This is a genomic window from Rhodococcus sp. NPDC056516 (assembly GCF_042794655.1).
Taxonomy (GTDB): Bacteria; Actinomycetota; Actinomycetes; order Mycobacteriales; family Mycobacteriaceae; genus Rhodococcus_F.
The window spans coordinates 1-115,343 of sequence record NZ_JBHTTG010000009.1; the positions used below are offsets into that span (position 1 = coordinate 1).

Here is a 115,343-nt window from a genome sequence, read left to right on the forward strand (position 1 = left end):
ACGTTCACACCATCCGGGCAGGGGCGTGACCGACGACGCGCCGGGATCGAGCGAACGGCACTTCCGTCGCCTTCAACGAGATGAACGGTACGTTCGCTGGGGCAGGGCTGGCGGGGTGGGCCGGGAGAACCGGCAAAACTCGTGGGCACTTAGCGCAGCGCCGCCTGTAGCACCTCGCACAGCACATCCAGCGTCCTCGGATACTGGGATTGCGTCGGCGTGCTGTATCCGACGACGATGCCGTCACCCCCGACTGAAGACACGTCGGGGTGCCGGAAGGTCGAGAGCCCTTCGAGGCCGAGATCGCGTGTCTGAGCAGCAGCAAGCACGGCTTGTTCGCTTCCTGAAGGCAGTCGCACCACAGCGTGAAGTCCCGCGGAGATCCCCTCGATCCGGACCTGAGGTACCTGCTGAGCGAGCGTCGCAACCAGTTGATCGCGTCGTCGTCGGTAAGTGGCGCGCATCTTCCGAATATGGCTGTCGAATCTTCCGGACTCGATGAAGTCTGCCAAGGTCAATTGATCCGTTGAACTGACCCAGCGTTCGTAGGGTCCCTTTGTTGCGAGAACGGGTTCGATCAGCCTGTCCGGCAACACCATCCACCCAATTCGAATCGCCGGCGACAGTGTCTTGCTGACAGTGCCCAGGTAGGCAACCTGCTGCGGTGCGATGCCTTGGAGTGCTCCGACAGGCTTTCTGTCATAACGGAATTCGCCGTCGTAGTCGTCTTCGATGATGACGCCGCCCGTGCTCGAGGCCCATTCGACAGCGGTTGCTCGCCTTGCCGGCGTCAGTGGTCCCCCGAGAGGGAACTGATGCGTCGGAGTCAGAAGCGCGCTGCGAGTGGATGTTGACGCCAATTCTTCTGTGCAAGTTCCGGATTCGTCTACGGAGATGGGAACTGTTCGTAATCCTTCGTCGACAAGTAGCTGCCGGTGAAGGTGAAGGCAGAACGAATCGACGGCAATCGCTCCGCCAAGTGCACGGGCGAGGAGGGAGATCCCGTGACCCGAGCTGGCACTGATCACTATGCGGTTCGGGTCGACGCGAACTCCTCTGGCTCGGCTCAAATAGGTGGTGAGGGCGTTTCGGAGCTCGACTCGGCCTCTGGGGTCAGTGGCGGCGAATGCGTCGTTCGGTGCGGCAGTCAACGCCCGCCTGGCGGAGGAAATCCATGCAGCGCGGGGAAACGCCGACGCGTCCGGCGATCCGGGGAGAAGGCTGTAGGTGAAGCGCGGTCTTGTCGGCGACGGATCGGTCCCGCGAATGTGTGCGTCGGCGAGCGAAGCGACTACGGTCCCCGAACCCTGCCGTGTGACGAGCCATCCAGCTGCAGCAAGCTCGGCATAGCAGTCTGCAACGGTGTTTCGTGCGACGCCGAGGTCGAGTGCCAGGGTGCGGGAGGGTGGAAGCCTGGTGCCAGGTTTCAACAGCCCACTGTCGATCGCGTCGCGAAGCGTCTGTAGCAACGCGGCTCGAACCCCAATTCCGTGCGGTAGTTCGACATGCAGATCGAACCCAAGATTGGCCCATGAATTCATCACCGGATTGAACCACGTTTCGGGGTCTTTTCGGGCTTACGGTTTAGGTATGACTACAACAACAGGCCAACGAATCGACATTGCGAAGCTGGCGCCCGAGGTCTACAAGGCGATGATTGCGTTGGATGCCGCTGCGCGTCAGGGGCTGGAGCCGACGCTTGTCGAATTGGTCCTCACCCGCGCGTCGCAGCTGAATCACTGCGCATGGTGCTTGGACATGCACACACGTGATGCTCGAAAGGTCGGTGTGACGGAGCAGAAGCTGTATCTGCTGAGCGCGTGGGAAGAAGCGCGAGGGATGTACTCCGATCGCGAACGCGCCGCTCTCGCCTTGACCGAGGCCGTCACAGTCCTCACCGACGGTTTCGTTCCGGACGGGGTGTACAGTGAGGCGGCCGGCGAATTCTCGGACGTGGAACTGGCCCAGCTCATCAGCGTCATCTTGACGATCAATGCGTGGAATCGCATCGCGGTGACCACGAGGAAGGCGCCTCCGGTTCGAAGCTGACCCCGAGTCGCATCCTCTGCGTTCGATCCGGGGTCCTTTGTCTCAGCCGAATATTTAGGTAATCGCCCCAAAGGCGACCAAAAGATTGATTACGAGTGTGAACAAAACCGACTGAATCTTTGAATGTGATGCAAATCACATTATGAACCATCGGACGAGCGTGCCGAGCGCGGACAGGTTGTCCGAATTCCGACAAAGCAGTCTCGGTTGAAATCTCCCATGAAGGGGCCCGCCACGCGGGCCCCTTCATTTTGCGCGCGGACCGAAAGCGTCCCTTCCTGTGGGTTTCCTTGGAATCCATGAGTTACCTACTGGCTAGCGGCCGAGAAATGACGGGATCGTCTGGGTTGGGTGAGCCATTTTTGGGTTGATCGTGACGGTTGTGCGGTTGGACAAGGTTTCAGTCACCGGCTTGGCTAACTCGTTGCCCGTGGGGCGTCGCTGCGCTCAAAGGCTGGATGAGCATGTGTACTTTCTTGAAACATGCACTACATTGCCTTCTAGTAACTGGCTGGTTGCCATAAGTAACTGGCCTATCCTCTCGGAAGTGAGTGCTGGACAGCGTGGTCTTGGGAATCCAGGCAACCTCCCCGCTACCGAAATGTCTTGAAAGGGAAGCTTTGATGACTGTGTCTGGTTCACGGCGGAGGCCGCTTGCTCTCCGGCTCTCGCTAACCGCAGCTATTGCCGTGACGGTAGCCGGCAGTAGCGTTGCTTTTGCTTCACCGGCTGTCTCCGCGCCACTGCCGGTGCGAGCCGCGGCGGCTCCGGCATTCACTGCCGGGCTGTGCGAGGGCACCGAGTACACGCCCTCGGAGCAGATGCTCGACATCGCAGGTGTTCGACTCGAACATTACAACGACGGCAACATCGTGCCGCTGTACGGCACTACTGATCGGGGTACCTCGACCGCGGTCGACGCGCCGGTCTGCGGTGTTCGCGACGTCGACGGAATCGCGAAGTCGGAATGGATGTACTGCACGGACTTCGATCTCGATCCCTGTGCCGGCGTCGACGAGAACGGCTTGCCCGTCGACAAGCACAACGACGAGATGGGGCCGACCGTGCCGTCTTCGGGCAATCCCGATCTGTCGGCCGACGATCTCGCTGTCATCAGTTGGTTGCTGCAGAATCCTGCCAAGCTCGACGGCAGCGTCTCGGGCAATGGCAGTGAAGATGCGCGCTCGGCGCGCCAGACGCTGGTGTGGTGTGTCTCGGACTACGACAATCCGCTGATGGCAGACTTCAAAGGCTTGTGCGACAGGAATCTCGGCGCAGACGAGCGTGCTCGCATCGTCGAGATCATGAACGTCACGCAAACGCTCGACCTTGCTCGCAAGACGCCGGCGACCGGCACCCTGAAAGCCGGAGAAACCGCCGTTTTCACCCTGAACACGAATATGTACCGGAAGCCGATCAGTGTTCAGTCTTCGGCGGGAACCGAACTCACTGTCTGTGGCGACAACGGCAAGGCGACGCTGAGTGGAAACCAATTGACGGTCGACGGTCGCGGAGATGCACCGACCGCCGTTGATCTTTGCCTCACCGCTGCGAACAGCGGGGACTACTCCGTGACCGCAAGCGTTATTCCGGATTCGGTCGAGAACCTGCACTGGAACACTGCCGGGGCGGAATGCCAGATCTTCGCGTCGTTCGACACCGTTCGGCCCGCTTCGATGAATGCATCCGCCAGCGTCGGATATGCCGCAGTGCCCACGACAACACCGGCAACAACGACGCCCGCAACGACGACACCGGCAACGACAACACCGGCAACAACGACGCCCGCAACGACGACACCCGCAACTCCCGTCGTTCCGATCGTGCCCATAGTGCCGATTGTTCCGATCGTGCCCATCATTCCGATTGTGCCGGTCGTGCCCGTAGTTCCCGGTGTTCCTGTTCCGTCGCAGCCGGTTGCCACGCCTGCGACTCCGGCACCGGCGACTCCGAAGCCGGCCACAGGACCTCGGCCGGTTGCCATCGACGGTGGTGCTGCTGAACAGAATTCAGGCCGTAACGTCGCCGTCGCAGTGACAGGTCTCGCCCTGGTCGGAATGGCTGCTGCCGGAGCAGTTGCTCTCCGCCGCAAGCGTTCCTGACGCCAGGCACAAGCAGTAGACGTCGGCACCGATCACAGGCTGTGTGATCGGTGCCGACACTGATCAGACGCAGGGGGCGTCAATTCGCAAGAGGTGCCGGGGGCGCCTCATCCCGCAGGAGACAGTTCGATGACAATGTACGAGTCGGATCCCAACCCATACGACGATCCCAACCACGACCAGCCCGCGAGTCCCGCTAAGGGGCGTCGCGTCGCGCTCATCCTGGCCGTCATCGCGGTGCTTGTCGCTGGCGCTTCCATGGCCTTCGTCGGCCTACGATCCTCCGATGACAATGCTGCGATTCCGCCGAGTCCGGGAGTTGTCGTGTCGCACTCCGCGAATCCAGCACCGGCGGATGCGTTGATGGCTCCCAACACCCTTTCGCTCGATCCGGTGGGTGTTCAGGCGCCGATCGTGGACGCCACAGTCCCTGACGGCGTCCTCACTCCGCCGGAGAACGTCAAGAACGTCGGAATCTGGCTCGACGGTGCCGCCCTCGACTCGGTCACCGGCACGACTTTGATTGCCGGACACGTCAATTTGACCGGCCAGGGTAACGGCGCACTGTTCGACCTGGGCACGATCGAACCAGGTGAAGTGATCCGTACATCCGACGCGACCGGCAAGAGCACGTCGTGGAAGGTGACCGCGGTGAAGACGCGTCCGAAGGCCGACGGCGTGGAGGAAAGCGTGTTGGCCGGCCCGGAGGGCGCCCGCAAGTTGGCTGTTGTCACCTGCGGCGGTGAACTCCAATTCGAGGACGGTGTGGGGAACTACGCCGACAACGTCTACCTGTACGCGGACCTGATGGTCTGACTCACTGGAAATTGCGCCCACGGTCCCCGATCTCTCGTCGTAGAGATCGGGGACTACCTGTTGGATAGTGTCGCAGGCATGGATCTTCACCTTTCTGGGAAACGTGCCATTGTCGCCGGCGGGAGCAAGGGGATCGGCCTGGCCATTGCCAGAGGTCTCGCAGCTGAAGGGGTTGATGTCGCGATACTTGCGCGGACGGAATCGACTGTCGTGGACGTTGCCCGAGATTTGGCTTCGGAGTTCGGAGTTCGAGCTGTCGGCATCGCGACCGACACGCGTGACGACGATTCGGTCCAGGCGTCGGTGCGGCGGGTGGTCGAGGAGTTCGGCGGCGTCGACATTCTGGTCAACTCGGCTGCGACGCCGTTCAGTGCGGGGCGATCGTTCGACTTGGAGGCGACCTCCGATGATGTCGTGCGTGGTGAGCTCGACGTCAAAGTGCTGGGGTACCTGCGCACTGCACGCGCAGTAGCGCCATATCTGATCGATCAAGGCTGGGGCCGGATCATCAACATCAGCGGCTTGGGGGCCAGACAGGCCACTTCGATCGCCCACACGATCCGCAACGTCAGTGTGTCGGCGCTGACCAAGAATCTTGCAGACGAGCTGGGCCCCAAGGGAATCAACGTCACCGTCGTCCATCCGGGGGTTACGCGAACCGAAAGGTTGACCGCACGGATCGCGCGCGAGTCGGAAGAATCCGGCCGTTCGCCTGCGCAGGTGGAAGAGGGCATCGCGACGAACTCGATTCACCGGATCATCGACGCCGAAGAAGTAGCGGACGTCGTGACTTTCCTGGCATCGCCGCGGAGCATCGCAATCACGGGGGACGCAGTGGCTGTCGGTGGGGGAGTGCCGGGGCCGGTCTACTACTGATACCTCGCGTACGGCTACCTGGTCGCGGTGGTGACGATCGTGTGAACGCGTCCGCCGCCGAGTCTCTTGCTTTCGTACATCGCCGAATCAGCGACTTTCTGCATGTCCGTGAACGCTGCTGCGCGCTCTTCTCCGGCGACGAATTTGTGGGTACGCACGGCGATTCCGATGCTCGACGTCGACGGGATCTCGTCGGCGTTCGAGTGCATTGCCGGCCCGATCGAGTCGAGCATCGGGCCGATTGCCGGGACCGGAAGTCGTTGTACGAGGACGAATTCGTCGCCACCGACTCGCGCGACGACAGCATCGGCATGCGCCCAGGACGACAAGCGCTGTGCCACTCGAAGAATGATGCGATCGCCGACGTCGTGACCGTGGACGTCGTTGATCGTCTTGAACCGGTCGATGTCGATCGCGATCACGAGTAGTGCCGCAGATTCCTGACGCTGGAACCCCTCGAGTACCTTCTCGACGTGGCGGTCGAGACCACGACGGTTCAGGAGACCGGTGAGTGGATCCAGGTCGGAGCTGGATGCGTCCATGCTGAGCATCGTCAGCACGATCTGCGAGATGAACGCGCAGATCATGAGTGCAGTGACGACAACCAACATTTTCGAAACGCCCAGCGCAGGATCGCGATCCGGTCCGAAGAGGATCGGCTCCGCAGCCACCGCGATCATCACAACCGAGAAGGTCAGGTGTGCGACCTGCAACTTCGGATTGTGAAAATAGGCGATGTAGATGCCGATCAGTGCGTAGATGACGCAAGTGAGCAGACGTGCGAGCGGTGCCGAGTCGCCGAGTATGGCGATCGAGACCGCAACATCGCAGAAGACCACGAAGCCGAACGATCTACGCTTGGTCGGGCCGAATGTCCACCAGGCGATTCCGACCGCGAAGCATGCGAGCGTGACGACGGTGTTGAAGAACAGAGCAACAGGGCTTGTCGGACCGGACGGGCTGAACCGATTGAGCAGTGAGCACACGCCGAGCCCGATGACGATGATGCCAAGAAGTAGCCGGGTGACGGCAGTCAGGCCGTTATCGCGAAGGTAGCGAGTGAAGCGGTCGTATTGATCGGGAAGAACCAACCACTCGCGGGTCAGCGTCCTCATGGACTTCATCTGCGACGTCATGGGCGCTTCAGTGTGCGATGGCGGGGGTGTGTACCGCGCATCGTGAACCGACTCCTCTTCTGTCCTGCACCTTGCAATGCTAACTGGGCCGATGCCGCATTGGACTGAGATGTTCGGATCGATGACCCGAGAGACGGGGTTGGGCCAGCATGGAGTATAAATACATCTTGTGTCTATGTTGTATTCCGCTTCCGAAACCGTCTTCCGCGAAGTCAAGGAACTGATCCTTTCCGGCGAGCTTGCCGGAGGGGAGTTGATCAGTGAGGGTGACATCGCCGCACGGACCAATGTGAGCCGCACGCCGGTGCGTGAGGCGTTTCTGCGTCTCGAATCGGAAGGTTGGATGCGCCTCTACCCGAAGAAGGGGGCGCTGATCGTCCCGGTCGCGGACGGGGAAGCGGAACACGTAGTCAGTGCCAGACAACTCGTCGAGACTCAGAGTGTTCGAGTGGTGTCGGTCCGACCGCACGCACGCGAAGTGCTTGTCGCAGCGTTGCGCGCGAATCTGATCGAGCAACGTGAGATTGCTGACCGCGGGGACGTGGCCGCATTCAGCGCAATCGACGCCGACTTTCACAAGATGATCGTTGCCGCCGGTGGGAACCCTTTGCTCGACTCGTTCTACGCAAGTCTGCGCGACAGACAACGGCGGATGACAGCACGGTCGATCTCGCGCGACCCTGGCCAACTCCCTCGGATACTGGCGGACCACACGGCGCTGACCGACCTCGTCGAATCCGGCGATGCTGACGGTTACAACACTGCCGCCCTCACACACATGCGCCAGGTGCACGGCCTCGGCTTCGAAGGAACTCTGTGATGAGCACCCAAACTATGGGCGCTGCGGCCGCGGTCGATCGTCGTCCCGGCAGTGAACGCGGCAGCGGTGGGAACTGGCTGTGGCTGACCGTCGCTGCCAGTATGTTCGCCGCGGCCTGGGGCGGTAACGAATTCACGCCGCTGCTGGTGATGTACCGACTCGACCACGGCTATTCGCCCGTGATGGTCGACTTCTTCCTCTTCGCCTACGTGGTCGGGATCGTGCCGGCCCTTCTGCTCGGCGGACCGCTGTCAGATCGATTGGGCCGACGCCCGATCATGCTTCCGGCACCGATCATCGCGATCGCCGGTTCGGCGCTTCTCGCTTTCGGTGCCGACTCCGCCGCTGTCCTGATCTTGGGAAGAATCCTCTGCGGCATCGCTCTGGGGATCGGCATGGCCGTCGGCGGTTCGTGGGTAAAGGAGTTGTCCACGCAGCCTTGGGATTCGGAGGCGTCGGAAGGTGCGGGAGCCCGGCGAGCAGCGATGAGTCTGACCGCCGGCTTCGCGTTGGGGGCAGGTGCTGCGGGAATCTTGGCGCAGTGGGCGCCCATGCCGAGCGCGTTGGCGTACGTGCTGCACATCGTGATCACCGTAATTGCGGGCGTGGCGCTGTGGCGTGCGCCTGAAACCCGACCGGCACAGGAGAAATCCGATCGACGCAGGTTGATCGACGACCTCAAGATCCCTTCGGCGGGCCATCGCAGATTCCTCTACGTCGTTGTTCCCTTGGCTCCGTGGGTGTTCGGTGCTGCCAGTGTCGCGTATGCAGTCATTCCGTCGCTGATGACCGGGCACAGTGGCGATGCGCCCGTGGCCTTTTCGGCTTTGCTGTGCATGGTTGCGCTGACATGTGGGTTCGCGATTCAGTCGTTGGGGCGCAAGATCGATACCGACCGTAGTGCGCGTGGCGCTGTGGTGGCGCTGGTGTTTCTGGTGGTCGGCATGGCGGCCGCTGCTCTGGTTGCGTCGACGCTGACCGTGGCGGTCGCGATCGTCGCCGCAGCGATCCTCGGCTGCGGGTACGGCATGGCATTGGTGTCCGGATTGCTGGAGATCCAGCGAATCGCGGGCCCAGATGATCTGGCAGGGCTGACGGCAGTGTTCTACTCGATCACCTACATCGGGTTTGCCGTGCCGGCTCTGCTGGCAATGCTCTCGGAAAGCATTCCGGCGCTGAGTTATACGGTGACTCTTCTGTTCGGATCAGTTGCCGCAGCTGCTTGCCTGGTGCTGATCCTTTTCAAGTCGCGTTCGCATCTTCCGACTGCATGACGCCGCCGGGTCCGCCGACTCCCGCGAGAGTCGGCGGACCGGGTGAATCATGCATCTACAGTTGCGGACCCGTTCTCGGAGCTGTGAACCGAACTGTGTACTGAAGGCGCCGGTGCCGCCTTGTTCAGGCCGTTGAGCAAGCCGGTGATGTCGACGCCTGAGCTCTCGAGAGTTTCGATGACGCCGGCAATCACCTGGGGACTGATACCCAGGATCGAACCGATCGAACTCTGCGCCCCGTCGCTGCCTCCGACGATCGAGATGCGATCGATGTCTCCGACCGGCTTCGCCGCCGCTGCGGTGGCGTCGACCAATGCCGCCAGAACGTCGGGCAGAGTGAGCAACTGTGCCGCCTGCGGGGTGTAGGAATTGAGCGCCTCGGCGATCTGACGCTTACCGGCCGCCTCCGCTTCGAGCTTGGCGCGCAAACCATCCGCCTCGGCTTGCTGCTCGGCGCGAACGGCGTCGGCCGCTACCTTGCGTCCGTCAGCTTCGGCTTCCAGACGTGCTCGCAGGCCGTCGGCGTCAGCCTGCTGCTCAGCGCGAACGGCGTCGGCGACGAGCTTTCGTGCATCGGCCTGAGCGCCACCGGCCTGCCTTGCTGACTCGGCCTGTGCCTGGGCGCGGAGGATCGCAGCCTGCCGCTCACCCTCGGCGCGTGCGATGGAGGCTTGGCGTTCGGCCTCGGCCGGCGCAATGACATCTGCCTGCAACGCCGCTTCCGATTGCTGGGCGCGACGACGCTCGACCTCGGTGCGCGCCTCGACGCGGGCCGCCTCGGCCTGCTCACGTGCGATGCCGACGGCCTTCTCGGCTGTTGCCTGCGCGAGTGGTCCAGCCTGGTCGGCTTCGGCGTTCTCGGCTTCGGTCTGAGCTCGCAGGCGAGCGAGTTCGACGTCGCGCTTCTGATTCGCACTGGCGATCGCGGTGTCGGCTTCTGCCTGGGCGACGGATCCTGCCTGGCGCGCTTTTGCCGACTGGATCTGCGAATCACGCTCTGCTTCAGCAGTTCCGATTGCAGCATCGCGCTTGACCTCGGCGATACGGCGCTGACCCAGCGACTCGAGATAGCCGTTGAAGTCGGAGATTCCCGCGATCTTGATGACATCGACTTCCATGCCGATGCGGGCAAGGTCGCCGCCTGCCTCCTCGACCACGCTGCGGGCGAGGGAGTCGCGGTTGGAGTTCAAGTCCTCGACGGTCATGGTTGCGGTGATTCCGCGCAGACTGCCCGCGAGGATTTCGTTGATCTGCTGCTGCAGCTCGTCGAGATCGGAGGTCAGGAATCGTTGCACCGCTGTCTGAACCGCTTCGTCGGCGGAACCGATCCGTACCAGTCCGACTGCCTCGACATTGACCGGAACGCCGTCGTTGGAGAGTGCGTTCTTGAGGTTGATGCTGACGTTGAACGGTTCGAGAGACATGATGTCGACACGTTCGATGCCGGGAATCTTGAATCGGGCACCGCCGCGTACCACTTTCGGCTTGCCGCGACCGGTGAAGACCGCCACTTCGTTCGGCGGGACCTTGACGTAGTTCTTCACGTAGATCGCGGGTAGAACGATGAAGATGATTACCGCGACTACAACTGCAATGATGATGATTGCCAGCATGTATCGAGTCCTTAGATCGCGTCGTCAACCGTGACGACGTGAAGGTATTGATCGTCCACATCGGCGATGTAGACGGTGGTGCCGGTGGTGAGCGCCACCGGCTGTGAACTGATTGCCTTCGCCTGCACGCGATTGCCGTCGGCATCGACGAACGAGACTTCTCCCCAGCCTTCGGCGGCGATCGTGAGGGTGACTGTGCCCAGTAGTCCGGAGTATGAATCTCGCCCGATGTGCGAATTATCTTGTTGCTTCAGGAGATAAGGGAGGAGAAGGCCGCGCGTGACGACAACGAGAACGGCGGCGAGTGCGACTGCCGCAATCACCGCAACCAACGTCGGAGCGTCCGCGAGAGTGGCAGCTACGCCGCCGGCGCCGAAGCCGAAAAGTGCTGTGGCCAAAGTTGTCAGGCTCAGAAACGGCAGCCCGTCTGCGTGGCCGCCGCCGAGATCCGCAACCTCGCCGACGGCAAAGGCTCCGATCAGAGCGACAACTCCGATCACGAAACATATTGTGAATACAACGAACATCGATCCCCCGATCTACCTGTCGAGGAAGCGTGCCCTGAAATTTGTGTTGTCGGGGTCGTCCCTCGGCCCACCTCTATAGTAAAGGTAAGACAAAGCTAATCGGCGCATTCGGAATGTTTCGGCGTGGTGGTGCGGCTGTGTGGTGGTACGGCGTGTAAGCGTCAGAGTCGAGGTAGGAAGCGTTGATTCAGCCAAGCATCCCAGAGGGGCCGCAGCGGAGTGTCGGTGAAACGTGAAGCAAGATCGGTGAATTGCTCGGTGCTGACCGTGCTGTGCCGATGCTTCGTGGTCCACTGACGGATCAGTTCGAAGAACTTCTCGTCTCCGAGGACGCCGCGCAGGGCGTGCAGAGTCAACGCGCCCCGCTTGTAGATTCGATCGTCGAACATGTGGGCGGGGCCAGGATTGCCGATGATCAAGAACTGAGGTTTGCGCCGGAGCCCCTGATAGGCGTTGGCGGCCAATTGGTCGGAGGACGGGCCGCCGGAATTCTCGGACCAAATCCACTCCGCGTAGCAGGCAAAGCCTTCGTGCAGCCAGATGTCACACCATTGTCCGAGAGTGAGACTGTTGCCGAACCACTGGTGGGCAAGCTCGTGCGCGACAAGACGTTCGGAACCGCGCCTGCCCGTGCAGTGGTTGGCTCCGAAGATCGAGAGACCCTGCGCTTCGATGGGGATTTCGAGTTCGTCGTCGGTGACCACAGCCGTGTAGTCGGCAAAAGGGTACGGCCCGAACAGTTTTCCGAAGACTTCCAACATCTGCGGCTGACGACCGAAATCGATGTCGAACGCTGCGCGCAGTCGCGGGGGGTGAACGGCGAAGACCGGCACCGGACCGGCGCTCACCTGACGGTGCTCGTACTGGCCGATCTGAATGGTGGCCAGATAGGTTGCCATCGGTTCGGTCTGCTCGTAGACCCACGTGGTCTGACTTGCGCGGGTCTGCTTGCGGATCAGCTTGCCGTTGGCGAGGGCGTAGAACGGCGAATCGGTGGTGATCGAAATGCGGTACGACGCTTTGGAAATCGGATGGTCGTCGCAGGGGAACCAGGATGCGGCGCCGTTGGGCTGACTTGCGACCAGTATTCCTTCGTCGAGTTCCTCCCATCCGACCTCGCCCCACAGGCTTTTGATCGGCTCGGGATTGCCGTTGTACGCGATGGTGACCGACAGTGCACCGCCAGCGGGAATCTTGGTGGAGGGTGTGACGACCAGCTTGCTGTTCTGGTGCGTGTACTTGGTGCCGCGGGCACCGTTGACGGACACCTTGGACACCTGCAAGTTCTGCGCGAGGTCGAAGCTGAACTTGGATCGGCTCTCGGTGGTGACTGCGGTGATGACGGCTTTGCCCGCGAGACGGTTACTGAAGACCTTGTACGTCAGTTCCAGTTCGTACCGAGACACGCGGTAACCGCGGTTGCCGTTGTGCGGCAGGTACGGATCGAGCGGCTCCTCGAGCATGCGGTTCGGCTTCACGAGGCCGCCCACGGTGCAATCGGGTTGCCCTGCCAGCGCGTGGAAGGCGGAACGGTGTCACCTCGCATCACCAGAGATGCAGGCCCGACTGTCGCTCCCGCGCCGATGCCGGCTGCGGGTAGCGCGACACAATGCGGTCCCAGTGTTGCTCCTGCTCCCAGAGTGACGGTATCCATGGACATGATCCGATCATGGAAGAGATGAGTTTGCACGACGCACCCCCGTTCGACCGTCGCCCCGTCGCCCAAAGTCACAAGATCTGCCTCGGGTAGCCAGTAGGACTCACACCAAACGCCCTTGCCGATTTTCGCCCCGAGCCCGCGCAGGAAGATGTTCAGTACGGCAGTACCAGTCGCCGCACGGGCGAACCACGGTGCCGCGACCGTCTCGACGAACGCGTCGGCCACTTCATTGCGCCAGACGAACGAACTCCACAACGGATGCTCGACCTTGGTGATGCGTCCCACGACGATCCACTTTGCCGCGATGGTGATCGCGCCTGCAACCGCGCCGGCGACGAGCAGGACTACACCGCTCAGCAGCGCCGCGAGCCAGTATCCGACTGCGACGACCATCGCTTCGAGTGCAAACAGAACGCCGAGTCCGATGCCGAACGTCACCATGACCGGGATCAGACGGCAGGTTTCGACCACTCCACGGGCGATCTTGAGGCGCATCGGCGGATTGAACGTCCGGGCAGCGTCGGTGTCCCCGGCAGCCCGCCGCAGACGTACCGGTGGACTGCCGAGCCACGATGATCCGGACTTCGCCTTGGACGGTGTGGCGGACAGGACGGCCACCAGACCGTTCTTGGGGACGCGTCGACCGGGTGCGGTCATGCCGGAGTTTCCGAGGAACGCACGCTTGCCGATCTTTGCCTGTTCGATGTGCATCCAGCCGCCGCCGAGGCCGTAGCTCGCGACCATGGTGTCGTCGGCGAGGAATGCACCGTCGGCGACCGTCGTGAACTTGGGAAGCAGGAGCACCGTGGATGCTTCGACGTTCTTGCCGATCTTGGCACCCAGGAACCGGAGCCAACCCGGCGTCAGCAGGCTGGCGTAGAGGGGGAAGAGGAAGGTCCTGGCGGAGTCGAGCAGTCGTTCGGTCGCCCACACCTGCCAGCCGACGCGGCTGCGGACCGGGTGGTAGCCGGGGGTCATCCCGATCGAGAGAAGACGAACGGCAACCAGCGTCACGAGAGCGAAGACGAGCAGGGACAAGACAGTCGCCAAAGGGAGAATGATCATCGACTGAAGTACTGCGTTCCCGAGAGTCTCGGTGTCCCGAACCCACCAACCGATCAAAGCGATCCCGGTCATCAGCGCAAAGATAGGCATGCCGGCCAGGAAGATCGAGGTGACGCCGTACACCGGAACCCAGCCAGGCGCGCGCTTGGGATGCTCGGACGGCCACGGGTGATTTGCTTTGCCGATCTTGACCGCCGGGGATCCGGCCCACTGCTGGTTCGCTTTGACGCGGCCGAACACCGCCGATCCGGGTTCGACGACGGCGTCGCGACCGATACGTGCGCCGGGCAGAAGCGTCGAGCGTGAACCGACGGAGGCGCCGTCACCGATCTTGATCTCGCCGATGTGAATGACGTCGCCGTCGATCCAATGACCGGAGAGGTCGACTTCGGGTTCGACGGAGCAGCCGTCACCGAGTTCGAGCATGCCGGTGATGGGGGGAAGTGTGTGGAGATCGACGCCGCTGCCGATGTCGGCACCGAGGGCGCGTGCGTAGTACAGCATCCACGGTGCACCCGAAAGGTTGGCTGCCCCACTGGCTTCGGTGAGGCGCAGAGCTATCCACAGACGCAGATGCTCACTACCTCCTCGCGGATATGTGCCCGGTTCCAGCTTGCGTAGGAGCAGGCGTGCTCCGACGACAGTGATGGTCATGCGCCCGATCGGCGTGATGAACACGATGAACGCCAGCAGGATCCACCACCACGAGATGCTGGGAGCCCATTTCGCATCGACGAACCAGCCGAGGACGTTGTTCGCGATCGCCAGCCACGTCACCCATTGCAGTCCGGTGAGCGTCGTGAGCGGAACGGTGACGGCGATCTGCGCCACCTGAGTCTTCAAGGGTGTTGGAGCGACGATGCGCGGCTCCACAGTTTCGGTGGGCGCCAATTCGTCGAGATATTCGGCGAGCGATCCCAACCGTGGATGGTCGTAGAGCTGTGCGACGGTCACTTCGGGGAACCGCTCGCGCAGGGCGGTCACCAGCTGAGCAGCGGAGAGGGATCCACCGCCCACTTCGAAGAAGTCGTCGTCGAGTCCGGTGATCTGTGCGCCCAGGATCGATCCCCACAGGCCGGCCACCCATGCAGCGGTGCCGTCGAGTCCCAGCGCGGCCCCGGCGTCCTCGCCGGCTCCGGGCAACGGCCACGGCAGGGCATTGCGGTCGACCTTGCCTGACGTGCGCGTCGGAAGTTCGTCCATCAACGCCAGACGCGGCACGAGGGCTGCCGGTAATTGTTCGCTGAGCAAAGCGTGAGCGGCCTTGAGATCGAAGTCGGGGTCCGTGCTCGCGATGTATCCGACGAGGAGTTGATTGCCGGCCGCCGTTTTCTTCACGGCTGCGGCAGCGCCGCTGACACCCGGCAGGTTCTGCAGGGCATTGTCGACCTCACCGAGTTCGATCCGCCTGCCGCCGAGCTTGACCTGATCGTCTGCCCGGCCCTGGAACATCAGACCGGTGGTCTCGAGTCGGACCAGGTCGCCGCTGCGGTACGCGCGTTCCCACCCGAGCGAGGGCATCGACGCGTATTTCTCGGCGTCCTTCGCGGGATCGAGGTAGCGGGCCAGGCCGACGCCGCCGATCACAAGCTCGCCCACCTCACCGACCGCGACGGGATTGCTCTGGGCGTCGACGACGGCAAGGTCCCAGCCGTCGAGGGGGAGGCCGATACTGACGGGGCTCTTGCCGTCCATCAGCGCGCCGCAGGCCACGACGGTCGCCTCGGTGGGGCCGTAGGTGTTCCAGACCTCACGGCCCTCGACGGCGAGGCGCTCGGCCAGTTCGGGTGGGCAGGCTTCGCCGCCGAAGATCAGGAGTCGAACGGCTTCGAGAGCTTCGGCCGGCCACAGAGACGCAAGCGTCGGCACGGTGGAGACGATGCTGACGTCTCGCGAGACCAGCCACGGGCCGAGGTCCATACCGCTGCGGACCAGCGAACGAGGTGCTGGGACGAGGCAGGCGCCGTGACGCCACGCAAGCCACATCTCCTCGCAGGACGCGTCGAATGCCACGGACAGTCCCGCGAGGACGCGGTCGCCCGGCCCGATGGGCTCGTCCTGGAGGAACATGCGCGCCTCGGCGTCGACGAACGCTGCGGCGTTGAGATGGGTGACCGCGACGCCCTTGGGGGTGCCGGTGGATCCGGAGGTGAAGATGATCCAGGCGTCGTCGTCGGGTTCGGGCTCGCGAACCGGTGGATGTTCGAGTCGCTTCGGCGCCGTCCCTGGCTGGATACCGTCGCCGGTGATGATCGCCGCTACCTGCGCCTCGCCGAAGACCAACTCGGCGCGCTCTTCCGGATCGTCGGCGTCGACGGGCACATAGGCTGCGCCCGCCGCGAGGATTGACAGGATCGCCACGTACAGCGACCGCGAACCAGACGGCATCCTGATTCCGACGCGGTCACCTGCGCCGACGCCGGCATCACCGAGCCAGCGCGCACCGAGCTCGATCTCGTCGAGCAACTCCGAGTACGACAGTGTGGTGTCGCCGTCGTCGATGGCAGGTGCTTCCGGGTTGGCCTCGGCTGAGGCCCTCACGATGTCGATGAGCGTGCGCGGCGCAGGTGCATGCGCCGACCGTAGGAATACGGACGGTATCTCGAAAGATTGTTCCGTCTCCGACTGCGACTGGAGTGGCAAACCCGTTGGTCCTGTTCTACTCACGAAACTTAGAGTCCTGCGAACTGTCGAGTTGAAAGTCTCATGACAAGTTTGCGAGTTGGTGAACAGATATGCCTAATGCAACATGCCGAACGTGCCGGTCAGTCCGTACTGGCAGCTTGGGCGTGGCCTTCCGCCGAGTCGGCGAACTCGGGTGTGTCGAACACCTCTCCGCCCAGCGGATCGACGACCTTCGAATCCTCGGAGAAGTCGACAGCGCCGGTATCCGGGTCGATGTTGACCGCATGGGCGGGAACTTCGTGCACCGCGACGAGCATGTGGGCGTCGGAGGGCTCCGTAGTGATCCCGCTTTGCGACGGGGTGAGCCCGGCGAAGGTGGACGAGATTCTCAGATCGCGGAGCCGTTTCTCGGTGGGTTGCGGAACGTCGGTCGACGCCGAGGTATTTGTCGAAACCCGCAGGTAGCGCGGTGCCGAAGCGACCTCGTACCGGAAGGCCTTCAGCATCGACAGACATGCAAGCACCATGATGACCGAGAACGGCACGGCGGTGGCGATGGCAACGGTCTGCAGCGCCGTGAGCGATCCGCTGCCACCCACGATGAGGAGAACCGCGGCGGCGGCGCCGGAGAGGAACGTCCAGTAGACGCGGGTGATCTTGGAAGTTTCCAGGCTGCCACCCGTCGCGAGGATGTCGATGACTATCGAGCCGGAATCGGCGGATGTGACGAAGAAGAACACGATCACGACGATCGCGAGGACACTCGAAATCGTTCCGAGCGGAAGTCCGTCGAGAAGCGTGAACAGTGACGTGTTGGTGTCGACTGCGCCGGATGCGTCGAGCATCGTGCCCTCGTTGCGCTGACGAAGAATGCCGGAATTACCGAAGATCGTGAACCACAGCGACCCGACCAGCGTCGGGGCCAGCAGCACACCGAAGACGAATTCGCGGATGGTGCGGCCACGTGAGATGCGCGCGATGAACATGCCGACGAACGGTGCCCAGCTCATCCACCAACCCCAGTAGAAGATGGTCCAGGCGCCCTGCCAGCCGTCTTCGGCGAACGGGGACGTGCGCAGCATCAGTTCGGGCAAGGCCTGGACGTATCCGCCGAGGTTCTGCACCCACGACTGCATCAGGAACAGTGTCGGTCCCAGAATCAGGACGAACAGGGCCAGCGCTGCGGCGAGCATCATGTTGATGTTGGAGAGCCACTTGAGGCCCTTGGTGACGCCGGAGACGACCGAGAAGGTGGCCATACCCGTCACGATGACGATGATGGTGATGACCAACCAGTTGTCGGTCTCCACCCAGCCGAGGTAGTCGAGGCCGGCTGAGATCTGCTGGACACCGAAGCCCAGTGACGTCGCGACGCCGAACAACGTGCCGACGATGGCGACGACGTCGATGGCATGGCCGATCTTTCCCTCGATACGAGCGCGTCCGAGCAGTGGCTCGAGCAGCCAACGGATCGACAGCGGGCGACCCTTGCGATAAGTCATGTATGCCAGACCCAGACCGACGACGACGTAGATCGCCCATGCATGCAGGCCCCAGTGGAACAGAGTCAGTTCCATCGCTTGATTGGCTGCGGCGTCCGTGGATCCCGCGATCTGCCCGGCGACGGGTGGGGTCACATAGTGCGAAAGGGGTTCTGCCACTCCGTAGAACACGAGGCCGATGCCCATCCCGGCACTGAAGAGCATCGCGAACCACGAGAGCATGCCGAACTCGGGTTGCTCGTCGTCGCGCCCCAATCGGATGTTGCCGATGCGGCTGATTCCGCAGTACAGCGCAAAGATCACGAAACCGGTGGCCGAGAGGATGTACCACCAGCCGACGCCGTCGCTGATCACGTTGTTGAGCGTTTCGAAAGCGTCCGCGGCGGTTCCCGCGTAGATCACGGCAAAGGCGATCAGGGCAAAGATCACTATCGACGCGGGGATGAACACGGGTTTCCGTAGTTCACGCCACGCAGTTTTGACCGCAGTCATTCCACTCCTCGAACGTTCAGGCATTCACAGCGCCCATTCGGGCGGCCACGTGTCACGCGTAGGTGGGCGTTTCGCTCACACCATCGCAGGTCAAGACCGGGCTATTGCTTTGAAATTCAACGTAACGTCAAGTTTCGGTCAACTCAACTGGACGAAAGGTGCTGCACTGTCGCGAGAATTCCCACTGACTGCCGTTGATCCTGTTGTAAACCGTTGGGCGATAGTGTCATTGGGTAAGCAGTGGAATGCTGAACGACGAATACGATTGGTACGGTGAGTTGAACCGGTCGAGTCGACGCTCACCGATTGATCGTATTTGTCAAACTCGGCGAAACAGCCTGTCTGTCAGGTGGTTAACTCCTTGCGTGCGCGCTCGATCGTGGCGGTGAGGTCTCGATACCTAACTGTGATTGTGATGGTCGCAACTATCAGTGATGCGGGCCCTGTTCGCCCCGCTGGGCGTCGATCAGATCCATCGCATCCTTCAGACCCAAGCCCGGATGTAGTTCGCGTAGTGCCTTGATTGCCGGGATGCGGTCGTCTGTCGACGCGAGTGCGTTACGGACGTCGTCGGCGGGTATTTCGGTGGGGGCAGTTGGCCCTTCCCACCACTCCGACTGAGGTTTGTTCCTGTTTCGCCAGGCTTGGACGGTGCCGTAGGCAAATCCGGCCGTCGCGAAAAGCCAGATTGCCAGGCGAACCCAGTTGCCCGTTGTCGGTTCGGTAGCCACTGTATGGATGGTGCTCGGACCGACTACGCCTATGAGCAGGACGAGGCCAATCGTCTGACCCCATCGCTCGACGCGCCTGCTCGGAACCCACCATTCGGCCATCGATCGATACTCGCACAGTGCTGCTGTTTCGATGCGACCCTGCTGTTTCGATGCGACGATGGGGACCATGGAGATTCGTGATGCGGTGGAGCGAGCACGAGCGGAATCAGGGACCTCGACGATCTTCGGTGAACCTCACCAGACCAGCGACGGAACAACGATCATCACGGTTTCGCGTCTGCATCGGCGGTGGCGCGGCGACCCGATTCCGGTGCCAGTTGGAGTGTTCTCGATCCACGAGGGCGAGCCGTCGTGGTCACCGGCTGTCGATCACACCAGGGCGGCTTTGATGGGGGAGTTCATCGGGCTGGCTGCCGCGGTGATCGCAACTCTGGCCGTTCTACGTCGACCGCCCTGGCCCGATGTGACGATTCAGAAGGGGTGACCCAGAATTACGCCGATCAGTTGGAACGGCATCGCGAGGAACATCGATCCGACGTAGAGCGGATAGCGAATCGGATCGCCGGCGAGGTAACCCTCGGCGAGCCAGGCCATGACATCTGCTGATCCCATATTCGTTACTTCCCTTCGCGGTTGTGGTTCACCGACATTTTCGGTCGTGGGAGTTGTTTTGTTACAAGCGAACTCGAAGGAGGAGTACATGTGAAGGCAGTTTCGACGCAGCAAACGTCGTCAAGCGAGATCCCCGGGGGCGGTGTCCTCTACCAGCTAAGTCTCGATACTTAGCACTGTGTCGTAGTGAAATCTGTGCATTCTGCACATGTCGGGACAATTCGGTGAGCCTTACAGTCGCTGCATGACAACGACACCTTCTTCTCTCTCAGGCAAGACCGTCGTACTGATCGGCGGCGGAACTGGCATCGGGCTGCGAGTGGCGCAGCTTGCCGTCGACGCCGGCGCGCAGGTAGTTCTAGGTGGCCGAACCGCATCCAAGCTCGAAGCAGCGGCCGCGCAGCTGGGTGAGGCTGTGCACTGGTTCACCGTCGACACCTCCGACGACGACTCGGTGAAAGCGTTCTTCACCAACATCCCCAGCGTCGACGCTCTCTTCACCACGGCTGCCGATTACCAGGTCGGCTCGTTCCGTGAACAGAGCGTCGAGGAAGCGTCGTCGCCGTTCACATCCAAGTTCTGGGGACAGTACCGCGTAGTGCACGCTGCGCTCGACAAACTGACGCCCACCGCATCGGTGGTCCTCATGTCCGGCGCCGCCAGTGTGCGACCACCTGCGGCTGCCGCGGCATACGTTGCGGCCAATGCGGCAATCGAGGGGCTCGGACGCGGGCTGGCCGTTGAACTGTCTCCCATTCGTGTCAACACCGTCGCTCCCGGAACCATCGACGGGCATCTCTGGGCTCAGCGCCCGGCAGAGGTTCGCGAGGCGGCGTTCACCTGGAGCGCCGAGAACAACGTGCTCGGGCGCGTCGGGAACGAAGACGAGATCGCGCAAGCGGTGTTCTATCTCTTCACCAACACGTACACAACGGGTTCCACGCTGTACCCCGACGGCGGGTACGCGTTGCGCTAGACGCTTGCCATGTGGCGACTGTGTGAAATGACGACTGTGCGAAATGCATTGTCGTAACACGAAGAAACGCCGATTCGCCCATAGGCGTGACCCCGGCCACATTCGTACCGTCTTCTCCGAGAACACTTCCCAACTATTCGAGGAGTCCGTCATGAACAAAGCATCAACAACCGCCGCAGGCGGAGAGGTGTCCGACGGTGACGACTACGCGCTCACCCGCGTTCCCGACGAAGCACGGTATTCGTGGTTCTCGGTGGCAGTACAGCGATTCGGTCAGGTATCGGCACTCGCACAGTTCTTGCTCGGTGCGACGCTCGGCTACGGTATGACGTTCTGGAATGCCTTCTGGGCATTGACAGTCGGGGCGGTGATTCTCGAGGTCGTCTGTATTTTCATCGGCATCATCGGGGTTCGTGAAGGGCTCAACACATCGGTGGTCGCACGCTGGTGTGGATTCGGGCACGCAGGTTCCGCGGTGATCGGTCTGGTGATCGGGGTCAGCCTGATCGGCTGGTTCGGCATTCAATCTGCTGTCTCTGCATCAGGTTTGCACGGAATCATGCCGTTTCTGCCGCAGTGGGCGTGGGCTTTGGCCTTCGGTCTCCTGATCACCGCGATAGTCCTTCGCGGGTTCGGATCCATGCAACTGATCGCCAACATCACCGTTCCGCTGTTCCTGATCCTGGTCGGTTGGGCCGTCATCTCCGAACTGCGCAATCACTCGCTGTCCGATTTGATGACATCTGCTCCAGCCGGGCCGGAACTCAGCTTCCTCGCCGGAACCACCATCGTCGCAGGCGGTTTCATTGCCGGAGCTGTGATCACACCCGACATGACGCGTTTCAACCGCACGGCGGGCGATGTCGTGAAGCAGACGCTCGTCGGAATCACGTTGGGTGAATACGTGATCGGGCTGACCGGTGTTCTTCTTGCCCATGCCGTTCGCAGTTCCGACATCGCCACGATCATTCTCTCATCGGTCGGTTGGGTCGGCGTTCTCATCATCGTTCTCGGCACCTTCAAGATCAACGACTGGAACCTCTACAGTTCCGGCCTCGGCATCGTGAATTTCATCGACGTCGTGTTCGGTCGACGGATCAACCGCGCTATTGTCACAGCGGTTGTGGGCGTTACCGGTTCGATCCTTGCCGCTGCCGGAATCCTGAACTCGTTTACCGACTTCCTGATCCTGTTGGGCGTCGGTTTCCCGCCGATCGCCGGGATCATGGTGGCGGAATACTTCATCGTCAAGACCTGGCGCAAGGATCTGGAGGAGAGCCGCGCCGCCGGTACCCTTCCGAGTTCGGCGCCCACCTGGGTACCGGCCACGTTGGTGATCTGGATCGTCTCGGCGCTGATCGGCCACTACAGCACCTTCGGACTGCCGTCGATCAACGCGGTGGCCTCGGCGTTCGTTCTCTACGTCGTCGCGGGTCGACTCGGCCTGATTCGCGGAGTCGGACGCACCGCAACCGAAGCGCCGCAGGAACCTTCGGGCTCGTCCACTCTCACTCACTAGAGACCATAAACTGTAGACAGGAGTTCACGATGCGAATCGGAATCGACGTCGGTGGTACAAACACCGACGCGGTCCTGATGGACGGGACCACCGTCATCGGGCATGTCAAACACTCGACCAGCAAAGACATCACCGGCGGCATCGGCGGAGCTCTGACGGCGCTGCAGCAGCAGTACTCGTTCTCTCCCAATGCTGTTCAAGCTGTGATGATCGGGACGACGCACTTTCTCAATGCTCTCATCGAGCAGCGCGGGCTTGCTCCCACTGCGGCTCTGCGATTGGGGCTTCCGGCGACCGCGGCTCTGCCCCCGATGGTGGGGTGGCCACGTGACCTGGTCTCCGCCGTGCAGGGAAGGCACTACCTCGCTCACGGTGGGCACGAGTTCGACGGTCGTCGCATTTCACCGTTGGATCCCGACGAGATCCGCCGCCATGCCGCCGACATGGCTCGTAGCGGTACACGTTCGGTCGCAATATCTTCGGTGTTTTCGCCAGTCAATCTCGAATGCGAAGCGGTTGCCGCGGAGATCGTGCGCGAGGAACTCGGACCGGACGTCGCAATTTCGCTCTCGCACGAGATCGGGCGAGTGGGTCTACTCCAGCGTGAGAACGCGACCATCATCAACGCAGCACTGCGGGAGCTTGCCGATCACATCGTCGACGGTCTTGCCCGTTCGTTGGTCGAGCACGGCATCGTCGCACCTCTCTATCTGAGTCAGAACGACGGCACCTTGATGGACATCGAGTACGCAAGACGTTATCCGGTAGCAACTTTCGCGTCAGGACCGACCAACTCCATGCGCGGCGCCGCTGTGCTTTCCGGTCTGGCGAGCTGTGCGGTGATCGACATCGGAGGTACCACCACGGACGTCGGCGTACTGACCAATGGCTTTCCGCGGGAAGCAACCACCGAGGTGACGGTCGCCGGAGTACGGACCAACTTCCGCATGCCGGATGTCTTCTCGATCGGTATCGGTGGTGGTTCGTTGGTGGATGCGGACGGGCTCACGGTGGGGCCGGAATCGGTGGGGTACGAATTGGGCTCACGAGCACTCGTCTTCGGCGGAGACACGTTGACCGCTACAGATATCGCGGTCGCTGCGGGTTTGGCCGACGTCGGCGACCACAGTGCGGTGGCACACCTCGACCGCGGGTTGGTGTCGACGGCTCTCGAACGGATCTCGAGGAGAGTCGCCGACGCCGTGGAGCAGATGCGGACCACGTCGGACCCGTTACCGGTGGTGGCGGTAGGCGGGGGATCAGTATTGCTGGAACGCGAACTTCCCGGCCTTGGCGCGGTGATTCGCCCTGAGCGTTTCGACGTTGCCAATGCCATCGGCGCCGCGATCGCGCAGGTCAGTGGTGAAGTCGACCGTGTCGAAGCGGTGCGAGACGGGCACCGGCAGGTCTTTGCCGACGACGCTCGCCAGGAGGCGATCGACCGGGCAGTCGCCGCAGGCGCACGGCCCGAGTCGGTGCAGATCGTGGAGTTCGACGAGGTCCCGATTCCGTATCTGCCGGGCAACGCAACACGTATTCGAGTGAAGGCAGTCGGGGATCTGGCACTGCACAGTGGCGACCTGGCGCTGCACAGTGGTCTGGTCTCCACCGGTCAGGAGGGCTCACGATGAGTTGGACACTACGCACGGCGGACCTCGACGACCTCGCCAGGGGCGCTGCCTTGTTGGGCACCGGCGGCGGGGGAGATCCGTTCGTCGGCAAGATGCTGGTCACGCAGGCGCTCGGTGAAGCCGGTGAAATCACTATTCTCGATCCGGAGGAACTCGACGACGACGCGTGGGTGATTCCCGTCGCTCAGATGGGTGCACCGACCGTTGTGGTCGAAAAGATGCCGCGCGGAACAGAACCCGAGCTGGCGCTGATCACGTTGGAGAAGCACACGGGGCGAACTGCAGATGCCACGATGCCGATGGAGTGCGGCGGGATCAATTCGATGATTCCGTTGCTGGTGGCCGCACGGCGCGGCCTGCCGGTTGTCGATGCCGACGGGATGGGACGAGCCTTTCCTCAGCTCGAGATGGAAACCTTCTCGGTGTACGGGATTTCGGCGAGTCCGCTCGCCATGGCGAACGAGCACGACGAGGTGGCGATCTTCGACACCGGCAGTGACAACAGCAGATTGGAAGGCCTCGCCCGCGGGGTGACGTCGAGGTTCGGTGGGATGGCGCACATCGCGCAGTACTCGATGACGGGTGCGGATGTGAAGCGCACGGCGATCCCACGGACTCTGTCGTTGGCCTTGACCATCGGCCGGTCCATCAGGCTTTCACGTGAGCAGCGGGTGGATCCGGTGCTGGCGCTGGTGGACAGTCTCGCCGACACGCTCTACGGATACGGGCGAGTTCTCTTTCATGGCAAGGTGATCGATGTCGACCGGCGAACCGACGAGGGGTTCGCTCGGGGTTCGGTGCGGATTGCCGGCGTCGGAGACGAGCAACTCGAGGTTCAATTCCAGAACGAAAATCTGATTGCCCTGCAGTCCGGAGTACAGCACTCCGGAGTGATGGTGGCGATCGTGCCCGACCTGATCTGCATCGTCGAGGCCGACACTGCCGAACCCATCACCACCGAGGGCTTGCGGTACGGGCAGCGCGTTGCGGTGATCGGGATCGCTACTCCTCCCATCATGAGAACACCGGAGGCACTGGCGGTTTTCGGACCGGCGAGTTTCGGACTCGATCGGCCGTTTCTGCCGGTGGAGACGCTCGAGCGACCCGTGCTGGCAGAATAGCGAGCCGTGAGCACCCTGCACGCGGTCCGGGAGGCCGACCTCGACGCGATCGCAGCGGGGGCGGTGGTCCTGGGCTGCGGTGGGGGCGGCGATCCACGCCTGTTCGTGGAAATGCTGCGTCCACTGATGACGTCAACTTCGGTGGAGGTCATCGCGCCGGACCAATTGCCGGAGGAGGCATTGGTGATGCCGGTGGGGATCGTCGGATCGGCCCTGGCTTTGGAGGAGCAATTGCCCTCCGGTCGTGAGTTTGCAGATACTGCAGCAGCTTTGACGCGCTGGACCGGGAAGCGTCCGACCGCGGTGATGACTTTCGAAGGCGGTGGACTCAACGCTCTCTCCGGCATTGCGGCGGCGTTGGCGTTGAGAATTCCCGTGGTCGACGCGGACCTGCTGGGTCGAGCGATGCCGCGGCTCGATCACTTCTCTCTCGCCGCAGCCGGTTTGGAATTGTGCCCGGTCACCCTCGCCCAGCCCGGCGGCCTCATTACCGTCGTCGACGGAGTGGATGTGCTGGGCGCCGAGGTAGCAGTGCGGTCGTTGATCGGGAGAACCAGCGGTTGGGGCGCTCTGGCCATCGCGTCGATCGATGCGCGGACTGTGCAGGAGGCGTGCATTCCGGGAACTCTCTCCCGGGCACACGAACTCGGTCAGCACATCGGGACCCTCGGCAGTTGGCAGGAGATCGCCGAGGCCATCGGAGCACGGGTACGGGGGACAGGCCGAGTGCGTGCGGTGCGTCGTGGTCACCCGGACGCCGGCGATCGTCGGGGCAACGTGATTCTCGAACACGGTTCTGCGGTGATTCGAGTCGAATTCGAAAGTGAGTTCCTGACCGTCGCGCTGGACGGCGAGATGATCTCGACGTGCCCCGACATCGTGACACTGCTCGACGTCCGGACCGGCGCCTTCGTCTCGTGTGAATCCGTGCACCAGGGCCAGGACGTGGCCGTGTTGGTTCTGCCCTGCCCTCAGTGGTGGGCCGAAGATGTAAGCAGATTGAAAGTTGTCGGCCCGCGTGCATTCGGGATCGACCACGACGCAGTGCTGATGGAGGCGCGATGAGCGCGAGTGTTTCGGCGTTGCTGAACAACCCGATTTTTGTCGGGTTGTATCGACTTGCCGGCAACGGTGATCCCGTCGTCACGACAGTGGGAGCACTCACCGGGGAATCGACACAGTCGGCCGAGGCCGTGTCGGGTACGGCGAGTTCAGGATCAGTTCTGGTGATTCTCGATCTAATCGACATCGGAGAGTGGAGATTCGATGCTCTCCTTCGAAGAACGGCGGCGACCGGATGCCAGGTGGTCGCTGTGCACAGCACTGCGGCAGAGGATGCCAGTCTCACGTTGCTCGCCGATCGGCTCGGACTGGTGGTGCTCGGAGTGTCCGACCCGTGGCAGTTCAGCGTGGATCTTCGTGATCTTCTCTCGAATTCGCGGGCGGTGATGGCCGACGCGGTACTGCGGGCGACACACGCGGGCCAGCGTGCCGGTGGAAGCGTCGAGAATCTTCTGTCGTTGTTACTGAACACCTTTCAGCGTTCGTTCATTCTCCTGGACTCGTCCGGACGTCCGCTGACCGGTGCTGACCTGTTGTCGGACGACGATCGAGCGGCCGCAGGTACGTTGTCGGGCCGCGGGGCGCCCACCACTGTCGAATTGGACTCCGGCGGGGTTCTGATCGCGTGCCCGGTGATGTCCGGCGCAGCCCGAGAGCCCTGGCTGGCGGTGCTGCTCCCGGTGCGTCAGAGCGTCGAAGAGGCTTCTCTCTCAGTCGTTCTCGATGTGGCCTCGTTGGCTGTCGGTCACCGGCTGGCCGTTGCGCGTATGGTCGACGAGCGCGAAGCGCGTCGGCGTAGCGCGTTGCTGGGTGAACTCGTCGACACGTCCGCAGACGCCACGCCCGGACTGCTCAGGCGCGCACTCGACGCCGGTTGGGCGCTGGACGGCTGGCACATCGGCATCAAAGTCCTGGCCATCGGCGAGGTTGACCTGGTGGCCAGGCGCACTGAGGTTGCAGACGCCCTCGCAGCGGAGGGAATCGACGCCAACGTTGTGGAACAGGCTGACGGCTGGGCAGCGTGGACGACTCTGCCGGGTGAGCCGCGACCGGAGGCGATCACCAGGATCGCCGAACGTATTCGCGCAGCTCAAGCGCGGTTGGAGCCCACAATGGAGACGTGGGTGGGAGTGGGACGCGCGCACGATGGCCCTGCCGGTATCGGAGCGTCTCTGTCGGAGGCGGGGGATGCCGCTCGCCTCGCCGGTTCCCGGTCGCACACCGGCCGGTTCCTGCACGTGGACCGCCTCGGGCTGGCGCAGTTGCTGCTGGCGTGGACGCGAACCGACACGTTTCAGCCCGCCGCCGCGGCACTGCTCGCGCCGCTACGAGATTCGAGTGGAGAGTTGCTCGAGACTCTCTCGACGTACCTCGACGAAGAATCGTCTCTGGCTCACACCGCAACTCGAATGGGCTTGCACCGCAACACCGTATCGAGTCGGATCGATCGAATTCAGCGCCTTCTCTCGGTGGATCTGGCCGATCCGGAAACCAGGCTTGCACTCCACCTCGCCTGCCGGACGATTACGCCGTGACGACGGGCTTCGCAGCTTCGTCTTGACAAGCACGGGACGTTCCTGCCATCCTCGTTGCCAGGTCACGAGTACCAGTGTTCAGCCCCGGCTTGCTGGTCGGCAACCCTCCTCCGCGGTGGGGTGCTCCGGGTGACGACCCGGCTGCGTTCGAAAACGAATGCGGCAAGCGCGGACTCTTCCGGGGCCATCTCCCGACGAACGAGTCCTTGAACGTGAGGATTGTCTTCGATGACTGCTGTATTGAGTGCCGACACCTGCTGCACCGCTCCGATCGCCAAGGTTTCGGGTGCTGACCTGCAGGTTCCGCTGGTTCAGGGCGGCGAATGCTCCTACGCCAACTTCGACTACGCCGCCAGTGCGCCGGCATTGGCCCAGGTCACCGACCGTATTGCCGAGTTGTTGCCCACGTACGCCAGCGTCCACCGCGGTGCCGGCTACGCCTCCCGGATCTCCACCCTCACCTACGAGAACGCTCGTGAATCCGTTGCTCGTTTCGTGAACTGTGCCGACGATCAGGTCGTCGTCTTCACCCGAAACACCACTGATTCGTTGAACCTGCTGGCTCAGTGTGTCCCCGGCAGCACCGTTGTCCTCGACGTCGAGCATCACGCAAACCTGTTGCCGTGGAACGACGCTCGTATCGTCACCGCCGCAGACACCATCGAAGAGACCATCGAGCGTCTGATCGGTGAACTGTGCACCAAGCCTGCCGCACTGCTCGCAATCACCGGCGCCTCCAACGTGACCGGTGAGATCCTGCCGATTGCACGCTTGGCTGACATCGCTCACCGTTGCGGCGCACGTATCCTCGTCGACGCTGCTCAGTTGGCTCCCCACCGCCGCATCGACCTGCAGGAATGCGGCGTCGACTACGTGGCGTTCTCGGGCCACAAGCTGTACGCACCCTTCGGCGCCGGCGTTCTGGTCGGACGCCGTGACTGGCTCGACGAGGCTCAGCCGTACCTCGCCGGCGGCGGCGCCGTGCGTGAGGTGACCATCGAATCCACCGAGTGGGCTTGCGCGCCCGCACGCCACGAGGCCGGTTCGCCCAACGTTCTCGGCGCCGCAGCAATCGCGACCGCATGCGAAACCTTGCACGCTCTGGACTTCGACGTCATCGCCGAGCATGAGAAGGCACTCACCGCCCAGCTCACTGACGGCTTGTCCGCCATCGAGGGCGTCTCACTCGTACGGCTGTGGAACGACGCTCCTGACGGCGTCGGAATCGTCACCTTCACCGTCGACGGATTCGAAGCGGGCGAGATCGCCGCATTCCTCTCCGCCGAGCACGGCATCGGAGTTCGCGACGGTCGCTTCTGCGCACATCCAGTTCTCGCACGCCTCGGCCTCTCCGGCGGTGCAGTTCGCGCCAGCCTCGGCCTCGGTAGCAGCTCGGACGATGTGACGCGGTTGGTCGACGCCGTGAACATCCTGGTTTCGGATCAGCGTGATTGGAACTACGCGAAGACTGCCGGTGCGTGGAACCCCGTGCCCGAGACCCGCCCCTTCCTCGGAGCCGCAGACGACAATGCCGGCGCAGCCGAGTGCGTCTGAGCTGAGCTCGGTCCCCGAAAACTCGAACGGACAACTAGCATGGCAGCCATGGCACCAGCGGACTTTCCCGCCACTCCTTCGAGAGTGAGTATCACTCTCGGTCAGTGGTGCCGTCGCCATGTCGATCTGTGCCGCACCTCGTCAGGAATGTGTTCGAGCTGACGATTCGTCTCGCTCATCCCACACTTTTCTGATTTTCGGAGGTCTCACATGTCTTCACTCGCTTCGCATTCTCTGCACGTAGCGGTCGAGTTGACCGGATCCGGTCACCATCCGGCCGCTGAGGGCGCACCCGGCAACCTGCCCATCATCGGCGGCGACTACTGGGTGGACCTCACCGAGGGCGAAAAGGCTCTCGATTTAGCTTCATTCCCTACCAATGTGGTTCGGATTCGCGCTGCGGATCTGCGTGAGGCACAGCTCGAACGTGCACGGATACGCGCTGCCGTCGCCGAAGAAGGACGCGATCCCGACGGCGTCGCAGTACTGGTCGATCTCGAGATTCTGATCGCGCCGGAGGCTCGCTCCGCTCGCAAAGAGCTTGCACAGTTGGACAGCGCTTTGACTGCGCCGCGGGTTCCCGTTTCGCTTCACTACGTCGGAACGCCTTCCGGTCTCGGCAGTTTGATCGCCGATATCCGAGCTGCCGATGTCGCCGACGGCGTTACGTTGTTGCCTCTCGCATTACCCCGCACTCTCGAGCACCTGGTGGACAGCACCATTCCGTGGCTCCAGGACCGCGGCCTGGTGACACCGTCCACCGCAGTCGACGAGGTCCTCGGCCGTTTCGGACTGCCGCCCCGTCAGCGCACGCTCGCGTCCTGATCGCCACCGATTGCATCTGCGTACAGGTGGAACAGCGACGGTAGTTTGTCGACGCCGTCCACCTGTGCCAGCAGCGTCCAGCACTGTGCCGTGACGGAGCGCGCCCGCTTGCCGATCCAGTTGGTGGGCAGTAATTCCGGTGGCAGTAGCGGATCCGGTTCCATGGCTCGCGTGAACTCCGCCGCGAGCTCGATGGTCATCGTGACAGCATCGGTGCCCGGAGTGTTCTGCAGTTTGTGCAGGCGTGCGGTCGCTACGTCGAGCAGCCGTTCATATCCGTCAGCGATCTCGCCCAATGGCCACAACTGCGCGGCAATCTTCACCGGGTCTTCGTGCATGCCCACTTTCAGATCTCGAGTGGTGAGAGAAGACAGGTGCTGTTCGACGTCGAGTTCGGCGGCCGCATCGAGAACGTACGGTTCCCAGGCGTGCGGCGAGACGTACAGACCGCCCTGGACGAGCGCGCCGCCGAGGTAAACGACCCTGGTGCGCAGCGCATCTCGTGCTTTCCGTGACGACTCCGGAATTGCGAATCCGACCAGATGCCAATATCCGTCCCACGGTGTCGCAGTGGTGCGATCTTGTTGATAGGCCAGCCGAACGAAATCGACGTCGGGTTCCATCTCCCGCAAGGCTTTCGGTGTTGCTCGTAGCGTGGACTGCCGCCCGCGACCTTCCTGAGTGAACTTTCCCTCGGTGACCAACCGTTTGATGCACAGCCGAACCTGTTGATCTGTTTTGCCGAGGGCGTCGGCGGTGGCATAGAGGGTGTGCCCGTCGACAGTTCCGTCCGTGCGCAGTAGCCCCTCGATCAAAATCCTCGTGGGTACATCGACGTCTCTGTCGGTCATCGCCCTGCCCTTTCCTCGCGTCTCGACATCTTCGCCCATAACTGTACTATCGAAGTCAAAACGATCGTTTTCACTTCGTACGTTAGGGCGGGAAGATGGCAGTGCAATCGGAGAGTGAGAGGAAGAGTAGCCCTCGTTTGCGCAGGTGGGTGGTTACTTCCCTGGCAGTGGTCGTTGTCCTGATCGTTGGACTTGTGGGCTGGACGCTGTACCAGAACAGCTACGACATCCGCGAGGAAAAAGTGACGATCACTGGGGGATCGGTGCCACTCCAGGGAGTCCTTGCATTGCCCGAGCATGGTGACGGCCCCTTCGGGCTCGTGGTTTTCGTCCACGGAGACGGACCGATCGATGCAACACACGACACCTTCTATCGGCCGCTCTGGGAGGCATTCGCAAAGGCGGGGTACGCGTCACTCTCCTGGGACAAGCCGGGGGTGAACGGGGCGCCGGGCAACTGGCTCGATCAGAACATGGACGATCGGGCGGCGGAAACGGAAGCGGCAATCGCGTGGGCGCGGGGGCGTTCGGATATCGATCGCTCGCGGATCGGTCTGTGGGGTGCCAGCCAGGCAGGGTGGGTGATGCCCAAGGTGGTGAACCTCGACCCGGGCGTCGCGTTCGTCATTGCCGTGGGCCCCGCGATCAACTGGCTACAGCAAGGTGAATTCAATACCCTTGCCGAACTTTCCGAGAGAAATGCGTCGGCCGACGAGTTCGAGAAAGCGCGGGTCGACCGCTCGAAGAACTTGGATCAGTTGGCACGCGATGCATCGTTCGGCGATCTCGTGGCCTCCGGCGAGGCTGACGGTCTCACCGAAGACCGGTGGAACTTCATCCGAAAGAACTACCTCTCGGATGCGCGAGCCGATCTCGAAACCGTGAAGGTTCCGGTGCTCTTGATTGTCGGCGGACAAGACGTCAACGTCGACGTGGCAGACACCGAAAGGGTGTATCGCGAATTGCTCGACACTCCAGGGCAATTGGTGGTCAAGAAGTACCCCGACGCTACGCATTCGATCGTGGACAAGGATCTCGAAGACTCGGAAGTGAGGTCCGCTCTGGTGGCCGTCCTTGCTCCCCGTTCGATCTTCACCCCCGGGTATCTAGCAGAACAGACTGCATTCTTGGAGGGAATTCATGGCTGACGGAATCACGGTTGTCGCTCTGGGCGGTGCCGGTGCCATGGGCTCGGCAGCAGTTCGTCTGGCCGCAACATTGCCGGGAATCGGCAAGGTAGTAGTCGCGGATCGCGATATCGATGCTGCGAAGCGTCTTTCAGTTGAACTGGCGCAGGCGTCAGCGGAAGTCGAGGCGCGCAGCATCGACGTCACGGACGGTCGCACGCTACGTGAATTGCTTGACGGCGCAGACGTGGTCGTCAATACGGTCGGACCGTTCTTCCGTTTCGGCGTCGGCATTCTCCAGGCAGCGATCGAGACCGGGACTCACTATCTCGACATCTGCGACGACTGGGAGCCGGCCGTCGACATGCTGGAATTGGACGGTGCTGCCAGGGAAGCCGGAATCTGTGCGGTAGTCGGCATGGGCGCAAGTCCCGGGATGAGTAACCTCCTGGCCGCGATGGCAGTCTCGCGATTGGGCGTGGTCGACGATCTGTACACAGCCTGGCCGGTTGATGTCGACGGCGAGGACGAGTCGGTGGATGCCGTCAGTGCCGCTGCCGTTCACTGGATGCAGCAGATCAGCGGCAAGGTTCCGGTGGTTCGTGCGGGTCGAATCGTCTACGAAGAACCGTTACGTTCCATCGCACTGCAACTGCCCGGCGGACGCCGCGGAAACGCTTACGTGGTCGGGCATCCTGAGCCGGTGATGTTTCATCGGACCTTCAGTCCCTCAGGCCATTCGGCTGATCTCATGGTGATCACACCGGAAACTGTTGCGTTTCTCGACGTCCTCCGTGCGGATATCGACAAGGGGATAATCGATCTCGACGCGGCCGCTGAAGAATTGGGCAAGCCCTCGCTCCGGCGGATGATCCGCGCTGCACCTCGAATGCTCACGCGTGCCGACCACGGATCCCTGCCGTTGTTCTTCGCCTCGGCGACAGGAACGTTCGACGGAAGAGCGATGCGCGTCGTGGCCCGGATTGCAGACGATTCACCGGTGTCGGAGTTGCTGTCGGACATGGCCCGTGTGACTGGAATCCCTTTGGCGCTGGGCCTTGCTCAGGTCGTATCCCGGCTGGCCGACGGAACGATTTCGGATCGGGTCGGTGTGCACTCACCGGAGAGTGTCATCGATCCGGAAGTTCTGTTCACAGCGCTGGCGCGATTGTTCGATCGAACCGATTGGAGGGAGATCGTTACCGTCGAATCCGAGTTCCGCTAGTCAGTTCGCGGCGTGCGATCCGATGCGACTGCGGATTTCGGCGTCGACTCGGTCTGCGTCTTTGGGGCTGAACGAGGGTGCTCCACGGCCGGTGAGGGTGAGTACCACCGCAGTCTCCTTCCACGGACGTGAAAGATCCAGGCTGTACCACGAGCTGAAATCTGTTGTTCCCCAGATTCGTAGGCGTCCGCTCAGCCACGACATGACTCCGAGGTCGACGGATTCGATCTGCGAGTACGGGACGAACTTGCTGACAAACGGGAAGTAGTAGTGGTGGATCGTCACGCCCTGATTGTCGATCCGGACGGTTCGGTCCTCGTAGATTGTCGATGCTCCTGCACTCACAGTGATAACCCGGTTCCTGCTGGTCGATGCTCTCGGCGGCTGCCTGAAAACCAACCATACAGTCTTTATCGGGGCAGGCTGCGAGCGCGGGCGTCAAGTGCTGGTGGGCCTTGAGACGACGAGATCGCTCACCGCGATCTGGGCATTGCCGATTGCCGTCTGAACTGGTTCACAACTGCTCGATGCTCGGGCGAGCGCAAGAACTGCGGTGAGCAGGGCAGCGTCGGGTTGTCCTTCGAACGGTCCGCCCTCGACATCGAACTTTCCGGCCCGCAACTGCTTTCGGGCGTTGATTCCCAGTTGTGAAATTACCTCGTCCATGGCGGTCAGACACTGGGCGAGCGCGCCGATGGACCAGTAGAGATCGGCGGCGACGACAGGTGTCTGCGTTGCCACGGTGCCGGCGCGGCGCAATCGGTGGTGGGTGTCTCGGAGTATCTCGGGCAGTCCGTGGTCTGCGCAGTGTTCCATCCCGCTGCCTCCGTAAGGTGTAAAGTTAGGTTATTCAATTACGGTAAGGCAGGGAGGTAAGGGATGCAAGTAGTTTTAGACGATTACGTATCCGGTGCGTCGTTTGCGACGGACCTGGTCAACACCTCACCCCGAGTGTGGGTGGAGGCCGGTGACGCGTTGCCGGATGCCCAGACGCTTCACGATCTACTGGATGAACACGGACTCTCGCCGGACGCGCTCCGCAACGGGCATCGGCTTACCAGCGGTGAACTTGCCGACGTCAAGGAACTCAGAGAGGGGATTCGTTCGATTCTCGATGCTCCGACTTCTGATGAGCTCGTTGATCGCACTCATCGACTCCTGCAGACCGTCCCACATCATGTTCGACTCACGCCAGATTCCCAGAACTGCTATCGGTGGAATGCAGTACCGGACAACACAATCGATCTCGCGGGTGAACTCACGTTGTTGATCGGATACTCGTTGCTGGGGACTCTGCGCACATTGGGGTACGAACGATTCCGCCCATGTGCATCGCCGACGTGCAACGGGGTGTTTGTCGATACAAGCCGGGGAGGGCGACGCCGCTACTGCATGCCGGCGTTGTGCGGCAACCGAATCAACGTCGCGAATCACCGTCAACGGCAGCGTGATACATAGTCGCTGTGCTTGCCCGGTCGATAGTGACAATCGAACAGAGTACGGCCGAGTGTATGGGTCACTTCAACGAGATCCAGACCACGTCAGTCCCGCACCATTGTCGCCATGGCAACTTCTAGTAGATGGCGGCTCGTATGAAAGCTCGTTCTGTCTCCGCGACAGCAGTTATCAGCGTTGGCGTGTTCACCCTGGCTGGGTGTGGCGGTGCGTCCAGCCCCGAAGGCTCGGTCGGTGAGTATGCAAAGGACGGCAGTTTCACGACTGTCATCAACGCCGATCCCGGAAATCTGCATCCTCTGATCACCAATCTCACGTCGACGCAGATCGTCAACGCGTACTCGTACGATTCGTTGATCGACGTCGATGCGCAAACACGCACTGTGCGTCCGTACCTGGCGGAGAGCTGGACGGAAGAAGGAAACACGCTGAAGTTCGTGCTCAAGAAGGGCATCACCTGTGCCGACGGCACTTCCTTCACCGCACAAGCCGCGGCCGATGACATCAATTGGGTCATGGATCCTGAAAATGCTTCACCGCTACGCGGATCCACTGTGCCGATGTCGACTTCGGCCTCAGCGGACGGTGACGAACTGACGGTAACCACCGCCGAACCCGCCCCCTTCCTGCTCTCTCGAGTCGGCGCGTTGCGGCTTCCGTGTGCCGCGACGCTCGAAGATCCGGCCAGCATCCGTTCGAGTAGCAACGGCACGGGTCTGTTCAAGGTCACCGAAGTTGTTCCGAACGATCACATCACGATGGAACGCCGCGACGGTTACACCTGGAGTCCGAACGGCGAGACCACGTCTGACACTCTCGGGGTGCCGAAGACAGTGACGATCAAGATTGTCACCGATCCCAGTACGACGGCGAATCTTGTTCTCACCGGCGGGGTCAATGCCGCAGCGGTGACCGGTTCGGACGAGGAGCGAGTGCTGGCAGCTGGTCTTGATTCGAAGACGTACACCACGTTGTCCGGTGAGTTCATCTTCAATCATTTCGCGTCTCTGCCCACGGCGGACCGCGCTGTGCGACAGGCTCTTGTGCAAGCCGTCGATCTCGACGACTACACCGAGATCACCAGCGGAGGTAAGGGAACCCGCGCACGCGCACTCGCGGTGTCGGAACCCCTCGCCTGCGATTACAACAGTGTCGAAGGAACGATTCCCGAGTTCGACGTCGACGCAGCCAAGAAGACCTTGTCCGACGCCGGCTGGAAGGCGGGTCCCGACGGCGTCCTGACAAAGGACGGTCGACCGCTTACCCTCAACGTGATCTTCAACAATGCCCGCGATACGAACTCTGCCGCCGCGGAATACGTAGCGACACAATGGGAAGGACTGGGGGCCAAGGTCAAACTGACCGGCGGCGACTACAGCTTCGTCATTGCCAACACGTTCAGCACCACTGACCTCTCGTCGTGGGACGTCTCCATCGGTTTGACGCTGGGCAGTGACACACCCAGTATCTTTGCCAAGTATTTCACCGGTCCCCCGAAGCCCGAAGGAGTGAACTTCGCTTCGCTCGACAACAAGAAGTACATCGAATTGTCCACTCAGGCTTCGCTTCTTCCGGGCGATGAGTCCTGCAAGGTGTGGGAGGAAAGTGAGCGGGCATTGTTCAACGACATCGACCTGCTTCCGGTGTCGACGACTCCCGCACACATGTTCTTCAACGGCGCGACGTCGATCTACCCGCCGTCGAGCGGAATCCTTCCGGGCTCGGCGATACGGGTCCTGAAGTAGATCGGGCCTGATATATGGGCACCGACCGATCTCGTCAGTTGGTGCCCATATCCGCTGTCCGAACGGGATCGCCACGTGCGGCGAAGGAGAATTTTTCGATAGTTCCGCGGATCGGCGCGAAGCTAAGGCGAGCCTCTGCCTACACTGACCAGCCCGTCGAGAGTCTTCATCAGCACATGAGTCAGGTTGACGACAACGAGATGTGCCCCCGCTGCGAATGAGTGCCGTGCCTGTTCCGCACTTGAAACGATCTCCATTCGCTTCTGGTCTGCGGCCGCGGCTTGATTGTGCAATGTGGATAGTGCTTGCAATACGCGGATGTCGTGCGGACCGTCGACACCGAACGACAATGCGAGATCGGCGGGGCCGCCCATAACGCCGTCGATCCCAGGAACTGCCATTATCTCTTCGGCGTTCGCGCAGCCGGTGTGGGACTCGATCATTACGATTACCACGGTTCGGTCGACATCTGCCTGCAAGTGTTCGCGAGCTGGTACCTGGCCGAAACGCCCGGCCCGCCCGTACGTGGCGAAGCCTCGGTCGCCGACCGGGGCGTACCGGGCTTGCTGAACCACCGTGCGAGCCTGTTCCGCGCTGTCGACGTGCGGCACGACAATTCCCGCCGCACCGTGGTCGAGAACCCGCTGGATCAGCGCTGGCTCGTTTTGCCCGACGCGCACCAGAACATCCATGCCGTGCAGTTCTGCTGCAGTGATGTGCTGTCTCAAGGCAATCAGATCTGCGGGGCCGTGTTCACAGTCGATGAACACGTAGTCCATGCCGGCGACCCCGGCCATTTCGACCAGTTCCTCCGAGGGCATCCTGACCAGGACGCCGAGAAGGTGCTCACCAGAGCGCAACTTCGCCCTCATCGGGCCACCATTCCGGCGGAGAGATCTATATCGGCTGCGCATAGGCCCGGCATTGAGAGCATCGCAGTGACGGCCGTCGCCACCTCCTCCTCGCTGACCATTCGGCCGAGAGCTGACCGAGATACGAACGCGCGTTCTGCTTCCTCGTAGGTTCCGCCTGTCCGGTCGGCTTCCAGGGTGAAGTTGCGGTGCATCCTCGCACTGTCCACCGGCCCCGGCGAGAGTGAGTTGACGTTTACGCCCAAGGGGCCGACTTCGGTTGCGAGGGTGGTGGTCAAACCGATTACTGCCATTTTCGACGCGCAGTATGGGGTTCTGCCTGTGAGTGGACGTTTCCCGGAGACGGAGGCGATGTTGATGATGTCCCCCCGTCCGGCTTCGATCATTCCAGGCAGGAAGGCGCGGCACATGAGGAATACGCCGCGCACGTTGACAGCGAATACGTCGTCCCAATCGTAGGTGGCAATTCCAGTCAACGGGGCAACTGGGCCTGGTACGCCGGCGTTGTTGATCAGGATCGATACGTCCTCATCGGCGAGTTTTTCCGCGAGTTCGTCGGCAGAAAATGCCTGTGCAACATCGCATGTCTCGGCGCGAACTGCTTTTCCGTTGGCTGCGGCGACCAAGTCGAGTTTGTGGCGGCTGCGACCTACGACGATCACTCGTGCACCGTTCTTCACCAGTTCCGCCGTAATGGCCGCTCCGAGGCCGCTACCGCCTCCTGTGACCAACGCCGTACGACCTCTGATGTACTCGCTCACAGTGATACGCTCGCGTTGTAGTGATCGCTCCAGTTAAGCTCTGCGGTACCGTATTTGGCGGCGCGAACGTCACCTGAGCGCGCGTGACCCTCGAACAGTTCTACGCGCGATGCGCGCCCGCAAACCTCACCCAACTGTGCGCTGGACGCCTTGTCGGTCACCTCGGAGTACGTCACCGTCTTGAGGTACTTTCCAACCCAGAGGCCACCTGTGTATCGCGCTGAACCACGCGTAGGGAGAACATGGTTCGTGCCGATCACTTTGTCGCCGTAGGAGACGCAGGTACCTTCGCCGAGGAAGAGACCACCGTAGTTGCTCATCGTCGCCAGGGCTTCGCGAGGATTCTCGGTGAGGACCTCTACGTGTTCGCTCGCGTAGGAATCTGCGAGCGCGTAGGCGTCGACGAGTGAATCGACGACGATGATTTCACCGTGGTTGCGCCATGCAGGTTCGGCGAAGTCTTTGGTAGGCAGGTCCGGAAGAATGTCGTCGATGTGCTTCGTGACTTTGCGCCCCAGTTCTTCCGAGGTGGTAATCAAGACTGCGGGGGAGTCCGGGCCGTGTTCCGCTTGTGAGAGCAGATCGACCGCAACGACGAACGGATCGGCGTGTTCGTCCGCAATGATCAGGATCTCGGTTGGCCCTGCAAAGAGGTCGATTCCGACCTCGCCGAAGAGTTGACGTTTGGATTCAGCTACATATGCATTGCCCGGACCTGCCAGAAGATCGACGCGGTTGACGGTTTCGGTTCCACAGGCAAGCGCTCCGATCGCCTGGACGCCGCCGAGTAAATAGATTTCGTCGGCTCCGGCGAGGTGCATCGCTGCGACAGTAGCGGCGGGTATCTCGCCGCGGATAGGTGGTGTGCAGGCGGCGACGCTGGGTACACCCGCGACCTTCGCCGTCACAATGGTCATATGCGCGGAAGCAGTCAATGGGTAGCGTCCGCCCGGGACGTATGCGCCGATCCGGTTGATCGGAATGTGCCTCTGGCCGAGATGAACTCCGGGAAGAGTCTCGATCTCGAAATCAGTCAGTGAGTCTCGCTGATGCTGTGCAAATGTACGCACTTGGTGCTGAACGAACTTGATGTCCTCGATTACCTGGTCAGGAACACCCGCGATGATCTCTTCGATGCGCGCTGCCGATAGGCGGAAAGACTCTGGGCTCCACTTGTCGAACTCTGTCGACCATTTACGCACGGCTGCATCGCCATTGGTCCGGATGTCGTCGAGGATCGACGACACTCGCTCGCTTACTTCTGTTCGATCGCGTCGTACGGACTCGGCGGGAACGGGGTTCTTCAAAACTTGGGGCATGTCTACTCCTGGGTGATGGATTCAGAGGTGGCGGGAAGCCAGCTATTGATCATTCGAGCGATTTCTACCGGCTGTTCCCAGGGGCTGAGATGGCCGGCTCCGTGTAGGTGTTCGAGGCGTGAGCGGGGGACAGCGTCGGCAATGTCTCGGTGAAAATAGTCGGGACACAGTTGGTCTCGCGTTGCCGAGACAACCAGAGTGGGGCAAGTGACATTTCGCAATTCGGGTATTGCGTCAACACGCGTGCATTGAGCGGCAAGTTGCCGCTGTAGAACGACCGGGCCGACCCGTGCAGCCATAGCGGTGAATCTGTTGGCCAAACTCGGTGGGGGTGTTTCGTCGGCGAACATCGTCGGCAGGATGTCGCGCACGATTTGCTCGAAGTCGCCGCTGGTGCATTGAGCTGCCATGCGGTTCCAGGTTCGATGCTGAATGATTGTCGGTGCTCCGGCATTGGTCGACAAGGCGCAGAACCCTGTCACCCGTTCGGGTGCAATTCGGAGTACCTCGAACCCGACGATCGCTCCAAGGCTCAACCCGGCGAGGACAAACGGTCCTTCGACTGAGGCGAGGACCTGCTCAGCCATTGCGCCGATTGTCGTGGCGTCGATCGACGCGATGACGGTGTGCGCGTCCAGTCCAGACCTGATCTCTGTCCAGAGGTCGGCGTCACAGAGCATTCCCGGGACGAGAACGACTGGCAGAGTGTTCAATTCAGGTTCCTAGTTTACGTGGGACCAGTGCGTATGGTGCCACGTAGCCGTTGTGGTCCAGGGCGTCGCCGGCATCTGCCGCGGCCTTGACCACTTCCTCGTCCCATTCCAGACGTACGCGACCGTCGCCGCTGTTGACCACTAACATCAACCCCGTCGATTCTCCGACGTTACGGATGGATCGGAACGCGCCCCGGGGGATGGAGAGTATGTCCCAGGATTCGAGGGTCACGGTGCGCGAGTCCGGGCCACGGTTGACGGTGACTTCCCATCGGCCGTCTTTGACCATGAGGACCTGGTTCTCGTTGTGGCGGTGTAGTGAAACGCCTTGTTGTGGCTGCGCTCTCAGCCAAGCGATGTTGTGGCCGTGCGGGTTGTAGATGCGAGGTTCCTGGTCGAGATCCTCGGTCATTCCGAAGCCGATGACAAGTCCGAGTTCCGCACCGCCGCCGGCGATCCGAGAGTCCAACAGTGCTCGGTCGGACCAGTCTATGTTGTCTGCGGTGGCGATCCGAGAAGCCATTTTCTCGACGCTGAATCTGCGCAGCCCGGCGATCTGCTCGGCGCTGATCGGCTCCATCAGTGGTGTGTCCTCACGGAGCTGGTCACCGGCGATGGTGTCGATCAACGTATTTTCGGCACTGAGATACAGTCCGTGTCCCTTTGCCTCTTCGAGAACAGTTGGGCCCCAGATGATACCGCCTGTGTTGTCCATGCCGAGGGCCGTGAAGAGGATTCCGTCATCGGGTCCGACATTGGTGAAACCGCGGAATATCCAGGTCGGGATCGATGCAATTTCGCCTTCGCGAAGCAGTGTTTCGCCCTCTGTGCCGTCGGCGCCCCATCGGAGTAGGTACTCTCCGCGGAAGCAGAGAAACACTTCGGCGGTGAAATGCAGGTGCAGATTGTTGGTTACGCCGTTGGGCATGGCCGCGCCACCGATTTGAAAGCCGTGAGGTTCACGGAGATTTACAACCTGGCCGGAACTCTGGGTGACCCCTCGGCCGATCATGGAGTAGTTCTTCTTCTGGTCCGAACCCGGAGTGCGGCAATCGATGAACGCTTGGTTGCAGGAGACGAAGTCATTCTGGCGGATGGTGCGCCGGGCCAGTTCCTCGATGGTGACAGTTACGTCGGACGACATGGGACCTCTCAATTGGCTTCGTTGGACTGTCGTGCATAGGAGGCTTCCAGTCGTCGTGCTGATGATTCGGCGCGATTGGAAGCTACGCATTTATACGTATGCATAGTAGGCCGACAGAGGGTTGTTGTGTCAATGCCCTGGGTCCCTTTTCTGGAAAATGGCGGCGATTTCTCAGCATCGTCCCTGTTCGGAGAACTTCTTTTCGATTGACTCGCATACAGCTCGCTGTCGGATCCGCGCGCGTCAGTCGACCGCCTATGATCCGTATACATAGTGCGGATTCTCGGCTCTGCCGGGTGGTTGAGGAATGAGGAAGCAATGGCGATCACCAGTCGCGATGTTGCACGACTGGCCGGGGTGTCGCAGCCGACGGTCTCCCGAGCTCTTCGTGGAGACCCGCGGGTTGCAACAGAAACTCGGATGCGGGTGGAAAGTGCGGTCGCGGCGCTCGGCTACGTACCAAGTGAGGCAGGACGCAGTCTCGTGACGCGCACGACCAAGCGTGTGGGGATCGTGGTCAGTGATCTGACCAATCCGTTCTATCCGCATTTGATCGGACCATTGCATGACACCCTCGAGAAGCATGGCTATCGGATGATGGTCTTCACCGAACGCTCGGACAGTCAGATTTCCATCGAGCAGCTAGTGGATGGTTCAGTGGACGGACTGGTGTTGCTGACCAGCAATGTGGGCTCCGAACTGCCTACCGAACTCAATCGGCGTCGGATTCCATTCGTGTTCCTCAATCGGGAGAGTGGCCAGGGGTTGGGCGATGCCGCTGTGGTTGACAATCAGTTGGGCGGGCGCATAGCGGCAGCCAGGCTCACTGCCCTAGGGCACCGGCGGATAGCCGGCATCTTCGGTCCTCTCGAAACCAGCACTGGTCGTGATCGTGAAATGGGCTTCCGGTTGGAGCTGGCGGATGCCGGAATCGGGCTTGTCCCCGATCTCACACGGCATGGCCCTTTCGAATTCAAAACGGGCTATCAGGCGATGACAGAACTCTTGGCTCTGCCGGAGCCGCCCACGGCCGTGTTCTGCGGAAATGATGTGGTGGCCATCGGGGCTGTCAACGCGGCGCTGTCCAAGGGCGTTCGGATTCCCGACGAAGTGAGCCTGATTGGTTTCGATGACATTCCCATGGCGGCCTGGGAAGTATTTCGGCTTACGACGATCGGCCACGACCTCGAAAAGATGGCTGCTGCCGCCGCTCAGTTGTTGGTTGAGCGGCTTCGTGGTGGCGTCGACAGCTCGCCGCGGAGGGTCGTGCTCGAACCGCAATTGATCGAACGTTCGACTCTCGGGGCACCGGCTCTCTGAAACGATCTTGCATACGTATATCTCAATGCTGTTCGTCGGTTGAATTGCGCCATCTAGCCGTGGCTGGAGTATCGACCGCGCAACGCTGGAGAATTACCTGTACCTGCAGTAAGAACGCCATGTGGGTTCTGTCCTGAGTGGGTCAGGGCTATGTCACCGAGCGAAATTTCATCGCGCCGGCTCTTGTTCTAGGACTGTACATACGCATACACTCTGAATTCATTGAGAGCTGCGTTACATTCGGTGATCGCCTCTCGCCCCAGCCCAGACCTTCTAAGAAGGAGTTCCGAGTGACCACCCGAGTCCCCCCGGCCCACTCCGAATCAGGGGACAGTGACCGATCCTGTCCCCTCGGAATTCGAGCGCAGAAATGAGCACAGTGACGATCGACCGCAAAACGGGAAGGCCGGTGAATCGCCACTCGGCGTGGCGGCGACTCGGTGTCCCGTACGCGCATCTCGCTCCGGCCTTGATTGCAGTGGCCCTGACGACGTTTTATCCCCTTGCGGTAGCGCTGATCAACAGTTTTCGGCACTGGCGGGTCAACGAGACCCGTGAACCGCAACAGTTCGTTGGCCTGGATCAGTACGCGAAGGCGCTGTCTGACAGTAATTTTCACAATTCCGTCTGGGTGACGCTGATATTCACGATCGTATCGGTGGTCGCCTCGGTAGGTTTGGGCCTTGCCATCGCGCTGGTGCTCAACCGCACGACGTGGCTGTCGGGAATGACCAAGGCATTGCTCATCCTCCCGTTCGCTGTCGCCCCGGCTTTGAAGGGGTACTCGTGGCGCTTCATGTTCAACCCCGACTACGGCGTATACGACAAAATGATCAAAGCCGTTGCCCCGTTCACGGATTCGATCAACTGGTTGGGTGATCCGTTCTGGGCGCTGATGGTGATCGCCGGCAGTGAGATCTGGGGATGGGCGCCGCTGATTGCTCTGATGTTCCTCGGCGGACTGGGTTCGATTTCACCCGAGATTCGCGATGCCGCGCGAGTTGACGGAACTAACGCCTGGCAAGAGTTCTGGAAGATCAGTTTCCCACTTCTTCGGCCTCTGATTTTGATCGTGGTGTTTCTCAAGGCGGTGTTCTCGGTCAAGATGTTCGATCAGGTGGTGACCACCACGGGCGGCGGTCCAGGTAGGGCTACCGAGACGCTCAATTTCTTCGCCTATTCACAAGGTTTCACCTTTCTGGACATCGGCTACGCATCGGCAGTGTCCTGGATCCTCGTCGTCGTTCTCGGCGCACTTGCCGCTGTGTACCTGATGCTCATGGGAAGGCAGGATTCGAAATGACCGACATTCTCGAACGCGCGAACACGCTCTCTCGATCGTCGACGACCAAGCGACGTCGTCGGCCGAAGAGCACGACTCAACGTGTATTCGACGTCCTGCGAACATTGACGACGTTGGCAATTCTCTTTTTCGTGATGTTTCCTATCCTCTGGCTGGCGTTGACCGCGTTCAAGCCGGAGCGCGAGGTCTTCAGCACCTCGATCATCTTCCGCCCCTCTCTTGCGAGTTTCCGCGAGATTCTATTCGGGGCAAACAATCTCGTCCATCCGATGTACAACAGCATTGTCATTGCAGTCGTGACGACGGTGCTCTCGGTTCCGCTTGCGTTGTTGGCCGCATACGGGTTCTCTCGCTATCGTTTCCCCGGTAACAAGCCGATTCTGTTGGCCATTGTCATCACCCAATTCATTCCCGGCGTCGCGATCGCACTTCCCTTTCTCACCATGTTCCGAGACTTGGGGTTGCTCGATACGAAACTGGCCTTGATCGTCGCCAACCTCGCCATTGTCGTTCCTTACAACACCTGGTTGTTGAAAGGTTTCGTCGACGGGCTTCCTATCGAGGTGGAAGAGGCAGCACGTTTGGATGGTTGCGGTCAGCTCAGACTTTTGTGGCGCGTGATCACGCCGCTCGCCGCGCCGGGAATATTCGTTGGTGTCGTCTTCGCTTTTCTGTTGTCCTGGAACGAATTTCTCTTTCCTACGTTCTTGGCGCGCGCCGACGCGATCACTCTGCCGGTGTCATTGATCTCGCTCGAACGACCAGAAGGGATCCAGTGGGGCCCGATGGCCGCTGCCGGCTTGCTCGTCATGGTCCCGATGATTGTTCTCGCAACTTTGGTTCGGAAGCACTTTGCGCAGGGTATGACGCTAGGAGCAGTGAAATGAGATCAATGTTCAGACGACGTGGTCGACGGCTGATTCCGGCCGCTATCGCCGTGGCACTTGCGGTGGTCGTCTCATCCTGTGGCTCCGGCCCGACCACCGAGGATTTCATGTCTCAGGTGAAAGATGGCTCGGTCGACGAGCTCGGACTGTTGGAGGGAAAACCATACGACGGCACCACCATTCGATTCCTGACATGCTGTGCTTCTTCCCCCCAATTCGCCTCGCTGAAGGCGCGCACCGCTGAATTCACCGAACGCACGGGAATCACGGTGGAATCGTCGAATGTTCCTTACGCAACATTCCTGCAGAAGATTGTCGCCGAAAGCGCAATCGGCGGGGGCACGTACGACATGTTGATCTGGCCGGACGCCTGGGGGCCGTCACTAAAGGTAGGTGTGCAGCCGCTGGACGAGGTAATGGCGAAGGACGGAATCACACTCGACGACTTCTCGGGTCCCTTCAGGGAGGCCGCCGCTGCAGGAACCGACGGGCAGACGATGGGTCTTCCCCTGCGCGGTTTCTCCTATAACTTGTTTTACCGCAAAGACATCTACGATCAGCTTGGTCTCGAAGCGCCGAAAACCTGGGACGAGTATTACCAGCAGCTCGCGCTCATCAAGAGCAAGACCGACAAGTATCCGTTGGCCGGGCAGTTCAGCCGTAACAGTGGACAGAATCTCTACACGTGGCTGACAATGCTGTGGAGCAACGGGGCCGAACTGTTCGACGGGGACGGCAATCCGACCTTCACCTCACCGGAAGCAGTGGCCACCACTGAGAAGTACATCGAATCGGTCCGTCAGGGATACACGCCACCGGCGTCCACGAACTGGGGTGAGACCGATGCGACAACGGCGTTCCTCAAAGGAAACGCTGCCACCGTCATGACTTGGTCGTGGCACCTCGATGACTTCACGAACACGGGCAAGGCTGCACCGGAACTCGACGGCAATGTAGGCGTAGCGGCGCTGCCGGCTTTCGCTGGCAAGACTCCGTCCAGTTACGCCTACACCTGGTTGACGGGAGTGCTCAACACGTCGAAGAATCAGGGTGCTGCTTGGGAATACGTCAAGTGGATGACCAGTGCATCTACAGAGCGCGCCGTGGCCTTGGATAAAGATAACCCCGCCACCACGACCGGAATCACAGTTCACAATTCGAACATGCTCGATCCGGAAGTCAACGCGGCCAACAAGGATTTGCCGGAGATCCAGTACGAAGTTCTCCAGTCTGCTCGCGCGATCCCGATGAATCTGGATTGGCCTCGAATCATGGACATTCTGGCAGTCGCCGTCAATGAAATGGCGAACGGTGCGGATGTGCAGAGCACTCTCGAATCTGCGGCAGACGAGATCAAGAAGCTCGACTGATGGACAGCGAAAATCACTACCAAGGAGGCGAATTGATGAATGCCGATCAGACCGAACAGGCCAAAGCAGTGCTGAACGAAATTGCCTACCAGCCATATGCAGACCCGGAAGAGTTCATCGTCGAGTGGACGGACCGGATTTGGGTAGAGCGCGGAGTTGGGCTGATTCGGGAAAATTACGCACCGGATTCGATAGTGCACGGCGCCTACGGCACCGGGGTCGGTGTCGAACCTGTCGTTCGGAGCACGCTGACCAAGATCAGCGGCTTTCCGGATCGGGTGGGGCAGGCAGAAGATGTCGTGTGGGAAGCGCGTGGTGACGATGCGTTTTTGAGTTCTCATCGGATCTTCAGCAGTGGCACGGATACCTCGTTGTCCACCTATGGTCCGCCCTCAGGCCGACGGTACTCCGCCAAGACGATCGCCAACTGTCTGTACCGGCGCGGTGTGATGGAAGAAGAATGGGTGGTGCGCGACGAATTTGCAGTAATCAGCGATCTGGGTCTCGATCCGGAGGTGGTAGCCCGGGGCCTTGCGTTCAGTGAATTCACCGGGTCGGCGACGCTTTCCGACTCAGTGGACGTCCTCGCCGGCGGAGACTCCGGCCCACGCCCGGATCTGTTCCGGGGCGAATGCGATTTCGTCCTCGAAATGATCGAGGAGGTATGGAATCAGCGCAACTTCGATCGGATCGGGCAATACGTCCCGCGAGACGTGCTGTGCCACACCACCCGCAACCGCACACTCAGTAGACAAGGCAACTTCCAGTCGTCGATCATCGACATGCTCGCTCCGTTCCCGGATGCGCGCATTCACGTTCGGGACATCGCCGCTAACTACTCCGAGCACCATGGTGGTCTCCGCGTTGCGGTTGTGTGGTGGCTCACGGGAACGTACACAGGGGTGCCTGCGTACGGACGGCCGACTGGCTCGCCAGTGCAGGTACTGGGATCGTCCCAGTTCCTCTTCCGCGACGGCAAGATTACGACGGAATGGCGTATCTACGACGAACTCTCGACTCTGACCCAGATCGTCCATGCGCGCGGCGACGAGCCGTCCGTCATTTCAGAAAGGGCATGACATGGCCACAGTGAGCTACGACAGCGCCACTCGTCGATACCCGGGTACCGAGATCGCCGCAGTGGATCAGCTGAACCTCGAGATTGCGGACGGCGAATTTCTGGTGCTGGTAGGCCCGTCCGGATCGGGCAAGACCACGGCACTGAGAATGTTGGCGGGCCTGGAGGACATCGACGAAGGCGGAATTTCCATCGGGGATCGTGATGTGACCATGGTTGCACCGAAGGACCGTGATATCGCCATGGTGTTTCAGTCGTACGCGCTGTACCCACACATGACGGTCGCTGACAACATGGGATTCGCGCTCAAATTGCGCGGCGAGCCCAAGGACGTGGTGAAGGAAAAGGTTGCCGAAGCTGCGCGCCTGCTCGACCTGAGCGCGTACCTCGATCGGAAGCCGAAAGCTCTTTCAGGTGGTCAACGTCAACGAGTTGCCATGGGGCGAGCTATCGTTCGAGATCCTTCTGTGTTTCTGATGGACGAGCCCCTGTCCAACCTCGATGCGAAACTTCGCGTTGAGACCCGCGCGAACATCGCTGCGCTGCAACAGCGACTCGGCACCACCACCGTCTACGTCACTCACGATCAGGTCGAGGCAATGACCATGGGACATCGGGTCGCGGTACTCAAAGACGGTATCCTGCAACAGGTTGCCAGCCCGCGAGAGCTCTACGAACGTCCGTCCAACGCCTTCGTTGCCGCATTCATAGGCTCGCCCGGCATGAATCTCGCGACCCTGGCCGTAGCCGGGGGTGGCGTTCAGCTGGGTGATCTCGTCGTGCCGATCGCCCGTTCAGCGTCGTCGGGGCTCAGCGAAGTGACATTCGGAATTCGTCCGGAAACACTGCACCTCGTCGGCGTTGCCGACGAGGGGTTCGAACTCACGGTCGAGCTGGTTGAGGAACTGGGTGCGGACGCATACGTCTACGGCACCGTTTCCGGTTCGACAGGGACACAACGGGTGAACGTGCGAGTGGACGGGCGCACTCCGCCGAAACTGGGGCAAACAGTGCGGGTGGGCGTGCGAAACAACGCCGAAGTGCACCTGTTCCATCCGAGCAGTGGTGAGCGGTTGGCCGCCTGAACCGATTGCCGATGGAGGATTGTCCGACGCTATGAGGGGCGTCGGACAATCCTCTCGAAGACCAGTCGGCTCTAAATCAGCTGTCGGACGGGGTTTTACCCGAGAGTCGATACACGCGAGATGAGGACGTATGACAACCATCATGTATGACCTGACGTCACGTGCCGGCCAAATATCACAGCCCATGGTTGGGCGCAGTTCGCGGCGACATCGAAGTCGGACCACGAGCGACAATGCCAGGCATATCTTTGCCTTGGACAGGTTCACAGGCGAATGACTATCAGTGTGTTCGAGCTCTTTTCGATCGGTATCGGGCCGTCGAGTTCGCATACCGTCGGACCTATGCGAGCGGCGAGTATGTTTGTCGACGATTTGAACGCACTCGCCGTCCTCGGCGATGTCGCTGAAATACGGGTAGATCTGTATGGATCGCTTGCGGCTACGGGCGCCGGGCACGGAACGCTGTCTGCCATCCTCCTCGGACTCGAGGGATGTCGCCCCGAGAGTATTGAGCCCAAGGAGATGGAAGCGCGACTCACCCGAGCTCGCTCCACTGGCAGAATCCGACTCGGGGGGACTATAGACATATCGCTGTCGGAAGACGATATGGTGTTGCGCCCGTTGACTATTCTGGATGTTCATCCCAATGCGTTGGCATTCGCGGCAACCGCCGCAGGCGGCCAAGTGGTCCATAGTCGGACCTACTACTCGGTCGGTGGTGGTTTCGTTGTCGCAGAAAATGATTCGGAGCCGTCTACGCGTCGTGATGGACATTCCTTGTCGTTTGGTTCCGCGCAAGAACTTCTCGAGCTGACCGAACGCTATTCACTCTCGATCAGCGAGGTGATGCTCGGGCACGAACGAACACTGCGCTCGGATATGGAGGTTCGAGATCGGCTCTTGCACATACGCGACGTCATGGTCGAATGCTGGCACCGCGGAATCGGCCGAGACGGCTACCTTCCCGGCGATCTCGGCGTGCGTCGCCGCGCTCGTGACTGGTACCAACGTCTTCACGCGGAAGACCGCGCGCGTGACCTGGCCTTCGCTGAGGACTGGGTCAATCTGGTTGCTCTGGCAGTAAACGAGGAGAACGCTTCCGGAGGAAGAATCGTCACGGCTCCCACCAACGGCGCCGCGGGGATCATCCCAGCCGTCCTGCATTACGCCTTGCATTACACCCGGGCAGGTCAAGCGGACCGGGACAATGCGACTATCCGATTCCTACTAGTGGCCGGCGCCATCGGTTCGCTCTACAAAGAACGAGCTTCGATTTCCGGTGCAGAAGTGGGTTGCCAAGGTGAGGTGGGTTCCGCTGCGTCGATGGCTGCCGCCGGTCTGGCCGAAATACTCGGCGGCAGTCCGAAACATGTGGAGAATGCGGCAGAGATCGCGATGGAACACAGCCTCGGGCTGACGTGTGACCCGATAGGCGGTTTGGTGCAGATACCGTGCATCGAACGTAACGCAATTTCGGCGGGAAGAGCGATCAATGCGGCTCGAATGGCATTGCGCGGAAATGGAACACACCGCGTCAGCCTGGACCAGGTAATCGAGACGATGCGGATGACAGGTGTCGACATGAACTCGAAGTACAAGGAAACGTCGATGGGTGGCCTTGCTGTCAACGTGCCGGTGAACATTGTCGAGTGTTGACATCAATATTCGGTATCTAGACCAGGCTCACCTTCGGGTATTGATCATCCGAAGTGCGAACCGAAATACCACTGCGGCACCCGCACCTGCAGCCAGACCGGCGACGACATCGGCAAGAAGGACACCGACGCCTATGCCCAGGACGGCAGCAGCGGCGACGGCAAGGGCGACGTCAGCACGAGGAGCGGCGATCGCGGCATCCTTTCCCCGAGTATCGAACGAGCACCCATCTCAACGGAGCATGTCACGAAACTGTCGTCCGCAGGTGTATCAACAGCAAAATGTGTGAAACGCGTCGGCCCCGACGGAGTTGGACTCCGCCGGGGCCGGGCTGTGTGTACAGCGCTGTGTGTATTGCGCGCTGGCTCAGTGTGTTGGGACGGATTCCTTCGAGGAGGTCGGGGACGTATCGGTGTGCTGGCTACCAATCTCCTTGCGGGAGTTGGAGCTGTTGAACCGAGGGAGGAAACCGGCCAGGACGAGTGCGATGACGGCGGATCCGGCAGCGAGAGCCATGACTACGCGGAAAGCGTTCTCCGACGGCAGCGTTGCCCCACCGATGGACATGGTCATCTGGGCGATGACGACACCCGCGATGGCGCTGGCGAATGATGTACCGAGGGAGCGCATCAGGGTGTTGAAGCTGTTGGCTGCACCGGTCTCGGACGGAGGAACAGCCCCCATGATGAGAGCGGGCATCGCGCCGTAAGCCATACCGGTACCGGCGCCGATGATCACTGCGATCACGATCAGTTCCCAAATTGAGTGCATGGCGAAAATGCCGATGCCGTAACCGATTGCGACGACAACGGCGCCGAGCATGAGCGTCACCTTGGGGCCGTGCGAATTGGTGATGCGTGAGGACAGCGGAGAGATGAGCATCATGATGATGCCGGACGGAGCCATGACCAGACCTGCGGTGAGCATCGAACCGCCGAGACCGTAACCGGTGACCTCAGGCAACTGGACTACCTGGGGAAAGACCATGCTGGCGGCGAACATCGCGAATCCGAACACGATGGATGCGAGGTTGGTGAAGAGCACCTGGCGGCGGATGGATACGCGTAGATCTACCAGTGGCTTGGGGGTGCGTAGTTCCCACCAAGCCCAGAATCCGAATATGACGATCGAGGCAGCGAACAGCGAAAGCGTGAGCGTGCTTGTCCATCCCCAGTCGCCACCCTTGGAAATGGCAAGTAGTAGAGCGATGAGGGCGGCTGAGAGCGAGATTGCTCCGCCGAAGTCGAACGTGCCACCCGTGCGAACCGTCGATTCGGGGACCAGGACTACAACCAGCCCAGCCGCAAGTGCGCCGAGCACGGCTGACGCCCAGAACAGGACGTGCCAGTCCGCGTATTCCGCGATCAGGGCTGCGATCGGAAGACCCAGAGCGCCACCGACTCCCAGTGAAGCGCTCATCATCGCAACAGCGCCGGCGAGTTTCTTGGGCGGAAGCACGTCGCGCATCACACTGATGCCCAGCGGGATGACGCCGGCCGCAAGACCCTGGAGGATTCGGCCGGCAACGAGGGGGATCACACTCGAGCTGAGTGCTCCGACCACCGATCCGGTCACCAACAGCGCCATGCTGATCAGGAGCAGACGGCGTTTGCCGAACATGTCGCCCAACCGGCCCATGGTCGGGACGGCGACGGCAGCTGCGAGCAGGGTGGCGGTCACCGCCCATGCGGTATCGGACGCGGGAGCGTTCAGGTACTCCGGCAGGTGCGGGATGATCGGGATGACCAGCGTCTGCATGAGCGAGACGACGATGCCGGAAAACGCCAGGACAGCCACCACTGCAGTGGTGGCTGGTGACTTCGAGGTTTGTGGCGGCGTTGTTGGTGGTGGAGAAGTCGGTGGTGGAGAAGTGTTTGACGACATTGCGGTAACTCCATCGGAGGAAGTACGAAAGTGGTTTAAGTCAGTTGCTTGAACTAAACTTAAATCAAGTGACTGACTTAAGGGAAGGGTGTGTCTCCGATCGTGACGAACATCTCCGGTGCCGAGCAGCTTCGGACAGTCGAGGATGATGGTGACCATGACTACGAGGGCTGAAGATGCGACGGCCGAAGCCGGCGTCGCGGCAAATTCCGCGCGTTCTGCTGCAACCCGAGACCGCATCCTCGCCGTCGCCGAGCAGCTGTTCGCCGAACACGGAGTTTTTGCGGTCTCGAACCGTCAGGTGAGCGAAGCGGCAGGTCAGGGCAACAATGCGGCCGTCGGATATCACTTCGGCACCAAGACCGATCTGGTCCGCGCGATCGTGAACAAGCACTCCCAGCAGATCGAGAAGAAGCGCGGCGAACTGCTACGGAAGGTTGAAGGGTCGAAGGACGTTCGAGATTGGATTACGTGTCTGGTTCGGGCGTCGACCGATCACTACGCTGAAATGGGTGGCCCGACCTGGTACGCGCGGTTCAGTGCGCAGATTCTCACCGATCCAGTCCTGCGGAAAATCGTCTACGACGAGGTTCTGGCCTCGCCCACCCTGCAGGAGACGCTTCGCGGACTATCAGCCTGTCTCACTGACATGCCGATGAGTGTTCGACGCGCTCGCGCGGACATCGGACGCAATGCGATCGTGCACATGTTCGCCGAACGCGAGCGCGCGCTTGCCGAAGAGGGGCCGGATGAAGTCACATCGTGGGAGGACTTCACGACCGACCTCGTCGACGCATTGGTGGGTCTTTGGACTGCCCCGATCAGCCGCTGACCGGCCGCTCATCCGCGCTGTCCACCCGTTCCGACGGAACCCTGCGCAATGGATCTTGTGCCGGTGGAAGATCCAGGAGCAGGCCGACGCCCGCAAGAACGATGACGAGCCCACTGACGAGCGCGAACGTGACAGGCTCGTTCAACCACAGCACTCCGATCGCTGATGCCGAAATCGGCACCAAAAGAGTGACGGCCGATGCCGCGACTGGGCCCGCCTGGCGAATGATCCAGAAATAGACCAGGTAGCCACCGGCGGTAGCCCCCAGCCCCAGGGCTGCCACGGCGATGAGTGGACCGACGGTTATGGGCCCCGGTGGGGGAGCGACGGCGGACACGGGCACCAAGAGGGCAACCGCGGCAAGTTGTTGGCCGAGGGCCAGTGTCATTGGTGGAGTGTCCTGGAATGACTTTCGTGCGTAGACACCTCCGACTGCATACAGCAGCGCCGCAGTCAACGACGCGCCGACGGCCAGCATTGCGCGGCTGTCGAGCGCTGACGGAATCCCGCCGACGAGCACCGAGACGCCGGCAATGCCGATCGCAACACCCGAGATTTTTCGCCAGGTGATCTTTTGCCGAAGCCAGAAGGCGGCGACGAATACCGTGAACATCGGAGTCGTGGCATTCAGGATCGACGCCGTCGACGAGTTGAGTCCGACGATCGCAGTTGCGACAAGCGTGAGAGGCCCAGCGACGTTGAGGGCCGCCAACAGTAGGAATGCGGGAAACCGGTGACCGACTGCGTGCCAGGTCGATCTGCTGGAGGCCGTTATCAGTGCGAGAACCAGCGCTGCGACTATGAAGCGGGCATGCGTCGTGCCGACGGCGCCGAAGGTTGGGGCAGCCACGGCAACCAGTGGGAACGAGCTTCCCCAGAGTGCGCCGACCAGCAGCAAAGCTCCAACCACGGCGAATCGGCTGCTGCCGATTGCCTTTCGATTCTTCATTGAGCCTCTTCGTCAAAGACCTTGCGGACGTGGATGGTCAATGCCTCGACCTACCCTATACCCCCAGTAGGTATCATGATTATTGTGTCATGATGATGCGGTGATCGGGGATTGCTTGACGGCTAATTCGTTTTCCCACAATGGTTTATGTGGCGAGGTGATGGCCGTACGCGCCTTCGCACATTCTCCAGTATACCTATAGGGGGTATATTGATAGATGTGTGAGGCTGGCTTCTCGGCTCACCGCCGTCCCCCCGAGAGAACAGGAACCCCAATGAGCAGCTGTGGCTGTGGCAATACCCCGAAGACTGACGCCAATGGCGTTGCAGGCACTGTCGGTACGGCGATGCCGACCGGCGGGAAAGACCTACTCAACTCTGGGAGTGGTGAACTCGTCGAATGTCGGGTCATGCCCGGCAGTGTGATCGAGAAGGCGCGTGCCGAAGCGGAAGGCCTGTTCCGTGACTTCGAAGGCAATCGGTACTGGTTCTGCTGCAAGGGATGTGGTCCTCGATTCGACGCAAATCTCAGGAAGTACGCCGACGTGAGCTGAGCGAAAAGTGGTGGTGCAGGCGATGTCTGCACCACCACTTTTGTTGTAGCGCCGTCGGTGTTCGGGCGGACCGTCATCATCAGACAGCGCGAGCACAAGCGCACTGGGTAGCCGCCAAGGTGCATTCGCCTTGCGTCGTTTCGTATGACGGGGGTGCGGGCAATTTAGCACCGGTCTCCCGAGGCCAAAGTGCAAATCCTGCAACGGCTCCCGCTGCGGCAAGCGCTGCGAGGATGCTCCAGGTGACCGCAAATCCCGCGCTCGTGCCGACCCATCCGGCGATCGGATAGGTGACAAGCCAGGCGAGGTGCGACAGCGAGAACTGGGCTGCGAACACCTCCGGTATACCTGTGGGGTCGACGGAGCGCCGAAGCACCTTTCCGGTCGGTGTGACGATCATGGCCATCCCGGCGCCGATGAGTGCCCACACTGAGGCTGTGAGTATCCACGTGAATACGCCGGCCACGGCGAGGGATGCTGCCGCGCCTGCGCTGAAGACCAGAACGACGGAACCTGCTGTCATCACGGTGCGTTCAGCGGTTCTGTCGAGAATGCGTGGAAGAAGCAGAGCGGTCACCAGCGTGCCGGTGCCCGATGCGGCAAGCATCCAGGCCACGTCGGATTGGGTTCCACCGAGCTCGTCGCGAACGTAGTTGACGGTATTGACCACCACGATCGAGCCGGCTGCTGCCACCACGAGATTGAGGGCCATGATGCCGCGCAGTCGCGGTGTGGTCACGAAGATCCGCACTCCCGACGCGATCCGATCCCACGCCTTACGGTGAGTGCTGGGACGAGCGTTGGGGATTCGGGTGGCCAACACGAGCAGCGCCGAAACAGCAAAGCCCACGGAGGTGGCGACGAACAACAGGTTGAACGTCATGAAGGACAACGCGACTGCGGCAAGGACAGGGCTGAGCAGACTTTCCATCGTGTAAGCGACCTGCGATGCCGACAGCGCGCGGGTGAAATCGGCCTCGTCGGTCACGATGTCAGGGATGACCGCCTGGAAAGTGGGTGTGAATGCTGCCGACGCAGCCTGGAGAACGCCTACCAGCACATAGATGTGCCAGATCTCGCTGACAAAGGGCAAGGCGATCACTACCGCTGCTCGAATGACGTCGAGTGCGACGAGGAAAGCTCGTCTCGGCAACCGGTCTACGTACGCCGCTGCGAGTGGAGCGATCACGACGTACAGGGACATCTTGATAGTCAGCGCGGTGGCGAGTACAGCTCCGGCGCTCGGTCCGGCGAGTTCGTAGGCGAGTAGACCCAGCGCAACCGTCGCCAACCCGGTGCCGAACAGCGCGATGATCTGGGCGCTGAAGAGCAGGCGATAGTCGCGAATCAAGAACAGACGCATGCTGTTCCGTTCTGGCACGGTCCTAGCGGTCCGGTTCATCTGGTTTCACTCCCGCGACAAGATTGAAAGCTCCGGTCAGGACATTGAGAGCGACGATTCCGACTACGTCGGCGATCTCGCGATCACCGTAGCCGTACGCTCGAAGGTCCGATATGTGTTCGTCGGAAATCGAGGCAGGTTCCCGGTAGACGCGCAGTCCGAGGTCGATCATTGCCGCGATGGCGGGATCGGCCGACGTGCCCGCGCGGGCACGCTCGATCTCGTCCGCCTCGACGCCGTTGGCGTGCGCGGCGGCGACGTGGGCTTCGAGGCAAACAGCGCAACCTTGCTGGACCTGCACAGCGATCGAGATTCGTTCGCTGATCTTGCGGTTCAACTTCGCTCGCTTCATTGCCCGGCTGAGTTGCAGATAGCCACCCAGCACAGCGGGTGAATGAGCCATCGCCGCAACCATGTCGCCGACCTGTCCGTGACGGTTGACGAGCTCGGCGAGCAGGTCTTTGGATGTGCCGACAGCGGTGGCCGGTGTGAGAGGTGCAAGGCGTGACATGAGTTGTCCTAGGTGGTTCCGATGGTGGTGGGTTCGGTGGACGATCGCCCGCCGTACCCACCACCGGAGTTGGTCAAGAATTGACGGTGGACTTAACGGTTCGAGGCTCTTCGACTTTGGGTGAGCGCATCACTACCGCGGTGATTGCTGCGCCCACCACTGCGATGACGGCTGCACCGATGAACACTGCGGAGAACCCGTTCGTCAGCTCGGTCAGGTCGCCGAGTTGATCAGCGCCGAACACTGCTGCGATCGCGGTCATCACCGCGAGACCGACAGCGGAGCCGACCTGGTAACTGACGTTGACGATGCCGGACGCCAATCCGCCCTCCTCTGGGCGTGCGGCCGAAATCGCCGTACCCAGTGAAGGAATGAACGCCAGCGTCATACCGGCCGCAGCTACCAGCGAGGCCGGCAGCACGTCTACCCAGAAGTTGCCGGTGGGCCGGATCAACGACATCCAACCCAAACCTATTCCCAGGACCAGCAATCCGGCGACGATCATTGCTTTTGCGCCGAAACGAGCCATGGCCCGTGGTGCCACGACGACCATGCCGAGCATGACGAAGATCGTCATCGGCAGCAGAGCCGCACCGGCGGGGAAGGCGCTGTATCCAAGCACTTGCTGCAGATACAGGTTCAGGAAGAACCACATCGGTATCCAGGCGGCGCCGAGCACGAGCTGAGCGATGTTCGCGGCACCGAGGTTGGGCGCCTTGAAGATTCCCAGACGCACGAGAGGCTCCCGACGCTTGGACTGGATCAATACGAATGCACCCAACAGAGCGGCCGACACGGCGAGCGCCAGCCACGTCTGCCCGGATCCCCATCCGACATCAGGTGCTCTGACGATGCCGAAGACTCCGACAGCAAGACCTGCGGTGACAGCGAGTGCGCCGAGGAAGTCGATCGACCCGGTACGTGCCGGTGCGTTCGGCATCAGGAGGGGAGTAGCGATCAGCGCGATGACGGCGATGGGAATGTTGAGGTAAAACACCCAAGGCCAGCTGGTGTATTCGGTGATGACGCCGCCGAGGAACACTCCGGCCGTACCGCCTGCCGGGGCGGCAGCGCCGTAGATGGACAGCGCCTTGGTCATCTCTTTCTGCGTGCTGCCGAACAGCATCATCAGCAAGGTGAGCGCCGATGGTGCGATGAGTGCGGCACCGGCACCCTGAACGGCGCGGCCCGCAAGTTCGACGGCAACGTTACCGGCGGCACCGGCGACAACGGAACCGATCAGCAGGATCAGCCAACCAGCGGAGAACACTCTGCGGGCGCCGAACAGGTCGGACAGGCGGCCGCCGAGGAGGAGTAGCCCGCCGAATGCGATGACGTACGCATTGAAGACCCAGGTCAGGCCTTCCTGGGAAAAGCCGAGATCGCTCTGCATCTGGGGGAGAGCGACACCGATGATCGAGGTGTCCATGATGACCATGAACTGAGCGGCGGCAATCAACGCCAACGCCCACCACTTACGTGTGGATTGCGGTTGTGTGGACATTCTGACTTCCTTACCTGTACGGGGTATAGGTGATTCTTGCGTGTTCCGGGGACGTCGTAAGCGAGCCTGGGTGACATCGGCGCAGCGCTTCGTTGGGGTGTACGGGGAAATGCTGCTCTTGGAACTCATTCGGCCGGCGCTCTGCGTAGATGCGCATCGGATCTCCTTCGAGTGAATTCAGGGTGTTCGAGTAGTTCGTTGCATACCCTAGGGGGGTATGGTACAAATTGCAACAGGTTCGATGCCAAGGAGTGCAGAACCTGACGCAGACGGCAACGGAAGTGCTGCCGACCTAAGCTCGGGAGGGCAAGATGTTCAGCAAGAACGGCTACACACTGGAATTGGTAACGTCGGAGGCGACTGTCGGCAGCAATGTACCTCTGCAATTCCGGATTCTGGATTCAGCGGGAACTCCGTTGACTCAGTACACGGACACCCACGACAAGCAGTTGCATCTGATCGTGGTCGGTCTGGACCTGACCGAGTTCCAGCACGTGCATCCCGAATTGGATGAGAACGGAAACTGGCACGTGTCAGTTGATTTCGCTCATTCGGGAGACTATCGAGTCTTCGCTGACTTCACCCCGGACGGCGGTGACGGAATCACGCTGAGTGCGGATGTACGCGTCGTCGGCTCCTATGATCCCCGGCCGTTGCCTGCCGCTGCTGCCGACACGACGGTCGACGGATACACAGTCTCTCTCGAAGGCGCGGCCCATGCCGGTCAAACATCGAAGCTCACGCTCTCGGTCAGTCGTGACGGAATCCCGGTCACAGACTTGCAGCCCTACCTTGCCGCGTACGGGCATCTGGTCGCGTTGCGTGCCTCCGACCTCGCATATCTCCATGTGCATCCGGACGGTCATCCCGGTGACAGTGTCACGCCAGCTGGTCCGGCAATCACCTTCTACGCCAACATGCCGAGTGCCGAGGACTACCGATTGTTCTTGGACTTCAAACACGACGGGTTGGTGCGTGCAGCGGAATTCACGCTGACGGCCGACAATGCGACCCCACCTGTGTCCGAACATGCGAACCACGCGCACCACGGGCACTGAGATCGAATGCGTTTCGCAGCAGCGGGAAAACGGGCATCGGCAATCGCCATGCACCCATCTGTTCGTGCAGTAGCGAAGTGCCTGGCGATGTGCGCAGTGATTGCTCTGCAGGACAACGGAAGCCGAAGAGTATCCGCACCTCGCCCCGGAAATGAGAATTGTTGCGACATCACGCGTTGACGAAAAGGAGGATATCAAATGTCGGAAGCGACAGAAGTTGGCAGTGCTCCAGGCAGTGATTCGACTGGCGATGCATGCTGCACGAGCGATTCGCACGGCTACATCTCCGCCAAGGACGACTACCTGGCGCGACTGCGTCGCATAGAAGGTCAATCTCGTGGCCTGCAGCGGATGGTCGACGAGGACAAGTACTGCATCGACATTCTCACTCAGGTCTCGGCGATGACCAAGGCTCTCCAGGCGGTAGCCATGGGCCTGCTCGAGGACCACATTGGCCACTGCGTCGTCAAAGCCGCTGTTGCCGGTGGGCCCGAGGCAGACGCGAAGATCAAAGAAGCGAACGACGCGATTGCGCGATTGGTCCGCTCGTAGAACTGTGCTCGACGAACATTGATACCTTGGTGGGCATGTTCAGTGTCGAGATCCGTCGTACATTCGCTGTGAGGCAAGGGCTTCCGGCACCCGTGCGGGACGCAAAGAATTTGCCGCCGCTGATGCCTGCCGAGGGATTTCGGGTGACGATGCGAGCGGGGTTCTCGTTCCAGGACGACCAACTCGGAGATCGTGGATGGTTTGTCGACACGGACGCTCTGGACGAAGCGATCGATCGATGTACCGAGCAATTGGCGAGCGGTGTCTGGCCGGAGATTTTCGATTTCCGTCCGTCATTCGAGAACGTTACGAAGTGGGCTTTCGGTGAACTGGCGCCCAGCATTCCCCAACTCGCCTACGTCGAACTCGACAACGAGACAATCGGTGTGGCAACAAGATACGTCAGATCGCAGTGATCTGACGTATCTCGTTGCCGCTTAGAGTTCGATCGATCGGTTACTGGTAGAGGCGCAGTGCGGAACCGATGAAGGTCTTGCCGAATGCGAGTCCGGCCTTGTTGAAGTAGAAGCTCAAGACCGTATCGGCAAACGGGACTGCGGACACCGTTTTGGTGATCTGCGACTCGGCGTCCGCCCACTCCGCGCATGCTGCGTCGCCGGTCAAACCGGAGGCCTTGGCAACGGCTGCTTCGTAGGCGGGGTTGTTGATCGAAGAGAAATTCTTACCTGCTGCCGGAGCAGGACCGGAGAAGAATGGGACGAACCCGCTGGGAACCGAGTTGTTGATCTGGATCCACGCGATGTCCCACTGGTTGTTGTCTTTGCCGCTGAGCATGACGTCGACAACTTTGGTCTGGTCGGCTCCTGTCACCTCGACGGTCGCGCCGAGGTCGGACCATGCCGTCTGAGTGAGTTCGGCTGCTGCGCTGCGCGCATCTTCGCCGGCAGCGTAGAAGAGGCGGAGGGTCAGCGGCTTTCCGTCCTTGCTTCGCTTGCCATCAGAGCCGGCGGTCCAACCGGCCGCGTCCAAGGTTGCCTTTGCTGCGCTGAGGTCGAAGTCCGGAATGTTGCCTGCGACAGAGTCGTACACGCAGGCGCGGGGTTCGACGGAGACAAGACTTGTTGCGCGGGTGCCTTGGCCGCCAGTGATCACTTCAGCGAGATCGTCGAGATTGACGGCCTGGACTAGAGCTTTTCGAACGGCGGGATCACTGGTCGGATTATCCGCAATCTGATTGAAGTACATCTGACCGGCGGGAAGTGGGCGCTGGACCGAGTCGAAGTTGGCGGCATCGATGCGATCCTTGTCCGGACCGGCAATCGGAGATGCGCTCAGTTCGCCCGAGAGAAGCTGGTTTGCTGCGGTGCTGACATTGGGTGCCATGACAGCAATGACCGTCTTGGGGACACCCGGTGTGTCGGAGGTGGTGTCGTCGGGGCCCCAGCTGTAGCCGTCACGACGCTCGAACGTGTAGTGGTCGTTGGCCGAGACTTCGGTGACTTCGAACATGCCGGAGCCCAGCGACTTGTTGTTCGAGGCGGTCGGATCCTCGAGTCCGGCATCGCACATGATCGGGAGGCGGCTGATGGTGAGGAGGAGGAACGGGGTCGGCGCCGGAGTGGTTACCGTGATGGTGCGGGTGGCGAGATCGGCAGTGGCCGAAGCGCCGATGGGAACTGTGGTGCCACGTTGTTGTGAACCCTTGGCCGGATCGGCGACGAAGTTGATGTTGTTCGCGACGGTCTGTGCGGTCAGCGTCGACCCGTCGGTACAGGTCACGCCTTCACGAATGGTGAAGGACGCGGAGGTCGGCGTTTCTTCCCACTTCTCGGCCAACCATGGTTTGAATTCACTGGTTTCAGGATCCTGGTAGACCAGGGAGTCGTACGCCAGCTTCGAAATTTCCGCGGTTGCCGCCGAGCCGGACATGATCGGGTTCAGTGCACCCGGATCGCCTTGCAACGCGTACCGGAAGGTTCCGTCTGTCAGAGGCTCACCGCCGCCGGAGCCCGAGGACGTGCCTCCCGAGCTGCAAGCCGACAACACGAGCGCGAGCCCCGCGGTCGCGGCAAGCGTCGAATAGGAGCGGTGTTTCATTGTGCCTCCGTGAAGGAGCCGGGGCCCGGGAGTGAATCGTGAGGGCGCAGTCGAGTGTGACCGCTAAATCTTGGCGTAGGACGTGACGGGCATCTCGGTTGATCCTCACGAAAATCCGGCAGATTTTTGTTCGATTTCACGAAGGCTGGAGTTCTGGCTCAGTTCAGGGGGAGTCGAGGGCACTTCGATGTGGCCACCCGGTCTCCGTGAGTACTACGGCCGGAACCGAGGTCGCCGGGGCGATCGGGCCGAGACCGCGGAGATCTTCGTCGCCGTCGATCTCGGACCAGAATTCGTCCGCCGAAACATCGAGGCCGAGAACGATCCACGGCGGTCCGGCCCTTTGAAAGGCAAAGGAGATGTTGCCGGTTCGAGGAACCGTCGCATCGAACAAATGGTCTCCGACGGGATAACCCTGCTGCTCGCCGATCAAAGTCACGGTCGTCGGTTCGAAGGATGCCGCGCGCAGAATCTGCTCGACTGCGCGGTCGAAGCTCTGCTGGGCGCTGAACTCTTTGTCCGGCTTCGAACCGCTGAACTCGGGAAAATGCGCACAACACAAAACATGAGAGCCTGCTGAGGTGCCGTACAGGCCAAACACGGGAAATCCACCGGCCACGACGCGTGACGTTAGCAGAGCGTCGAAGTGAAGGAATTGCTGTTTCAGCAAAGATTGTTGCGTGAATTGCGGGAGATGTTCATCCTGGATGAATGAGCCACGAACACGACAATCACCACGAAAACTCCGATACCACCGAGAACCCGTACGCCAAGGCGGACGCACAATTCTGGAACTCGCTGTACGAAGAACGCCCAGCGCGGTGGAGCGGAAACCCCAACCCGCAGTTGATTGCCGAAGCCTCCGACCTGGAACCGGGCACGGCACTCGACGTCGGTTGCGGCGAAGGTGCCGACGCTTTGTGGTTGGCGCGTCGCGGGTGGAAGGTCACCGGCACCGACATCTCGTCGGTTGCGCTCAGCCGCGCCCAGGCTCACGTCGAGGGCGAAGGCGTCGACATCGAATGGCTGGAAGCCGACCTGACGAAGTGGGATCCGCAGGGGCGCTCGTTCGATCTGGTGTCCGCGCAGTTCTTCCACATGCTCGAACCCGCGCGCGGGGAATTGTTCCGTGCTCTCGGAGATCTGGTCGCGCCCGGCGGGCATTTGCTGATCGTGGGCCACTCACCTCACGAGTCGCCGACCGAGCACCATCGGGCCATGCTCCATACACCCGAATACGTGGAGTCGCTGTTCACCGATGGTTGGAAGGTGTTGGTCTCGGAGTCGCGGGAACGTGATCTTCCCGCGAACCCCGAGATGCATCACACGACGGATACCGTTGTGCTGCTTCAGCGATTGAGTGCGAGCACCGACAGCAACTCGTAAGCGACGTGGGCCGCTGCGATACCGGTGATCTCGGCGTGGTCGTACGCCGGCGCTACCTCGACGATGTCGGCGCCGACCACGTTGAGTCCCACCAACCCACGCAGTGTGTTCAACAATTCGCGAGAGGTCATGCCGCCCGCTTCGGGTGTTCCGGTGCCCGGAGCGTGGGCGGGATCGAGTACGTCGATGTCGACGGAGACGTACACCGGCCCACCGTCGAGGCGCCTACGCATGCGCTCGACGATGCTGGCGACACCGTCGACCTCGTAGTCGTCACTGCGGATCACCTGGAAGCCGAGGACGCGGTCGTCCTCGAGGTCCTTCTCGCTGTAGAGCGGTCCACGGATGCCGATGTGCTGCGAGCGCTCCATGTCGATCAGGCCCTCTTCGCTGGCGCGGCGGAAGGGGGTGCCGTGGGTGAATGGCTGACCGAAGTAGGTGTCCCAGGTGTCGAGGTGAGCGTCGAAGTGCAGGACGGCGATCGGGCCGTGATCGCGGGCCAGTGAGCGCAGGATCGGCAGTGCGATGGTGTGGTCGCCGCCGAGCGTGAGCACGGAGGAACCGTCGGCGCGCAGGTCGGTGACGGCGGACTGAACCGTCGTGAGAGCTTCCTGGATGTCGAAGGGGTTGACGCCGATGTCGCCGAAATCGGCTACCTGCTGGTTGGCGAAGGGGGAGACCTTGAGCGCCGGGTTGTACGGACGCAGCAGCTTCGACGCAGCGCGGATGTGGCCCGGGCCGAAACGAGCGCCGGGGCGGTAGCTGACACCCGAATCGAAAGGAATGCCGAGAATCGTCACGTCGGCGCGCGAGACCTCGTCCAGGCGCGGCAGACGCGCAAAAGTGGTCGGCTCGGCGTAGCGGGGGACGCGCGTGGCGTCGACGGGTCCGATGAACGATCCGGGGTTGTTGGTAGCCATGTGCAGAGGTCCCTGCTCTCGATTCGGCGCACACCGGGCGCCCTTCAGTGATGTAGCTCTCTGAGCAAGTATGGTTTCCCCAAGAGGCTCGGTTGTCAACCCCTGTTTCCTGAAAGGGACACGGCGGTCGTGAAGGAGTGGGTTCAGTGGCCAAGGCGAAGGAAGCGGTGGAGCCGGTCGGTCCGCGCATCGGGGCGAGGCTCAAGGCGGCACGTCAGTCGAAGCGATTGACCCTCGACGACCTGGCCGAGGCCTGCGGTGTGACCAAGGGGTACCTCTCGAAACTCGAGCGCGATCACGTCAACGCGTCGGTGGCGACCCTGATCAAGGTGTGTGCGGTGCTCGAGATCCCCGTCGGATCCCTGTTCGAGAATGCGTCCGCCGGTGAAGTGGTTCGCGCCGATGCCATGCCGCAAATCAGCTTCGGCGGCGAGAAGATGACGGAGTACCTGCTCACGCCTACCAACGAGCGTCGAATCCAGGTGCTGCTCGGCGAGCTGGAACCGGGTGGCGGAAGCGGTCGGGAGTTCTACAGCCTGCCGATCGACGTGAACTTCGTACACGTGCTCGAGGGTGGCCTGCGGGTCTCGTTCGAGGGCGGTCGGACGGATCCGAACGGTGAGGCCGTCGACGCCGAGGACGTTGTGCTCGAGGCGGGCGATTCCTTCACGTTCACGCCTACGCACAATCACAGCTTTCAGGCCGAAGGCGCAGTTCTGGCGAAGGTTCTGTGGGTCCTGAATCCGGCGTTGCCGGAAGGGCCCCGCGCCCCGTCTTCGTGAGACTCGAATGCGTGAATGTTGATTCTTAGGAAACAAGAGTTGACATGATTGGCGGCACCAGTCACGCTGGTAGTTGTCCCCGTCACACGCACCGTCGAAAATTGGCGTCACGGAACTCCTGAAGGAGCGAACCATGCATGTCGATTCTGTCCGAGTTGGCCTGTTTCAAGGTCCGCTCACCACACCGGACACCTTTGCGTCGGTGGAGTTCAACCTCGCTGCGATCGATACGGCAGCCCGTGAGGCTGCTGCGTCCGGTGCGAAGATCCTCCTGACGCCGGAGATGTCCGCAACCGGCTACGACATCGGCGAACTGGTGTCGTTGCGTGCGGAGCCGGCCGACGGCCCGATCTTCGATTCCGTCGCCGCGATTGCTCGCAGCGCGGGCATCGCAGTCGTCTACGGCTATCCCGAACTCGACGGGGGAGATGTCTACAACAGCGTGCAGGTGGTGGGCAGCGACGGCACTTCGCTTGCGCACTATCGCAAGACGCACCTGTTCGGCACGCTCGATCGCGAGCACTTCCGGCCAGGTGAGACCTTGGTGGTCGGGTTCGACTTCGAGGGCATCCGCTGCGGATTGTTGATCTGCTACGACGTGGAATTTCCCGAAGCGGTTCGGGCACACGCCGACGCCGGAACCGAATGGCTGATCGTGCCGACGGGTTTGATGACTCCTTACGAACACATTGCGCAGCAGGTGGTTCCGGCCCGCGCATACGAAAGTCAGATGTTTCTCACCTACGTCAATCGCTGTGGTGCCGAAACCGACCTGACCTACTGCGGGCTCTCGTGCGCCATCTCGCCCGACGGTGCCGAGTTGGCGAGAGCCGGGGGCGGTCAGGAGTTGCTCTTCGCGGATCTTGCTGCCGCCACCGTCGCGCAATCGCGCACTCTCAATACGCATCTCGACGATCGACGCCTCGATCTGTATCCAGACCTTTCTGTCACAACTGTCTCCAAGGAGAACCGTAGATGACCATCCCAGTAGCTCCGGACAGTTCCTCGGAACCCGGCAAGCAGCCGCCGCTCACGATGTTCGGGCCGGATTTCCCGTTCCCGTACGACGATTACGTTTCCAGCCCGGCGGGGCTCGGCTCGGTGCCCGATCTGGCATTGGGTACCGAAGTTGCCGTGATCGGTGGCGGCCTCTCCGGCATGATCGCGGCCTACGAGTTGCTCAAAATCGGCCTCAAACCGATTGTCTACGAAGCCGATCAGATCGGTGGCCGGATGCGGTCGGTCGAGTTCGACGGGCACCCCGGAGTAGTCGCCGAGATGGGCGCAATGCGTTTCCCACCGTCGTCGACGACGTTGTTCCACTACCTGAACGAGCTGGGTCTGCAGACCGAGGAGTTCCCCAATCCTCTTGCCGAGGTCACGCCCAGCACGGTCATCGATCTCAAGGGCGAGAGCCACTACGCGCACGCTCTCGAGGATCTGCCGCCGATCTACACCGAGGTGGCAAAGGCCTGGCAGCGCACTCTCGAAGAGCATGCGGATCTGATTCCGTTGCAGCAGGCCATTCGTGACCGCGACACCGCAGAAATCAAGCGGATCTGGAACGACCTCGTGGTGCGCTACGACGACCAGACCTTCTACGGATTCCTCGCCGCGTCGAAGCATTTCAAGTCCTTCCACATGCGGGAAGTGTTCGGGCAGGTCGGATTCGGTACGGGTGGTTGGGATACCGACTACCCCAACTCGATCCTCGAAATCCTTCGTGTGGTCATCACGGCCGCCGACGACGACCACCGCGGCATCGTGGGTGGATCGCAGCAGCTGCCGATGCGGTTGTGGAACCGCGCCCCGGCGCAGATGGCGCATTGGCCTGCCGGTACGACGGTCGCTTCGCTCAACGACGGCAAGACACGTCCCCGCGTCACCGAACTCCGACGTACCGAGCCTGGCAACATCACCGTCACGGACTCCGACGGATTCATTCGCACCTACGCGAGTGCCGTTGTAACAGTGCAGAGTTGGATGCTGCTCAACAACATCAGGTGTGACGACGATCTGTTCCCGATCGATCACTGGACTGCGATCGAGCGCACTCACTACATGGGGTCGACCAAGGTGTTCGTACTCGTCGACCGCCCGTTCTGGAAGGACAAGGATCCCGTGACCGGCCGTGATTCGGTGTCGATGACACTGACGGACCGTATGAGTCGCGGCACGTACCTGCTCGATCAAGGCGAGGGCAAGCCTGGCCTGATCTGTTTGTCGTACACCTGGTCGGACGATTCGCTGAAGCTGCTGGCGCTCGACGCCACCGAGCGCATGAACATCATGCTGCGCTCTCTCGAAGAGATCTACCCCGGCGTGGACTTCCGCAGCCACATCATCTCGAGTCCGGTGACGCTCTCATGGGAAACCGAGCGCGACTTCATGGGTGCATTCAAGGCGAACCTTCCGGGGCACTACCGCTACCAGGAGCGCCTGTTCTCTCACTTCGTGCAGAATGATCTCGAACCGCGTCATCGCGGCATCTTCCTCGCCGGTGACGACGTGTCGTGGACTGCCGGCTGGGCCGAGGGCGCGATCCAGACCGCGATCAACGCGGTGTGGGGCGTCGTCAACCATCTCGGCGGCGCTGCGCCTACCGAGAATCCCGGACCCGGCGACGTGTTCGAGGAGCTCGCTCCGATCAGGTTGGGCGACTGAGCTCACCGCAACTGCCGAAATGTCGTGCCCGATGGGGGTTGGTACTCCTATCGGGCACGACCTCTTTCCGGTGATCCACGCAACACTGGAAAGAGTTCGGATCCAATAATTTCCAGGAGGGTGTTCAATGGCGAGCACATCATCGGCGACCAAGACCGCAGCTGCAGAATCGAGACCGGCAGGCGGTGATCGACCCGGTGACCCGGCGCTCGAACTGGTCGCCGAACTGGCGGCAGCGGGCCAGCGACTCGTCTTCCGGCAGCGTGACGACCTGAGCAGTGGTGACCTGACCTGCGTGGTGCTGTGGCCGTCCGGAGAGCCCTCCCTCTCCGATCTGTGCGAGAACTTCGAATCCCTCGGACTCCGAGTGTCGACGCACCGCCCGATCCCGACCGTTCTGGGTTCGGCGCACTACTTCACCTTCGAGCCGAGCACTTTCGACGGTGGTGCGCTGGAGAAGATGGCGGACGCCTTCGAAGCCGTCATCGCCGGCCAGACCCGAATGGACGCCTTCTCCAGTCTGATCGGACGAGCAGACATCACGTGGCGCGACGCAGAGTTGCTGCGCGCTGCGTGCCGTTTCCTCGCTCAGGCTCGTATCGGGTTGTCCGAGAGCTACATCGTCGGAGTGTTGGCAGCGAAGCCACTCTTCGTACGACAGGCGATCGAACTCTTCACCGCGCGTTTCGATCCCACCTTTGCGGGATCGCGTGAGACAGCCGTGGCTACCGCGGCATCGGCCATCGACGAATCAGTCGACGGTGCAGACACTCTGGACGAGGACCGCGTCTTGCGCGGCGTGCGTTCGTTCCTGCAGGCGACTCTGCGCACAAACTGGTACCTGCGTGGTGAGTCCGGCGACCCGTTGCCGTACGCGTCGTTCAAGATCGACTCACAGTTGCTCTCCACCCCACAGAAGACCGTTCCCTTCCGCGAGATCTACGTCAGCGCACCCAATGTCGAAGGCGTTCATCTGCGTAGTTCCTCCGTCGCCCGTGGCGGCCTGCGTTGGTCGGATCGATACGAGGACTACCGCACAGAGGCCCTGAGCCTCATGAAGACCCAGAGCGTGAAGAATTCCCCGATCGTTCCTTCTGGTGCCAAGGGCGCGTTCGTGGTTCGAGGCACGTCGTCACCGACCCCGGCGCAGGTGCAGGAGTCGTACAGCACCTTCATTCGCGGCTTGCTGGACGTGGTGGACAACATCGTCGACGGCGCAGCGGTACACCCGGCCGAAGTAATCGAGTACGACGGTGAAGACTCCTACCTGGTCGTGGCGGCAGACAAGGGGACTGCACGGTTCTCGGACGTCGCGAACGGCATCGCCGTCGAGCGTGGTTTCTGGCTCGGCGACGCTTTTGCTTCCGGCGGTTCGGCCGGATACGACCACAAGGCGATGGGCATCACCGCTCGCGGCGCCTGGGTAGCGGTACGACGCCACTTCGCCGAGCGCGACCTCGACGTCGACACCGATCCGTTCACCGTCGCGGGCATCGGCGACATGTCCGGCGACGTGTTCGGCAACGGAATGTTGCTCTCGCACAAGATCCGTCTGGTCGCGGCATTCGATCACCGCCACATCTTCATCGACCCGAACCCCGACACCGAGACGACGTTCGCCGAGCGCGCTCGGCTCTTCACCGTGCCGCGCTCGTCCTGGGACGACTTCGATCGCACCGTCATGTCGCCTGGCGGTGGCGTCTGGCCGCGCAGCGCGAAGTCGATCCGCCTTCCGCTCGAGGCGCGTGCGGCCCTCGGCATCACCGAGGAGAAGCTGACCCCTCAGGAACTGATCCGAGCGATCCTGTGCGCTCCGGTGGACCTGTTGTGGAACGGCGGCGTCGGTACCTACGTGAAAGCGTCGACCGAAAGCAACGTCGACGCAGCTGATCCGTCCAACGACGCAGTTCGCGTCAGCGCTGACGAGTTGCGTGCGACGGTGGTCGGTGAGGGCGGCAACCTCGGTTTCACCCAGCGCGCTCGCATCGAATATGCCGCTGGCGGTGGCCGGATCAATGCCGACTTCATCGACAACGCGGCCGGCGTGGCTACCTCGGACCGTGAGGTCAACATCAAGATCGCACTCGCAGCGTTGGACGCGACCTCGCGCAATGAACTGCTCGCGGCCGCTCAGGGCGAGGTAGCCGCGTCGGTGCTCGAGGCCAGTGAAGATCAGACCCTCGCAATCAGCCTGGCCGAGCACCGCGCTCCCGCTCTGCTCGATCAGCACGAGCGGTTGATCGAGAACCTGGTCGCGGCGGGCGCGATGAAGCGTCTCGAAGAATCATTGCCGGACGCCAAGGCTCTGGCGGTCAGGGCGCGTGCCGGGCAGGGTCTCCTGCGGCCGGAACTTGCTGTGCTGGTGGCGCAGTCGAAGAACGTACTGACTGCGGAACTGGGCGCGTCGACCGTCCCGGACAATCAGATCTTCGTCGATCGTCTCCCGCAGTACTTCCCGCTCTCCGTCGTCGAGGCTGCACCGGACGCAGTCCGCGGACATCGGTTGGGCCGCGACATCATCATCACTTCGGTGGTCGACGAACTGGTCAACCGCGTCGGCCCCGGCGTGCTGTTTCGGCTCGAGGAACACCTCGGAGTTCGCAGTCCGGAAGCGGCTCTGGCCTACGCCGTAGTCAGCGAAGTGCTTGGAACGGAGGACCTTCGACGTGAAATCCTGAACTCCGATCTCAGTGCCACCGAACAGTTGAAGGCTCTCGATCGCTTGCAGCAGCTGTTGGAATCCGAAATGAGCTGGGTGTTGCGCCGCCCGGGTGCTGCCGGCCGGTTCACCGTGAACCCGCGCGCCGACATCGATCGGTGGGCAGCCCCGGTGCGGGAACTCACCGAAGGTTTGTCGGCAAGCGACCGCATCGAGGCGTCTTTCGGAGCGCTCGCCCTGGCGGACATTGCACTGCAGGAGAATAGGACGGCCGCGGCCGCAGCCGCGATCTATCGGGAACTCTCCGACGCTCTCGATCTGGGCGATGTTCTCGGCGGCGTCGACGTCGCCGTCGGTGCCTCGCATTGGGAGGTCATGGGCAGCGCTGCCGTCCATGCCAGGTTGACTGCGCGTTTCGCGGACCTCGTGTCCGGAGCCCTGGGTGAAGGTGTTTCGGACGTAGTCGCGTTGTGGACCGCCGCCAATCCACAAGCGGTGCGCCGGTTCACGGCTTTGATGTCGAGCGTGAGCCGCAGCGGAGCGCTGGACACAGCACGGCTCTGCACGGTCGACGCCGAACTCGAACTACTCGTTCGCGGTGCGTCCGGTTTCGCTTCGGTGCACGCCGCGGAGCGTTCAGCGACCCTCCCAGGCGAGTAGCGATAGCAGCAGTTCGGCTCTGACCCTGGCCTGTCCGAGGTCGCATTGCAGCAGTTCCTCGATGCGTGCGATGCGACCTCGGAGGGTGTGCCGATGAACACCGAGTTCGGCTGCGGCCGATTCCCATTGGCCGTTTGCCTCGAGATAGGCGCGCAAAGACGCGACCAGCGCGGTCCCGTGTGCCTGGTCGTGTTCCGTCAGCACCGGGATGGTGTCCGCAGCCATTGCGATCAGTGCCTCACGGGCAGGCTCGGATGCCAGAATCGTCGAACCACTCAGAGCGTCGAACTCGAGAATGCGGGCAGTGGCCGTCGTGAGATTGGCCGCGGCGCGGGCCTGGACGAGTGCGCGCGGTGCGTCCAGAAGACGGTGAGGGGTGCTGATTCCGGCCCGCACCGTCTTCGCCTCGGTGGGGGAGAGCTGCGCCAGTAGTGTTTTGGCAGTGTCGATTGTGTCGGTTCCGCGAAGGAGGACGGTCAGCGAACCGTCCTCGGATTGCGCGAACAACGGCCGGCCTGCTCGCGCGAGAGCGTTGTCGAGTTCGCGAAGAACAGGGCCGAGTCCGGATCCGCGAACGTGGACGACACGGACATTGCCGTGCGTATCGCTTGCTTCGTCCAAGTACGACGGCACACCGTCCTCGGGGATTCGGCCGTCGAGCAGAAGCCCGAAAGCCATGGCGTTGAGTCGAGTTCGCTCGGCCCGTAGTCGAACCGGTTTCTCGAGTTCGAGAGTGAGCAGCGAGACCGCATGCCCGAGCAACACTCTGTCGATATTGCTCAGGGGCCCGGCGCCCGCCATTGCGAGGTAGCCGTGCCAGCTGTCGGTGACGCCGACGGGGGACAGTGTCAGCGTCCGTTCGGGTGTGCTCTGCGAGATCGACGCCGGAGCGTTGGGATCGCGGGTGGTCGCCGCGACCGCGCGAACCTCGGTGATCAACGACTTCTGGTTTGCCGGATGCACCGCGGTGATCCGATCTCCGACAAACGCCACCGAAGTTTTTGTGGCCGTGGCCAGTTCACGCACGATGGCAGACACGCCTCCGCGCAGCGCAACGCGGGTGATGCGTGTCTGTACTTCTGCCGCGCGGAGTACCGATTCGTATTCCTGCTGGCTCAGACGGGTCATCACCGCGCGCGTGACCGCCGCGAACGGGGTCGTGAACGGCACTTCCAGCAGGGGGAGCCCGCGACTGCGGGCGGCGGCAATCAGGTCTGCGGGCACACTCTCGTGGGAAAGGCCGGTCCCGAAACCCAGAGCCGATACTTCTGCGGCGGCCAGACGGTCGATGTACTCGCTGTAGTCGGTGGCGTCCGCGCCCACCAGTGCCAGCCCGGTGGTGAGCACCAATTCGCCGCCGGAAAGCCACGGGGTGGGGTCCGTCAGCTCTGTGGCCTGCGCAAACGTGACGGGGTGGGTGGCGGCTGCTCGGTCGGTGAGCAGAGCCAGCGAGAGGTGTTTCTGGCGCAAGAGCCACGAGATCGGAACCGTCACCTGATCAAGGCTAGCTGTCGTTGCCGATATGGAGTAGCCCTGGAGCTTCGGGTATCCATTTCGGCAGTGCTTGCGATGCTTCGCGCGTCGCATACTCGAATGCAATACACAACCGAGAGGGTGGTCACATGAGTGCAATCGAATACCGGCTTCCGCAGGAGCGTCGCATCGTCACGGAGTTCCCGGGCCCGCGCTCGGCTGCGCTCGCCGAACGACGTAAGAAGGTCGTCGGCGCCGGCGTCGCATCCACCCTCCCGGTCTACGTCGCCGACGCAGACGGCGGAGTCATCGTCGACGTCGACGGCAACTCGCTGATCGACCTCGGTGCCGGTATCGCGGTGACCAGCGTCGGTGCTTCCAACCCGGCCGTCGTGTCCGCAGTTCAGGATCAGGTCGCGCACTTCACCCACACCTGTTTCATGGTCGCTCCGTACGAGGGCTACGTCGAGGTCGCCGAGCGTCTCGCCGAGCTCACCCCCGGTGACCACGAGAAGCGTTCCGTGCTGTTCAACTCCGGCGCAGAAGCCGTCGAGAACGCCGTCAAGATCGCCCGTCACGCAACCGGTCGCGACGCAGTCGTCGTCTTCGACCACGCGTACCACGGCCGCACCAACCTCACGATGGCACTGACATCGAAGTCCATGCCGTACAAGAGCGGCTTCGGTCCGTTCGCCCCCGAGGTCTACCGCGTCCCGATGTCCTACCCGTACCGCGAGGGCCTCAACGTCGACGGCTCCAAGATCACGGGTGAGCAGGCCGCACAGCGCGCCATCACGATGATCGAGAAGCAGGTCGGTGCTGCCAACACGGCCGCCATCCTCATCGAGCCCATTCAGGGCGAGGGCGGATTCATCGTTCCCGCAGAAGGATTCCTCCCGACGCTCGTCGCGTGGGCCAAGGAGAACGGCGTCGTCTTCATCGCCGACGAGGTTCAGGCAGGCTTCGCTCGTACCGGCGCCTGGTTCGCCAGCGATCACGAGGGCATCGTCCCCGACCTGGTCACTCTCGCCAAGGGCATCGCAGGCGGCATGCCGCTCGCCGCTGTCACGGGCCGCGCCGAGCTCATCGACGCCGTCCACCCCGGCGGCCTCGGTGGCACCTACGGCGGTAACCCCGTCGCCTGCGCCGCTGCACTGGCGTCCATCGACCAGATGCGCGAGCTCGACCTCTGCGGCCGCGCACGCACCATCGAGTCGACCGTCGTCGGCCGAATGAACACACTGGCAAAGGAACTCGACGTCATCGGTGACGTTCGCGGTCGCGGCGCCATGCTCGCCATCGAGCTGGTCAAGCCCGGTGGACAGGAGCCGGACGCCGACATCACCAAGAAGATCGCCGCCGAGTGCCTCGCTGCCGGCGTCGTGATCCTCACCTGCGGTACCTACGGCAACGTCATCCGTCTGCTCCCGCCGCTGGTCATCTCCGAGGAGCTGCTCGACGACGCGTTGACCGTCCTCGAGACCGCCATCCGCTCTGCAGCACAGGGGAACTGACATGTCCAACGTCTCGGATCTTCTCGACTCCGTACCCCAGGGTCTCTGGCTCGGCGGCAAGCTCGTCCCGGCCGAGAAGACCTTTGCGGTCTACAACCCGGCAACGGGTGAGGAACTTGCCCAGGTAGCCGACGCCACCGCAGCCGACGGTATCCGCGCGCTCGACCTCGCCGCTGCGGCGCAGGAAGACTGGGCGGCCACTCCGGCACGTGTACGCGGCGAGATCCTGCGGACCGCCTTCGAATTGCTGCACGCCCGCGCCGAGGACTTCGCGCTGATGATGACCCTGGAAATGGGTAAGTCGTTGGCAGAGAGCCGCGGTGAGGTCAACTACGGCGGCGAATTCCTGCGCTGGTTCAGTGAGGAAGCAGTCCGCATCGGTGGCCGTTTCACGCAGGCTCCGGCCGGCAACGGTCGCATCCTGGTCACCAAGGAAGCCGTCGGACCGGTCCTCGCGATCACCCCGTGGAACTTCCCGCTCGCCATGGGCACGCGCAAGATCGGACCGGCGCTCGCTGCCGGTTGCACGATCATCGTCAAGCCGGCCGAGGACACGCCACTGACCATGCAGCTTCTCGGTCAGGTGTTTGCCGACGCGGGTCTGCCCGACGGTGTGCTCTCGATCCTCCCGACGTCCGACGCGGCTTCCATCAGCGGACCGTTGATGGAAGATGCGCGTCTGCGCAAGGTCACCTTCACCGGCTCCACCGGCGTCGGAAAGCTGTTGGTGCGCAATGCCGCTGACAAGCTGCTCCGCACGTCGATGGAACTCGGTGGCAATGCACCGTTCATCGTCTTCGACGACGCCGACATCGACGCGGCTGTCGACGGCGCAATGCTGGCGAAGATGCGCAACGGCGGCGAGGCCTGCACCGCGGCCAACCGCATCTACGTCGCCAACTCGGTGCGCGAGGAGTTCACCGACAAGTTCACCGCCAAGGTTGCGGCCTTGAAGGTGGGCGCCGGTGACGCCGAGGGCACCAACATCGGACCGCTGATCAACACCAAGCAACTCGCAACCGTCACCGGACTCGTCGACGACGCCGTGTCCAAGGGCGCTCGCGTTCGCACCGGTGGATCGGCACCCGAAGGCCCCGGCTTCTTCTTCACCCCGACGGTTCTCGACCAGGTGCCCGCCGATGCGCGCCTGCTGAAGGAAGAGATCTTCGGACCCGTTGCGGCAGTAGTCGGTTTCGACACCGAAGACGAAGCGATCGCGGCTGCGAACAACACCGAGTACGGTCTCGTGGCGTACTTCTACACCCGCGACATCGACCGTGCGATGCGCGTCTCGGCCAAGCTGGACACCGGCATGGTAGGCGTCAATCGCGGCGCGATCTCCGATGCTGCCGCGCCGTTCGGTGGCGTGAAGGAATCGGGCTTCGGCCGTGAAGGCGGAACCGAGGGTATCGACGAGTACCTCGATACCAAGTACGTAGCGCTCTAACCTGCTGTGCGCCTTTATTAACCGCGGGCGGTTAATAAAGGCGCACAGTTGTCTACTGACCTAACGGAGTCGGGCGGTAGTACTTGCCCTCGTGGTAGAGCAGGGGCGCGGCAGCGGATTCGTCGTCCTCTTCGGCGTGAACCCGCGTGACGAGTCCGATGACCAGTGTGTGATCGCCGACGGGGATCAGCTGGTCGACCTTGACGCGCATCCAACTGGGGGTGCCGTGCAGAACCGGTTCCCCGGTGTCGAGTACCGCCCACAGCGACTCGTCTGCAAAACGCTGGTCGGCACTACGCGCAAAGCGCTGGGCCAGATGTTGCTGGTGTTCGCCGAGAAGGTGGATCACCAAGGACTCGGCGGCCTTGAGTGCGTTGATACTCGACGACGTCTCCGCGATGTTGAACGAGACGAGCGGCGGCTCGAGCGAGACGGACGAGAACGAGGTGGCGGTGAAACCCACCGGGCCGGTACCCGAATCGAGGGTCACGACGGTGACACCGGCGGGGTGGCGGCGAAGCGCTGCGCGGTAGTCGCCGGCGCAGATGCCGGTGGACAACTCGGGCGTCGCCGCTACTTCGGGGACGTCGGGGGTGGTGTGGCTGGAAACGGCATTCGGCTTGTCAGACAACGGGAACTCTCCGGCTGGAACTCGAGGTGTGCGGTGTGGTCGAGGTGACTGCGCTCGGCATACACAGACATGCGTCGGTGCGGCACAGATCTACGTGCCGTCGTCGCCAGTGGTTGCCGGCCGGGGTCCTGGTTGCAGTGCACATGGTGCGTCCAACTATAGGTGGACGCACGTACGAGTGGTTTCGGACCGGGTTGGCTGAAGTGCTTCAGTCCATGTCGACGGCGAGGCCGGCGGTGATTCGGAGGAGTTCGGAGTACGTCGTGCGAAAGACCGTGTTGGGGTGCCCGGCGGCTGCCCACAACTCGGGGTACTGCTCGAGGGCGGTATCGATGTACGTCGGCAGGTTGGTGGGATGCCCGAGCGGAGCGACCCCACCGATCGGCTGGCCCGTCGCGGTCTTCGCCATTTCCAGCGGCGCCCGCGTGAGCTTGCCTTCGAGGCGTTCGCCGGTGGCCTTCAGGTTGACCTGATGTGCGCCGGAGACCAGCAGCAGGACCGGATCGTCGTCGAGAAGGAACACCAGCGACTTGGTGATCGCGCCGACCTCCACCCCGACGGCCGCCGCTGCCTCGGCCGCGGTATGCGTGGCGTCGGGCTGCGTGACGATGACGCCGTGGTGACCCCGCGAGATCAGTGTTTCGGCGACGTGCGAGGCGTTGGGGTGGAGGAGGCTCGTCATGAGTTCAGACTAGGACTAGTCGGCGTTCGCCACAGCTGGAGTCGGCGTCGTGTCGGTGGACTTTCGGTTACGACGGATCGTGAAGCCGAACAGCATGACCGCACCGATCAGCGCGTACAGGAAGAGCGTCAGAGCAGGCTGGCCGACGCCGACGTTGTTGAAGTAGACGATGCTCCGCACGCCTTCGGTGCCGGCGCCAGGTGTGATCCATCGGCCGATGGCGGCATAGAACGAGGGAATCACGTTGGAGCCGAATGCGCCTCCCGCACTGGGATTGCCGAGAATCACGAAGACGGCGATAGCCAGCGGGACTGCCAGAACGCCGATGGCGGCGCGCAATCCGAGTGTGAACATGGCGGTGCCGAACACTACGGCTGTTCCCAGGATCCAGAGCGGGAACCAGTGGCCGGCGAAGGTTCCGAGTACGTGTGAGGTGATGAGGGCGCCGAGGGCTCCCGAGATGATCGAGTAGATCGCGATCACGCCGGTGTGTGCGCTTGCCTGGCGGAGCGTCTTCGGCGCACCGATGAACAGTCCGATGGCTGCCGCGAGGAGATAGCCGCCGACGACCCAGCCGACTGAGAGGTAGAAGCCGGAGAGGCCGCGGTTGTCGTGCGCGCCGACGGGGATCTCGTCGCGGACGACGAACTGTCGGTCCTGCGTTGCCTCGACCTTCGTGAACACGGCTTCGAGTGACGTCGCGATGGAACTGCCACCCGCGCTCGCGGTGATCAGGGTGTCCGGGCCGGCCGGGTTGATGACAAAGGCACCCTGGATCTCGCGGTCGTTGATCATGCGGCGAGCGGTCGCCGTGCTGTCGACCACCTGAGCGTCGAGCGGGCTGCCGTCGATGGCGTTGAGTTTGTCGGCGATCTGCTGATCCATGCCGTCGGGTGTGCCCTGATCGGCGATGACCGCGATTTCGATGTCTCGCGGAGTCGGCTGATGGAAGGCGGCGACGTAGCTGAGGATGAAGCCCATCTGCAGCAGGAGCACGCCGACGAACAAAGCGGCCATCACCTTGGGTGCGCCGTACTTCACGAGCAGATTGTCGTGGTGGTGTTCGTCGTGGGTGGAGCTGTTGTCTGGTGCGGCGTGTGCTGGATGCGTAGTGGTCACGAAAGAGTCCTGATCTTGTCGAAAGTAAAGAGCTTGTCAATACCCGAGGTATTGAATACTCTAGGTATCGTGACTGAATCTCGTCAACCGGACTGGACTCCGGTAACCCGCCCCGGACGTGACGTGGTGCGGCAAAGACTGCTCGACGCTGCGGCGGAAGAGTTTGCGGAGCGCGGATTCAGTGCTGCACGTCTCACTGAAGTCGCTCGCCGAGCGGGCTTCACCAAGGGGGCTGTCTACTCCAACTTCGAGTCGAAACAGGATCTGTTCGCCGAACTGTTTGCGCAACGGTCTCTCGAACTGGCCGGCCGCGTACTCGCCGAGATTGCCGGCATGAACCCGGCGGATGCGGCGGGCAAAGGCGGCGAGGCAATTGCAACGTGGATGGTCGACGATCCGGGGTGGTCACTGCTCGTCCTCGAATTCGGAGTCCTCGCCGGGCGTGATCCGCAGATCGCTCAGGCGTACTTACGTGAGCGTCGCCACTTGCGCAGTCAACTCGTGGAGTTGATCGGCGAACGTGCCCGTGAATGGGGGGTGGACGATTCCTTCGACGTGCGGACAACCGCAATCTCGTTGATGGCCTTGATATCCGGGCTCGTTCTCGAGCACTCGGTGGATCCGGAAGAGGTTGATCAGAGTGTCATGGGTGCCGCCGTGACGGCACTCTTCGCCGGCGCCGTCGCACGGGCAGGATTGTCCGCCGTCTGAGTTGCTCGGTTGACAGGCAACAGATTTGAGAACTACCCTCTGGGTGCAGTACCTCGTTAGGTGAGGCTTCTGCACGAACACAGGCCACTGATCTCACGACGTCGAGAGACGCCCAAGGTTAGGACAGATCTCCCCGGCTTAAGGGGTGATCCAAAGTGGCTTCCCGGTTTGGATCGGGACACGTCGTGCAGTGCCAAAACTCGGACGTGGAGGTGTTTTCGCAGCTTGATGCCGGTTTCTTCCGGCGAAGGCGAGAGTACGTCGATATTCGGTTCTCCTGGCGTGTGCTGTGCGCATGCAATCGTGTGGCGTCAACGGACGCCCCGAACTTTCAGGAGGTGACCATCGTGGACGACCCGCCGAGTCGATATTCGACCCATCCTTCTGTTCTTGCCGACGATGCTCACCCCGGTCTTTTGCTCTTCAGTCACTGACTCTTTGCATCCTCGGCTTCATCTGCGCGGCTTTGCCGCGTCTGCTGACGACTTCCATTGTCGCTCAGCGCATTCTGCTGCCCTCATGCACTGACGTGGTCTGATGCGTTCGGGCAGCCGAGGAGATTCGTCATGTCATTTTCCGTTCTCGCATTGCGGCCACGGCCCACGAGAAACAGTGCACAACAAACACATTCAACAGTCCTGGCAAAGGAAAGCGCACAGGAATTGGTCGACTACTCGGCCTCGGACACGCGCACCGTCCTCGCCGATCTGACCACGACGGCCAACGGCCTTCGCGACGATCAGATCGACGATCTTCGTCGGCAATACGGGCGCAACGATGTCCGCCACGACCGCCCGGCGCCGGCAATCGTGCAGTTCGCGGGGGCCTTCAAGAACCCGTTCATCCTGATCCTGGTATTCCTCGCCCTGATCATGGTCGGGACCGACGTGGTGTGGGCGGACCCGGAAGACGGACCTTCCTACGAGGGCATCATCACTCTCGGGTTGATGATCTTTGTCAGTGTCTCACTGAGGTTCTGGCAGGAATATCGCTCGAGCCGCGCCGCCGAGGCGCTCAAGGCGATGGTGACGACAACAGTCGCGGCCACCCGCAAGATCAACAACACCGTGGTCACGGCTGAGATTCCGATCGAGCAACTACTGCCAGGTGATGTAGTCCAGCTTGCCGCCGGCGACATGATCCCGGCCGATGTCCGCATCATCCGGGCCAAGGATCTACAGATCAATCAGTCCATGCTCAGCGGTGAATCGATGCCGGCCGAGAAGTCTGCGGAACCATCCTCGGGGATCGACGTCGATCGACTGCTCGAAGCCGAGAACATCGGATTCATGGGTACTTCCGTCGTGTCGGGCAGCGGGACCGCTGTCGCGGTGCACACGGGCAAGCGGACCTACTTCGGTGCCATGACAGCACAATTGGCGTCCAAGCGACCCGAAACCAGCTTCGACGTCGGGGTGCGCAGCGTCAGCTACCTGCTGATCAAGTTCATGCTGATCATGGTTCCCGCGGTGTTCATCATCAACGGACTGACCAAGGACTGGAGCCAAGCACTACTCTTCGGCGTCGCCACCGCCGTGGGGTTGACTCCGGAAATGTTGCCGCTCATCGTGACGGCGAACCTGGCCAAGGGTGCGCTGCACATGTCGCGCAAGAAGGTGATCGTCAAGCAGATCAACGCGATTCAGAACTTCGGTGCCATGGACGTTCTGTGCACGGACAAGACCGGAACTCTCACCGAGGACCGCATCGTTCTTGGTGAGCATCTCGATACTGCCGGACGTAAGTCCGAGGACGTATTGCGGCTAGCGGCAGTCAATTCCGTGAATCAGACCGGATTGCGCAGTCTTCTCGACGACGCGGTGATCGAGGCCGCCGGTCCCGAAGTGGTCGAGGAGATCTCGCGTCGGCACGGGTTGGTGGACGAGATTCCCTTCGACTTCAAGCGCCGTCGACTCTCCGTGGTGGTCGACCACGGAGACGCCGATCTGATCGTCACGAAAGGCGCAGTAGAAGAGCTCCTTTCGGTCTGTGAATCGGTGGAACTGGACGGGGTGACCCACCAATTGACACCGGGATGGCTGGCCCGAGTCGACCGTCTGGTCGCGGAGCTGAACGGTCAAGGCAAGCGAGTGCTTGCGGTGGCAACAAAGACGGTCGTCGAAGAGCAGCGCCGCGAGTACTCGACGGCCGACGAAGAGAGCATGACCCTGGTCGGGCTGCTCGCGTTCCTCGACCCGCCGAAGGAATCTGCGGCCGGGGCGATCGAAGCCCTGGCGAGCCACGGAGTCGCGGTCAAGGTAGTGACGGGTGACAACGAACTGGTCGCCGAAACCGTCTGCGGCAAAGTCGGTATCGACGTGGGAACTGTTGTATCCGGCGCCGAGATCGAAGCGTTGAGCGACGACGCCCTCGACGAGTTGGTGCAGCGGACAACCGTCTTCGCGAAGACGGATCCGATGCAGAAGGCACGTATTGTCGAATCGCTGCGCCGGGTCGGCCACACGGTTGGTTTCCTCGGCGACGGTGTCAACGACGCACCCGCACTTCGGGCTGCGGACGTCGGCATCTCGGTCGACACCGCAGCGGACATCGCGCGCGAATCCGCGGACATCATCTTGCTGGAGAAGGACCTCGGTGTACTCGAACAAGGAGTCATCGAAGGGCGTCGGACCTTCGGAAACATCCAGAAGTACATCAAGATGACTGCGTCGTCGAATTTCGGGAACGTCTTCTCGGTGCTCGTCGCCAGCGCCTTGCTGCCGTTCATCCCCATGATTCCCGTAGTTCTGTTGTTGCAGAACCTGATCTACGATCTCTCGATGCTCACGATTCCGTGGGACCGCGTCGACGACGACTTCCTCGCGAAGCCGCGGAAGTGGGAGACCAAGAGCCTGCGCCGGTTCATGGTGTTCATCGGCCCGATCAGTTCGATCTTCGACATCTCGACCTTCGCGCTGATGTGGTTTGTGTTTGCTGCCAACTCTCCCGAGCATGCAGCTCTGTTCCAATCTGGTTGGTTCATCGAGTCATTGATCTCGCAGACGCTGATCGTTCACATGATCCGCACCCGCAAGATCCCGTTCATCCAGTCGCGTGCATCGCTGCCGGTACTGCTCAGCACGGGCGCCGCCTGCGCCTTCGCGCTGGTGTTCCCGTTCACGTCCTGGGGTCACTCCCTCGGGTTGGTTTCACTGCCGTGGAACTACTTCCCGTGGCTGGTCCTCACTCTCGCGGCATACTGCGTCGTCACGCAGGTGGCCAAGGGAATGTTCATCCGTCGATTCGCGACCTGGCTCTAGGAGTTCACCGTGGAAATTCACGTCATCCTTGTGCGGATTGCGCTCGGGCTCGTCCTCGGCGCTGCCGTGGGGATCGAAAGGCAATGGCGCGCAAGGATGGCGGGTCTGCGAACCAACGCGTTGGTGAGCTTGGGTGCGACGCTCTTCGTCATCATGGGCGCGTACGGGTTTCAGGGTCCGGACGCTGATCCGACGCGCGTCGCAGCGCAGATCGTCTCCGGGATCGGTTTTCTCGGTGCCGGAGTGATCATGAAGCAGGGAGCCTCGGTCACCGGTCTGAACACCGCCGCAACCTTGTGGGCCACGGCCGCCGTCGGCGCGCTGGCAGGCGGCGGAATGTACTGGGTGGCGGTGTTCGGTGCCGGCGCAATCATGTTGGCGAACACGCTGTTGAGGCCGTTGGGTCGGATGATGGATCACCAGCCTGCCCGCACCGGTCGCGAGGAACCGCCGGCGGACTACACCTTCGAGGTGACCTGCCACGGCGACGCCGAAGCCCACATCAGAGGTCTTACCGTGCAGTCCATTTCGAGGCCGGAGTTCCAACTGCGGTCAGTGCAGTCCTTCGATATCCCGGACAGCGACCGCGTGCGGGTGGTGGCCGAACTGGCTGCCGCCGAGCGTGACGACGGACTCCTGGAATCCGCCGTCAGCCGGTTGAGTCTGGAACCGTTGGTGACTCACGTTCGGTGGGAGGTGGAACCGTCGAAGTAGGTTCGCAGGCCAGACTCCCAACTCCACAATTGCGGAGGACTCGTGCCGGCACCGGCGTGCTGTGCCAATGTGGGAGCAGAGCTCCCTACAGTCGGCACAGAGTCTTTCCGGTGTTGTTGCCATTGAGCATTCCGACGAGCGCGGTGGGTGCTAGGTCGAGCCCCTCGAATACTGTCTCCTGGTAAGTCATCATGCCTTTGGCGAGGTAACCGCCGACCTCCGAACGTAAGTCCGCATACAACTCGTCATATGCCCCTGCGCGGAACCCTCTCATTTGCAGGCTCTTTGCGGTGATCTGGAAGAGATTCGTTGGCCCGGGCGCGGGGGAAGATGTGTCGTAGGTCGAGACGGCCCCACACATCGCGATCCGCCCGCCTGGCCGGAGGTGATCGAGGGCTGCCCCCAGATGATCGCCACCGACGTTGTCGAAGTAGGCGTCGATACCGCCGGGGACGGCTTCGGTCAGTTGCGTCTTCAAATCGCCGGCACGGTAATCGATTGCATGGGAGACGCCTAGTGCGCTCCTGAGGTATTCGACTTTCTCCGGGCCACCTGCGGAAGCGACAACCGTGTTACCTCGCAGCACTGCCAATTGCACCGCAATACTTCCGACGGCGCCGGCTGCTGCCGAAACCCAAAGTACATCATCGTTTTTAAGCTCGATGATCTCGAAAAGCCCTACGTAGGCGGTCAAGCCAGCACTGCCTAATGGCCCAAGGTACCACTGAGGGGGAAAGTCGCCCGGAGTGATCTTCGTCAGCCCGCCTGCACCACCGAGCGTTTCGCCGTCTGCGGTAACCACTGCGTAATTGCGATATCCGAACATGTGGGAGACCATCTCGCCAGTACTGAATCCCGGACTTCGAGATTCGACGACAGTGCCGATGGCCAGGCCGACCAGTGGATCTCCGGGCGCCAGGGGCCGTAGATATCCCGAAGGCGTTGTGGCGCCGAGCCGCAGTCGGATCGACGGATCTATCGAAAGCCAGGTGTTTCGGATCAGAACCTCACCCCGCGACAAGGTAGGCAGGTCGGCATCGACGATCGTGAAATGTTCCGGCGCTAGAGGGCCGGACGGACGTGTGGTCAGGCACACAACTCGATTGCGAATTTCGATGATCCTTCCGGATAGCTGGGATCTTGTACGGACCGGCAAGGTCCGTAACCCAGTGCAAGGCAAATATTGCGGAATCTTTCCCGACAGATTCTAAACTGAATTAAGTTCAGTCTAGCATTCGTTGATCGAGAGGAACGCTATGGATAGCGATCGGCCAGTGAGTATCTTTGCGCCACTGCGCATCAGGCGACTCCGCATGATGCTTGGCTTCCAACTGTTCGCAAGCGTCGGAGTATGGATTCTGGTACTTGCAGTGCAGTGGACGTTCACCGAAACCGGGGAGTCTGCGACGACGGTGTCGATGGTTCAGGTCGCCGCGAGCTTGCCGTTCTTCCTGTTGGCGTTGCCGATCGGCGCGATGGCCGAGTTCGTCAGCCATCGGCTACTGCTTGTCGGTACCGCAATGGTGTTGACTGCATCGACGATCGTGCTGGCGTTACTGCAACAATTGGGCTTGGCGAAAACTCCGATTTTGATGCTCGCGGTCTTCGTCGCCGGGGCAGGTCTGGCGTCCGTCGCTGTTGTTTGGCAGGCGTTGTCGCCCAACATGGTCAGCCGCGAAATGATGGCGGTGGTTCCCGCGATCGACGGCGCCGTCTTCAATGGCGCTCGCGCGGTCGGGCCGGTTATCGGCGGTGCCGTACTCGCCGGATGGGGCTCGACTTCGGCTTTCGCATTGACTGCCGTTTTGTTCGCCATCTGCATTGTCGTCGCGGCACGGACGGTACCCGCATCGGTCGGGCAGGTCCAAGCACACAGTTCGATAGGCCAGGCGGTGGTCGGAAGCGTGCGCTTCATTCGCCATTCCCGCTGGACCAGGCGATTGCTGCTTCGGCTGACAATGTTCGGAATTCCCGCGAGTTGTCTGTGGGGACTTTTGCCGCTTGTCGCCCATGATCGATTGCACGTGAGCACGTTCGGGTTCGGAATCCTCTCCGGTGCAATCGGAATAGGCGCCGTGCTCGGTACTGTCCTGCTGATGCCACTGCGCGCGCGGATGAGTTGGAATCACTTCGTGGCGCTAGGCTCTGGTGCCTATGCACTCGTCCTGATCTGTTTGGTCGTGATCCCTTGGGCCAGCGCGATGTTTGCCGTTCTTGTAGTGGTCGGCGCGGCGTGGGTTGGGGTTCAGAGCACCTGGATGATCGCCGCCCATGCCGTGGTTCCCCGATGGATCAAGGCGCGAGTTATCGCCTTCGTCATGTTGATGTTTCAGGGTAGCCAGGCGATCGGCGCCCTGTTGTGGGGTGTCCTCGCCGACTCTCTCGGCCTCGTTCCCGCCGTGCTACTGGCCGCAATGTTGATGTTCGTTTCGGTGTTCGAGACACTTCGCCGCGGGATCATGCCTAGTGAAGCGATTGCCCCCGAACTGACCGGGGCGCCGTATCCCTTGGCCCCCCATGTCGAATACGCCGGTCTGCGCGTGATCGTCGAGACCACGTACCGTGTACTCCCGGGCGGTGCGGAAGGGTTCCTCGACAGCGTGCATGAACTCAAACTCTCACGGCGCCGCCTTGGTGCACTGCGCTGGAGCGTGTCGCGATCGGCAGACGAACCCGATATCTACGTTGAGCACTGCACGTTCCGCGATTGGTCTGAGTACCTCGCTCAGGAGACCGAGCGACTGACCGTTCCGGAGAACCGGGTGCGGACGAAATTGGCCGAATATCTTGCCCGAGTTCCGCAAACCCGAGTACTCATCGAGCCGAAGTTGTTCTGACAATGCCGCGATGCCCGGTTCTGTACGCCTTCGAAAGGCGTGCAAAACCGGGCATTTCGATGGAACGCGTCCTGATCAGACGGTGAATCTACCGCCGTTGCTCAGCAGCACGGCCCCGACGACGTTGGCGGCACCCGGCGACGCCAGGTACAGGATGTTATCTGCCAATTCCTCGGCGGTTGCGTAACCGCGGAATCCGTCCTGTGTCATCGCAGCACGAAGGTTGGCCGGAGTGCGGCTGGCCATCCCCGTGTTGACCGGTCCCGGAGCGATCGTATTTACCCGGATGCCGAAGGGCGCAACCTCTTTGGCTACAGCCTGGCTCACCGCATGAACTCCGGCCTTCGAAGCTGAGTAGTGTGGGTAGCCGACAAGCGTGTCGAACGCCGAGGACGAGCCGACCGTTACGATCGCGCCGCTGCGGGCTGGTTTCATCGCCCGGACTGCTTCACGAAGTATGAAGAACGTACCGTCGAGGTTGATCGACATGACGCGTCGCCAATCTTCGTCCTCGAGGTGCGTGAGAACGTCAACCGGTTCATTACGCTCAGCTGCCTCGTAGATGCGCTGTTTGCTCTTCGGGTCGTCAACGCCGGCGGCATGGACGACGACGTCAACCCGCCCCTGCTCGGCGATCACTCTCGCGAACGCCTGAGCCACCTGCGCCGAATTGCCGACATCCAGACCGATGGCCTGGCCGCCGACCACAGACGTTGCCACCTCGGTTACCGCAACTTCGTTGACGTCGCACAGATACACCGCCACTGCGCCCCGGTCAGCGAGCAGGCGCGCTGTGGCAGCGCCGATTCCGGAACCTGCGCCGGTTACCACTGCGACCTGGCCCTCGAACTGTCGATCAGACATCGAATACACCTTTCAGTCCCGTCGATCCGCTTGGCGGCCACGGGTATTACGAGTAGAACACGTGCACATGGAACGGTTGTCAAGCAGTTCAGTTGAACAGGGCTTCGAGCTCGTCGCGGTAACGAGCGGCGCCATCACCCGTGGTCACCTCGGTGTTCTGATCAGGAACCTCTTGAGCATTCGCGATCGAACCTTCGATGCCGGGCAACACCGAGCTGTAACCAACCGACGTGGCCTCCTGGCCGGGGCGGGTGACCATGAAGTCGGCCAATACCTGCGCAGCATTCGGATGCGGCGACGAGCCGAGAGTCAGACCGTACCAACGCGCACCCCAGATATGTTCTCCGGCAGACCATTCAACAGGAGCCCCGGACTCCTTGGATGCCAACATCGGGTCGGCCATCAAGCCGGCGGCGATCTCTCCGGAAGCGAGTGCCTGCGCGAGCGGCTGATTGCTCGGATAGATGCGCGGGTTCTGGTCGGCAAGCTTCTCCAGATACTCCCTACCGCCGTAGTACTTCTCGATGTGAGAGTAGAAGTCCAGGTATGTCGGTGACGTTGACGGGCTGACGATCCCCACCTTGCCCTTGAGTTCCGGAGTGAGAAGATTTGCCGGGGACGAGACACCGCCGGGCAGCAGGTCGGTATTCCAGCCGAATCCCAGGATCACTGCCCCTTCGAGGAAGTACTTGTCCGAGACGATGCTTGTATCTCGGCGATAGTCCGGGTTGTCGAAACTCGGCCCGATCGGCTTGGTCGCCTTGTCTGCATCCTTACCGGCATCCATCCACGACACGTCGGTGATCACCGCGAGGTCTCCGATTCCCTTGCCGGACTTGCTTTCGGCATCGATCTTGGAAAGTAGATCCGAATCGACGCCACGGACGACCTCGAGATTAATTGCGGGATAGGCCTTTTCGAATGCGGTTTCCAGCGCCGCGAGTCGGGGCGCCGCCTGGGTCGAGTAAATCGTGACCTTTCCCTCGTTGTTGGCCGCAGCGACGACATCGTCCCACGAACCTGAAACCGGCTCTGCCGGGGCAGCGGGAGCGTTGCTACACGCCGTCAGCGCGAGCGCCACCGCGGTGAGTGCCACGGTTGTTCTGAAAACCTGAGGGATCATGCGAGCTGCTCCGTTTCTGGTACTTGCTGACACAAAATCAAACCTAATTCAGTTCACATTAGAGTGGCTCGGGACACAGTACAAGCATCTTGTCGACAATGACACCGATTGACTCACTCCTAGCGGCGCTCCTACTGTAATCAAATTGAGGTCAGTTCAATTAGGGCGTAAGGCGCTCACCGGCGCCGGACAATTGGAGTCAAGTTGAATAGCAATGAATACGATTTGCTGGTAATCGGTGCGGGAATGGCCGGATTGACCGCTGGTGCAAAAGCTTCCGCAGCAGGCAGGCGAGTGTGCTTGATCGAGATCAGCGCCGACGTCGGAGGTTCGGCGCGATTCGCTGGATACGCCTGGAGTGCACCGAATCACGACGTCATGGCCGAACAGAACCCTAGGGGCGACGAAGCGCTCAAGCGCTACCTTGTTGACAGCTTTGATATCGGTGTCGAGTGGATCCGCTCGATTGGCATCGACGTCGACCCGGCGCAGCCCATTCTGAGCTTCGGCCGCGGGCACAGATTCGACACCAACCACTACGTCGACACCTGCAAGCGAATCGTCCTCGACGCCGGCGGATCGGTCGTGTTCGATACCGTGACCGAAGCGCTCCTGTTCGAGAACGGTGTGGTCCGCGGCGCCGTAGTACGTACTGGTGCCGAGTCCGCGCGCGAGATTCGGGCCGGCCAGATTCTCCTGGCAACCGGCGGTTTCCAAGGCAACAAGGAATTGCTCGCTCAGCAGGTCCACGCGGACGCGGGCCGGATGGCCGTGCGCTCGAACCCCCACAGTCGCGGCGAAGGTTACCGCCTCGCGGTCGAGGTCGGCGCGTCGACCGGCGTCGAGAACGCCGGCTTCTACGGGCATCTGATTCCGAGCGGTGTGGATCTCGCCGATCCCGCAGACTTTGTCGACATGTCGCTGTACTACAGCGAGCATGCTCTTCTCTTCAGTCTTGACAACGAACGGTTCGTCGACGAAACGCTCGGCGATCACCTCACCACGATGGCTCTCCTCGATCAGCCGCAGGGCCGAGGCCTGCTGATAGCCGACGCGCGCGTGCACCGTGACTGGATGGTCGCATCGTACGTCGAAGGTGCTGTGGCCGTTGATAAATTCGAACTTGCGAGCAAGCGTGGCGGCAGGGTTGGTCTGGCTGAGGACCTCGAGGAACTCGAGTATTTACCGGAGGAATGGGGATACGACGGAGCGGCGATCGCTGCGGCGATCACGAAGTTCAACGAGGCGGCCACCCAGGGTGCAGAACTGGTGCCGGGTCGTAAACTCGATCACGCTCCCTTGCTGGAGGGGCCCTACTACGTGATCGAAGCGGTTCCCGCAATTACATTCCCGTTTCACGGGATTCGGATCGACACGCAAGCCCGAGTTCTGGACGCTGCCGGACTACCCATCCCCGGACTGCTTGCGGCCGGCTCCGACACCGGCGGTTTGTGGAACCGGGCGTACGCCGGTGGCCTCGCCTCGGCCCTGGTATTCGGTCTGTCTGCCGCGGCCGCCGTCATCTGAACCGTTCAGCCTGACGATGTCGGCAGTTGCAAGCTTGCTCAAAACATTTTCCGGGTCTGACGTGTTCGTGATTGACATCACAAGAGTTGAGTACTACCTTCGAACTGACATCAGTTCAGTTTGCAGGCGTGGCGACTCCCGATTCGGCAACCGTTCCGCCCGAGACCAAGACGCGATGACATACCGCGCGCAGGGTCAGCTGCAGAACTGTCGACGCGAGAACATCTCTCACTGGAGTGCCAACGACATGTCGATCCGTCGACGCCCGACGGCATGCCCGAAAGGAAGTCATGAAGTCATTCGTCCGCACCCTGGTGGCGCTGAGCGCCGCCGCAGTCATGGTCGGCATCTCGGGATGTGGCGGTAGTGAACCCGCATCCGCTGCCGTCGACGGCAGTTGGGAAGATGTAGTCGCTGCAGCGAACGAAGAGGGCAAGGTGATGCTCTACTCGAGCCAGAAGCCGGCCAACCTCGACGCCCTCAAGGCTGCATTCCACGCCGAGTATCCGCAAATCGAACTGGAATACGTCCGCGGTACCGATCCGGACATCAATCCCCGGGTCGAGACCGAACACAAGATCGGCAAGGGCACCGCCGACGTCCACATGCTCACCGACTCGGCATGGATTCAGAATGCCGCCAAGTCCGGTACCTATTCCGCCGAACTTGTCGGGCCCGCACTCGACGCCCCCGAATTCGATCCAGCGGCAAGCGTGCTCGACAACCGGTTCTTCCTCACCAGCGCGGCCGTCTTCTCGCTCGGCTGGAATACCGACGCGGTACCGAACGGCTTGACGGCACCGCAGGACATCCTCAATCCGGCGTACCGGGGCAAGATCGGCATCGTCAACCCGGTGGGCATCGCCTCGTATGTCGACATGTACCGGCACTTCGCGAGCACGTACGGCGAGGACTACTGGAACAAGCTTGCCGAGCTGCAGCCCCGCATCTACCCAAGCGCACTCGGTGTGGCTCAGGCCCTGACGTCCGGCGAGATCGTCGTCAGCCCTTCGGTGCAGCCGCTGGTGACCGAAGTGAACTCCGGCGCGCCCGTCGACTGGACGCTGCCGCAGCAGCCGTGGGGAACTCCCTGGTACTCACACGTTTTGAATACCGCGCCGCATCCGAACGCAGCCCAGGTGTTGGCCAACTTCATGATAACTGTCGCAGGTCAGACCGCCCTCAACGACGGATACGCTGCCGCACTCCCGAATATCCCCGGGGCTGTTGCCCGGGCCCAGGACATCGCGCTGCCCAATCCCGAAGATCTGACACCGGAAAAGGTCGAGCAGTACTCCCAGCAGTGGCAGAAGCTCTTCCAGTAACACCGAAAGATGGCTCCGCAGAACATAAGCGCCAATCAACAAGTGGAAGGCTGACCTTGAACTACCTCACAGATTCGATGCGGGGAACGAACGTTCTCGTCACGGGAGCATCGGGAGGCATTGGCGGAGCCTGCGCCGAACTGTTCGCCGCACACGGCGCGACCGTGTACCTCACCGATGTCAACGACGACACCGGGCGCGCATTCACGGCGACGTTGGGCGCGAACGCGTACTACCGCCATCTCGACGTGACGAGCGAAACTGACTGGGCGGATGCAACAGCCGCGATGGCGGCGGCCGGCCACGACATCACGGTGCTGGTCAACAGCGCCGGAGCTGCGATGAAGGCGACTCTGGCGGATACGACACTCGACCAGTTTCGTCGGATGATCGACCTGAATCTCGTCGGTACGTTCCTCGGGCTGAAGACTGCGGCCGCAGCAATGGTTGGTGGCGGGTCCGTCATCAATCTCGCGTCCTTGCGCGGCGTGCTTGCCACTGCGGAGTTGGGCGCATACGGCGCAGCGAAATTCGGAGTTCGGGCCCTGACCAAGGTGGCCGCACTCGAGCTCGCCGACCGTGGTATCCGAGTCAACTCCGTCTGCCCCGGCAGCATCGAAACCGAGATCACGTCGGTATCGGACTTCGCCGATGATGACGTCGAGGCGTACGTACGGAGTATCCCGATGCAACGCCGTGGCGCGCCGGAAGAGGTTGCCAAGGTCATTCGCTTCCTGGCGGCTGACGACAGTAGTTACGTAACCGGAACGGACCTCCTCGTGGACGGCGGTCAGGCAGCCGGCGTCCGCACCCCCAAAATTTCGAACGAGAAAGTATAGAAATGGCATCACAATTCGCAGTTTCAGGTCTCACGAAGACCTATGGATCGAACGTGGTGGTCGATCAACTCGATCTCGAAATCGAGCAGGGCGAGTTCCTTGTCCTGCTCGGTCCGAGTGGTTGCGGCAAGACCACAACACTGCGGTGCCTGGCAGGATTGGAAACCCCTCAGGGCGGCTCGATCTCGTTCGGCGGAAGGCAGGTATTCGACGCCTCCACCAAAACCGATGTGCCCGCGCACAAGCGGAACATCGGCATGGTGTTCCAGTCATATGCGCTCTGGCCGCACATGACGGTCCGGGACAACATCCGATACCCGCTCAAGGTCCGCAAGCTCAAACAGGCCATCGCCGAGGGTGCGGTGGAGAAGGCAGCCGAAATGGTCGATTGCGGCGCGCTGCTCGATCGGTACCCGTCGCAGCTCAGTGGTGGGCAGCAACAGCGAGTTGCTGTGGCCCGAGGCCTCGTTGCGCAACCGGATCTGGTCTTGTTCGACGAACCCCTGAGCAACTTGGACGCACGCCTTCGTGACCAGGTGCGCTCCCAGATCCATCAGCTGCATCAACGCCTCGGGTTCACCGCCGTCTTCGTCACGCACGATCAGGCCGAGGCGTTTGCTCTCGCCGATCGGATCGCAATCATGAAGTCCGGCAAGATCGAACAGTACGACGCGCCGGAACACGTGTTCGAGAATCCGGTGTCCGAGTACGTCGCAGCTTTCATCGGCATGGGTAATCGACTGGAGCTGCGCCGCGGCCACGACGGTTGGATCACGAGCGCGAACGACGTCATCGATCTCAGCAACGCCAGCGTGCGCGACCGCGCTGACGAGGGTACCGCCGCGGTGGCGCGGTTCCGGCCGGACGACGTGCAGATGCATGCCTCGATGGACGATGTCCCGACCGGAAATGTTGCACTGCCTGCCGAACTGGTGACGTACGAGTACGCCGGACGACACTTCGATGTATTGGTCAAGACCGGTACCGAACAACTGGCATTGCGTGCCAGTGCTGCCGAACACAGTGCCACACTGCGCGCCAGTGATCCGGGTACCCCCATGGTGATCAGCTTCTCTCCGTCCAGCATGCGTGTATACGCCGATCCGGACGCCACTGCGGTCGCCGTTCCCGAGCTGGTCGCACCGGGTGTAGGAGACCGATCCTGATGGCAACCGCAACCGCAACCGCAACCACAACCGCAACCACAACCGCCGGCGGATCCGTCAAGTCGTTCTCGATTTCACGGCAGTGGCAAGCCCGCATCGGCTACGCGATTCTGATCGCCGTTCTTGCGTATCTCGTAGTGCTGCCGATGATTCGACTGCAGATGTTGGCGTTCGAGGATGGCGGCGCGGGCTACCGTACGCAGTACGGACGCTACGATGTGGCCGAGGCAATCTGGACGACGATCGCCCTGGCACTCGGCTCACTGGTGATCGCGATGGTCCTCGGTACCGTGCTGGCATTCGCCGCCAGCCGACTCCCGGAGAAACTGGGATGGCTTCGCATCGTCCCCATTCTCCCGATCGTCATGCCTGCTGTCGCGAACATCGTCGGCTGGGCATTCCTGCTCTCGCCCGGTCCCGGCTATCTCAATGTGCTCTTGCGCAAGCTCCCCTGGTGGAGCGGAACCGACACCGGACCCATCGACGTGTACACCATTCCGTGGATCGTGATCCTCACCGGTTTCGGCCTCACGTCGTTCGTCTACTTGTTCGTCAGCTCCGGCATGCAGAACATCAGCTCGGAGCATCTCGAAGCCGCTCAGGTGAGCGGATCGTCGACGGTCGGAATCTTCTTCAAGATCGTTCTGCCGTTGCTACGACCGTCGCTGATCTATGGCGGCGGAATCGCATTGCTGCTCGGTCTGGGACAGTTCACCGGTCCGCTACTGCTGGGCCAGAATTCGGGCGTCAAGGTCCTGACCACGGAGATGTACCGCCGAGTGTCCGAGTCCCCTTCGGATTTCGCGGCCGCGGCAGCTGCCGGTTCACCACTGGTGATCTTCGGTTTGGTGCTCGTCCTGGTGCAGAAGGTGCTGCTGGGCAACCAGACTCGGTTTGTCACGCACGGCGGCAAGGCATTTGCCTCGTCCACCGGCCGGGCTACCTGGGCGACGGCCACCGTGGTGATCTTCTCGATGTTCGCACTGGTCATTCCGCTGATCGGACTGATCATCGTCTCGCTGACGCCGTACTGGTCCGGATCGCTGTCGTGGGGTCTACTGACCCTGGACAACTTCCGGGAGCTCTGGTCGACCAGTGCGATCACCGAATCCGTTGTCACCAGCGTACTTACCTCACTGGGTGCGGTGATCATCTGTATTCCGATCGGGTACGCGCTGGCCAACCTCCTGGTCCGCGGGCGCCGCTTCAAGATCCTGGCCTTGCTGGCCGACCTGATGACCGCCTTGCCGCTCGGCATCCCCGCGGTGATCTTCGGCGTCGGCTTCCTGCTGACGTACACCGAACCGCCGTTCATCCTGTACGGCACCCGCACGGTCATCATCCTGGTCTACATCGTTCTGATGTTGCCGTTCGCTACACGAATGCAGATGACAGCCATGCTTGCGCTCGGCAACACATACAACGAGGCCTCGGCCACCAGCGGTGCATCCCCCTTCGTCACGACGCTGCGAATCATGTTGCCGCTCATGCGTCCGACGATTCTCAGCGCGGTCGCGTTGATGTTCATTCTCCTCACGCACGAGTTCGCCGCGTCGCTCCTGGTACGCGCTTCCACAACTCAGGTCATGGGAACGCTGCTGTTCGACATGTGGCAGAACGGTTCGTATCCGATGGTGGCCGCCATGGCGCTGCTGATGACCGCGGTGACCACAATCGGCGTTGCCATCGCCATGCTTGTCGGCGGGCGTAACGTCCTGAGCAAGCTGTGACAGAAAGTGAAGCTGAAATGATGTCGGTAGGCAATACTCGTTTGCGTGAGAAAGTGGTACTGGTAACCGGAGCCACCGGCGGTATCGGCGTCGAAATCGTCGGCCGCCTTGCGGCCGAAGGTGCTTCGGTGATCGTCACCGACATCAGCGGTGACGCGTGCGCCGAAGTGGTCGCGAGGCAGGATCAGCCCGACCGCCATCAGGCGCTCGCACTCGACATCGCCAGAGAAGAGCAATGGCAGAGCGTCATCGAAGCCGTCGCCGAGCGGCATTCCCGACTCGACGCCGTGGTGAACAACGGTGCGATCGGTAGTGTGGCTTCCGTCGTCGACGAAGACCTCGATCGGTACGACAAAGTCATCGAGGTCAGTCAGACCGGAACGTGGCTCGGCATGAAACACGCCGGGGCCTACATCGAAAGCACCGGCGGTGGTTCGGTCGTCAACATCTGCTCGATCCTCGGCACAGTCGGCGGATTGGGTAACAGCTTTGCCTACGCGGCCGCCAAGGGTGCGGTCCGCACGATGACAAAGAACGCCGCATTGCACTGGGCGACAAAGGGTGTGCGCGTGAATTCGGTGCATCCGGGATTTATCGAGACCCAGCAACTGCTGCGGCGTTACGAGGGTAGTGAGCGGCACCGGGCGATGATTGCGAATACGCCGATGGGCCGACTCGGCACGGCCTCGGAAGTTGCTGCCGCCGTGGCTTTCCTGGCGGGTGACGACTCGACCTTCGTCACCGGCACCGAGCTCTATGTCGACGGCGGTTGGACCTGCGCCTGAGAGCCTCGACAAACGGGGTGGATCTCTTCAGTTCGAACTGAAGAGATCCACCCCGTTCCTGTTCTGCACGGACAACTGCCCACGGTCGACGAGCACATCGAGGTGGGCAAGCGTTTCGCACGTGGCTACCATCTGGTTGAACGTGTCGAGAGAATCGAAGCCGCGTTCGCGTCGGGTCCAGGTCAACACCTCTGACACTTGCAGCCCTGAGACCTCGCCCAATTCGACTACCGCAGAAGCAGTCTGACCTAGACGGCGATCGTGGTGCACCAACAACTCCCGGCACCGCGCGTGCAGACCCGCACCTGTGCCGCCGTGAGCCGGCATCATGATCCGGTCCCGGTCGTCGAGCATCATCCGCAGCGAGCGGAGGTACGCTCCGAGTGGCAGCTCCCAATCGCCGAGTTCGAATCCGATCGACGGCGTGATCGTCGGCAACACGTGGTCTCCAGTGAAAGAGAGGCCGCGTTCGAGGTCATGAAAAACCATGTGCCCCTTAGTGTGTCCGGGAGTGTGTACCGCGAACAAACGATGGCCTGGAATATTGAGAGTGCCGGGGGAGAGCCAGTGATCGGGAGCCTCCCAGTCCGAGGGCTCGAAGGGTTCGTCGACCGAGTCTCGATAGACCTGCTCGGCGATTGTCGCTGCGCCGGATCGGTGCAGCTGAAGAATTGAGCTCTCTGGAACATTGTTGCCCAGCTTGGCGATTGCGGCGATCCCGGGAGATTCGGCTGCGCCGAGGTGGATTCGCGAACCATGCCGTCGACGCAGCTCAACGGCAAACGTGTAGTGGTCACGGTGGACATGCGTGACATAGATGTCGTGAATCTCCGCCGGGCTACGACCGATCAGCGCCAAGGCGTCGGACAACTCGGCGTGCGTGCTGTTCCGATGCCAACCGCCATCAACCAGTGCCAGTCCGTACGTGGTTTCGAGCGCGTAGACGTTGATTGCACGCAGGCCGTCCTGCGGCATCTGCAATGGGATCCGGAAAAGACCGTCGGCGACGCGATAGCAACCGGGCCGATCCCAAGAATCGGTCATTTTCCGCTGTCGACGAGCGGCACCATGGTCTTTTCGTCGCCGTACCACATCATCCGGCGGCCACCCATGGTGCCAACGTGATCAACGGCAGCCTGCCACTGTGGACTCGCCAGGGCGGCTTCGAGAGCCTCGCGTGACTCGAAACTCAAGACGGACAAACCATCCCACCCTTCCGACTTGGTCCCGAAGGCTTCGAGCAATTCGGTGTGCTGCCACCGCAGCAGGCCAGGAAGGGGGTAGGTGACGTCCGCGTGTTCGCCGCGCCACCAAGTGATGAACTGCTCATGGGTCCAGTCGGTGGGTCGGGATGCGACGAGAACGAGGTTGTACATGTCGACTCCTAATTGAATTCACTTTGGTTTCGATGGGCAGGTCGAACGGCTACTCGCCGCGCTCGGAGCGACCTACGTGCGCACCATCCGCAGAGCCGCATCGGTCACTCGATCGGCGATCTCCGTCAGGCTGAGTTGGCCGTCCGGGCGATACCACCGCCAAACGCTTATCACAAGGGCCAAGACGAGTCGGCCCATCAATCGAGGATCAGAATCGGCGAAGACGCCTTCCTTGATCCCACTCGCAATCAGCGCGGTCCACTTTTCTTCGATCTCTTGGACGAGTTCACGGGACTTCAGTCGTTCGGACTCTTCTTTTTCCGACTGTCGCTCCGCCGCAAGAAGATCCATGTGGCTCTGAAGAATGCGGCGCTGCAGAGCATCCCTCGGTGAAGCCTTGAGTGACACGACGATCGCCGCCCTGAGTGCCTTTGCGGGATCCGAGTCACCCTCGGTTGCAACAGTGACTCGCTCCAACGAATCGGCCAATTCCAGCCGCATGATGGTCAGCAGGCAATGTGCTTTCGATTCGAAATAGTGATAGAGCGCCGTCTGTCCGATACCGACCTCGTCGGCGATCGATGCCCACTTGGTGTGCTCGTAACCCAACTTGCCGAACTGGTCGATCGCCGTGGCAAGAATGAGAGTTCGCTTGGAGCGCGGACTCTCCCGGCGCAACGCGGTCTCTGCTGTCATGTGGCTCCCCCGGAGGTGCGTGGATGATTAGTTCGACCTTACCCCTTCTTGAGATGAACTCGTGTCAATTTCAGAGGCCAGGCCTGAGGCGAGCGCCACCGCATCTGCCCTGGAAAGCTTGCCGACTCGGTTCTGCGGAAGATCTTCGACGGAGAAGAGAAACTCCGGCCACTTGAACTTTGGAAAGCCCCTCGCGGCAAGCTGCGTGGTCGCCTCCGCCAGCGTCAGCGGTGCACCACCAGTGACGACGAGGGCCGCCGCCCGCTCGCCCAGAAGGTCGTCCGGCACCGGCACCACGCAAACCTGAACCACCGCGGGCAACGACGCAATCGCCGATTCCATTTCGTTGATGTCGATATTGCGGCCACCGCGGATGATGATTTGCTTCTGGCGTCCCATGACGCAGATCGATCCGTCTTCACCGACTTCGACCAGATCGCCCGTCGGCAGGAAGCCGTCCGAGGTGAGCTCGGGCAGCACCGGAACACCGCCGCGCGCATAGCCGACGAACAGCGACGGACCCTTCACCTGGGCGTCACCGATTTCGCCTGTGGTGAGTAGCGCTCCGGCCGCGTCGACGGCCCGAACGACGGTGCCTGGGAACGGGCGTCCGTCTCGCCCCAGTCGGACGGCCGGCGGATCGTCCAGACGCGGGGTCGTGTGGCCCAGGCATTCGGACATGCCGAATACTCGAAGGAAAGTGGTACCCAAGACGGTTTCGGCGTTCCCGAGTGTGCGCTCGTTCATCGGACCGCCACCAACTGTCAGGGCGCGCATCGCCGAGAGCTTGCCGTCGGCCTTTTCGGTAACCGAGAGCTGTAAGGCCATGGTCGGCACCAGCATCGTCCAGGCGACCCGGTGCTGCGCCATTGCCTCCAGTGCTATCGCAGGAGACCACTTCGCGATCGAAACCATCTGTCCGCCAAGGAAAGCAGGTAGATACATCCCGAAACAGAAAGCCGCGACCGACGACAGCGGCACAAAAGCGCCAACCGCCTCACCCTGTTGCAATCCGACGGTATCGATGGTGCTCTGGCAGGCGTAGCGGATTGCCTCCTCGGATTGGACGACACACTTCGGGCGACCGGTGGAACCGGAGGTCATTGCAATCGCGGTGCCACCGCGCCAGCGCTCGACGGAGGCGAAAGCGCCATGCCGAGACCTGAGCACTCGTGTTCCAAATGTGGTTGCGGAACCGGCAAACTGGTCGTCCTTGATGCCCCAGTGGGTCAGTGCATCGACATCGGCAACCACGAGATCCGGGTCGATGTCGTCGATCGCCATCTCGAATTCGGATTCGGTGGCGTGCGGACTGAAGACCGCGACTACGCCGCCGCGAAGTCCGATCGCAAGAGCCGTGGCCACCGTCTGCCACGTGTTGTCGGCCTGAATGAGCGCGGTCGGCGCCCCGTCGTTGATCGAAGCGATGGTATCGGCGAGTGAGCGAGCCGCCTCTACGATCGAACCGATTGTGTGAGAGCCTAATTCGTCGATCACCGCGATCTCGGCCGGGTTTCCTTCCGCGCGGGCGAGCATCTCCTGTGCGAGCACCTTCACTGCGGCGTCCCTCTTCCGTCTTCGAGTTCGATTGTGTATTTGATGTTTACAGCGATGAAGGGGCTGTGGGAACCAGGACGGCGCGGCCGGACAGATCGCCTGAACGCAGCCGATCGTATGCCTCCAAGGCGCTGCCGAACGGGAATGCGGTGACCTCCGCACGCAACTTTCCTGCACCGGCGAGCGCGACAACCTGACGCAGGTCCTCGATCGTGCCCCAGAACGGCGCCCGAACCTGCCAGCCGTTGACCAAACCAAGGCTTTTGCCGACGGTCAGTTGCCCGCCTGCACTTCCGACGACGACGAGCCGGCCGCCGGGAGCGAGAAACGCCGGAGCGGATTCGACCGTCGCCTGGGCCCCGACAAAGTCGAAGACCACGTCGGCCCGGCCGAGGCTCGCCACAGCCTCTGCCGCTTCTGCGAGGGTCGCAAAACACGCGCGTGCTCCCGATTCGAGCGCGAGAGCGTGTGTCTGGGTTCTTGTCTCGACGGCGATGATGTCGGTGACGCCGAAAGCGCGCAGGATCTGCACCGCCAGATGGCCGAGACCGCCGATGCCTATCACCAAGGCGACAGTGTCGGAGTCGATGAGGTCGCTGTTGGTCCGGATCGCGTGATATGCGGTCAGGCCGGCGTCGGCGAGCGGAGCGGCCTGCTCGGGGCTCAGTGAACCGGTGCGAACGAGAACAGCTTCCGAGGGGACCAGCAGGTATTCGGCCAGCCCGCCCGGATGGCCCAACCCGTTTCCGATCGGACTGAGTCGGCCGTCCGCACGCGGGACCTTCTCCAGGCAGTAGTTCTCGCGCTGGCGCCGGCAGTTACGGCACCGGCCACATGGCCAAACGCCGTGAATGACAACGCCTTCACCGATCCACGAGTGATCGGCGAGCGGTCCGGCCCCGACGACAGTGCCGGCAACCTCGTGACCGAGGGTCAGTGGCAACAGGTAATCGAAACGTCCGGCGGGCGAATCCATGACGTGCAGATCCGAGCGGCACAGACCAGCAGCGCCGACTTTGATCAGCAGTTGCCTGTCGGCCGGTTCAGGTACGGGGATCTCACGCACCTGCGGAGGCTTACCCCACGCCGTCAGCTGGACCGCCAACATCAGCGCGCCGTCCATCCACCGTCGACGACCAGCGCCTGGCCGGTCATGTAGGAGGAGGCATCCGAGGCCAGGAACAGCACTGCGCCGTTGATTTCGCCTTCGACGCCACCGCGGCCGAGCATGGTGTTCTTACGCACCCACCCCGCCGATTTGTCGTTGCTGAACAGCCCGTCGGTCATCTCCGTATCGAACCACCCGGGCACGACGGAGTTAACGCGGATCCCCCTGCGTCCCCACTGGCCGGCCAATTCCCGGGTCAAGCCGAGTGCTCCGGCCTTGGAGGCCGCGTAGCTCGCGCCGCCGATCGGGGCGGTGGACACCAGTCCGATCACGGAGGAGATGTTGATGTACGACGCGCGTTCGTTCTCCGGAAGTCGGGTCGAGGCGTAGGTCGCCAGGTGAAACCCGGATACCAGATTGAGTTCGAGTACCGAATTGAATCCCGCGATGGTTTCGTCCTCCGCGTTCGGCGGTCCGGGCATGCCGGCATTGTTGACCAGTACGTCCAGCCGTCCGGACTGTTCGTAACACCCGTCGATCAGCGCGCGCCGATCGGCGTCGTCGGTGATGTCGCAACGAACCGGAACGATTCCCGGTACCTCGGCTGCCAAGTCCTGTAGGCGGTCGAGCCGGCGGGCCGCGGCGTAGACTGTGGCACCTGCGCCGGCCAGCGTACGGGCAAATCCCATCCCGAGACCCGAAGAGGACCCGGTCACGATCGCTACCCGTCCGGCCAGTCCGAACATCTCGGTCAGCATCTGTCCACCTTCGAATCCGTTGTTTGTCATGGCTTTTACTGTCGATCTCAGCACTACGCAGTGTCAGTACACGGCGGTTCGGCCGCCGTCGACCGGGATGAGCGCGCCGGTCGTGTAGCCGGCCGCATCCGAGGCCAGGTGAGTCACCAGACCGGCGATCTCCTCTGGCCGACCCAGTCGCCCGGCAGGCAGACGGTCCACGATCTTTCCGATGAACTCGTCGTCCCAGTTCTCGGCCATGTCGGTAGCGAAACCACCCGGCATCACACAGTTGACCCGCACCGTCGGTGCATACTCCTGAGCAAACGCCCGGGTGAGCGCATTGAGGCCGTTCTTGGCCGCGGCGTACATCGCTTCCGGTGGGCTCGGGCGCTCCGCACCGATACTCGAGATGTTGATGATCGAGCCGCCGCCGGCCGCCCGCATCCGGTCTCCCGCGACGGCCATCAGCCGGAAAGGTCCCTTGACGTTGACCTCGATAGTTTTGTCCCACAGTCCTTCCGATGCGGCGAGCAAGTTGTCGGCCAGCGGCGCGATGCCGGCATTGTTGACAACGATGTCGAGGCTGCCGAATTCGGCAATGATCTTCTCGACCGCGGGCTCGATACTGTCCCAGTGCCCGACGTGCAGGGCGAACGGGTGAGCGGTTCCCGGACCGGTGTCACCGAGCGACGCCACCGCTTCGCGGCAGGATTCGAGCTTTCGGCTGGAGACGATCACTGTCGCGCCCGCGTCCCGGAGTCCGCGCGCGATGGCCAGTCCCAAACCGCGGCTCGCGCCGGTCACGAGCGCGACCTTACCGGTCAATTCTGGTGTACTCATTTGTGCTTCTTCACCTCGAGGCGGGCAATGGTGCGCAGATGGACCTCGCTGGGTCCGTCTGCAATCTGCAGGGCGCGGGTAATCGCATACAGCCGAGCCAGGATCGTGTCGTTGCTGACTCCGGCGGCGCCGTAAGTCTGCACCGCGCGGTCGACGACCTTGTGCGCAACTTCCATTGCTGCCACCTTGATGGCGGCTACTTCGGAGCGCGCAGACGCGTTGCCCTGGGTATCCATCAACCAAGCCGACTTGAGTACGAGCAACCTGATTTGGTCGATCTCGATGCGGCTGCGGGCAATCCATTCACGTACAACTCCGCGGTCGGCAAGGGTGCCTCCGAACGCTTCCCTTTCGAGCGCGCGCTTACACATCATGTCCAGTGCCCGTTCTGCCATACCGACGGCGCGCATTGCGTAGTGCATCCGGCCGGGGCCCAGGCGTCCCTGTGCGATGGCGAATCCGTCACCCTCGGTGCCGAGCATGTTTGCTGCCGGTACCCGAACATCGGTGAATTGAACTTCTCCGTGACCGAGTCGGTCTTGGTAGCCGAACATCGGCAGATCCCGAATGACCTCGACGCCGGGCGCGTCTGCCGGTACCAGGATCATGCTCTGCTGCCGGTAGGTTGGCCCTTCGGGATCCGACTTGCCCATGAAGATCATGAGCTTGCAGTCAGGATCGAGGATGCCGGAGGTGTACCACTTCCGGCCGTTGAGCACGTATTCGTCACCGTCACGTTGGATAGTCGATCGAATGTTCGTCGCATCCGAACTTGCCACGGCCGGTTCGGTCATCGCAAAAGCCGAACGAATACTGCAGTCCAGCAACGGCTTCAACCACTGCGCCTTCTGTTCGTCGGTGCCGAACATGGCGAGGATCTCCATGTTTCCGGTATCGGGAGCCGAGCAGTTGATCGTCTCGTTACCGATGATGGAGCGGCCGACGATCTCAGCCAGCGGAGCGTATTCGAGATTGGTCAGCCCGGCGCCGAGTCCGTCGTGGGTCATGAACAGATTCCACAGACCCAATTCGCGTGCCTTCGCCTGCAGATCGCGCATGATCTGGGGCTGTTCGTGCGGGTTGTCGTTGGCAGCGACCTGGGCGTCGTACACCGATTCCGCCGGATAGACGTAATCGGTCATGAAAGATTCGAGCTTGCCGAGCAGTTCCTCGGTCCGCGGGGAATAGGCGAAATCCACGGTAGGTCTCCTTAGGTGATTATCAGCGACGCAAAAGACCAGCGGTCCAAGAGATCTACGGACGCAGGAGAGCGGTACCGGTCTCGATCAACCGGTTGATGGTGTCGGGCAGCTTCTCCTGGTCCGGATCATGATGGCGACCCTCGCGGTGCCGACGCAGGTTGTGGCCCATGATCGCCGCCATCTTCAACCGGCCGAGTGCGTCGAACCAGTTGAGTTCGGGGAGCGCGGGACCTGTTCCGGTGTACAGCGCGACCAACTCTTCGGCGCTCGGCAGTCCGGTGACTTCCCGACCGACACCGGGGAAGTTCGAACCGTCGGCGAATACCAGGAACCAGCCCAATTCGACTCGTGGATCTCCGGCAGACCAGATTTCCCAGTCGATGAGTGCAACTGGTTCGAGTCCGTCGGAGATGATGTTGCCGAGACGGTAATCGCCGTGCACCAGTGTGGGTTCGATAGGTTCGGGAATGTCGGAGCGCAACAATTCCAACAGACGATCGGCGCCGACAACCAATTCCGGTGGCACTGCGCCCAGCGTCTTGGCCCAGCGCTCGAGCTCGTCTGCCGGTGTCAGGGGGTCTGCGAGTCCTGCAATGGTGGCCAGGTCCACCTCGTGCAGTCGCGGTAGAACTGCAGCGGCACGACGCATTCGATTGGCAGCGAGCACCGGATCGACGGCCGGGTCGTCGAGCACGGGCTCGAGTGACTGGCCTGCAACAAATTCCATGGCAAACCACGCGGGCTCGATCTCGTCGACGACAACTACGCGCGGCACCGGAACTTCGGTGCCGGCCAGCGCCTGCAGAATATGCGCCTGTCGCAGCATGTCGTGCCTGCCGATGGATCGCTGGCCTTCTGGCACCGCTTTGATCACCACGTCACCGGTCGAGGTGGTGGCGCGGTACGTCAGTCCGGAGTGTCCACCGAGTAGCGGCTGGAAGTCGGTTAACGTCGCACCGCAGTCCGCGAGCAGTTTGGCGGCGACCCGTTCTTGCAGAGACGAACTGTTCACGGTCGCGGCTCCCTTGGTAGACCGAGTACGCGCTCGGAGATGATGTTGTGCTGAATCTCGTCGGTGCCGCCGGCAATTCGGTATCCGGGGGCGCCGAGTGCGTGTTCGGACCAAGCGAACGTTCCCCATCGACCGGAATCGGCGGTGAGTTCACGGCCGAGCAGCAAACGGGCAACTTCGGACGTCCTGGCCATGGTGTCGGTGGCCAACAACTTTCCGAGTGATGCTTCAGGACCCGGTTCGTTGCCTGCAAGCATCGCTCCGGCCACCCGCATAGTGCTCACGCGCTGTAGATAGCTCCTGGTGACCAGGTCGGCCACCTTGTCCTTCTCGATCTCGGTCAGCTCGCGTCCGAGGTTCTGTGCGAGTGCAATTGCTTGATCTGCGTTGGCCAGACCGAGATTTCCGCCGTCGAGACGTTCGGCCGCCAGTACGGTGAGAGCAACCTGCCAACCCTTGCCGACCGGACCGAGTCGATACGTGTCTTCGAGTTCGACGCCGTCGAGGTACACCTCGTTGAACGAGCTGCCGCCGGTCATCTGCCGGATCGGGCGTATGGTCACGCCGGGTGCGTTCATCGGGACCAGAAACATGGTGAGCCCGGCGTGTTTCGCGACGGTGGCGTCGGTACGGCATACGGCAACTCCGTAGTCCGCCACCAGCGCGCCGGAGGTCCATACTTTGTGCCCGTCAAGGGTCCATGTGCCGACTTCGCTGCGTACCGCCTTGGTGCGGACGGCAGCCAGGTCCGATCCGGCCTCGGTCTCGGAGAACAGTTGGCAGGCAATGATGTCCGTGCGAAGCATTGCTCTTACGTAGCGTTCCTTCTGCTCGTCGGTGCCCCACTGCTCGATGGTCGGCGCGATCAATTGCTGTGTTACCGAGAACATCTCGGTCCGCCGAGGCACGTCGAACGATTCCTCGGCCCGGCGGAAGGCCAGCACGTATGACAGCGGCAGGCTGCGGCCGCCGCGTTCGGGCGGCCAACTCAATGCTCCCCAGCCGGCATCGAACTTCGCCTGCTCGTAGCGTGAGATTTCGTCGGTGTGCTCGCGCTCTTGCTCTGCGGTCCAATTCTCGAATACCGCCACCGAATCCGAACCAACGCCCCACACCGATTCGGTGCGAGGTGCGGCGACGCCACGCAACCAAGCGATGGCTTCCTCGGTGAACGCGGCGAGACCTGGAATCGTTTGTGGTGTCACTGATCTGCCCTCAGTCGTCTTCGCAAACTCAAACGGACAATACGGTGCATGCACTGATGCCCGGTGCGCCGTATACGTGGGTGAACCCGATCCGGGGAGTACCGGGAACCTGACGGGCACCCGCCTCACCGCGAAGTTGGGTGACTATCTCGTGCACCTGCCGAAGGCCCGATGCACCGATCGGCTCACCGTTGGCGATGCATCCACCGTCGGTGTTGATCGGAATGCGGCCTCCGATCTCCGTCTCGCCGGCCGAAATCATCGATTCCTGTTCGCCGGGCTCGCAGAAGCCGCACTCGGCCATGTGCATGATTTCTGCGCCGCTCTCGGTGTCCTGCAGCTGAGCCACGTCGACCTCGCCGGGGGAGATGCCTGCCTGCTCGAACGCTGCCCGGGCGGCGTCCGCACTGACACTGGTCGGTTCACCGCTACCTTGCACGGCCGGGCTGAAAACCTCGAAGGAGCCGAATCTTCGGGTGCGATGGGTGATTGCCCGAAGTGTGACCGCTCGTGTGCCGAGCGCGTTTGTTGCGCTCTCGCTGGCAACCACGATCGCGGCGGCGCCTTCTCCGGGTGAGCAGAACATGTAGCGGGTGAGCGGGTCGTTGACCATGTCGGCTGTCGCGATGGTCTCGGCAGACATCGCCTCCCGGCGCCAAGCATTCGGATTGAGAACGCCGTTGCGATAAGCCTTCTCGGCCACCCGCGCCAGGGTGCCGGCCGAAATGTCGTGCTGGCGCATGTAGCGCGAGATCTTGACTCCGAAGAATTGTGTGGTGACCATCAGACCGGCCTCGCCGTATCCCTCCGGCAGGCCCCACTCTTCCGGTCGGGGGTCGAATGCGCCGCGTGGGTGCTTGTCGAAGCCGACCGCCAGTGCGATCTCGGCCGCGCCCGACCGTACTGCATTGACCGCCGAGAAGAGTGCGCTACCGCCGGTTGCGCAACCGTTCTTGACGTTGGTGAAAGGTATTCCGGTGAAGCCGAGTTCGGCTACCAGGGTGTCGGCCAGCCCGGATCCGTCACTGCCGCCGAAGGCGACCTGGACGTCGGGCCATGAAAGTCCGGCATCATCGAGCGCGGCGCCGATCGCGGTGACGGCCATGGCACGCCCACTCACTCCCGGTTGCCGGCCGAACTTCGAAAGTCCGGCTCCGATGATCGAAACGGGCTGTGTCACTTGATTGCTCCCAGCTCTGTGTCACGATCGACAGCGAACCGGGGCACCGGTGAGGTGGCGACCAACGTCACCGGTGCCTGATCCAGTCCGTCGAAGTCTTCGCAGTCGACGATTGCCTCGACCTTGATTCCTTCAGGGAGTTCGATGTAACCGACTGCGAAGGGGGTGAACCCTTCAGTGGGCGGTACATACGGCGGCGATTTTGGAGGAAAACGTTGAATCGTGTACGCCCACAGCACACCTCGGGTACTCAACTCCAGAGGTGTTGCCGTCGGCGTTGCGCACTTGCTGCACATGACGCCGGCTGGAAACGCCACGGTGGCGCACACCGTGCACCGGCTGCCTTCGAGCACGATTGCTGTCTTCTCTGCCATGCCTATCCCTTCCGGTCTCGGGGTGAATCAGATCAGCGGCCGACCCACACCGGATCCCGCTTCTCGAGGAATGCGGTGACGCCTTCCTTGCCGTCTTCCGACTGCAGTGCGTTGCCGACGGCCAGGTGCTCCATGACCATGAGCGACTGGATGTCGGCATCGAGACCCTTGTCGATGCACATCTTGGTGAGCTTCATCATGAACGGGCTCTTGTCGGTCAGAGTCGCCGCGAAGTCTGCCACGGTCTGATCGAGCTGATCGGCCGGTGCCGACGCGTTGATCAGGTCGAATGCAGCGGCCTCGGTGCCCGAGAGCAGCTTGCCGGTGAGCATGAGCTCCTTGGTCTTGCGGACTCCGATCATGCGGGGCAGGCGGTAGATCGGGCCGGCGCCACCGAAGAGGGCGCGACGGATGTGGAAGTCACCGATTTTGGCGTCGTCCGATGCGATCGCGAAGTCGCACGAGATCATCAGTTCGAAGCCGCCGGCGGTGACGTAGCCCTCGAGGACTGCGATCGAGGGGGTGTTCATCGAGTAGAGACGGTCGCAGACCTTGGCCGAGAGCACGGCGACGTCCATCGCCGTGGTGCTGCCGATGAAATCGGAGAGCAGTTCATCCAGGTCGAAACCTGAGCAGAACGTGTTGTTGACGCCGCGTAGCACCAGAACCTTGAGGTTCGGATCGTTGTCGACCTCGACGATGATCTCGTCGAGGCGGTGCAGCAGCTCAACGGTCACTGCGTTCTTCTTGTGCGGGCGGTTGAGCCAAACCCGTGCGATGTCTCCGTCTTTCTCCAGCAGGATGTGGTCGGTCTCGATCATCATGAGCCTTTCGTTTGAAGATAAACTGAACTGGATTCACTTCAGTATGCAGATCGGGTGACGCTGCGTCAATACCCGGCCTCGGTGACATTCTTCTAACAGTCAAATGCCGATCAGTTCGGCGATGCGCGCGCGATGTGTGCGCGAATCACCCTGTACTGCTTCGTTTCCCAACGCTCGGCGGAAGTAGGAGTGCGCCGGGTGTTCCCACGTGAAGCCGACGCCGCCATGCAATTGCACGGACTCGGCCGCTGCGTCGATGGCGGCGTCGGTGCAGACGGCGCCGGCCACCGCGATCGCCAATCGGGCGGTGTCCGGGTTCTCGTCGTATACGGCTGCGGCATATCTGCTAGCCGATCGTGCGCGCTCGAGCAGTACGAGTACGTCGGCGAGTCGGTGCTTGACGGCTTGAAACGACCCAATCGGTCGCCCGAATTGCTGTCGGGTTTTCACGTATTCGACGGTCATCTCGAGCAATGCGTCGACAATCCCGGTGTTCTCGAAAGCGATTGCAAGCGTGCGTAAATCATGAATCCGAGTACAGATCCGGGTATAATCGTCGGCGCCGACCACGGGGACTGCCCATGCTTCCGCTACGGTCAGATGGGCCTGTCTGCGGGTGGGGTCGACGACTTCGAGCTCGCGCCAGTGCACCTGACCGGCTGTCTTGATTGCGAATATCTGCCGTCCGGCGGCGGTGTCGGCGGAGGCGATGACGACGTCGGCAGCAGCGCCACCTACGACGGCCGAGACCTCTCCGCTGAGAAGCCAAGAGGATTCACTTTCGACACCGCTGAGTCGGTCGGTCGCGGCAGTCAGCGGACTGACGCTTGCCACGGAGACCCCCTCGAGAATGTCGACCAGTAATTCGTCGACGGGATACGTTGCCGCCAATACCGCTTGGACGCCGAGGACCGCCGAGGAATACACCGGCTCACAGGCCAGCCTCCGACCGCACTCTTCGAGAATGATGCCGAGCTCGACCATGCCGTAACCCAGACCGCCGCGATCTTCCGGCGCAGCGAGTGAAGTGACCGACATATTCTCGATCAATTGCTGCCAGAGCTCCGGCGAGTATCCCTCGGCCGTGTGCGAAGCCGACCGGGCCTGTTCCACTCCACTGTGTTTTCCGAGCAACGCCCGAATCGCGTCACGAAGCTCCAATTGTTCATGGCCAGGATTGAGAGCAGCAGGCTCGGAGAGTGGCCAGGCGGGCTCTACCTGGGAAGTCGACGATTTCATATCACTCCACTTGACTTGAGTTCAGTTTGGTTATTTGATCGAGACTAGCGTGTTGAGGCCTCGACAAGAAGGGGTGAACCGAACTAAGTTCATCTCATGAGCTCAGTGATCGAAACCTATTACGCAACCGTGGACAGCGGTCGACTCGAAGATGCTGTGGCCTTGTTGGCCGAGAACGTGGAGTTCGCCATGGTCTTGCCCACCGGGGCCAATTACGGGAGTAGCCGCGCGTCAATGCTCGACTACCTGTCGGGTCGCCCTCCGGTAGATCGCAAACACAAGGTCCTGCGCGTGGCAGCCGACGGAGATCTGCACTTCCTGCACGGGTCGGTGACTGAGAACGGGACCACGACCACAGGCTATTTCGTCGGCGTCATGCACGTCGATGCCTCCGGTCTCGTCGATCGCTACCAGGTGACCTTCGACGCAGAGTTCAGCTTGATTCCCCCCAATTCGTTCGCCGAAGGAGTTCGCTGATGAGCGAGACCAACCAGACGCCAGTGCTCATCCAGTGGTTCGAGTACATGGATTCCGACGATCCGGACCGCGTGCTGACGATGATCAGCAAAGACTTCGTCATGTCCGTTCAGTTCTCGAAGGGCGATGGTCAGTCTGCCGAGTTCGTCGGCGATCGCGACGGTCTCGTCGCCTACCTGGCGCAACGCGAGAAGAGTGTTCTGATCCACCACATCGACGCCGGGGCATTCGTTGACGGCGTCGAGTTGTCACTCGGCCGCACCACTCGAGGCGGCGAGTTCGAGGCTTCGTTCAACGCCACCGCGCAGCTCGACAGCGAGGGCAAGGTGCGGCGCCTACTGATCGCTCGCACCCCCGAACTGTCCTTCTCCTGATTCCAGCTCCATCCAGGCCGACCTCGGGTACCGCGCAGCCTCCCCGCGCTACCCGGGGACGCCGTATTTCTCCCGCGATCTCGCACTCCTCCGCGATCTCTATCGCAGGCGCGCGCCGCCACTCTGGCAGGCAGCCCTCCCTCTCGTCCGGCCGAAACAACTGAGCCGTCATGACCAAAAGGAATCCCTGTGAGTGAACAAGCATTTATCTACGAGGCCATTCGCACGCCGAGAGGCAAGCTGCGAAAAGGCTCGTTGAACAGCGTCAAGCCTGTCGACCTTGTAGTCGGGCTGATTCAGGAACTCGGAACACGTTTTACTGCAATGGATCCCGCAGAAATCGACGACGTAGTACTAGGCGTCGTCTCCCCGGTGGGCGAGCAGGGTGCCGTCATCGCGCGCACCGCGGCCCTGCTCGCGGGATTGCCGGATTCGGTGCCGGGAACGCAAGTCAATCGCTTCTGTGCCTCAGGTCTCGAGGCCACAAACCTGGCGGCGCAGAAAGTTGCGTCCGGTTGGGACGACCTGGTGATCGCCGGCGGCGTCGAGTCGATGTCGCGCGTCCCGATGGGCAGCGACGGCGGCGCCATCTTCACCGACCCGGCGACCGCATACGACCTGTACATCGCCCCGCAGGGGATCGGCGCTGACCTCATCGCCACCGTCGAGGGATTCACCCGCGAGGACATCGACGGTTATGCGGCGCAGTCGCAGGAGCGCGCGGAAAGCGCTTGGAGCGCAGGCTATTTCTCCAAATCCGTGGTTCCGGTCCGGGACTTCAACGGGGTCGTCCTCCTCGATCACGACGAGCATCGCCGTCCGGGAAGCACCGTCGAAAGTCTGGGGAGGCTCACGCCTGCGTTCGAAAAGCTGGCGGCTACAACCGGTTTCGACGAGGTTGCGCTGCAGAAGTACGTCAACGTAGAAAAGATCAACCACATCCACACCGGCGGTAACTCTTCGGGCATCGTCGACGGTGCCGCACTGGTGCTCGTCGGCAGCGAAGCCGCGGGTAAGCGCGGCGGCCTGACGCCACGCGGCCGCGTCGTGGCCACCGCCCAAACCGGTAGTGAACCGACGATCATGCTGACCGGACCGACCTCGGCCACCGAACTCGCTCTGAAGCGGGCCGGACTGACCGTGGACGACATCGACGTCTTCGAGCTCAACGAGGCCTTTGCCTCCGTGGTCATGAAGTGGATGAAGGATCTGAAGATCCCGCACGAGAAGACCAACGTCAACGGCGGGGCCATCGCGATGGGTCACCCACTCGGCGCTACCGGAGCCATGCTGGTCGGCACCGTGCTCGACGAACTCGAACGTACCGGCGGACGCTACGGCCTGATCACGCTGTGCATCGGCGGCGGCATGGGTATAGCCACCGTCATCGAACGCGTCTGAGTCTGCACCCCCGGTCCGCTCCTCCCTCTGTTGAAGAGAAAGAACATACAGAATCAATGACTGACAACATGATCGGCTGGGCGCTCGATACCGATGGCGTCCTCGTGCTCACGATGGACGACCCGAATCAGGGCGCCAACACGATGAACGCCCTGTACACGTCGTCCATGGCCGCGACAGTCGACCGACTCGAAGCCGAGAAGGACAGCTACGTCGGCGTCGTGCTCACCTCGGCAAAACGAACGTTCTTCGCCGGTGGTGACCTCGAGGACATGCAGGCTTGGGGGCCGCAGGCGAAGAATCCGGTGTCGGCCACCGAGGTCACCACTTACCTCAACGAACTCAAGAAGGTCCTGCGGCGACTCGAGGTGCTGGGTAAGCCGGTGGTGTCCGCCATCAACGGCGCCGCACTCGGTGGCGGGCTGGAAATCGTGCTGCACACCCATCACCGCATCGCAGCCGACGTCAAGGGCAACCAACTCGGCCTACCCGAGGTCACCCTGGGTCTGTTGCCTGGCGGCGGCGGAATCTCCCGTGTCGTAAGGCTGCTCGGTATCCAGGCGGCGCTGGCGAACGTCCTGCTGCAGGGTCCGCGTCTGAGCCCGACTCGCGCGCTGGAGTTGGGTCTGATCGACCGGGTCGTCGGTTCGGTGGCGGAATTGCTACCTGCGGCCAAGGTCTGGATTCACGACCACACCGACGCCGTACAGCCCTGGGACACCAAGGGATTCAAGATTCCAGGCGGCGGACCGGCTGATGCGAAGATGGCTCAGGCCCTACCGGTCATCCCGAGTCTCCTGCGCAAGCAACTCAAAGGTGCACCGATGCCGGCGCCGCGCGCGATCATGGCGGCCGCGATCGAGGGCGCGTACGTCGACATCGACACCGCCGACGAGATCGAGACCCGCTACTTCGTCTCGCTCGTGACCGGCCAAGTTGCCCAGAACATGATCAACGCCTTCTTCTTCGACCTCAAAGCGATCAACGGTGGAGCGTCCAGACCGGACGGCTACGACAAGTTCACAGCCAAGAAGGTGGGCGTCATCGGAGCCGGAATGATGGGTGCCGCAATCGCATACGTCTCCGCCCAGGCTGGAATCGATGTAGTACTCAAGGATATTTCGCTCGACGCAGCGGCGAACGGCAAGCAATACGCGGTAGCTCTGGAGGCCAAGGCCCTGGCTCGCGGCAAGACCACTGCGGAGAAGTCCGAAAAACTCCTTGCCCGGATCACACCGACCACCTACGCCGCCGATTTCGCGGGCGTCGACCTGGTAATCGAAGCCGCATTCGAATCGGTGGAGGTCAAACACCAGGTGTTCCAAGAAATCGAGAACATCGTCGAACCCGATGCGGTGCTCGGCTCGAACACCTCGACCCTGCCGATCACCATTTTGGCCGAGGGGGTCAAGCGCTCCGAGGACTTCATCGGAATCCACTTCTTCTCGCCGGTGGACAAGATGCCTTTGGTCGAAATCATCAAGGGCGCCAAGACGTCGGATGCTGTGTTGGCCAAGGTCATCGACTACACCCTGCAGATCCGTAAGACCCCCATCGTGGTCAATGACAGTCGTGGCTTCTTCACCTCGCGCGTCATCGGCAAGTTCCTCGACGAGGCGATGGCTGCCGTCGGCGAGGGCGTGAACCCCACGTTCATCGAGCAAGCAGGCGCACAGGCCGGATATCCGGCACCGCCACTGCAGCTCATGGACGAACTGACACTCACACTGCCGCAGAAGATCCGCAAGGAAACCGAGCGGGCACTGCTCGCCGCAGGCGAGACCGTTCCATTCCACGGTTCCAACGCCGTCATGGACCGCATGGTCGGTGAACTCGCGCGTACCGGGCGATCTGGCGGTGGTGGCTTCTACTCGTACGACAAGAGCGGCAAGCGGGTCGGCATCTGGCCAGGTCTGCGTGAAGCGTTCAAGTCCGGGTCCACGGAAATTCCGTTCGAGGACATGAAGGAGCGAATGCTGTTCGCTGAAGCGCTCGAGACAGTTCGCTGCTTCGACGAAGGTGTGCTGGAATCGGTCGCGGACGCCAACATCGGTTCGATCTTCGGTATCGGCTTTCCAGCCTGGACCGGCGGCGTGATCTCGTATATCAACCAGTACGACGGCGGTCTGCCAGCTTTCGTCGACCGCGCCCGAGATCTGGCGTCGAAGTACGGCAGTCATTTCGAACCCCCGCAGTCGTTGGTCGACAAGGCCGATAGGGGTGAAAAGTACTGAAGTAGTAGAGCATTAGGTGGTCCGCCTCGATCCGAGGCGGGCCACCTCGCACCGCTAACGCTGAAAGCTCCGCTCCCATTCTTCTTGGAATTTGCCCGTCAGTTCGGCAGTGAGCGCAGTGGTGTCCGGTAGAGGGATATCCTGCGCGCGTCCGACCGCACCCGAGATGTTCGGCAGAGCACTACCGTATCCGTACGAGAGTGCCTTCTGCCCTGCTTCTGTGACCATGAAGTTGGCCAGTACCTGCGCGGCATTCGGATGCGGCGCGGACGCAAGTACCAAGGAATACCACGGCGTTCCCCAAGCCGGCTCCGGCAGTACCCAGTCCACCGGGGCACCTGTCGCCATCTCCCTCACCAGCGGTTGCACCATCGGGGTTGCGGCAATCTCACCCGAGCTCAATGCTTGGGCGATACCCAGCGAACTCGGATAGATCCGAGGATTCAGGGCCGCCAGCCGTTCGTTGAAATCGCCAGTGCCCCAATTTTTTTCGAAGAACTGGTACTCGTCGACCACGGCCGCGAATCCGCCGGGGTTCACAACCCCGATCTTCCCCTTCAGTGCCGGATCAAGCAGGTCGTCCGGTGATCGAAGCCCCTGGGGCAGAGCGTCGGTGTTCCAGCCGAGCGCGAATATCGCCGCGCTGGTCAGAAAGAACTGGTCGTCGATCACACTTCGGTCGCGCTCGTACGCCGGATCGTGGAAGGCTGGACCGACAATCGGGGTGGAGAAGGCGCCGGAGGCGGCAGCATTTTTGATCCAGGTCGGATCCGACGACATGTGAACGTCGCCTACGCCCTTGCCTGTTCGATTCTCCGTCTCGATCCGAGGGTTCATCTCGACATCCGTCCCTCGGGTGACTTCCAGGGTGATCTGCGGGTACTGCGCCGTGAACGCAATTCGCAGTGCCTCCAGATTCGCGGGATGTTGGGTCGAGTAAAGGCGTACGGAACCTTCGGCATTGGCTGCAGCGACAATGTCGTCCCAGTTGCCGGAAACCGTGCTTGTCGGAGTCTCGTTGCTGCCACACGCTGCAGCCATCATCAGCGTGGCGACCGCAGTCACCGCTATGGCCGACCGGGGGAGAATCTTCATGGACATGCCCTTCTGGCGCGCGTTTGTCGCCCGTGATCCTCATCGAGCTTCAGGGTGAATCTCGAAAAATGTTAGAGAGTAAGCGAATTCAGGTTCGGGTGAGAAATAACCTGAATTCGGTTTAGCTTGCGACGGCAGCATATAGTCATGTGGCCCGTGTCACAACAGGGGCGATCGCAGGGCTGTTCCGCGCCGGTTCGATCAGCTAAACTGAATTCAATACAGGAAGGCTTGGAATGCCATGTCAGTACGCGCGAGCAAGGAAAGAGAGCGTTGATGGCTAACGATTTTCCCCACCTGTTTTCACCGTTCACACTCGGCGGGATGACCCTGAAGAATCGATTGGTGGCATTGCCTGCCGGTACGAGCATGGCCGCAAACGGTGTGCCGACACACGGGGACACCGAGCATTTCGAGCGGCTCGCGGCCGGTGGAGTGGGCCTGATCATCGGTGGCGCAACCGTGGTACACCCGACCACGACGCTGCGCTCACGAAAGCTCGTCGAGGCGTACATCGACGAATTCGTTCCCGCCACAGCCGCGAAAGTCGAAGTGATACACAGTCACGGCGCGAAGTTCATCGGCCAGTTGTGCCACCTCGGTCGCGAGTTCATCGGCGGCGAATCGGATGCGCCGCCGTCCGCCCCGTCCCCGATCAAGACAGCGCGCGATGCGTACCCGCCTCACGAACTCACGATTGCCGAGATCGAGGACATCGTCGAAGGCTGGCGGATCTCGACCGCGAATTTGGTCAAGGCAGGCGTAGACGGCGCGGAAATCCATGCCGCGCACGGCTATCTGCCTGCTCAGTTCATGTCCCCGTTGACCAACCAGCGAACCGATAGCTTCGGCGGATCTTTCGAGAATCGAATGCGGTTCCCCCGCTTGGTGATCGAGGCAATGCGTTCCGTCATGCCGACCGGATTTGTACTCGGCGTGCGACTGAGCGGTGAAGAGGAAATCCCCGGCGGAATGCAGATCGACGACTGTGTGCGCATCGCGGAGAACATGACCGAACTCGGTGTCGATTACTTCTCCATCACGCACGGCACCCGCGGTAAATACGTCAAGGACTCCACCAGTGAGGATGCGGTCGCGATCCCGTCCGCATCGAAAGTGCGGGCCGCGACCGGCATTCCCACCCTCGTCGGCCAGCGCATCCGCGACGCTGCCACTGCCGATCACGCGATCAAGTCCGGTCACGTCGACATGGTGGGGATGGCTCGGGCGCTGATCGCCGATCCCGACCTGCCCATCAAGTCGCAGACCGGCCGCCTCGGTGAGATCCGTGGCTGTCTCGGCATCAATCAGGATTGCCGCGCCTTCGACCCGCATCTGCACTGCGCGGTCAATGCTGAAGTCGGTCGGGGCCGGCATCCAGGTATTGGTGTCATTTCCCCGCGCACCAAGGAAGTTTTTGTCATCGGCGGCGGGCCGGCCGGACTCGAGGCAGCGCGCGTCGCGGCAGGGCGCGGGCACCGTGTCACCCTGTTCGAGCGGGACACCGATCTCGGCGGCGCTGTCCGCGTGGCCGCGGCTGCGCCGCATCGCGCCGCCTTGGTCGATATCATCGATTACCTTGGGCGAGAACTCAAACGGCTGAAAGTCGATGTTAACCTCGGTGCCGAAATTGACGCTGACGACCTTGCCGACATCCACTCGTCAGCTGACCACGTCATCGTGGCCACCGGATCGCGGCCGGCCGAACTACCGATCGAACTGTCGGCTCGAGCAGCAGCCACGGTCGACGACGTCTTGTCCGGTCGAGTGCCGGAGGTGGAAAGTCGTCGCGCAGTGGTTTTTGACAAGGCAGACGGATTCTGGCCGGCATATAGCGCGGCCGAGGCACTCGTCTTACAGGGCTGGCACGTCACATTTGTCACTGCTCTGCCTGCGCTGGTCTCGAGAATTCCCGCTGAAAGTGCGACCCCGCTTCTCGGTAGACTCGGCGACGCTGGAGTGGAATTCAAGATCTGCCATGACTTGGTGGTTCCGGAGGATTCCGCGTCGCCACTGATTCTGCGGCCTGTCTTCGGCCGCGGTGACACCACGGTCGACGGCGTGTTGACAGTCTGGCACCAACCACGGGTTCCGATGTCGAATCTGGGGCTCGCTCCTGGCGAGTCCGTCAGCGTCATCGGTGACTGCGTCGCGCCACGTCGGATCAGCCACGCTATCGCAGAGGGATATCGTACCGGCGCAGAATTGTAAGTGCGATTACGGGCCGAGAGCGCGGTCCATGCAGTTGAGT

General features: G+C 61.8%; 100 protein-coding genes and 2 riboswitches. Of the genes, 53 read left to right on the forward strand and 47 right to left on the reverse strand.

What is annotated here, in order from left to right; genetic code table 11:
• Nucleotides 1–149 precede the first annotated feature (149 nt).
• Complete coding sequence (locus ACFQ6Y_RS25485) at nt 150–1,541, reverse strand: PLP-dependent aminotransferase family protein (RefSeq protein ID WP_378638619.1); 1,392 nt, start codon at nt 1,539–1,541, stop codon at nt 150–152.
• Nucleotides 1,542–1,590: 49 nt separating this feature from the next.
• On the opposite strand from ACFQ6Y_RS25485, the gene ACFQ6Y_RS25490 reads away from it, so the two are divergent.
• The 4 genes from ACFQ6Y_RS25490 to ACFQ6Y_RS25505 all read left to right on the forward strand — a co-directional run bounded on the left by ACFQ6Y_RS25490 (nt 1,591) and on the right by ACFQ6Y_RS25505 (nt 5,843).
• The gene (locus ACFQ6Y_RS25490) at nt 1,591–2,049 is read left to right on the forward strand and encodes a carboxymuconolactone decarboxylase family protein (protein ID WP_378534625.1); all 459 of its coding nucleotides are present in this window, start codon (nt 1,591–1,593) and stop codon (nt 2,047–2,049) included.
• A 623-nt stretch (nt 2,050–2,672) separates the two neighbouring features.
• Nucleotides 2,673–4,151 (forward strand): hypothetical protein, encoded by a 1,479-nt coding sequence (locus tag ACFQ6Y_RS25495; protein ID WP_378638621.1) that lies wholly within the window; start codon nt 2,673–2,675, stop codon nt 4,149–4,151.
• Between the two features lie 129 nt (nt 4,152–4,280).
• On the forward strand, nt 4,281–4,967 hold the full coding sequence (locus tag ACFQ6Y_RS25500) for a class F sortase (RefSeq protein ID WP_378638624.1): 687 nt from the start codon (nt 4,281–4,283) through the stop codon (nt 4,965–4,967).
• 78 nt (nt 4,968–5,045) lie between these two features.
• On the forward strand, nt 5,046–5,843 hold the full coding sequence (locus ACFQ6Y_RS25505) for an SDR family NAD(P)-dependent oxidoreductase (protein WP_378534632.1): 798 nt from the start codon (nt 5,046–5,048) through the stop codon (nt 5,841–5,843).
• 14 nt (nt 5,844–5,857) lie between these two features.
• Here the strand turns inward: ACFQ6Y_RS25505 and ACFQ6Y_RS25510 are convergent, their stop codons facing one another.
• A complete protein-coding gene (locus ACFQ6Y_RS25510; RefSeq protein ID WP_378638628.1) occupies nt 5,858–6,979 on the reverse strand; it encodes a GGDEF domain-containing protein in 1,122 nt (373 codons plus the stop codon).
• Between the two features lie 175 nt (nt 6,980–7,154).
• On the opposite strand from ACFQ6Y_RS25510, the gene ACFQ6Y_RS25515 reads away from it, so the two are divergent.
• A complete protein-coding gene (locus ACFQ6Y_RS25515; protein ID WP_378638633.1) occupies nt 7,155–7,799 on the forward strand; it encodes a GntR family transcriptional regulator in 645 nt (214 codons plus the stop codon).
• Nucleotides 7,799–9,073, forward strand: a complete 1,275-nt coding sequence (locus tag ACFQ6Y_RS25520; protein WP_378638638.1) for an MFS transporter — start codon at nt 7,799–7,801, stop codon at nt 9,071–9,073. Before ACFQ6Y_RS25515 ends, ACFQ6Y_RS25520 begins: the two co-directional genes overlap by 1 nt.
• 47 nt (nt 9,074–9,120) lie before the next feature.
• Here the strand turns inward: ACFQ6Y_RS25520 and ACFQ6Y_RS25525 are convergent, their stop codons facing one another.
• The 6 genes from ACFQ6Y_RS25525 to ACFQ6Y_RS25550 form a co-directional block, all read right to left on the reverse strand.
• The gene (locus tag ACFQ6Y_RS25525) at nt 9,121–10,686 is read right to left on the reverse strand and encodes an SPFH domain-containing protein (RefSeq protein WP_378638642.1); all 1,566 of its coding nucleotides are present in this window, start codon (nt 10,684–10,686) and stop codon (nt 9,121–9,123) included.
• An 11-nt stretch (nt 10,687–10,697) separates the two neighbouring features.
• On the reverse strand, nt 10,698–11,213 hold the full coding sequence (locus ACFQ6Y_RS25530) for a hypothetical protein (protein WP_378546024.1): 516 nt from the start codon (nt 11,211–11,213) through the stop codon (nt 10,698–10,700).
• A 161-nt stretch (nt 11,214–11,374) separates the two neighbouring features.
• Entirely contained in the window at nt 11,375–12,676 is a 1,302-nt protein-coding gene (locus ACFQ6Y_RS25535; RefSeq protein ID WP_378639539.1) for a M1 family metallopeptidase, read from the reverse strand.
• A gap of 11 nt (nt 12,677–12,687) precedes the next feature.
• Nucleotides 12,688–16,581, reverse strand: coding sequence for a Pls/PosA family non-ribosomal peptide synthetase (locus ACFQ6Y_RS25540; RefSeq protein ID WP_378639541.1), 3,894 nt, complete (start codon nt 16,579–16,581; stop codon nt 12,688–12,690).
• Nucleotides 16,582–16,703: 122 nt separating this feature from the next.
• Nucleotides 16,704–18,557 (reverse strand): BCCT family transporter, encoded by a 1,854-nt coding sequence (locus ACFQ6Y_RS25545; protein WP_378638646.1) that lies wholly within the window; start codon nt 18,555–18,557, stop codon nt 16,704–16,706.
• Nucleotides 18,558–18,985: 428 nt separating this feature from the next.
• The gene (locus tag ACFQ6Y_RS25550) at nt 18,986–19,390 is read right to left on the reverse strand and encodes a hypothetical protein (protein ID WP_378638650.1); all 405 of its coding nucleotides are present in this window, start codon (nt 19,388–19,390) and stop codon (nt 18,986–18,988) included.
• A 58-nt stretch (nt 19,391–19,448) separates the two neighbouring features.
• On the opposite strand from ACFQ6Y_RS25550, the gene ACFQ6Y_RS25555 reads away from it, so the two are divergent.
• On the forward strand, nt 19,449–19,775 hold the full coding sequence (locus ACFQ6Y_RS25555) for a hypothetical protein (protein ID WP_378638654.1): 327 nt from the start codon (nt 19,449–19,451) through the stop codon (nt 19,773–19,775).
• Here ACFQ6Y_RS25555 and ACFQ6Y_RS25560 read toward each other — a convergent pair.
• Nucleotides 19,763–19,903 (reverse strand): hypothetical protein, encoded by a 141-nt coding sequence (locus tag ACFQ6Y_RS25560; RefSeq protein ID WP_003941170.1) that lies wholly within the window; start codon nt 19,901–19,903, stop codon nt 19,763–19,765. The genes ACFQ6Y_RS25555 and ACFQ6Y_RS25560 overlap by 13 nt on opposite strands.
• Nucleotides 19,904–20,147: 244 nt before the next feature.
• Between ACFQ6Y_RS25560 and ACFQ6Y_RS25565 the strand changes: the two genes are divergently transcribed.
• From ACFQ6Y_RS25565 to ACFQ6Y_RS25600, 8 genes are all read left to right on the forward strand, one after another.
• The gene (locus tag ACFQ6Y_RS25565) at nt 20,148–20,879 is read left to right on the forward strand and encodes an SDR family oxidoreductase (protein ID WP_378638659.1); all 732 of its coding nucleotides are present in this window, start codon (nt 20,148–20,150) and stop codon (nt 20,877–20,879) included.
• Nucleotides 20,880–21,030: 151 nt separating this feature from the next.
• Nucleotides 21,031–22,398 carry a purine-cytosine permease family protein gene (locus tag ACFQ6Y_RS25570; RefSeq protein WP_378638663.1) on the forward strand — a complete coding sequence of 456 codons (1,368 nt, stop codon included), beginning with the start codon at nt 21,031–21,033 and terminating at the stop codon, nt 22,396–22,398.
• Between the two features lie 29 nt (nt 22,399–22,427).
• Nucleotides 22,428–24,029: a hydantoinase/oxoprolinase N-terminal domain-containing protein gene (locus tag ACFQ6Y_RS25575; RefSeq protein ID WP_378638667.1), complete on the forward strand. Its 1,602-nt coding sequence runs from the start codon at nt 22,428–22,430 to the stop codon at nt 24,027–24,029.
• Nucleotides 24,026–25,150 (forward strand): DUF917 domain-containing protein, encoded by a 1,125-nt coding sequence (locus tag ACFQ6Y_RS25580; RefSeq protein WP_378638670.1) that lies wholly within the window; start codon nt 24,026–24,028, stop codon nt 25,148–25,150. Before ACFQ6Y_RS25575 ends, ACFQ6Y_RS25580 begins: the two co-directional genes overlap by 4 nt.
• A 6-nt stretch (nt 25,151–25,156) precedes the next feature.
• Entirely contained in the window at nt 25,157–26,215 is a 1,059-nt protein-coding gene (locus ACFQ6Y_RS25585; protein WP_378638673.1) for a DUF917 domain-containing protein, read from the forward strand.
• On the forward strand, nt 26,212–27,747 hold the full coding sequence (locus tag ACFQ6Y_RS25590) for a PucR family transcriptional regulator (protein ID WP_378638676.1): 1,536 nt from the start codon (nt 26,212–26,214) through the stop codon (nt 27,745–27,747). Before ACFQ6Y_RS25585 ends, ACFQ6Y_RS25590 begins: the two co-directional genes overlap by 4 nt.
• A gap of 60 nt (nt 27,748–27,807) precedes the next feature.
• A riboswitch (SAM riboswitch) is annotated at nt 27,808–27,922 on the forward strand.
• A 53-nt stretch (nt 27,923–27,975) separates the two neighbouring features.
• A complete protein-coding gene (locus ACFQ6Y_RS25595) occupies nt 27,976–29,301 on the forward strand; it encodes an aminotransferase class V-fold PLP-dependent enzyme (protein ID WP_378638679.1) in 1,326 nt (441 codons plus the stop codon).
• A 210-nt stretch (nt 29,302–29,511) separates the two neighbouring features.
• Entirely contained in the window at nt 29,512–30,126 is a 615-nt protein-coding gene (locus ACFQ6Y_RS25600; protein ID WP_378638683.1) for a hypothetical protein, read from the forward strand.
• Here the strand turns inward: ACFQ6Y_RS25600 and ACFQ6Y_RS25605 are convergent.
• A complete protein-coding gene (locus ACFQ6Y_RS25605; RefSeq protein ID WP_378638686.1) occupies nt 30,105–31,016 on the reverse strand; it encodes a PaaX family transcriptional regulator C-terminal domain-containing protein in 912 nt (303 codons plus the stop codon). The two genes, ACFQ6Y_RS25600 and ACFQ6Y_RS25605, sit on opposite strands and share 22 nt — an antisense overlap.
• A gap of 110 nt (nt 31,017–31,126) precedes the next feature.
• Here ACFQ6Y_RS25605 and ACFQ6Y_RS25610 point away from each other — a divergent pair, with 110 nt between their 5' ends.
• Both ACFQ6Y_RS25610 and ACFQ6Y_RS25615 read left to right on the forward strand, forming a co-directional pair.
• Entirely contained in the window at nt 31,127–32,125 is a 999-nt protein-coding gene (locus tag ACFQ6Y_RS25610) for an alpha/beta hydrolase family protein (protein WP_378638689.1), read from the forward strand.
• Nucleotides 32,118–33,329: a saccharopine dehydrogenase family protein gene (locus tag ACFQ6Y_RS25615; RefSeq protein ID WP_378638692.1), complete on the forward strand. Its 1,212-nt coding sequence runs from the start codon at nt 32,118–32,120 to the stop codon at nt 33,327–33,329. The genes ACFQ6Y_RS25610 and ACFQ6Y_RS25615 overlap by 8 nt, the downstream gene beginning before the upstream one ends.
• Here ACFQ6Y_RS25615 and ACFQ6Y_RS25620 read toward each other — a convergent pair whose 3' ends face one another.
• Entirely contained in the window at nt 33,330–33,674 is a 345-nt protein-coding gene (locus tag ACFQ6Y_RS25620) for a hypothetical protein (RefSeq protein ID WP_378638696.1), read from the reverse strand.
• Nucleotides 33,675–33,767: 93 nt separating this feature from the next.
• On the reverse strand, nt 33,768–34,145 hold the full coding sequence (locus ACFQ6Y_RS25625) for a hypothetical protein (protein ID WP_378638700.1): 378 nt from the start codon (nt 34,143–34,145) through the stop codon (nt 33,768–33,770).
• A 63-nt stretch (nt 34,146–34,208) separates the two neighbouring features.
• Here ACFQ6Y_RS25625 and ACFQ6Y_RS25630 point away from each other — a divergent pair, with 63 nt between their 5' ends.
• Together ACFQ6Y_RS25630 and ACFQ6Y_RS25635 are read left to right on the forward strand one after the other, a co-directional pair.
• On the forward strand, nt 34,209–34,787 hold the full coding sequence (locus ACFQ6Y_RS25630) for a CGNR zinc finger domain-containing protein (protein ID WP_378638703.1): 579 nt from the start codon (nt 34,209–34,211) through the stop codon (nt 34,785–34,787).
• Nucleotides 34,788–34,921: 134 nt separating this feature from the next.
• The gene (locus tag ACFQ6Y_RS25635) at nt 34,922–36,529 is read left to right on the forward strand and encodes an ABC transporter substrate-binding protein (protein ID WP_378638706.1); all 1,608 of its coding nucleotides are present in this window, start codon (nt 34,922–34,924) and stop codon (nt 36,527–36,529) included.
• A 122-nt stretch (nt 36,530–36,651) separates the two neighbouring features.
• Here the strand turns inward: ACFQ6Y_RS25635 and ACFQ6Y_RS25640 are convergent, their stop codons facing one another.
• Genes ACFQ6Y_RS25640 through ACFQ6Y_RS25660 form a run of 5 tightly spaced genes read right to left on the reverse strand, consistent with a single transcriptional unit; the run spans nt 36,652 to nt 41,338 of the window.
• Nucleotides 36,652–37,401 carry an HpcH/HpaI aldolase/citrate lyase family protein gene (locus tag ACFQ6Y_RS25640; protein ID WP_378546074.1) on the reverse strand — a complete coding sequence of 250 codons (750 nt, stop codon included), beginning with the start codon at nt 37,399–37,401 and terminating at the stop codon, nt 36,652–36,654.
• Entirely contained in the window at nt 37,398–38,162 is a 765-nt protein-coding gene (locus ACFQ6Y_RS25645) for an SDR family NAD(P)-dependent oxidoreductase (protein ID WP_378638710.1), read from the reverse strand. The genes ACFQ6Y_RS25640 and ACFQ6Y_RS25645 overlap by 4 nt, the downstream gene beginning before the upstream one ends.
• Entirely contained in the window at nt 38,159–39,481 is a 1,323-nt protein-coding gene (gene hisD / locus ACFQ6Y_RS25650) for a histidinol dehydrogenase (protein ID WP_378638713.1), read from the reverse strand. The genes ACFQ6Y_RS25645 and hisD overlap by 4 nt, the downstream gene beginning before the upstream one ends.
• Before the next feature lie 2 nt (nt 39,482–39,483).
• Nucleotides 39,484–40,194 carry an alpha/beta fold hydrolase gene (locus ACFQ6Y_RS25655; RefSeq protein ID WP_378638717.1) on the reverse strand — a complete coding sequence of 237 codons (711 nt, stop codon included), beginning with the start codon at nt 40,192–40,194 and terminating at the stop codon, nt 39,484–39,486.
• 1 nt (nt 40,195) lies between these two features.
• Nucleotides 40,196–41,338, reverse strand: a complete 1,143-nt coding sequence (locus ACFQ6Y_RS25660; protein ID WP_378638720.1) for a hypothetical protein — start codon at nt 41,336–41,338, stop codon at nt 40,196–40,198.
• A 318-nt stretch (nt 41,339–41,656) separates the two neighbouring features.
• Here ACFQ6Y_RS25660 and ACFQ6Y_RS25665 point away from each other — a divergent pair, with 318 nt between their 5' ends.
• From ACFQ6Y_RS25665 to ACFQ6Y_RS25695, 7 genes are all read left to right on the forward strand, one after another.
• Nucleotides 41,657–42,658: a LacI family DNA-binding transcriptional regulator gene (locus ACFQ6Y_RS25665; protein ID WP_378638724.1), complete on the forward strand. Its 1,002-nt coding sequence runs from the start codon at nt 41,657–41,659 to the stop codon at nt 42,656–42,658.
• Nucleotides 42,659–43,028: 370 nt separating this feature from the next.
• Complete coding sequence (locus ACFQ6Y_RS25670; RefSeq protein ID WP_378448076.1) at nt 43,029–43,961, forward strand: carbohydrate ABC transporter permease; 933 nt, start codon at nt 43,029–43,031, stop codon at nt 43,959–43,961.
• The gene (locus ACFQ6Y_RS25675) at nt 43,958–44,848 is read left to right on the forward strand and encodes a carbohydrate ABC transporter permease (RefSeq protein WP_378546093.1); all 891 of its coding nucleotides are present in this window, start codon (nt 43,958–43,960) and stop codon (nt 44,846–44,848) included. The genes ACFQ6Y_RS25670 and ACFQ6Y_RS25675 overlap by 4 nt, the downstream gene beginning before the upstream one ends.
• Nucleotides 44,845–46,218: an ABC transporter substrate-binding protein gene (locus tag ACFQ6Y_RS25680; protein ID WP_378638728.1), complete on the forward strand. Its 1,374-nt coding sequence runs from the start codon at nt 44,845–44,847 to the stop codon at nt 46,216–46,218. Before ACFQ6Y_RS25675 ends, ACFQ6Y_RS25680 begins: the two co-directional genes overlap by 4 nt.
• 35 nt (nt 46,219–46,253) lie before the next feature.
• Nucleotides 46,254–47,297 (forward strand): ester cyclase, encoded by a 1,044-nt coding sequence (locus ACFQ6Y_RS25685; protein WP_378638732.1) that lies wholly within the window; start codon nt 46,254–46,256, stop codon nt 47,295–47,297.
• A gap of 1 nt (nt 47,298) precedes the next feature.
• Nucleotides 47,299–48,381, forward strand: a complete 1,083-nt coding sequence (locus ACFQ6Y_RS25690) for an ABC transporter ATP-binding protein (RefSeq protein WP_378638736.1) — start codon at nt 47,299–47,301, stop codon at nt 48,379–48,381.
• Between the two features lie 273 nt (nt 48,382–48,654).
• Nucleotides 48,655–50,037 carry an L-serine ammonia-lyase gene (locus ACFQ6Y_RS25695; RefSeq protein WP_378546105.1) on the forward strand — a complete coding sequence of 461 codons (1,383 nt, stop codon included), beginning with the start codon at nt 48,655–48,657 and terminating at the stop codon, nt 50,035–50,037.
• Nucleotides 50,038–50,403: 366 nt separating this feature from the next.
• On the opposite strand, the gene ACFQ6Y_RS25700 is transcribed toward ACFQ6Y_RS25695, so the two are convergent.
• A complete protein-coding gene (locus tag ACFQ6Y_RS25700) occupies nt 50,404–51,921 on the reverse strand; it encodes an MFS transporter (RefSeq protein WP_378638740.1) in 1,518 nt (505 codons plus the stop codon).
• Between the two features lie 157 nt (nt 51,922–52,078).
• Between ACFQ6Y_RS25700 and ACFQ6Y_RS25705 the strand changes: the two genes are divergently transcribed.
• Nucleotides 52,079–52,753, forward strand: a complete 675-nt coding sequence (locus ACFQ6Y_RS25705) for a TetR/AcrR family transcriptional regulator (RefSeq protein WP_378534685.1) — start codon at nt 52,079–52,081, stop codon at nt 52,751–52,753.
• On the opposite strand, the gene ACFQ6Y_RS25710 is transcribed toward ACFQ6Y_RS25705, so the two are convergent.
• The gene (locus ACFQ6Y_RS25710; protein ID WP_378638745.1) at nt 52,743–53,702 is read right to left on the reverse strand and encodes a DMT family transporter; all 960 of its coding nucleotides are present in this window, start codon (nt 53,700–53,702) and stop codon (nt 52,743–52,745) included. The genes ACFQ6Y_RS25705 and ACFQ6Y_RS25710 overlap by 11 nt on opposite strands.
• A 274-nt stretch (nt 53,703–53,976) precedes the next feature.
• On the opposite strand from ACFQ6Y_RS25710, the gene ACFQ6Y_RS25715 reads away from it, so the two are divergent.
• Nucleotides 53,977–54,255, forward strand: a complete 279-nt coding sequence (locus ACFQ6Y_RS25715) for a hypothetical protein (RefSeq protein WP_378638749.1) — start codon at nt 53,977–53,979, stop codon at nt 54,253–54,255.
• A 79-nt stretch (nt 54,256–54,334) separates the two neighbouring features.
• Here ACFQ6Y_RS25715 and ACFQ6Y_RS25720 read toward each other — a convergent pair whose 3' ends face one another.
• The 3 genes from ACFQ6Y_RS25720 to ACFQ6Y_RS25730 form a co-directional block, all read right to left on the reverse strand.
• Complete coding sequence (locus ACFQ6Y_RS25720; RefSeq protein ID WP_378638752.1) at nt 54,335–55,657, reverse strand: MFS transporter; 1,323 nt, start codon at nt 55,655–55,657, stop codon at nt 54,335–54,337.
• Nucleotides 55,641–56,168, reverse strand: a complete 528-nt coding sequence (locus tag ACFQ6Y_RS25725; RefSeq protein ID WP_378534693.1) for a carboxymuconolactone decarboxylase family protein — start codon at nt 56,166–56,168, stop codon at nt 55,641–55,643. The genes ACFQ6Y_RS25720 and ACFQ6Y_RS25725 overlap by 17 nt, the downstream gene beginning before the upstream one ends.
• Before the next feature lie 73 nt (nt 56,169–56,241).
• Nucleotides 56,242–57,672 (reverse strand): MFS transporter, encoded by a 1,431-nt coding sequence (locus ACFQ6Y_RS25730; RefSeq protein WP_378638757.1) that lies wholly within the window; start codon nt 57,670–57,672, stop codon nt 56,242–56,244.
• 311 nt (nt 57,673–57,983) lie between these two features.
• Between ACFQ6Y_RS25730 and ACFQ6Y_RS25735 the strand changes: the two genes are divergently transcribed.
• The 3 genes from ACFQ6Y_RS25735 (at nt 57,984) to ACFQ6Y_RS25745 (ending at nt 59,698) form a co-directional block, all read left to right on the forward strand.
• The gene (locus ACFQ6Y_RS25735; RefSeq protein WP_378638761.1) at nt 57,984–58,730 is read left to right on the forward strand and encodes a hypothetical protein; all 747 of its coding nucleotides are present in this window, start codon (nt 57,984–57,986) and stop codon (nt 58,728–58,730) included.
• A 198-nt stretch (nt 58,731–58,928) separates the two neighbouring features.
• Entirely contained in the window at nt 58,929–59,282 is a 354-nt protein-coding gene (locus ACFQ6Y_RS25740; protein WP_378638766.1) for a metal-sensitive transcriptional regulator, read from the forward strand.
• A 35-nt stretch (nt 59,283–59,317) separates the two neighbouring features.
• Complete coding sequence (locus ACFQ6Y_RS25745) at nt 59,318–59,698, forward strand: 6-carboxytetrahydropterin synthase (protein ID WP_378534701.1); 381 nt, start codon at nt 59,318–59,320, stop codon at nt 59,696–59,698.
• 40 nt (nt 59,699–59,738) lie between these two features.
• Here the strand turns inward: ACFQ6Y_RS25745 and ACFQ6Y_RS25750 are convergent, their stop codons facing one another.
• Together ACFQ6Y_RS25750 and ACFQ6Y_RS25755 are read right to left on the reverse strand one after the other, a co-directional pair.
• The gene (locus ACFQ6Y_RS25750; protein ID WP_378534703.1) at nt 59,739–61,340 is read right to left on the reverse strand and encodes an ABC transporter substrate-binding protein; all 1,602 of its coding nucleotides are present in this window, start codon (nt 61,338–61,340) and stop codon (nt 59,739–59,741) included.
• Between the two features lie 163 nt (nt 61,341–61,503).
• The gene (locus ACFQ6Y_RS25755) at nt 61,504–61,941 is read right to left on the reverse strand and encodes a hypothetical protein (protein WP_378638769.1); all 438 of its coding nucleotides are present in this window, start codon (nt 61,939–61,941) and stop codon (nt 61,504–61,506) included.
• A 110-nt stretch (nt 61,942–62,051) separates the two neighbouring features.
• Between ACFQ6Y_RS25755 and ACFQ6Y_RS25760 the strand changes: the two genes are divergently transcribed.
• Nucleotides 62,052–62,726 carry a class I SAM-dependent methyltransferase gene (locus ACFQ6Y_RS25760; protein ID WP_378638774.1) on the forward strand — a complete coding sequence of 225 codons (675 nt, stop codon included), beginning with the start codon at nt 62,052–62,054 and terminating at the stop codon, nt 62,724–62,726.
• On the opposite strand, the gene speB is transcribed toward ACFQ6Y_RS25760, so the two are convergent.
• The gene (gene speB / locus ACFQ6Y_RS25765; RefSeq protein ID WP_219469211.1) at nt 62,690–63,646 is read right to left on the reverse strand and encodes an agmatinase; all 957 of its coding nucleotides are present in this window, start codon (nt 63,644–63,646) and stop codon (nt 62,690–62,692) included. The genes ACFQ6Y_RS25760 and speB overlap by 37 nt on opposite strands.
• A 146-nt stretch (nt 63,647–63,792) precedes the next feature.
• On the opposite strand from speB, the gene ACFQ6Y_RS25770 reads away from it, so the two are divergent.
• The 4 genes from ACFQ6Y_RS25770 (at nt 63,793) to ACFQ6Y_RS25785 (ending at nt 70,411) form a co-directional block, all read left to right on the forward strand.
• A complete protein-coding gene (locus tag ACFQ6Y_RS25770) occupies nt 63,793–64,428 on the forward strand; it encodes a helix-turn-helix domain-containing protein (protein ID WP_378638778.1) in 636 nt (211 codons plus the stop codon).
• Nucleotides 64,429–64,561: 133 nt separating this feature from the next.
• A complete protein-coding gene (locus tag ACFQ6Y_RS25775; RefSeq protein WP_378638782.1) occupies nt 64,562–65,407 on the forward strand; it encodes a carbon-nitrogen hydrolase family protein in 846 nt (281 codons plus the stop codon).
• The gene (locus ACFQ6Y_RS25780) at nt 65,404–67,092 is read left to right on the forward strand and encodes a flavin monoamine oxidase family protein (RefSeq protein ID WP_378534711.1); all 1,689 of its coding nucleotides are present in this window, start codon (nt 65,404–65,406) and stop codon (nt 67,090–67,092) included. Before ACFQ6Y_RS25775 ends, ACFQ6Y_RS25780 begins: the two co-directional genes overlap by 4 nt.
• A 127-nt stretch (nt 67,093–67,219) precedes the next feature.
• Nucleotides 67,220–70,411 (forward strand): NAD-glutamate dehydrogenase domain-containing protein, encoded by a 3,192-nt coding sequence (locus ACFQ6Y_RS25785; protein WP_378638785.1) that lies wholly within the window; start codon nt 67,220–67,222, stop codon nt 70,409–70,411.
• Here the strand turns inward: ACFQ6Y_RS25785 and ACFQ6Y_RS25790 are convergent.
• The gene (locus ACFQ6Y_RS25790) at nt 70,388–71,905 is read right to left on the reverse strand and encodes a PucR family transcriptional regulator (protein ID WP_019746725.1); all 1,518 of its coding nucleotides are present in this window, start codon (nt 71,903–71,905) and stop codon (nt 70,388–70,390) included. The genes ACFQ6Y_RS25785 and ACFQ6Y_RS25790 overlap by 24 nt on opposite strands.
• Before the next feature lie 128 nt (nt 71,906–72,033).
• Here ACFQ6Y_RS25790 and gabT point away from each other — a divergent pair, with 128 nt between their 5' ends.
• Together gabT and ACFQ6Y_RS25800 are read left to right on the forward strand one after the other, a co-directional pair.
• Nucleotides 72,034–73,398, forward strand: a complete 1,365-nt coding sequence (gabT, locus tag ACFQ6Y_RS25795; RefSeq protein WP_378638789.1) for a 4-aminobutyrate--2-oxoglutarate transaminase — start codon at nt 72,034–72,036, stop codon at nt 73,396–73,398.
• Nucleotide 73,399: 1 nt separating this feature from the next.
• Nucleotides 73,400–74,845 carry an NAD-dependent succinate-semialdehyde dehydrogenase gene (locus ACFQ6Y_RS25800; RefSeq protein ID WP_378448105.1) on the forward strand — a complete coding sequence of 482 codons (1,446 nt, stop codon included), beginning with the start codon at nt 73,400–73,402 and terminating at the stop codon, nt 74,843–74,845.
• Nucleotides 74,846–74,897: 52 nt separating this feature from the next.
• Here the strand turns inward: ACFQ6Y_RS25800 and dszD are convergent, their stop codons facing one another.
• From dszD to ACFQ6Y_RS25815, 3 genes are all read right to left on the reverse strand, one after another.
• Entirely contained in the window at nt 74,898–75,476 is a 579-nt protein-coding gene (gene dszD, locus ACFQ6Y_RS25805; protein ID WP_003941189.1) for an NADH:FMN oxidoreductase DszD, read from the reverse strand.
• A gap of 208 nt (nt 75,477–75,684) precedes the next feature.
• Nucleotides 75,685–76,158: a YbaK/EbsC family protein gene (locus tag ACFQ6Y_RS25810; protein WP_378638791.1), complete on the reverse strand. Its 474-nt coding sequence runs from the start codon at nt 76,156–76,158 to the stop codon at nt 75,685–75,687.
• A gap of 15 nt (nt 76,159–76,173) precedes the next feature.
• A complete protein-coding gene (locus ACFQ6Y_RS25815) occupies nt 76,174–77,277 on the reverse strand; it encodes a membrane protein (protein ID WP_003941129.1) in 1,104 nt (367 codons plus the stop codon).
• 126 nt (nt 77,278–77,403) lie between these two features.
• Here ACFQ6Y_RS25815 and ACFQ6Y_RS25820 point away from each other — a divergent pair, with 126 nt between their 5' ends.
• The 3 genes from ACFQ6Y_RS25820 (at nt 77,404) to ACFQ6Y_RS25830 (ending at nt 81,962) form a co-directional block, all read left to right on the forward strand.
• The gene (locus tag ACFQ6Y_RS25820; protein WP_039972784.1) at nt 77,404–77,988 is read left to right on the forward strand and encodes a TetR/AcrR family transcriptional regulator; all 585 of its coding nucleotides are present in this window, start codon (nt 77,404–77,406) and stop codon (nt 77,986–77,988) included.
• A gap of 45 nt (nt 77,989–78,033) precedes the next feature.
• Nucleotides 78,034–78,207: riboswitch (M-box (ykoK) riboswitch) on the forward strand.
• Nucleotides 78,208–78,554: 347 nt separating this feature from the next.
• Nucleotides 78,555–81,248, forward strand: a complete 2,694-nt coding sequence (gene mgtA / locus ACFQ6Y_RS25825) for a magnesium-translocating P-type ATPase (protein ID WP_378638794.1) — start codon at nt 78,555–78,557, stop codon at nt 81,246–81,248.
• Nucleotides 81,249–81,257: 9 nt separating this feature from the next.
• On the forward strand, nt 81,258–81,962 hold the full coding sequence (locus ACFQ6Y_RS25830; RefSeq protein WP_003941187.1) for an MgtC/SapB family protein: 705 nt from the start codon (nt 81,258–81,260) through the stop codon (nt 81,960–81,962).
• An 85-nt stretch (nt 81,963–82,047) separates the two neighbouring features.
• Here ACFQ6Y_RS25830 and ACFQ6Y_RS25835 read toward each other — a convergent pair whose 3' ends face one another.
• Nucleotides 82,048–83,058, reverse strand: coding sequence for an NADP-dependent oxidoreductase (locus ACFQ6Y_RS25835; protein ID WP_378638799.1), 1,011 nt, complete (start codon nt 83,056–83,058; stop codon nt 82,048–82,050).
• Between the two features lie 178 nt (nt 83,059–83,236).
• Here ACFQ6Y_RS25835 and ACFQ6Y_RS25840 point away from each other — a divergent pair, with 178 nt between their 5' ends.
• Nucleotides 83,237–84,799 carry an MFS transporter gene (locus ACFQ6Y_RS25840; RefSeq protein ID WP_378638802.1) on the forward strand — a complete coding sequence of 521 codons (1,563 nt, stop codon included), beginning with the start codon at nt 83,237–83,239 and terminating at the stop codon, nt 84,797–84,799.
• A gap of 75 nt (nt 84,800–84,874) precedes the next feature.
• On the opposite strand, the gene ACFQ6Y_RS25845 is transcribed toward ACFQ6Y_RS25840, so the two are convergent.
• Together ACFQ6Y_RS25845 and ACFQ6Y_RS25850 are read right to left on the reverse strand one after the other, a co-directional pair.
• The gene (locus tag ACFQ6Y_RS25845; protein WP_378638805.1) at nt 84,875–85,663 is read right to left on the reverse strand and encodes an SDR family NAD(P)-dependent oxidoreductase; all 789 of its coding nucleotides are present in this window, start codon (nt 85,661–85,663) and stop codon (nt 84,875–84,877) included.
• Between the two features lie 88 nt (nt 85,664–85,751).
• Nucleotides 85,752–86,786, reverse strand: coding sequence for an extracellular solute-binding protein (locus tag ACFQ6Y_RS25850; RefSeq protein WP_378638809.1), 1,035 nt, complete (start codon nt 86,784–86,786; stop codon nt 85,752–85,754).
• A gap of 204 nt (nt 86,787–86,990) precedes the next feature.
• Here ACFQ6Y_RS25850 and ACFQ6Y_RS25855 point away from each other — a divergent pair, with 204 nt between their 5' ends.
• The 6 genes from ACFQ6Y_RS25855 (at nt 86,991) to ACFQ6Y_RS25880 (ending at nt 94,158) form a co-directional block, all read left to right on the forward strand.
• Nucleotides 86,991–88,313, forward strand: coding sequence for an FAD-binding protein (locus ACFQ6Y_RS25855; protein ID WP_378638812.1), 1,323 nt, complete (start codon nt 86,991–86,993; stop codon nt 88,311–88,313).
• Between the two features lie 290 nt (nt 88,314–88,603).
• Complete coding sequence (locus tag ACFQ6Y_RS25860) at nt 88,604–89,638, forward strand: ABC transporter substrate-binding protein (RefSeq protein ID WP_378638816.1); 1,035 nt, start codon at nt 88,604–88,606, stop codon at nt 89,636–89,638.
• A gap of 77 nt (nt 89,639–89,715) precedes the next feature.
• Nucleotides 89,716–90,477, forward strand: a complete 762-nt coding sequence (locus ACFQ6Y_RS25865) for an SDR family NAD(P)-dependent oxidoreductase (RefSeq protein WP_378639544.1) — start codon at nt 89,716–89,718, stop codon at nt 90,475–90,477.
• A 2-nt stretch (nt 90,478–90,479) separates the two neighbouring features.
• Nucleotides 90,480–91,643: an ABC transporter ATP-binding protein gene (locus ACFQ6Y_RS25870; protein ID WP_378638819.1), complete on the forward strand. Its 1,164-nt coding sequence runs from the start codon at nt 90,480–90,482 to the stop codon at nt 91,641–91,643.
• Complete coding sequence (locus ACFQ6Y_RS25875) at nt 91,643–93,373, forward strand: ABC transporter permease (RefSeq protein ID WP_378638822.1); 1,731 nt, start codon at nt 91,643–91,645, stop codon at nt 93,371–93,373. Before ACFQ6Y_RS25870 ends, ACFQ6Y_RS25875 begins: the two co-directional genes overlap by 1 nt.
• Nucleotides 93,374–93,393: 20 nt before the next feature.
• Nucleotides 93,394–94,158 carry an SDR family NAD(P)-dependent oxidoreductase gene (locus ACFQ6Y_RS25880; protein ID WP_378639546.1) on the forward strand — a complete coding sequence of 255 codons (765 nt, stop codon included), beginning with the start codon at nt 93,394–93,396 and terminating at the stop codon, nt 94,156–94,158.
• A 27-nt stretch (nt 94,159–94,185) separates the two neighbouring features.
• Here ACFQ6Y_RS25880 and ACFQ6Y_RS25885 read toward each other — a convergent pair whose 3' ends face one another.
• The 14 genes from ACFQ6Y_RS25885 to ACFQ6Y_RS25950 form a co-directional block, all read right to left on the reverse strand.
• Complete coding sequence (locus ACFQ6Y_RS25885) at nt 94,186–95,202, reverse strand: MBL fold metallo-hydrolase (RefSeq protein WP_378638825.1); 1,017 nt, start codon at nt 95,200–95,202, stop codon at nt 94,186–94,188.
• A complete protein-coding gene (locus ACFQ6Y_RS25890; RefSeq protein WP_378638828.1) occupies nt 95,199–95,534 on the reverse strand; it encodes an EthD domain-containing protein in 336 nt (111 codons plus the stop codon). Before ACFQ6Y_RS25890 ends, ACFQ6Y_RS25885 begins: the two co-directional genes overlap by 4 nt.
• 72 nt (nt 95,535–95,606) lie before the next feature.
• Nucleotides 95,607–96,230, reverse strand: a complete 624-nt coding sequence (locus ACFQ6Y_RS25895) for a TetR family transcriptional regulator (protein WP_378638831.1) — start codon at nt 96,228–96,230, stop codon at nt 95,607–95,609.
• A gap of 27 nt (nt 96,231–96,257) precedes the next feature.
• Nucleotides 96,258–97,766 (reverse strand): class I adenylate-forming enzyme family protein, encoded by a 1,509-nt coding sequence (locus ACFQ6Y_RS25900; RefSeq protein WP_378639551.1) that lies wholly within the window; start codon nt 97,764–97,766, stop codon nt 96,258–96,260.
• A 67-nt stretch (nt 97,767–97,833) separates the two neighbouring features.
• Nucleotides 97,834–98,895 (reverse strand): NAD(P)-dependent alcohol dehydrogenase, encoded by a 1,062-nt coding sequence (locus ACFQ6Y_RS25905; protein ID WP_378639554.1) that lies wholly within the window; start codon nt 98,893–98,895, stop codon nt 97,834–97,836.
• The gene (locus tag ACFQ6Y_RS25910; protein ID WP_378638834.1) at nt 98,895–99,683 is read right to left on the reverse strand and encodes an SDR family NAD(P)-dependent oxidoreductase; all 789 of its coding nucleotides are present in this window, start codon (nt 99,681–99,683) and stop codon (nt 98,895–98,897) included. Before ACFQ6Y_RS25910 ends, ACFQ6Y_RS25905 begins: the two co-directional genes overlap by 1 nt.
• A 33-nt stretch (nt 99,684–99,716) precedes the next feature.
• A complete protein-coding gene (locus ACFQ6Y_RS25915) occupies nt 99,717–100,475 on the reverse strand; it encodes an SDR family NAD(P)-dependent oxidoreductase (protein WP_378638837.1) in 759 nt (252 codons plus the stop codon).
• A complete protein-coding gene (locus ACFQ6Y_RS25920) occupies nt 100,472–101,674 on the reverse strand; it encodes an acyl-CoA dehydrogenase family protein (protein ID WP_378638841.1) in 1,203 nt (400 codons plus the stop codon). The genes ACFQ6Y_RS25915 and ACFQ6Y_RS25920 overlap by 4 nt, the downstream gene beginning before the upstream one ends.
• 55 nt (nt 101,675–101,729) lie before the next feature.
• On the reverse strand, nt 101,730–102,689 hold the full coding sequence (locus tag ACFQ6Y_RS25925) for a phosphotransferase family protein (RefSeq protein ID WP_378638844.1): 960 nt from the start codon (nt 102,687–102,689) through the stop codon (nt 101,730–101,732).
• Nucleotides 102,686–103,894, reverse strand: a complete 1,209-nt coding sequence (locus ACFQ6Y_RS25930) for an acyl-CoA dehydrogenase family protein (RefSeq protein ID WP_378638848.1) — start codon at nt 103,892–103,894, stop codon at nt 102,686–102,688. Before ACFQ6Y_RS25930 ends, ACFQ6Y_RS25925 begins: the two co-directional genes overlap by 4 nt.
• A gap of 28 nt (nt 103,895–103,922) precedes the next feature.
• The gene (locus ACFQ6Y_RS25935; protein WP_378638852.1) at nt 103,923–105,074 is read right to left on the reverse strand and encodes a thiolase family protein; all 1,152 of its coding nucleotides are present in this window, start codon (nt 105,072–105,074) and stop codon (nt 103,923–103,925) included.
• Nucleotides 105,071–105,448, reverse strand: coding sequence for a Zn-ribbon domain-containing OB-fold protein (locus ACFQ6Y_RS25940; protein WP_378638854.1), 378 nt, complete (start codon nt 105,446–105,448; stop codon nt 105,071–105,073). Before ACFQ6Y_RS25940 ends, ACFQ6Y_RS25935 begins: the two co-directional genes overlap by 4 nt.
• Nucleotides 105,449–105,480: 32 nt before the next feature.
• Nucleotides 105,481–106,269 (reverse strand): enoyl-CoA hydratase/isomerase family protein, encoded by a 789-nt coding sequence (locus ACFQ6Y_RS25945; protein WP_031331690.1) that lies wholly within the window; start codon nt 106,267–106,269, stop codon nt 105,481–105,483.
• A 102-nt stretch (nt 106,270–106,371) separates the two neighbouring features.
• The gene (locus tag ACFQ6Y_RS25950; protein WP_378638856.1) at nt 106,372–107,511 is read right to left on the reverse strand and encodes an acyl-CoA dehydrogenase family protein; all 1,140 of its coding nucleotides are present in this window, start codon (nt 107,509–107,511) and stop codon (nt 106,372–106,374) included.
• 96 nt (nt 107,512–107,607) lie between these two features.
• Between ACFQ6Y_RS25950 and ACFQ6Y_RS25955 the strand changes: the two genes are divergently transcribed.
• The 4 genes from ACFQ6Y_RS25955 (at nt 107,608) to ACFQ6Y_RS25970 (ending at nt 111,997) form a co-directional block, all read left to right on the forward strand.
• Nucleotides 107,608–107,988 carry a nuclear transport factor 2 family protein gene (locus ACFQ6Y_RS25955; RefSeq protein WP_378638862.1) on the forward strand — a complete coding sequence of 127 codons (381 nt, stop codon included), beginning with the start codon at nt 107,608–107,610 and terminating at the stop codon, nt 107,986–107,988.
• Nucleotides 107,988–108,362: a hypothetical protein gene (locus ACFQ6Y_RS25960; protein WP_378638866.1), complete on the forward strand. Its 375-nt coding sequence runs from the start codon at nt 107,988–107,990 to the stop codon at nt 108,360–108,362. Before ACFQ6Y_RS25955 ends, ACFQ6Y_RS25960 begins: the two co-directional genes overlap by 1 nt.
• A gap of 189 nt (nt 108,363–108,551) precedes the next feature.
• Complete coding sequence (locus ACFQ6Y_RS25965; protein WP_378638871.1) at nt 108,552–109,763, forward strand: acetyl-CoA C-acetyltransferase; 1,212 nt, start codon at nt 108,552–108,554, stop codon at nt 109,761–109,763.
• Nucleotides 109,764–109,819: 56 nt separating this feature from the next.
• Entirely contained in the window at nt 109,820–111,997 is a 2,178-nt protein-coding gene (locus ACFQ6Y_RS25970) for a 3-hydroxyacyl-CoA dehydrogenase NAD-binding domain-containing protein (RefSeq protein WP_378638874.1), read from the forward strand.
• Between the two features lie 54 nt (nt 111,998–112,051).
• On the opposite strand, the gene ACFQ6Y_RS25975 is transcribed toward ACFQ6Y_RS25970, so the two are convergent.
• Entirely contained in the window at nt 112,052–113,092 is a 1,041-nt protein-coding gene (locus ACFQ6Y_RS25975; protein WP_378638877.1) for an ABC transporter substrate-binding protein, read from the reverse strand.
• Between the two features lie 276 nt (nt 113,093–113,368).
• Here ACFQ6Y_RS25975 and ACFQ6Y_RS25980 point away from each other — a divergent pair, with 276 nt between their 5' ends.
• A complete protein-coding gene (locus tag ACFQ6Y_RS25980; RefSeq protein ID WP_378638880.1) occupies nt 113,369–115,303 on the forward strand; it encodes an FAD-dependent oxidoreductase in 1,935 nt (644 codons plus the stop codon).
• Nucleotides 115,304–115,343 lie beyond the last annotated feature (40 nt).

Coding starts and splice junctions, on each gene's coding strand:
- ACFQ6Y_RS25665 (WP_378638724.1), top strand. CDS start 41,657: ATGGCGATCACCAGTCGCGATGTTGCACGACTGGCCGGGGTGTCGCAG.
- ACFQ6Y_RS25810 (WP_378638791.1), bottom strand. CDS start 76,158: ATGACGAGCCTCCTCCACCCCAACGCCTCGCACGTCGCCGAAACACTG.
- ACFQ6Y_RS25845 (WP_378638805.1), bottom strand. CDS start 85,663: ATGTCTGATCGACAGTTCGAGGGCCAGGTCGCAGTGGTAACCGGCGCA.
- ACFQ6Y_RS25570 (WP_378638663.1), top strand. CDS start 21,031: ATGAACAAAGCATCAACAACCGCCGCAGGCGGAGAGGTGTCCGACGGT.
- ACFQ6Y_RS25580 (WP_378638670.1), top strand. CDS start 24,026: ATGAGTTGGACACTACGCACGGCGGACCTCGACGACCTCGCCAGGGGC.
- ACFQ6Y_RS25905 (WP_378639554.1), bottom strand. CDS start 98,895: ATGTTGGCGGTCCAGCTGACGGCGTGGGGTAAGCCTCCGCAGGTGCGT.
- ACFQ6Y_RS25980 (WP_378638880.1), top strand. CDS start 113,369: ATGGCTAACGATTTTCCCCACCTGTTTTCACCGTTCACACTCGGCGGG.
- ACFQ6Y_RS25875 (WP_378638822.1), top strand. CDS start 91,643: ATGGCAACCGCAACCGCAACCGCAACCACAACCGCAACCACAACCGCC.
- ACFQ6Y_RS25705 (WP_378534685.1), top strand. CDS start 52,079: ATGACTACGAGGGCTGAAGATGCGACGGCCGAAGCCGGCGTCGCGGCA.
- ACFQ6Y_RS25530 (WP_378546024.1), bottom strand. CDS start 11,213: ATGTTCGTTGTATTCACAATATGTTTCGTGATCGGAGTTGTCGCTCTG.
- ACFQ6Y_RS25730 (WP_378638757.1), bottom strand. CDS start 57,672: ATGTCCACACAACCGCAATCCACACGTAAGTGGTGGGCGTTGGCGTTG.
- ACFQ6Y_RS25505 (WP_378534632.1), top strand. CDS start 5,046: ATGGATCTTCACCTTTCTGGGAAACGTGCCATTGTCGCCGGCGGGAGC.
- ACFQ6Y_RS25850 (WP_378638809.1), bottom strand. CDS start 86,786: ATGATCCCTCAGGTTTTCAGAACAACCGTGGCACTCACCGCGGTGGCG.
- ACFQ6Y_RS25780 (WP_378534711.1), top strand. CDS start 65,404: ATGACCATCCCAGTAGCTCCGGACAGTTCCTCGGAACCCGGCAAGCAG.
- ACFQ6Y_RS25915 (WP_378638837.1), bottom strand. CDS start 100,475: ATGAGTACACCAGAATTGACCGGTAAGGTCGCGCTCGTGACCGGCGCG.
- ACFQ6Y_RS25490 (WP_378534625.1), top strand. CDS start 1,591: ATGACTACAACAACAGGCCAACGAATCGACATTGCGAAGCTGGCGCCC.
- ACFQ6Y_RS25745 (WP_378534701.1), top strand. CDS start 59,318: ATGTTCAGTGTCGAGATCCGTCGTACATTCGCTGTGAGGCAAGGGCTT.
- ACFQ6Y_RS25625 (WP_378638700.1), bottom strand. CDS start 34,145: ATGGAACACTGCGCAGACCACGGACTGCCCGAGATACTCCGAGACACC.
- ACFQ6Y_RS25870 (WP_378638819.1), top strand. CDS start 90,480: ATGGCATCACAATTCGCAGTTTCAGGTCTCACGAAGACCTATGGATCG.
- ACFQ6Y_RS25950 (WP_378638856.1), bottom strand. CDS start 107,511: ATGAAATCGTCGACTTCCCAGGTAGAGCCCGCCTGGCCACTCTCCGAG.
- ACFQ6Y_RS25520 (WP_378638638.1), top strand. CDS start 7,799: ATGAGCACCCAAACTATGGGCGCTGCGGCCGCGGTCGATCGTCGTCCC.
- ACFQ6Y_RS25685 (WP_378638732.1), top strand. CDS start 46,254: ATGAATGCCGATCAGACCGAACAGGCCAAAGCAGTGCTGAACGAAATT.
- hisD (WP_378638713.1), bottom strand. CDS start 39,481: ATGCCCCAAGTTTTGAAGAACCCCGTTCCCGCCGAGTCCGTACGACGC.
- ACFQ6Y_RS25680 (WP_378638728.1), top strand. CDS start 44,845: ATGAGATCAATGTTCAGACGACGTGGTCGACGGCTGATTCCGGCCGCT.
- ACFQ6Y_RS25945 (WP_031331690.1), bottom strand. CDS start 106,269: ATGATCGAGACCGACCACATCCTGCTGGAGAAAGACGGAGACATCGCA.
- ACFQ6Y_RS25740 (WP_378638766.1), top strand. CDS start 58,929: ATGTCGGAAGCGACAGAAGTTGGCAGTGCTCCAGGCAGTGATTCGACT.
- ACFQ6Y_RS25720 (WP_378638752.1), bottom strand. CDS start 55,657: ATGAACCGGACCGCTAGGACCGTGCCAGAACGGAACAGCATGCGTCTG.
- ACFQ6Y_RS25725 (WP_378534693.1), bottom strand. CDS start 56,168: ATGTCACGCCTTGCACCTCTCACACCGGCCACCGCTGTCGGCACATCC.
- ACFQ6Y_RS25880 (WP_378639546.1), top strand. CDS start 93,394: ATGTCGGTAGGCAATACTCGTTTGCGTGAGAAAGTGGTACTGGTAACC.
- ACFQ6Y_RS25560 (WP_003941170.1), bottom strand. CDS start 19,903: ATGGGATCAGCAGATGTCATGGCCTGGCTCGCCGAGGGTTACCTCGCC.
- ACFQ6Y_RS25565 (WP_378638659.1), top strand. CDS start 20,148: ATGACAACGACACCTTCTTCTCTCTCAGGCAAGACCGTCGTACTGATC.
- ACFQ6Y_RS25700 (WP_378638740.1), bottom strand. CDS start 51,921: ATGTCGTCAAACACTTCTCCACCACCGACTTCTCCACCACCAACAACG.
- ACFQ6Y_RS25590 (WP_378638676.1), top strand. CDS start 26,212: ATGAGCGCGAGTGTTTCGGCGTTGCTGAACAACCCGATTTTTGTCGGG.
- mgtA (WP_378638794.1), top strand. CDS start 78,555: ATGTCATTTTCCGTTCTCGCATTGCGGCCACGGCCCACGAGAAACAGT.
- ACFQ6Y_RS25670 (WP_378448076.1), top strand. CDS start 43,029: ATGAGCACAGTGACGATCGACCGCAAAACGGGAAGGCCGGTGAATCGC.
- ACFQ6Y_RS25900 (WP_378639551.1), bottom strand. CDS start 97,766: ATGCTCGCCCGCGCGGAAGGAAACCCGGCCGAGATCGCGGTGATCGAC.
- ACFQ6Y_RS25575 (WP_378638667.1), top strand. CDS start 22,428: ATGCGAATCGGAATCGACGTCGGTGGTACAAACACCGACGCGGTCCTG.
- gabT (WP_378638789.1), top strand. CDS start 72,034: ATGAGTGCAATCGAATACCGGCTTCCGCAGGAGCGTCGCATCGTCACG.
- ACFQ6Y_RS25615 (WP_378638692.1), top strand. CDS start 32,118: ATGGCTGACGGAATCACGGTTGTCGCTCTGGGCGGTGCCGGTGCCATG.
- ACFQ6Y_RS25715 (WP_378638749.1), top strand. CDS start 53,977: ATGAGCAGCTGTGGCTGTGGCAATACCCCGAAGACTGACGCCAATGGC.
- ACFQ6Y_RS25550 (WP_378638650.1), bottom strand. CDS start 19,390: ATGGCCGAATGGTGGGTTCCGAGCAGGCGCGTCGAGCGATGGGGTCAG.
- ACFQ6Y_RS25890 (WP_378638828.1), bottom strand. CDS start 95,534: ATGTACAACCTCGTTCTCGTCGCATCCCGACCCACCGACTGGACCCAT.
- ACFQ6Y_RS25660 (WP_378638720.1), bottom strand. CDS start 41,338: ATGTCGTCCGACGTAACTGTCACCATCGAGGAACTGGCCCGGCGCACC.
- ACFQ6Y_RS25605 (WP_378638686.1), bottom strand. CDS start 31,016: ATGGGCGAAGATGTCGAGACGCGAGGAAAGGGCAGGGCGATGACCGAC.
- ACFQ6Y_RS25630 (WP_378638703.1), top strand. CDS start 34,209: ATGCAAGTAGTTTTAGACGATTACGTATCCGGTGCGTCGTTTGCGACG.
- ACFQ6Y_RS25640 (WP_378546074.1), bottom strand. CDS start 37,401: ATGAGGGCGAAGTTGCGCTCTGGTGAGCACCTTCTCGGCGTCCTGGTC.
- ACFQ6Y_RS25510 (WP_378638628.1), bottom strand. CDS start 6,979: ATGACGTCGCAGATGAAGTCCATGAGGACGCTGACCCGCGAGTGGTTG.
- ACFQ6Y_RS25860 (WP_378638816.1), top strand. CDS start 88,604: ATGAAGTCATTCGTCCGCACCCTGGTGGCGCTGAGCGCCGCCGCAGTC.
- ACFQ6Y_RS25940 (WP_378638854.1), bottom strand. CDS start 105,448: ATGGCAGAGAAGACAGCAATCGTGCTCGAAGGCAGCCGGTGCACGGTG.
- ACFQ6Y_RS25695 (WP_378546105.1), top strand. CDS start 48,655: ATGACTATCAGTGTGTTCGAGCTCTTTTCGATCGGTATCGGGCCGTCG.
- ACFQ6Y_RS25555 (WP_378638654.1), top strand. CDS start 19,449: ATGGGGACCATGGAGATTCGTGATGCGGTGGAGCGAGCACGAGCGGAA.
- ACFQ6Y_RS25895 (WP_378638831.1), bottom strand. CDS start 96,230: ATGACAGCAGAGACCGCGTTGCGCCGGGAGAGTCCGCGCTCCAAGCGA.
- ACFQ6Y_RS25600 (WP_378638683.1), top strand. CDS start 29,512: ATGTCTTCACTCGCTTCGCATTCTCTGCACGTAGCGGTCGAGTTGACC.
- ACFQ6Y_RS25675 (WP_378546093.1), top strand. CDS start 43,958: ATGACCGACATTCTCGAACGCGCGAACACGCTCTCTCGATCGTCGACG.
- ACFQ6Y_RS25785 (WP_378638785.1), top strand. CDS start 67,220: ATGGCGAGCACATCATCGGCGACCAAGACCGCAGCTGCAGAATCGAGA.
- ACFQ6Y_RS25500 (WP_378638624.1), top strand. CDS start 4,281: ATGACAATGTACGAGTCGGATCCCAACCCATACGACGATCCCAACCAC.
- ACFQ6Y_RS25635 (WP_378638706.1), top strand. CDS start 34,922: ATGAAAGCTCGTTCTGTCTCCGCGACAGCAGTTATCAGCGTTGGCGTG.
- ACFQ6Y_RS25970 (WP_378638874.1), top strand. CDS start 109,820: ATGACTGACAACATGATCGGCTGGGCGCTCGATACCGATGGCGTCCTC.
- ACFQ6Y_RS25515 (WP_378638633.1), top strand. CDS start 7,155: ATGTTGTATTCCGCTTCCGAAACCGTCTTCCGCGAAGTCAAGGAACTG.
- ACFQ6Y_RS25760 (WP_378638774.1), top strand. CDS start 62,052: ATGAGCCACGAACACGACAATCACCACGAAAACTCCGATACCACCGAG.
- ACFQ6Y_RS25545 (WP_378638646.1), bottom strand. CDS start 18,557: ATGACTGCGGTCAAAACTGCGTGGCGTGAACTACGGAAACCCGTGTTC.
- ACFQ6Y_RS25775 (WP_378638782.1), top strand. CDS start 64,562: ATGCATGTCGATTCTGTCCGAGTTGGCCTGTTTCAAGGTCCGCTCACC.
- ACFQ6Y_RS25495 (WP_378638621.1), top strand. CDS start 2,673: ATGACTGTGTCTGGTTCACGGCGGAGGCCGCTTGCTCTCCGGCTCTCG.
- ACFQ6Y_RS25595 (WP_378638679.1), top strand. CDS start 27,976: ATGACTGCTGTATTGAGTGCCGACACCTGCTGCACCGCTCCGATCGCC.
- speB (WP_219469211.1), bottom strand. CDS start 63,646: ATGGCTACCAACAACCCCGGATCGTTCATCGGACCCGTCGACGCCACG.
- ACFQ6Y_RS25885 (WP_378638825.1), bottom strand. CDS start 95,202: ATGACCGATTCTTGGGATCGGCCCGGTTGCTATCGCGTCGCCGACGGT.
- ACFQ6Y_RS25525 (WP_378638642.1), bottom strand. CDS start 10,686: ATGCTGGCAATCATCATCATTGCAGTTGTAGTCGCGGTAATCATCTTC.
- ACFQ6Y_RS25690 (WP_378638736.1), top strand. CDS start 47,299: ATGGCCACAGTGAGCTACGACAGCGCCACTCGTCGATACCCGGGTACC.
- ACFQ6Y_RS25975 (WP_378638877.1), bottom strand. CDS start 113,092: ATGAAGATTCTCCCCCGGTCGGCCATAGCGGTGACTGCGGTCGCCACG.
- ACFQ6Y_RS25735 (WP_378638761.1), top strand. CDS start 57,984: ATGTTCAGCAAGAACGGCTACACACTGGAATTGGTAACGTCGGAGGCG.
- ACFQ6Y_RS25710 (WP_378638745.1), bottom strand. CDS start 53,702: ATGAAGAATCGAAAGGCAATCGGCAGCAGCCGATTCGCCGTGGTTGGA.
- ACFQ6Y_RS25960 (WP_378638866.1), top strand. CDS start 107,988: ATGAGCGAGACCAACCAGACGCCAGTGCTCATCCAGTGGTTCGAGTAC.
- ACFQ6Y_RS25800 (WP_378448105.1), top strand. CDS start 73,400: ATGTCCAACGTCTCGGATCTTCTCGACTCCGTACCCCAGGGTCTCTGG.
- ACFQ6Y_RS25485 (WP_378638619.1), bottom strand. CDS start 1,541: ATGAATTCATGGGCCAATCTTGGGTTCGATCTGCATGTCGAACTACCG.
- ACFQ6Y_RS25865 (WP_378639544.1), top strand. CDS start 89,716: ATGCGGGGAACGAACGTTCTCGTCACGGGAGCATCGGGAGGCATTGGC.
- ACFQ6Y_RS25910 (WP_378638834.1), bottom strand. CDS start 99,683: ATGACAAACAACGGATTCGAAGGTGGACAGATGCTGACCGAGATGTTC.
- ACFQ6Y_RS25750 (WP_378534703.1), bottom strand. CDS start 61,340: ATGAAACACCGCTCCTATTCGACGCTTGCCGCGACCGCGGGGCTCGCG.
- ACFQ6Y_RS25535 (WP_378639539.1), bottom strand. CDS start 12,676: ATGCTCGAGGAGCCGCTCGATCCGTACCTGCCGCACAACGGCAACCGC.
- ACFQ6Y_RS25955 (WP_378638862.1), top strand. CDS start 107,608: ATGAGCTCAGTGATCGAAACCTATTACGCAACCGTGGACAGCGGTCGA.